The following is an 85285-nucleotide window of genomic DNA, read 5'->3' as shown; positions in this document are numbered from 1 at the left end:
GCCGTGAAAGGGCGGTGTCCTAGACCACTAGACGAATGGGACACTGTAAGCACTTGAAAATGCTTGGAGCGGGAAAAGAGATTCGAACTCTCGACCCTCGCCTTGGCAAGGCGATGCTCTACCACTGAGCTATTCCCGCATTCCCGATAACCTGATGATGTGAGTGGCGTCCCATAGGGGGTTCGAACCCCTGTTACCGCCGTGAAAGGGCGGTGTCCTAGACCACTAGACGAATGGGACGTTTCCTTACCTCATCGAGGTGGCGCGTATATTACTCAGCCCGCCTCGGGCTGTCAAGCAGCCTGAAATCAAAACGTTTTCACCGGGGAAAAATGATGCCATCGAGATGATCGAAGCCGGTGCATTAATGAATCAAAACGCGTCTTTTTAAGTGTAACAACTAGTGTTCAACATTTACCAAATGCCATAAAAATCTTATATCTAAAATAAAATCGATTTTACGGCGTGCGACTTGCTACCTTATCAACAATCACGTGGCTTATCTGGCTACCTGCCATCGGCTGGTAATCCCCTAACCAATAACAAAGGAATTGAAGATGCTACACACCCAACGTAGTTACGGCGGCAGCTGTGTTGCCCCTCATCACCTTGCCGCAAGCGCAGGGCGTGATGTGTTGAAACAGGGTGGCAATGCAGTAGAGGCAATGGTCGCCGCAGCGGCTGCGATTGCTGTGGTGTACCCACATATGAACGCGCTAGGCGGTGACGGTTTTTGGCTCATTCACGAACCCGGCAAAGCCCCTATTGCCATTGATGCCAGCGGCCCCGCTGCTGGGCTTGCTAACAGCGATTTTTATCCTGGTGAAACGAGTATTCCTGAGCGTGGACCAAAGGCCGCACTCACCATGGCGGGCACCATCAGTGGCTGGCAGGAAGCGTTAAAGGTAGCCGCCAACTGGGGAGATTCACTACCACTTTCCACCCTGCTAAGCGATGCCATTCGCCACGCTGATGAGGGTGTGGCCGTTACCCAGAGCCAAGAAACATTGACCGCCAAACACCTGGCGCGACTAAGCGAAAGCCCTGGCTTTAACGACGCACTGCTGATTGACGGCCAAGTGCCTCGGGAAGGCCAGCGCCTTCGCCAACCACGACTGGCGACCACTCTAAAACGACTAGCAAGCGCCGGGCTGGATGACTTTTACCGAGGCGAACTTGCCGCTAGCATGGCGCGCGACCTAGAAGCGCTTGGCAGCCCGCTTCGATTAGACGATTTCCACGCCTATCAGGCGCAGCAGGTCACTCCTCTTAATGTACGTCTGCAAGATGCCACGCTCTACAATCTGCCAGCCCCGACCCAAGGCATGGCATCGCTGATGATTTTGGGTATTTACGAACGCATTAAAGCTGCTGAGCCGAACGGCTTTGATCACCTGCATGGCCTTATTGAAGCGACCAAGCGGGCCTTTTTGTTGCGTGATCGCTATGTGACCGACCCTCGTCGCGTGCCTGTTCCCCTGCAACAGTTGCTAAGCGAAGAGCGTATTAGCGAAGAGGCCGCTGAAATCAACGCCACCCAGGCCCTCCCATGGCCCCATGAACCCGCCCCTGGCGATACTATTTGGATGGGCACCGTTGATAGTGAGGGCCGTTCGGTCAGCTTTATTCAAAGCATCTACTGGGAATTTGGCAGCGGCGTAGTGTTGCCGGAAAGCGGCGTACTGTGGCAAAACCGCGGCATTAGCTTCTCGCTGAACAAAGATGATTTGCGTGGCCTTGCCCCAGGCCGCAAGCCTTTCCATACGCTTAACCCGGCACTCGCTACCTTTAACGATGGCCGCACCATGGTATACGGCACCATGGGGGGCGAAGGCCAACCACAAACCCAGGCTGCAGTTTTCTCTCGCTATGCTTTGCACGGCATGCCACTTCAGCAAGCAGTGACTGCTCCGCGCTGGCTACTAGGGCGCACCTGGGGAGAATCCAGCACCAATCTAAAGTTGGAAGATCGCTTTGACGATCACTTGGTTGCCGCCCTTGCCACTGCCGGGCACGATGTCGAGGTCATTACAGAGGCCTTTAGCGACACCATGGGCCACGCGGGCGGCATCGTTCGGCACCCAGATGGCTTAATAGAAAGCGCCCATGACCCCCGCAGCAACGGGGGCGCGGCTAGCGTGTAAACACCATACTGACAGCTTCCTTACCTTTCACACCTGCTGAACCTGGGCAGGTTATCTACTGTCACTTTACGTAGTGATACGCTAGCCTGCTTAACAAGCCTCTGCTTAACGGTAACCAGAGAGAGGAGACCCCCATGGCGAAAATAGAAAAATCCCCCGATGAATGGCGCAAGCAACTCACCCCGGAACAGTACCGTGTGGCGCGTGAGAAAGGCACTGAGCGACCCTTCACGGGCGATCATCAGGTCAGCGATGCCCAAGGTATTTACCACTGTGTGTGCTGCAATGCACCACTGTTTGAAAACGAACATAAGTTTGATTCGGGCTGCGGCTGGCCAAGCTTTGATCGCCCGCTGGGAATGCGCTGCGTCGAAGAGCATAGCGACACCTCACACGGCATGCGGCGTAATGAAGTTGTTTGCTCGCGCTGCGATGCCCATTTGGGTCACGTGTTTCCTGATGGCCCCCCAGATACAACCGGTTTACGCTACTGCATCAATTCGGTGTCATTGGAATTTCACCCTGACGAGTAATCGTCACTAAATCCTCGATCAATACCAGAAAGGCGGGCGCCATCTGTTAGAATGGCAGCCCGCTTTTTTACGCCCGTTTTTCGTGCTTGTATTTGTGTTGCGCTAATTAGGAGAGACTCATGCTCGGCTGGTTCCCCGGACATATGAACAAGGCCCGCCGCCAGATTAAGGACGCGCTGCCCGAAATTGACGTCGTGATTGAAGTACTTGACGCGCGCCTGCCCTACTCCAGCGCCAACCCTATGCTGGCCGAGCTGACTCGCCATAAGCCGGTGTTGAAAATTTTGTCGCGAGCAGATTTGGCCGACCCAGAGCGTACCGCTGAATGGGTGGCTTTTTTCGATGCTCAAGAAGATACCCGCGCCTTGGCGGTTACCACTACGAACATTCGCGAATTAAAAAAAATCCCTAAACTGTGTCATGAATTGGCCGGCGCGGTGCGCGCTGATCGGGACGTGCGTGTGATGGTAATGGGCATCCCCAACGTAGGGAAGTCAACGCTGATCAACGGGCTTGCTGGCCGTAAAATTGCTAAAACTGGCAATGAACCGGCCGTCACCAAGCGCCAGCAAAAGGTACGTATCGACGGCCGCGTTGCGTTGATCGACACCCCTGGAGTGCTATGGCCAAAAATTGAAGACCAAGCCAGCGCCTATCGTTTGGCGGCCAGCGGTGCGATTCGTGATACCGCCATTGAATATACCGATGTGGCTATCATCACCAGCGCAGAACTTGCCAAGCGATATCCTGCAGAGTTAATCGCCCGCTATAAGCTAAAGGCGCTACCGACTTATGAAGCGCCCGTCACGCAAGAGGTGGATGCTGATGGCCCACAGAAGCCGGATTTCTTAGCCATTGCAGGTTTTGACGGCCATGCCATTTTGAAAGAGATTGCCGGCAAACGCGGCGGCTTACGCCCCGGTGGCGAAGTCGACATACATCGCGGCGCTGAGGTACTGCTTCACGAGCTACGCGATGGAAAACTCGGTAGGCTTACCTTAGAAACCCCTAGCGATATTCCACCGCCGCCGATACAAAACAACGAAGACAGCCACCTACAATCCGACGCATAATGAGCTAATCATCGGCAACACTCACGGCCACAGGACATTTTGGATAACAACCCCCATGGAAACCCCGCAACCTACTGAATCACACACGCTAAAAAAATCGCACAAACTGCATAACGTCTGTTACGACATCCGTGGCCCAGTGCTTGACCATGCCAAGCGCCTGGAAGAAGAAGGCCAGCGAGTTTTAAAGCTTAATATTGGCAACCCAGCGCCGTTTGGCTTTGAAGCACCGGAAGAAATCCTTCAAGACGTGATGCGCAACCTGCCCACCGCCCAGGGCTACTGTGATTCTAAAGGTCTTTACTCGGCACGTAAGGCGATCATGCAAGAGTGCCAACGTAAACAAATCCCTGGGGTCGGTATCGAAGATATTTATATCGGCAATGGCGTTTCCGAGCTGATCGTGATGGCCATGCAGGCGTTGTTAAACGATGGCGATGAGGTTCTGATTCCTGCCCCCGACTACCCGCTATGGACCGCTGCAGCGCATTTATCCGGCGGGCACGGTGTTCATTACCTTTGCGATGAGCAGGCTGACTGGGCACCTGATATGGCGGATATTCGCGCCAACGTTACCAGCCGCACCCGGGCCATTGTAATTATCAACCCAAACAACCCTACCGGCGCGGTTTACCCGCCTGAAGTAGTGCGGGAAGTACTGGATATTGCCAAAGAGCACAATCTCGTCGTTTTTTCTGATGAAATCTACGACAAGATTCTCTACGACGGTGTAGAACATACAGCCACCGGGGCATTGGCTGATGATGACCAACTGGTCATTACCATGAATGGGTTATCAAAAAGTTATCGCTGTGCAGGCTTTCGTTCAGGTTGGATGACCATTTCCGGCACGCTTGCCAAGCAGCGCGCAAAAGATTTTATACAGGGGCTAACGATGCTGGCCTCGATGCGCCTGTGCGCAAACGTGCCTGCTCAGCATGCCATCCAAACCGCACTGGGTGGTTATCAATCAATCAATGATTTGATTCTGCCTGGCGGCCGACTATTGGCTCAGCGGGACATCACGGTCGAAAAGCTTAACGCCATTCCCGGTGTTTCTTGCGTGACACCTAAAGGTGCGCTCTACGCCTTCCCCCGCTTAGACCCCAAGGTGTTTAACATTAAGGATGACCAACAGCTGGTGCTGGACTTACTGCTCCAGGAAAAAATTCTACTGGTGCAAGGCACTGCGTTTAACTGGCCCGAACCGGATCACGTACGCATTGTCACCTTACCATGGGCTGACCAGCTCGGTGATGCGCTTGATCGCTTTGCTAATTTCTTGTCACGCTATCGCCAATAAAAACGGTGACTTGAAACTGTCATTAACAGCACGTATCTAAAACGTCATTCCACTAACGCTTTTTAATGACCTTTGAGGGAGAACCCACACCATGATGCGAATTGTGCTGTTTTTAGCCACTAACTTAGCGGTGTTGCTGGTGGCCAGCTTAACGCTGCGACTGTTTGGGGTAGAAAGTTACCTGAGCAGTCAGGGCATCAACTTTACTAGCCTGCTGATCTTCTGCTTTATCTTTGGCATGGTTGGCTCGCTGATATCGCTGTTTATTTCCAAGTGGATGGCAAAGCGCTCGACCGGCACCGTAATTATTGAAACACCATCAAATTCAACAGAGCAATGGCTGTTGGATACAGTGGCCGAACTTTCACGCGAAGCGGGCATTAAAACACCAGAAGTGGGTATTTTCCCCGCGCAGCAGTCTAATGCCTTTGCCACTGGATGGAACAAAGACGATGCGCTCGTCGCGGTATCTGCGGGCCTACTTAACCGTATGCGCCCTGAAGAAGTACGCGCGGTGCTGGCCCATGAAATTGGCCACGTGGCCAACGGCGATATGGTAACGCTGGCGCTAATTCAAGGCGTGGTGAATACCTTTGTTATGTTCTTTGCTCGAGTCGTTGCCCAGTTGATCGATGGTTTCTTGAAAAGCCGCACTGACGGCGAAGGCGGCCTAGGGTTCATGGGTTACTTTGCCGTAGTTATCGTGGCAGAAATCGTCTTTGGCATTGTTGCCTCGGCCATCGTTGCCTGGTTCTCACGTTATCGTGAATACCGCGCTGATGAGGCAGGCGCACGCTTGGCGGGCACCGGCGCGATGGTGAATGCATTGGCACGTCTAAAAGCAGAAACTGAAATGCCTGACCAAATGCCCGACACCCTTCGCGCAATGGCGATCACCAAAGGCCAAACCCGCTCGTTGGTTGAGCAGCTGTTTGCCAGCCACCCGCCGTTGGACGATCGTATTCGCGCTTTAAAAGAAGCGGCTTACCGTCAGTAAACGCATTTTCGCTAGACACGTAACCAACAAGGCCCGCATTGGCGGGTCTTGTTGGTTAAATCATTACACAACTAGACACAGCGCACTTGAAAACCCGCCGCTAGCAACGGTGCTTCTAATACCGCCGCGTCGTTTTCTAAAAAGACGCGCAACGTGGCAAACTCTCGACGTAATGGGTAGTTTGCTCGGCAGTGGTCAAAGCCTTTTTTAACGCCGAGATGAATGACTTGCCGCTGCAACGCATCGTGGTCACGGCGCACATCGTAAACCGCGCGGGTGCATAGCCGAAGCGCGTCTTCTATTGGCAGCGCTTGTTGCAGCGTTATCGCTGACAATGCAGGTGATGGACAGAGTATATTAAAGTCAATGTCACTAGTGAGACCAACATGTTGGGACAGCGCCTGCTGAATCATCCACGTACCGCGCAACTTGCCATCAAGGCTATGCCCTGCAATATGCGGTGTCGCCATCGCCGCCAGGTCGCGCAGCGCTGCGTCTATCTCCGGTTCATCTTCCCAGACATCCAGAATAGCGGTGATATCGCCTTTACCCGCTAAGCGGCTGCGTAGTGCTAGCCCGTCAATGCAGTCGCCGCGCCCAGCGTTTAGCAGCACTGTTCCTGGGGATAGGTCATTAATGCGCTCGGCATTAAGCAGTTGATACGTGGCATGGGGGCCTTCTTTCACCAGGGGCGTATGCAAGCACACTACATCGCAGTGTTCGATCACGCTATCCAACGAGACAAACTGACTCGCTCTTCCAGCGGCAACACGTTCTTTTTGAGCGCGCTCTGTTTCTGCGCGAGGTGGATCACACACTAAGGTTTCCACATCTAGTGCTTGCAAGCGCTGCTGCAAACGGCTGCCCACATTGCCAGCTCCCACGATACCGATCTTGCGTTCCAGCAACGACCACCCTTCTCGCTCACTCACCAACAGCAGGCTGCTCAGCACGTAATCCACCACGGCGTCGGCATTGCAGCCGGGGGCACTGGCAAAGCCGATGCCACGCTCGCTTAATAAAGCGCGATCAATATGGTCGGTGCCAATGGTGCAAGTACCGACAAAGCGAACCGCGCTTTGTGCCAGCAGCGCTTGGTTTACCTGAGTAATCGAGCGCACGATCAGCGCATCGGCATCGGCGACATCAGCGGGACGAATGTCACGCCCTGGCAAACGGTGCAACGTGCCAGCACGCCCAAAGCAGGCCTCAGCAGCGGGTATATTGGCGTCGACAACAAGTTTCATAGGCGTTTTCGTATCCGGGCTTTACAATACGCCCGCAACGTCTTGCTGCGCAGGCGTGATCAAGCAACAGTTAGGGAGATAGGTGTGATCGTACGCTGGGAAACCGACCATGACTATGTGTTGGTGCACATTCACCAGGATATGTTTGGCGACTGGATTTTCAGCCGCGCCTGGGGGCAAATAGGCACCCAGTTTGGCGGACTTAAGCACCAGCTGGCAGACACCCTGGAGCAAGCACAAATGTGGATGAAAGATGAAGCCACCATCCAGACCTCGCGGGGTTTTCGCAAGGTGCTAGAGGCAGCGGATCATACACCCGAGGGACAAGAGGCCATGCGGCAGTTATCGCTACTTGATGCGCTTTAAGCGCATCAAAGAACTCTCAAGAACTCTCAAGGGCTATCCCAGGAAACGCCGCCCATTACGCTGATGCGTGCCAACTGGCGGCGCATTTTCTGGCGGTGTCGTGAGTGCAGCAAGCGCAGTGTCATCCAACCAGCCGCGCGCTCGTAACCAAGCGCTTAGCCGCTCAAGGTCGAAGCCTCGATCCAGCTCTTCTCCGTTACTATCCACTAAGACCGGAATGCGAACGCCGTAGCGCTCTACCAGCGTATCGTCGTCGCTTATTTCAATATGATGAAGCAATACTTTTTGGTTCGCCAACGTTACCACCAGCGCTTCTAACTGAGCGCATAAATGGCAGCCCAACGTTGTATAAATCGACAGCTGAATCATAACCGGTGCCCTTTTTACCCTTGCGCTTTATGGCGTAGCAAAAACACATGATGCAGATTAGTTCGGCGCTGGAAATCCGGATCAAAGGTGCGCGACGTAATATCGTCCACGGCGTAACGCTCGCTAAGCGCCTCATCCAGCTTGAAGCGTCGCTGGTTGTTTGAGAATACCAGCGTACCGCCGGGGGCAAGGCGTGCCATGGCGAGCTCTACTAACCGTGGGTGATCACGCTGCACATCCAGGGTATCGCGCATTTTCTTGGAGTTAGAAAACGTCGGCGGATCCATAAAGATCAGGTCAAACTCAGCGTTAGCTGTTTCCAGCCAGCGGAAACAGTCATCGCGCACCACGCGGTGCAGCCTTAGATCGAGCTTGTTCAGGGCAAAGTTATCTCTCGCCCACTCAAGATAGGTATTGGACATATCAACGCTGACGCTGTCGCTTGCTCCCCCTAAAGCTGCCTGCACGGTTGCCGTCGCAGTGTAGCAAAATAGGTTTAGGAAGCGCTTACCGCTGGCCATTTCGTTGAGCATCCGACGCACTGGCCGATGGTCTAAAAACAGACCAGTATCCAAGTAGTCACGCAGATTCACCCACAATCGGGCGTCTCCTTCTTGCACTTCAAAGCGTTCGCCACTGGCATCACGCTTCTGATACTGAGCATTGCCAGTTTGCCGCTCACGACGCTTTATATAAATATTACTTGGATTAACGTCGAGAGCGTCTGGCAGTACTTCCAGGGCATCAAACAGGCGCTTTTGGGCCTGGGCGGGATTGATTGAGCTTGGTGCCGCATACTCTTGAACGTGCACTCGGTCACCGTAACGGTCGACTGCCAGCGCGTATTCCGGCATATCTGCATCGTAAACACGGTAGCACGTTACACCGCTCGTCTTAAGCCACTTTTTTAGACGTTTTTGGTTTTTTGCCAGACGATTGGCAAACATTTGGGCATTTTCAGTCACAGACGCCTTAGCGCCAACACGCTCTTTCTGCGCCACTCCAGCGCTTTCTGACGTTGTTGAGTCGCTGTCATTATCTGTCTGGTTTGCCCCGTGATTGGCAATCTCCATCAACAGCAGCTTGGCATCCAACGCACCGTTTTTCAGCGCATACTGTTTATGCGCACGTAGCCCCAGGCGGTGGCCCAAGTCGGGGTTGCCAGTAAACAGCGCCAGCGTCCAGCCTGGAAACAGTGCTTTCGCCTTTTCCCCTAACTGGGCATACAAACGCACCAATTCGGGCAATTCACCTAAGCGCTCGCCATAAGGCGGGTTGGTGATCAATAACCCACGCTCGGCGGTCATTGTCTCTGGCCTTGTTAACTGGCTGAGGCTCTGCCCATGCAAGGTAATTAGCGCAGGAATGCCCGCACGCATGGCGTTAGCGTTTGCCGCAGTCAGCGCCGCTGGGCTTTGATCAAAGCCTACTAGCGTTGTTTTACAGCGTTTACGGCCAATAGAAGCCCGCGCCTGTGCTTCGCGCTGCAGCTCTTTCCACAGCGGCTCGTCGTGCCCTGCCCAGCCCTGAAAACCAAAGCGCTCTCGATTGAGGTTAGGCGCTTGGTCGGCGGCCATTAGCGCCGCTTCAATTAGCAACGTGCCTGCACCGCATAAGGGGTCGATCAGCGGCTCACCGGCTTTTGCTCGTTCGGGCCAACCTGCACGCACCAGCAACGCAGCTGCCAAGTTCTCTTTTAGCGGTGCATGACCAACATCACGACGGTAGCCACGGCGGTGCAAACTTTCACCAGACAGGTCGATACCCAGGCTTAAGTTAGCACGATGTAGGTGGGCATAGATGCGCAGGTCGGGCGTTTTCGTATCGACATTCGGGCGCTCCTGGCCAGCCAACTGCAGGGAATCAACAACACCGTCTTTTACCGTTTGAGCACCAAACCGGGTGTGGCGAATGTGGTCGCTGCGGCCATGGAAATCCACCGTCAAGGTTTTGCCAGGGGCTAAGTGTTGCGTCCAGGGAAGTCGGGCAACCACATCACGCACCTGTTCGGCTGTTTCAATCATCGGCTCCCGGGCCAGCAGCAAAACAATGCGGTTAGCCAATCGCGACCATAAACATACGCGATAGGCAGTATCTAAATTGGCGGAAAAATAAACGCCCGCCACGGTAGTTTTACCTGGCTCGGCACCTAGTGCTGAAAGCTCATCAGCTAAAAGGCCTTCAATGCCTTTAGGACAGGTGGCAAGGAGGTTTAAGGGGACAGTTTGGCTCGACTCGGTCATGTTTATCGCCGCGCGTAAGAGCGCGATATTCCTATATATGGCAAATGAGTTTACGTCTTATGACAATTTGATGGTCGACAAGTGACCCCATCATGAGCTAACAATAAGAGTGTAGCTACTGAAAAACGCATGCGTTGTTTGTCAGGATTCTGCTAGCAATTTGCTTTCAAGATTCCTAGCTTGTCGAGCCTGCCGCTCTGCCCGTTCAGCACGTGAGTGCTAGGCACTAGTGCTGAGTGGCGGCTCGTACTCGTAGAAGTAGAAGTCATCTATCGAAATAGCACTGCTGCAAATGTAGCATTTTTGCCCAGTCTGCTTTTCTTATCAAAGGCTTTCGTGAAAAGAGGTTAGCCAATGAAACGACAAAAACGTGATCGCATCCAACGGGCTTATGTTCACGGCTATAAAGCGGGCATTTCGGGTCGCTCCCGAGATGATTGCCCTAGTCAAGATATCAATTTACGCGAGTATTGGATGAGTGGTTGGCGTGAAGGTCGCGGGGATCAGTGGGATGGAATGACCGGCGTCTCCGGCATTCATAAAAACCCCATGGTGATGACCTAGTAGTTACCTTTTAAACATTACATTTGGAGTACTGAGCCCGCTGACAACGGGCTTTTTTATTACTTTTTTTAAAAACTCCCAGGTTTTGAAGAGCCAGAGTTTTTAAGAGCCAAAGCTTTTAAGAGCCAAAGCTTTTAAGAGCCAAGGTTTTTAAGGGCCGAGACACACGCTTTCACTAACCCAGGCCCTTGATAGATCAGTCCTGAATAAAGCTGAACGAGGTCTGCGCCAGCGGCAATTTTAGCGGCAGCTGCCTCACCGCTATCAATCCCACCCACACCGATAATAGGCAGCGCTGGCAATTGCTCACGTAGCAGGCGAATCACCCTATTTGATGCTTCAAAAACAGGTTTTCCGGAAAGCCCGCCTGCTTCTTGTGATTGTGGGTCGCTCTCTACTGCCTCGCGAGCGATCGTGGTATTGGTCGCAATCACGCCATCCAACGCATTGCGCGCAATACTTCCGGCCACCAGAACAACCTCTTCCTCGCTCATATCCGGGGCGATTTTAACTAGTAGCGGCACCTTGCGGCCTAGCGCGTCGTCCAGTGTTTGGCTACGCGAACGAATCGGCCCTAGCAACGCATCCAGCTGTTCACCGAACTGAAGTGTCCGCAGCCCGGGGGTATTGGGGGAGGAAATATTAACCGCAATATAATCAGCCACACCGTGCACCGCCTCTAAACAAAGCAAGTAATCATCGAGTGCGTCTTCCACAGCGGTGGTCAAATTCTTACCAATATTAATCCCCACAACGCCGTTGTAGTGGCGCTTTTTTACCTGGGCGACAAGGTGCTCAACCCCTTTGTTATTGAATCCAAAGCGGTTAATGATCGCTTCGTGATTCGCAAGCCGGAACAGGCGCGGCTTCGGGTTGCCTGGCTGCGCTTTGGGTGTCACAGTACCTACTTCTACAAACCCAAAGCCCAACGCCCCTAGCGCATCCAAGTGATCGGCGTTTTTATCTAACCCTGCAGCAAGGCCTACCCGATTACTAAAACGTAGCCCCATTAGCTCGACAGGATCATTCACTGGCGCACCATATACCCGCTGCACACCGCCCACACGATGCAATGTATCTAACGCCCCCAGCGCTAGCCCGTGGGATGTTTCTGGGTCGAGTCGAAACAGCAGCGAACTGGCGAAGTTATACATCGTCGAGGCTCTCCAGAGCAGTGGGCATCAAGCATACGAACAAGCACAATACATGTGAAAAAACAGACGCCATTGCGCGTGGCGCGCAGAGTATAGCGTAAATCAGTTTATCTTCGCAGCGCTGGGCGGTGAAAAAGGCGCTGCAGTGAACGGGCTATTTGCCAGAATCATCTCCAAAAACCACCTCACAAAGAACTGTTCCAAAAATCTATTCCAAAAGAACGTTCCTCTAAAAATACCGCAAAACAAAACCGCAAAAAAACCGCGCTCCGATTAAGGGCGCGGTAGGTGGTGTTATTTATCGAACAAGGTAGAGCTAACGTGTGAATTACGACTCGCTATCACTTTCAGCTAGATCCACCAGTTCACGGATAGCGACGGCAAAGAGTGCAAAGCCTCCTTCACTGCCACCGCGAACTTCGTCAATCAAGCGGCACCAGCGGCGGTGCAACTCGGCGTGCTGGTCAAGCCACTGGGCGACACGCTCTTGGGTGTCACGGCTACCCGCTTCCAATTTCAGGACACTGGTAGTCAGCGCCAGTTGCTGGCGATCAATATCGTCACGGAAGGTTTCTCGCGCTTGTGCCTGCCACGCATCGCGCACTTCAAGCTGCGTCACCTGCTGGATCATCCAGGGTAGTTCTAGACGGCTGCCGATTTCGTAGAACACTTCGGCCACACGCTGAGGTTTCTCATTGGTGACTCGCGCGGCATGAATGATTCCCAAACCCGCATAGAGACTAGGTGCAGCGGCCACTGTAGAGGCCAGTGCTTCAGGCACACCCGCCGCTACTAGCTCCTCAAAACGCACACGCCAGGCCGCCTGCTCTTCGCCGCTGAGCAACTCACCAATCCCTTCTTGTAGCTGAGCAAGACGTGGGCCGAAGTACTCGATCGTATCTTGGGTAGACAGCCCCATGTGCTGGCGCAGGAACCAACGCGTCGCACGGCGAATCATGCGCATCAGGTCCAGCATCATCGAGTATTGCACACGGTTCGGCACCTGGTTATCGAGTGCCTCAATCTGCTCCCACAGAGCCGTGAGATTAAATGCATCACGAGCAACTACGTAAGCGCGAGCAATATCGGCTCGTCCTGCGCCGGTAGAGTCCATTAGGCGACGAACAAACACAATACCCATGTGATCAACCAAATCGTTGGCCACCTGCGTAGCAACAATTTCACGCTTCAGACGGTGGTCATACATCTCTGTCTGGTAGCGTTCCGTCAACACCCCTGGGAACAAGCGTTCAAGATGGCGATGAATGTAAAGATCATCCGGCACATCTGAGTTAATCAAATCGCCTTTCAGAGTGCTTTTCGCGTAAGAAATCAGCACCGATAGTTCTGGCAAACGCATACCTTGGTCGTGACTGGCGCGCTCTTTAAGCACGTCATCAGCAGGCAAGAACTCTAACTCACGATCAATTTGACCGGCTGACTCAAGTTCACTGATAAAGCGGCGGTATGGGCCCATGCCTTGGTGAGACAGTATTTCTGACAGATCCAACGCCTGGGTTTGGCGATAGTTATCAAGAATAACTAAGTCGGCCACCTCCTCAGTCATATCTGCCAACAGCTGGTTACGCTGCTTATCAGTCATATCACCGCGCTTAACCACTTCATCGATCAATATCTTGATATTGACCTCGTGGTCAGAGCAGTTAACACCACCGGCATTATCGATAAAGTCAGTATAAACGCGCACACCTTTAGCGGAGGCTTCCATACGGCCACGCTGGGTCAAGCCCAAGTTACCGCCCTCACCGACGACGCGGCAGTTCAATTCAGTGCCGTTAATACGCAGCGCATCGTTGGCTTTGTCACCTACGTCAGCGTCGGTTTCGTCAGAGCTCTTCACATAGGTACCGATACCCCCATTCCACAACAGATCAATCTTAGCCTTCAACAAAGCGCGAATGAGATCGTTGGGTGAAAGGCGCGATTCTTCGATACCAAACACCTGTTGCATTTCAGGGGTAATAGGAATTGATTTAGCGCTGCGGCTAAAGACACCGCCCCCCTGTGAAATCAGTTCAGTGCTGTAGTCTTCCCAGCTTGAACGGGGAAGATTAAACATGCGCTGGCGCTCGGCAAAGGCAGCCGCCGCATCAGGGTTCGGATCGACAAAAATATGCAGGTGGTTAAACGCGCCCACTAGCTGAATTTTATCCGACAGCAGCATGCCGTTGCCGAAGACGTCACCGGCCATATCGCCAATACCCACTACCGTGAACAGATCCTGCTGGGTATTCACATCGAGGTTTTTGAAGTGACGCTTAACAGACTCCCAGGCACCCCGTGCGGTAATCGCCATTTTCTTATGGTCGTAACCGTTCTCACCGCCGGAGGCAAAGGCATCTCCAAGCCAATGGCCGTACTCGACAGATATCTCGTTCGCGATGTCCGAGAAGGTTGCTGTGCCTTTATCTGCAGCAACTACGAGGTAGCTATCATCGCCATCATGGCGAACCACACTCTGTGGCGGCACTACCTCACCACCCACTAGATTGTCGGTGACATCTAGCAACGCGCGGATAAAGATTTTGTAACAAGCGATACCTTCTTTCTGCTGAGTTTCACGATCAGCATTTTCCGGCATGCGTTTACATACGAAACCGCCTTTAGCACCCACAGGCACGATAACCGCGTTCTTCACCTGCTGGGCTTTTACCAGGCCCAACACCTCGGTGCGGTAATCTTCGTGGCGATCAGACCAACGCAAGCCACCACGAGCGACTTTTCCGCCGCGCAGGTGAACACCTTCTACGCGAGGCGAACAAACAAAAATCTCAAACGCCGGACGGGGCTTGGGCATGCCCGTGACTTTCGACGGCTCCAATTTATAAGAAATGTAGTCTTTAAAGCGGCCGTCATCAGCTTTCTGGTAGTAGTTGGTCCGCAGGGTCGCTTGGATAAGCTCCATAAAGCGGCGCAGCAACTGATCATCATTGAGACTTGCAACACCTTCCAGGTGCTCGTTTAAACGAGCAATACAGCCATCTACACTGCTTGGCTGTTGCTCAGGATCAAAACGCAGCCGGAAAAGTTCAACAAGCGTCTTGGTGATGGCGGGGTAATTAGCCAACGTTGCCGCAATATAGTCCTGCGACATACCAAAGCGAATCTGCTTAAGGTAACGGGCGTACCCGCGCAGCATGGCCACTTCGCGCCAATCGAGACCAGCACCAATAATCAATCGGTTAAAGGAATCGTTATCTGCCTCACCAGCCCATATACGCTTAAACGCTTCGCTGAAGGTGTCACGCATTTCGCTTAAATTTACGCCTTCACGGCTGTGTTCAAGCTCAAAGTCGTGGATCCAATAGCGCTGCTGCGGGGCATTGATGTCATAGGGGCGCTCGCCGATAACGCGCAGTCCCAAGTTTTCCATCATCGGTAACACATCAGACAACGGAATCTGTGTTTCGCGATGGAAAAGCTTCAGGTTCATACCGCCTGCCTGCTCTTCCAGGGGCCGATAAAGTGACAGCGAGAGGTCGTCACCATTATCGAGGGTCAGTAGATGCTGAACATCGAACACCGCCGTGCGGGCATTGAAATCTTCTCGATAACTGGCCGAGAATGCATCATGAAAATGATCCATCTGGTGGTTGGCGCGCTCTTCACCAAAGCCTTCGATCATGGCTTCTTGGAGCTCATCACGCCAACTGCGGGCCAAACGAGCCACTTTGATTTCTAAGCGCTTAAGATCATATTGGCTTGGCCCTTCGCCATTAAAGCGCAGAATAAGCTGAATACGCGCCAGTACCGACTCGGATAAATAAGTATTAAAGTCACCAAAATGAGCGTCTAGCTCATCGCACAACATCGCTTGTGCACGCTGACGCAGGTCGGTAGAGAACACGTCTCTTGGTACAAATACTAAGCAGGAGTAGAACTTACCGCTGACGTCCGCGCGAATAAACAAGCGCACTTGACGACGTTCGCGGATATTGAGAATACCAAGTGCCGTGCTGGCCAAGGACTCCGTGCTGATCTGAAACAGGTCATCACGGGGATATACTTCCAACACCTGCAACAGCTGCTTGCCGTTATGCCCCTGTGGGTTAAAGCCAGCAATATCCATCACGGCTTTTAGCTTGCGCCGCAGCAGCGGGATGTTGCGTGGCGATTCGTTGTAAACCGTGGCAGTGAACAGGCCAAAGAAGCGTCGTTCGCCGATCACATTGCCGTCGTCGTCATAGCGGTCAACGGTAATGTAATCCGGATACGTGGGACGATGCACTCGAGAGTGATGAGCGCTTTTAGCAAATGACAGTAGCTGGGGCACCAGCACGTAGTTGTCATTCTCATCAATACCTTCTTCAGTGCGGATACGCTCGCGGTAACGCGGCTGATCAAGGCGGAAAACACCCAGAACACTGTTGGGATCGCGCTGCAGCTCTTTACCTTCCAGTAGGTACTCGTCGTAACCCAGGAACGTAAAGTTATCCTTAAGCAACCACTCTAAAAACGCGATGGCTTCTTCATGATCATCAGGATCAATTTGCGGCGGGCAGTTTTTCTCTAACTCGTGAATAGCCGACGTAATTTGACCACACATCTCGTCGAAATCGCTGACTGCCGTTCTAACGTCGCGCAGCACTTCTTGCAGATTGTTCTCAATTTTAGTCAGCGATTCAGGATCCGAGTGTCGATCCACTTCAATGACCATCAGTGATTCACGCGCTTCCGGCGCGTTTTCATCTCTTGGCGATACAAGTTCGTTGAGCTGGTGTTGGCCATCACGAGCCACGGCAAACACAGCGTTTTGAATAGCATGAACCGTCAGTCCGCGACGATTAAGCTCAATCCGTACTGAATCAACTAAAAATGGCATATCTTCGTGCAGAACGGCAACGAAGGTGTGAGTTGACTGCCAGCCATGCTCTTCAAAATCAGGGTTGAAAATGCGCACCTTGGGGCTTTGGGGATCGTGATGCTGTAAAAACTGCCAAATCGACAGCGTGGCTCCATACAAGTCGTCCAGGCGTCGGTCAACCAAGTCTTCCACCGGTACAGTGGCATAGAAGTGGCGAGCAAAGGCTTCAACATCTGCCGCTCGTTCAGGCTCCAGTCGCGCGTCCAATCGCTCTTGTAGCTGCTTCAAAAGATCCCGCCGACTCTCTTCAATCGCAACGTAATGCATCCATCACCTCGACTACCTGGGGCCACTATTTAAGCCAAAAAACGAATTAGGCCAAAAAACGAAGGACAATAGGCTTTTAGGCCACACTACCCACTAGCTTACGCTACCAATGCTTGTCTCCCTAACCATCTGACAGGTTATTCATGGTGTATGCCGCTTGTGCATCATAAGCACTATTGACAAGTTCTCTTAAACACAACTGAAAAGCTCTCTATTGCTCAATGCTTTTCCGTGAGAGCAATACACCGCACTCACAATGCTCAGTAAACGGAAACTGATCAAAAAGCGCGAACCGTTCAATGTGATGGGTGTTAGTTAGTAGGGTTAAGTTTTCAGCAAGCGTAGCTGGGTTGCATGAAATATAGACGATTTGAGCGTATTCGCTGATTTGATGGCAACTTTGAACATCCAAACCTGCTCTCGGCGGGTCCACCAACACCGTGGAAAACGCATACGTATCCAACGCCATTTCTGTCACTCGGCGGCCAGTTTTCTCACCTTTTAACGCCAGGGCGAACTCTTCAGCGGACATTCTTGCTACCTGCGCATTGGTCACACCGTTAGCATCCAGGTTGACGTTTGCACTGGCCACCGAGGTGCGAGAAATTTCAGTCGCTAATACGCGGCGAAAGTTATCCGCTAGCGCAATAGTAAAATTGCCGTTACCACAGTATAGCTCCACCAAGTCTTCACGCTGATGTCCGGCAGTGGCCTCTTTAGCCCAGCTAAGCATGGTCTGACAGATATATGCGTTTGGCTGAGTAAAACTGTTTTCAACCTGCTGATAAACCAGTTCGCGGCCATCAACCGTTAAGCGCTCCCACACATGATCCCGAGTGAGCACCAGACGCTGCTTGCGAGAGCGTCCAATAATCATGATGCCAAGCGCCTCTTCCAGTGCGCGAGCCTCAGCTTCCCAGGCCTCGCCTAATGGACGGTGGTAAATCAACGTTACCAGGGCTTCGCCGGACAAGGTGGTTAAGAATTCAACTTGAAACAAGCGGCGGCGCAGTTCATCGCTGGCAAGGAACGCTTCACGCAGACGCGGCATTAGCGCATTGATATGTTCACTGGCGACAGGGAACTGATCCAAACGCACAATGCGCTTGTTGTTGGGGTTATCTGAATCGACCTCAAACATGGCATAAAACAGGTCATCATCTTCATGCCAAATGCGAAACTCGCAGCGCTGCCGGTAGTGGCTTGGCGGCGAGGGGTAGACTTCAAGCGCGGGGGTGGTAAACGCCGCAAAGGTCTTCTCCACGTAGGCTTGCTTTTCAGCAAGCTGTTCTGCGTAGCGTTCGGGTTCTACAGTGGGGATCGCCAAGGTGGTTCCTCTTTGGAATAAGTAACTTTTTTAAAAACAGCAAACTAAAAGAGCAGCCTACACTGCGTCAGGAATCGTTAATCGTTGCGGGGCTTGAAAGCCAAAGCGAGCTAACCCTTTAATGAGCGGCAATGCTGGCGCTGTCGTGAAGCAACGTCCATCTTGGGTGCCGTTAACTAAGGTGGGCGCCACCTGCCCTACTCGACGGGCAATGGCATCGCCAGAATCCACCCATACCAGGGGCACCGGCGAGAGCCGAATTAACTCAGGCTTCAACAGCGGAAAATGGGTACAACCCAGTACTACCGTATCTAGCGCAGGCGTGGCTTGGGTCGCTTGCCATAAAGGCGTTAGCGCTAGGTTTAATCGCTGCTCATCGATCGGTGTGCCTGAAAGCCATGCTTCCGCTTCAGTGACCAGTGCATCCGCCGCCACTTTAGTGACCACGCAATCACTTGCGAAGCTATTAATCAGCGCCTGAGTATATGGCCTGTTGACGGTCGCCGTTGTGGCAAGCAAACCGATATGGCGTGTCCGGCTATTCAACGCAGCGGGCTTAATGGCAGGAACCGTTCCAATCACCGGAATATCAAGCGTTGCACGCAACCCTTCTAACGCTAGGGTGCTGGCAGTATTGCAGGCAACAACTAAAACACTTGCCTGACTGGCAGCCACCGCCGCTTTGCATACCGAGACGATACGCTTAGAGAGCGTCACATCATCGCGCAGGCCATAGGGTAGCCACGCGTTATCACAGGCATAACACATTGACAATCGCGGATAATGTTGGCGAAGCGCACGGGCCACAGAAAGACCGCCCACACCGGAATCAAACAGTAGTACAGGCCCTGACATCACTGCTCACCCATCCAATACGCTTTGTGCACGCCATCCCTCTCAAGCCGCCAATAAAAAACGGGCCGTTAGTCTAACACGCCCCGTTACTCATTGAGTGATCCGCTTGCACGCTACATTGAGGGCACTTCGGCGCCACGTAATTCAGCATAGAGTTCTGGATATGCTTGCTGTAGGCGCTCTAACTCTTTTTCAGCCCCTTCGGGCAACGCTTGACGAAGCTCTTCCATATCGTCTTCGCTAAAATGTTTATCTATCAGCGGAAACAGGCCTTCTCTCTCGTGGCGAAGGTAGGCACGGTGTGCATCGAGGTACGCTTTCAATGCTTCTGCAAAGCGATCCATGGGCAGCACGTTATCCATTAGAATCATGTCGATATCGTTGGATAAGCGGGACAGACGAGGCTTTAATTTACGATAGTCGCTTGCCATTTGCTCCATCAATGGCAGGTGCTCTGGGGCCTGCTGCTCCAGGCGCTCCACGCAAATTTTTTCCAGCGGTGAAGCAAAACCATCCATATAGGACAAAATGTAGTCCACCACCTCACGCATCAACTGGAAATCGGGTCGTTCACCGCTCGCGAGTGTTTTGTGTTTAAGCTGTAGCACATGGAGCATTCGCGCCATGTTGGCATGGTCTAGACGCAGTTGGTTTAACATCTTGCCGTCTCCTTTGTAAGTGCCTTACCTTTCGCCCATTCCCTACCAACGCTTGGGCACGTGAGTATGAGCGGGGTTCAACTACACTGGTGTTAATCGTTACCATGCGCCTTTGACATTACCTAGGCAAGCAGACGCTTATCAATCGGATATGCCCAAAGGTAGCCCGACGTTACAATATTTACCACAGACACATGTTAATCGTTGATTGTTCAACGGCTGGATTTACGATGGACATTTATAGAGAACGTTTATATGGATCTTTTTGACCGCGCGTCGGTCACCACGAGTGAAGACGTGCCGCTTGCCTACCGTATGCGACCACTAACCCTTAACGATTACGTCGGTCAGCAAGCATTAGTCGGGCCTGATAAACCTCTACGCCGAATGGCAGAATCCGGTGTTGTGCGTTCAATGATTTTATGGGGGCCGCCTGGCGTGGGGAAAACCACGCTGGCAGAGCTATTAGCACGTGCCTCAGGCGCCCACCTTGAGCATTTAAGCGCTGTGATGGCTGGCGTAAAAGACATTCGTTCAGCCGTTGAGCGAGCCCAGCAACGCACATCGACGACTCTCCTATTCTTAGATGAAATCCACCGACTGAATAAGAGCCAGCAGGACGCGTTGCTACCCCATGTAGAGTCGGGACTACTCACACTGATCGGCGCAACCACAGAAAACCCCTCTTTTGAGGTTAACTCGGCGCTCCTCTCACGTGCCCGAGTCTATGTACTAAAACCGTTGAGTCATGAAGAACTTATCCAGGTGTTAACTCAGGCATTGAACGACGCGCAGCAAGGCCTGGGGAAGCGCCGCATTGAAATAGAAGAGGGCGTGTTAGATGTACTTGCCCATGCCAGCGCTGGCGACGCACGTCGCGCGCTGGGACTGCTAGAAACGGCCTGCGACTTCACTGAACAACGTGGTGATAGCGAAGTGCTTCATAAAGCGGTGCTAGCCGATGTCGTTGGGCATCAATCAAGCGCTTTTGATAAGCAGGGCGACGCTTACTACGACTTATTGTCGGCACTTCATAAGTCGATACGCTCGTCACGCCCTGATGCCGCCCTACTTTATATGGCACGCTTCTTACAGGGGGGCGGCGATCCACTTGATATTGTGCGTCGCTTAACGGCAATTGCCTCAGAAGATGTAGGCAATGCGGACCCACGGGCACTGCCATTGGTCATTGCTGCCTGGGATGCCTACTTACGGCTAGGTGATTATGAGGGTCAGCGGGCGATTGCCCACGCCGCCATTCATTTAGCGGTTGCTCCAAAAAGTAATCGCATCGACCGCGCCTGGAAAGCTGCCCAGCAGTATGTACAGCAGCAACCCCAGCTAGAGGTCCCCAGCTACCTGCGCAACGCCCCTACCAAGTTAATGGAGCAGCTAGGGCATGGTGAAGGGTACCGCTACGCGCATAACGAAGCCTATGGCTACCCTGCTGGCAGCGCTCATGACTGCTGGCCAGACGGCTTACCTAAAACGCGCTTTTACGAACCAAGCGTCTTTGGTCAGGAGAAACGCTTTGGTGAGATAATGACGTGGCGGGAACAACGTGACCAGGAAGCAGATCAGGCACCCTAGGGTGCCTGATCCAGTCACACTGAAGCGCGTTGTGACGAGCAGTTAATAGCGCTTCATATAACGTTTCTTACAGCCCTTCACGGATGACATCAGTGCCTTCAGGGATATCAAAATCGTACAGGCTGCGGTCAACGTTACCGTTACGGATAATGTCGCTGAACATAATCGACGTGCGCTGGCCAGTACTATCCATCATCCACAGTTCAGTTAAGGTCTGATCGTCAAATACCATGCTCAGCTCTTCGAAAAGCGTATCCGCTGAAATAGGAATCAACGTAAACACGTCAGCGCCGTCCTGCTGCTCATGAAAAACATCATAGCTGGCAGTTATATTGTTTGAGCTGCCTGACAGCAACAGCGCGGGGGTATGCGTGACCCGGTCATCCATCGCTTGAACAGTAACTTGCTCAAGGTCAGGGTCATAAAGATAAACTTCTTCACCATCAGATACGACGATTTGTGTGTAAGGTGCATCTACTTCCCAACGCAGCATGCCAGGACGCGAGAGCCACATTTCCCCGCGTGCGCTTTGTAAACGTTCGCCACCACCGTCCAATATTTGCTGCTCAAACGTCGCTTGATAATTCTCAAGCGGGTCAAGCCGCTCGGTAAGACGCTCTGCGGCGTCGTTTGCCCACGCAACAGGCGCCGCAAAGGCTAGTCCTAGCGCGCTGGCTGCTAATACCAACGATGATGAGCGTCGAATATGTGTATCGCGCATTATTTTCTCCCTAGGCAGTCATTGCCGGATAACGTGCAAGGCAAGGAGCGTTAAGACGATCCATGTAGCCTCTCAGACGCAAAACGCGCCGCAGGGTTTCACCTACGGCGCGACTTTCACGCTTATTGCATTATTGAACCAAAGCGCCAGCGCACATTTACGGATGCGTTAGTGGCCTATTGGAGGCGGCGCCAGTACGTCACGTGCACCGTTAGACCCCATAGATGTTACCACCCCCGCTCCTTCCATTGCTTCTACCAAGCGTGCTGCGCGGTTATAGCCTATTTTGAAGCGACGCTGAACGGCAGATATCGAGGCTTTACGAGTTTCGGTAACAAACTGCACCGCCTCATCGTAGAGCGCGTCCTGCTCAGCATCATCGCCGTCTACGCCCTCAGCCTCAAGCCCCGCCAGCGCATCGGCAGTTACGCCGCCTGACAAAATTTCTTCAATGTATTCAGGCGCGCCACGCCGCTTCCAATCGTCCACGACCCGGTGCACTTCGTCATCATCTACAAAGGCACCATGAATCCGATTAGGCGGCCCTGAGCCCGCTGGCAGGTATAACATATCACCATGGCCTAGCAGGCTTTCTGCGCCGCCCTGATCCAGGATGGTTCGCGAATCAATCCGCGACGATACCTGGAAGGCCATCCGCGACGGAATATTCGCTTTAATCAGACCCGTTACCACATCAACGGAAGGTCGCTGAGTCGCCAAAATCAGGTGGATACCCGCGGCACGCGCCTTTTGAGCCAAGCGGGCAATCAGTTCTTCCACTTTTTTCCCGACGATCATAAACATGTCGGCGAATTCGTCGATCACCACGACGATGTAGGGCAGCTTTTCAAGAATTGGCGGCGTTTGGTGCATTTCCCAAGGCTGCGGCTCCCAGAGCGGGTCGGCAACTTGCGCCCCTGCACTTTTCGCCTCATCTAAACGCCCATTGAAGCCTGCTATGTTACGCACCCCCATCGCCGCCATTAATTTGTAGCGTCGCTCCATCTCCGCAACACACCAGCGCAGGCTGTTAGCGGCTTCTTTCATATCAGTGACGACCGGCGCCAACAGGTGCGGAATGCCATCGTAAACCGACAGCTCCAACATTTTAGGGTCGACCATGATCAACTTGAGCTCATCCGGCGTTGCTTTTAGCAGCATGGAAATCAGCATCGCGTTAACACCCACTGACTTACCTGACCCCGTCGTACCGGCGACCAGAAGGTGGGGCATCTTACCTAAATTAGCGACAACGGGCCCGCCCCCAATGTCTTGCCCCAACGCCATGGTTAGCGGGGAGCTTTCCTGTTGATAACGATCAGAGTCGATCACTTCACGCAGACGAATCATCGCTCGATGGGGGTTAGGTATTTCAATACCGACCGTTGGACGGCCAGGAATCACCTCAACCACTCGTACACTTTTAACCATTAACGAGCGCGCCAAGTCTTTGGCAAGGTTACTGATTTTAGAAACTTTCACCCCAGCCGCCGGTTTAATTTCAAATCGAGTGATAACCGGTCCGGGCCATGTATCAACCACTTCCGCCTTAACACCATACTCACGCAGCCGCACTTCCAAGAGCTCCGCCATATCCGCAAGCTGCTCGTCCGTATAATTCGGCTCATGCGGCTCAGGAGGCGTCAGCAGTTGAAGACTGGGGACATCCCCCTCTGGCTCATCAAATGTTTCAAACGCAGGACGCTGACTCTGTAGATGCTCAACGGTCCACAGAGTAGGAGCGCTGTCTGGTTCTTTCTCAGCGTTCTCTGCACTAGGCTCAGGCTGGGAAGATTCAGTGTTGGACGAGTGAGCGTCTAGCGACGTTGAGAACGCTGGCTCCTGGCGCGCTACCGTGACGGCTGGCCGCGCTGCGGGCAAATCATCCTCCTCATCGTCCCACACGGGCTCTGGTACAACTTCAGGGACTCGCTCGAAACGGGGCTCGGGAGATGACGCATGTACTGAGCGAGTATGACCTTCATCTCGCGGCGTGACAGCGGGCGACTCTTCAGCTGCAGGGCTGGGTACGTTTGCGGAAACAGGCGTTATTTCGCGCTCAGTGTCATCGCCCCACTTACTTGTGCTTGCATCATCCTGCTTTATTTCATGCGCTGTTTGAGCCGTTGTTTGAGACATCACCTGAGGCGTAGCTTGATGCCCCGATTCGTCGTGTAATGCGTTTGGGGATAAATTAACTGACTGCTTATCTGCCGAATCGACACCAGAAACAGTTTCAGAAGCTAGCTGTTCATGTGCTGGTTCATTAAGCGTTGGCTCTTCAATCGTTGGCTCTTCATGCTTGGGTACTTCAAAAGCAGGTTCTTCAAAGCGTGGCTTATTAACATCGGGCTCATTGAGCTCAGGTTTACCAGACTCAGGCTTATCAAACTCAGGCTTATCAAACTCCGGTTTACCGAACGCTGACTTATCAAACTCAGGCTCAGCCTCTTTAGTGGAAAGGGGTACCGAAGGCGCTGGCTCGCTTTCTCCGTCATTAATGCGCACCGCAAAGGCATCTTCACGTGGCGCATTGGTCGGCCTTTCTGCGGCGCTCGCTGCACCGCTTTCCCCAACAGGCTCTTCTGTTGGCTTGTCTTGAGGCTCCTCAGGCGCGGCTGACGATGCACGTTTAGGCATGTCTTCCGCTGGCAACGCACCCGAAAATGCAGCAGCTGCCCAAGGGATAGAGGTATCTGTCGTGGTTGAAAAACTAGGCTCACGACGTACACGGCTGCTTTCTTGGGCAGGCTCCTGCTGGGGACGATTTTCTTTTGGAGTTGGTCGCTGTGGTTCACTCTCTTGCTTAGTTGCCTTAAATTCAGCGAGGGGCTTCTCTTTTACTTTTTGAGATGCAGCCTTCGCAGCGGCATTCACAGCAGCACGCTGGGCACGCTTCTCTCGCGCTTTAGCACGGCGCGCGCTAAGCCAGCCACCTACTTTACACAAACGACGTCCAAGCTCGTCAGCCACCTGTAACCATGACATACCGCTAAACAGCGGAAACCCGATCAATATTAGTGCCGCAGAAATAAGGCCAACACCACCGCTACTGACCAGTGGCTTCAGGGTACTTACTAATCCTTCGCCCAATATCCCGCCAGAGGCGTATGGCAAAATGCTGTCAGGATGATAAAAATGGAGCGCACCCAGCATCGTGGTGCCAAAGATAAGCAGCACTAACCCGCCGGTGTGGACAGCAATCGCTACCGGATCAATTTCAAACCGTACTTGACGTGACCTCATTAGCCACCAGGCTGCATAACCAAACATGCCCGGCCACCATAAGGCGCTTGCTCCCAACAGCGAATAAAGCACGTCCGCTAGCCAAGCACCAACAGGCCCCATCCAGTTTTGAACTTCTGTTTCCGGCCCTTGGTAAGACCAACCAGGGTCGGCAGGGTCATAACTAAACAGTGCCAGTAACAGAAATACGCACAGCGCAAGCAGCACCACAACCACGCCTTCGCGCGCCGAGCCCTGCAAGCGCAGCCCAAACCGACGAGCTTTATCCTTAACGGCTTTAACTCGCCCCGTAGGGGCCGTTGATGATGGTTGACGCGAGTTACGTTGCGTTCGCTTGTCTTCCGCCTTGTTTACTTTCAAGCGATTCTCCCTTTACACCTCAATGGTGTCTTTAATCCACTTGCGAGTTTGCATCATACCGAGCATCCTTTCGCCGTCACAGCGCTTCTATCGAAGCGTTCAGTAACAGGAGCAAACAATGCTACCTTGGCTTTCATCGCCACAGCCTATTTTCCCTTCTACCGACCTTGCTCTCGACTCACCTAACGGCCTTCTTGCCGCGGGTGGAGAGCTCTCCCCTTACTGGCTAATCCACGCCTACCGGAAAGGTATTTTTCCATGGTATAGCGATGATGAACCTATTTTGTGGTGGAGCCCCGACCCACGCATGGTATTGCAACCAGAACAGTTTAAAAGACGGCGTAGCCTTGTTAAGCGGTTGCGTCATGGTGGCTTTATCGTCACGTTGGATCAACAGTTTGAAAACATTGTTAAAGCATGCGCTGCACCGCGCCCTGGTGAACCCGGCACTTGGATCAATCAAGATATGCGCCACGCTTACCAACGTCTCCACACGCTAGGAATCGCGCATAGCATTGAAGTTCACCTTAAAGGCCAACTGGTTGGCGGGCTTTATGGATTAGCAATGGGGCCTGTCTTCTTTGGTGAGTCAATGTTCTCGAAAGTGCCTGATGCGTCTAAAATTGCCCTTGCTCACTTGGCCCACGCCATGCAATACCACGAGGGTAAACTGATCGACTGCCAGATGCACACCCCTCACTTGGCAAGCCTGGGTGCAACAACAGTCGCTCGCGAGACATTCATCAACTATCTTAAAAAGTGGTTGCCTAACAAGGCATTTAACTCAACGAATACGACTAATGAAACGCCTACTGTACCTGGATCACCATGGCTTGGTGCCATTGCCTCGACCCATCATCCAGAATGGTAAACGTATTCAGATTAACCAAGGAGGCAAGCCGTGAGTAGTAACGCTCCTCGCCGCCCTGTGCGGGATTTGCGCTTCTTCCTAACTGTTCCTCATGCCTGCAGCTATCTTCCTGGCAAAGAGGCAACCACGCTGTTTCTGGATCCCCAGGAATCGCCCGTTCCCGGCGTTTATGACTCACTGTCGTTGCTGGGCTTCCGTCGTAGCGGTCGTCATTTATACCGCCCCCACTGTGAGGGTTGCGATGCTTGTCGCTCAGTACGCATTCCAATAGACGGCTTTAGCGCTAATCGTACCCAACGCAAACTCCGGCGTCTCAATGCTGATCTTTCTATACGCGTAGTGCCTGCACGCTATGAAGCAGATCATTATGCGCTCTATGCTGACTATATTCGTTTACGCCATGCTGATGGTGACATGTATCCGCCGAGCAGGGAGCAGTATCGTACGTTTTTAACGCTAGAAGAACCCTATGCGTATCTTTTAGAAATGCGCTTAGATGGAAAACTCGTGGTAGTAGCAGCATTTGATCAACTTGAGCATGGCTTGTCGGCCATTTATACGTTTTTCAGTGTCGATAAGGCCCTTGAAAAGCGATCCTTAGGAACCTACGCTATTCTCAAGCTTATTGAGCTGTGCGGTGAAAAGTCACTCCCTCATTTGTATCTTGGGTATTGGATTGAGGAGTGTCGTAAGATGCGCTATAAGCGCGCGTTCACTCCCATAGAGGTACTCGACGGGCGCCATTGGCGGCCTTTAATTTGCTAAACTTGTCAGCTTTTTTGCCTTGATGGCAGGCTTACGGCACAATATAGCGCTGCTTACTGGGTAGTCGTCACTTGACGACGCCCATTGAAGTGACTCATTAGACCAAACCATTACGTTAAATAAGTGAGGATCTGCCTATATGGCACGCGAAGATCATATTGAAATGGAAGGCGTTATTGTTGATACCCTTCCTAACACCATGTTCCGAGTTGAGCTGGAAAACGGCCACGTCGTTACCGCTCATATTTCCGGAAAGATGCGTAAAAACTACATCCGTATCCTGACAGGCGACAAGGTGAAAGTAGAGCTGACGCCCTACGATCTGTCAAAAGGCCGTATTGTTTATCGCTCGCGCTAAGTCTTGGTAACGCCTTTAAGCAAACACTGCCCGCGAATGCACGCATCATGGCTGCAAATATAGCGTAAGTACGGCGCCGATCTCTGGAAACGACAACGCCCCGTCGGATGACAGGGCGCTGCGCTTTAGTGCAAATGGTCATGAGATCATGTGCGTGGGGACTTAGGTGGTCTTAGCGCCCTTTTCAGGGCGCATCTGCCATCTCAGATTCAGTGGATAAATGCAGCTCACCTTCTTCAAGGTTAACGTGCACGATGCCACCTTGATCAGCCAGCTCGCCAAATAGAATCATCTCAGCCAACGGCTTCTTCAGTTTCTCTTGGATCAAGCGGGCCATTGGGCGGGCACCCATGTCAGGATCGTATCCTTTCTCCGCTAACCAATCTCTCGCAGTATCATCGACTTCAAGCTGCACGCGCTTTTCGTCAAGCTGTGCTTGTAACTCGATCAAGAACTTATCGACAACGTTACGCACAACAGACATTTGCAGCGCATGGAACTGGATAATACCGTCCAAACGGTTGCGGAACTCAGGCGAGAAAGTGCGCCGAATCACTTCCATCGCATCCGTTGAGTGGTCTTGGCTTTGGAAACCGATTGAGCGCCGAGATGCCTGCTCTGCTCCCGCGTTAGAGGTCATAATCAGGATGACGTGACGGAAATCTGCCTCGCGGCCATTGTTATCAGTCAAGCGACCGTGGTCCATCACCTGCAGTAGCAAGTTAAATACTTCAGGATGCGCCTTCTCGATTTCATCTAGCAACAACACACAGTGCGGCTGTTTGGTGACGGCTTCGGTTAACAGTCCACCTTGGTCATAGCCCACATAACCTGGAGGTGCACCAATCAAGCGTGAAACCGTATGACGCTCCATATATTCCGACATATCAAAGCGTACTAGCTCGATACCCATGATATGTGCCAGCTGCTTAGCTACTTCAGTTTTACCAACACCCGTTGGGCCAGCAAACAAGAAACTACCCACTGGCTTGTCTGGCGATTTCAAGCCAGCACGGGAAAGCTTAATAGCAGCAGAGAGAGTATCGATGGCCTCATCTTGACCAAACACCAGCATTTTCAGATCGCGGTCGAGCTTCTCAAGTAATTTACGATCAGAACTTGAAACACTCTTCGGCGGAATACGCGCAATCGATGCCACGACTGCTTCAACCTGCTCAACATCAATGGTGTTAGTCCTTACCTCTGGGGGCAGCATACGCTGGTGCGCACCAGCCTCATCGATCACGTCGATGGCTTTATCGGGTAGATAGCGATCGTTAATGTAGCGGTCAGCCAACCGCGCAGCGCTTTCTAGCGCACCATCGGTGTACTTAAGCTCATGATGTTCTTCAAAGCGCGAACGTAACCCCTTGAGGATTTTGATGGTGTCGTCCACAGAAGGTGCCATAACATCCACTTTCTGAAACCGACGAGCCAGAGCGCGATCTTTCTCAAAAATGCCACGAAATTCTTGGAACGTTGTCGAGCCGATGCAACGCAATTCACCGGAAGAAAGCAAAGGCTTCAGCAGATTAGACGCATCCATCACACCACCTGAGGCAGCACCCGCCCCTATTACGGTATGAATTTCGTCAATAAAGAGCACGGCGTTAGGCTGCTTACGTAATTCACTCAGCAAGCTTTTCAAGCGCTTCTCGAAATCACCACGGTATTTAGTTCCCGCCAGCAACGCCCCCATATCAAGCGAGTAGACCACTGCATCAGCAATTACTTCTGGCACATCCTCTTCAACAATGCGCTTCGCCAAACCTTCAGCAATAGCGGTTTTACCAACACCGGCTTCACCGACCAGCAGCGGATTATTCTTACGACGGCGAGCAAGAATTTGTACTACGCGCTCAAGCTCATGATCGCGGCCAATTAACGGATCTATTTTACCTTGGCGCGCCTGCTCATTCAGATTGGTCGCGTAACCCGTTAATGGGTGAGCTGCGCCTTCAGTAGTACCCTCTTCGGCATCTTCACTGTCATGAGAAGATGGCGATGGCGTAGGGCCATGGCCGGATACCTTAGAAATACCGTGAGCGATATAGTTGACCGCGTCTACACGTGCAACGCTTTGTTGCTTAAGAAAATAAACGGCTTGGCTTTCTTGCTCAGAGAAGATGGCGACCAGCACGTTGGCGCCAGTGACTTCACTCTTTCCAGATGACTGTACGTGGAAAACCGCACGTTGCAATACACGCTGAAACCCAAGCGTTGGTTGTGTTTCGCGATCCGCTTGGCTCTCAGGGATTAATGGCGTGGTCGAATTAATAAAACCCTGCAGATCGGACCGCAGCTTATCGAGATTCGCCCCACACGCCTTAAGCACGTCAACTGCTGACGCATTATCCAGCAATGCCAGGAGCAGGTGCTCGACGGTCATAAACTCGTGGCGCTTTGAGCGAGCCACGGTGAAGGCCGTGTTCAGGGTAAGTTCAAGTTCTTTGCTCAGCATGGCAGTCCCCTTTTCGCTACTACCTAGGGCGTGTCACCACCTAGGGCTTGCGTCGGATCAGTTTAATCGACCGGCACTTTCAACATCGGGTACAAATGACGCACTTGCAAGGCCCATCGCTAATTTTTTTCAACGCTTTCAGTCAGCAGCTTCGATATCACACATTAAAGGATGCTCGCATTCGCGGGCATATTCATTGACTTGGTAACTTTTCGTTTCTGCAATATCCCGTGTAAAGATACCGCACGTTGCTTTTCCCTGGGTGTGTACCGCAAGCATTACCTGTACCGCTTGCTCACTATCCATGTTGAAAAAACCCTGTAATACCTCAACAACAAACTCCATCGGCGTGAAATCATCGTTGTGAAGTACCACTTTGTATAGTGGTGGCCGAGCGAGTTCAGGCTCAGCCGGTTGAACAGCTAAATCATCATCATATTCAGGCGCATTGGGCCGAGTCATTCCTGCGTGCAGGGTAGCCGTAATGCATAGGCTGTCTGTGTTTGGCATAAGCAGCAAGGTTTATCTTCTCTTAGCTAGCGGGTAATGTCTTACAGCGCTTGAATCGACCATCATGGCGTTAGTAGCCAGAAATGTAGATGCTTTGGATGTGTCCTCAAGCTTTACTCACCACGGTAAGACGTCCAATACCAGCAAGGGTTCATGAAAAATACAAAATTAGCATACTAAATAAGACAAAAAACCCTCGCCCACCAAGGCGGGCGAGGGATATCACAGCGTTTTCATGCGCGTTACCTAACGGCTACGCAAACTGCTTGTGAAACGTCTTCATTAAACACTAGTTATTAGCGACCATCGCAAGCGCTTCGTTTAGCGTTTTGCTCGGACGCATAGTTTGGCTGGCCAACTCACCGTTCGGATGATAATAGCCTTTAAGATCAACTGGCTGGCCTTGCACGCTATTCAATTCATCAATAATAGTGGCTTCATTGGCCTTCAACGTTTCTGCAAGACGAGCAAAGCGTGTTTTCAGTTCAGCATCTTGATCCTGAGCCGCCAATGCTTCAGCCCAATAGAGTGCTAAATAGAAATGGCTTCCTCGGTTATCAAGCTCGCCTACTTTCCGGGAAGGTGATTTGTTGCTTTCGAGGAACTGGCCATTCGCTTCATCTAACGCTTTGGCCAACAGCTTAGCACGGTCATTATCAAAACGTTTGGCGAGATGCTCCAAAGACGCAACCAAAGCCAGGAATTCACCAAGGCTATCCCAACGTAGGTGGTTTTCTTCAAGCAACTGCTGAACGTGCTTAGGTGCAGAACCACCGGCGCCGGTTTCAAACAGGCCGCCGCCATCCATCAGTGGAACGATAGATAGCATTTTAGCGCTAGTGCCCAATTCTAGGATGGGGAACAGGTCTGTCAGGTAATCGCGGAGGATATTGCCCGTCACCGAAATAGTATCAAGACCACGAATCACACGCTCTAGAGTGAAACGCATCGCCCGAACCTGAGACATGATGTGGATTTCGAGCCCATCCGTGTCGTGATCTTTAAGGTACGTTTTGACCTTCTTGATCAACTCGTTTTCGTGCGGGCGGTAAGGGTCGAGCCAGAACACTGTCGGCATACCAGAATCGCGGCAACGCTCGACGGCCAACTTCACCCAGTCGCGAATTGGCGCGTCTTTGACTTGACACATCCGCCAGATATCGCCCTGCTCCACATTTTGTGACAGCAGCACTTCGCCCGTGTCCAGATCAGTGATGTTGGCTACACCATCTTCCGAAATTTCGAAAGTCTTGTCGTGAGAACCGTACTCCTCGGCTTTTTGTGCCATCAAGCCAACGTTGGGGACAGTACCCATGGTGGCCGGATCAAAAGCACCGTGCCATTTACAGAAATTGATCATTTCCTGGTAAATACGCGCGAACGTGGACTCGGGCATGACCGCCTTAACGTCCTTGAGACGACCGTCGGCACCGTACATCTTGCCCCCGGCCCGAATCATCGCGGGCATTGAGGCGTCTACAATCACATCGCTGGGCGAATGGAAGTTGGTGATACCTCGAGCGGAATCAACCATTGCCAACTCTGGGCGTTCGTCATGACACGCATGCAAGTCACTGATAATTTCATCACGCTGTGATTCAGACAACGTCGCAATCTTGTCGTAGAGATTCGCGATACCATTGTTGACATCGACACCCAACTCTTTGAACAACTCACCGTGTTTCTCAAAGGCATCTTTGTAAAAAATCTTGATGCAGTGTCCAAACACGATCGGATGGGAGACCTTCATCATCGTCGCTTTCACATGCAACGAAAACATGACGCCAGACTTACGAGCATCTTCTATTTCCCGCTCGTAGAAGTCACACAGCGCTTTTTTGCTCATAAACATACTGTCAATGATCTCGCCTTCGAGTAGCGAAATCTGAGGCTTGAGCACGTGGGTCTGACCACTTTTCGTGATCAGCTCCATTTTTATATTGCGAGCGCGGTCAAGCGTTATCGACTTCTCGCCGTCGTAGAAGTCGCCCTTGTGCATGTGGGAAACGTGGCTGCGCGAGGCCTGACTCCACTCACCCATTGAGTGGGGGTATTTGCGCGCGTACTCTTTGACAGCCTTCGGTGCACGACGATCTGAGTTACCTTCACGCAATACAGGGTTAACAGCACTGCCTTTGACTTTATCGTAGCGTGCTTGGATATCTTTCTCTTCGTCGCTGCTTGGCTCGTCAGGGTACTCAGGCAATTTGTAGCCCTGCTCTTGCAGCTCCTTGATGACTGCCCGCAGCTGCGGCATAGACGCGCTGATGTTCGGTAGCTTGATGATATTGGCTTCTGGAACCTTGGCCAGCGCACCCAATCCGGCCAAGTGGTCTTCAATACGCTGTTCTTCGGTCAAATAGTCGGGAAATAAAGAGAGAACGCGAGCCGCCAGAGAGATATCCCGGGTTTCTACTTCGATGCCGGCAGCATCGGTAAAAGCGTCAATAATCGGTAACAAAGAATATGTCGCGAGCGCAGGCGCTTCGTCGGTGAGCGTGTAAATGATCTTCGGCGTTTTAGACATTTTGCGTTAACCTCTTTTTTCTATCGCTGTGATTATAAGATCCTGAGCGACGCGACTCATTCAACCAGAGACCATGCCGCGAAGCAGGCGGGGCCATTTCAATTGGCTTTACCGGTTATCAATCGGTGTTTTTTACGGTAGTGCTGACGAAGGTACTTACGAAGGTACTTACGAAGGTACTTACGAAAGCACTTACGACAGTTCTTACGACAGTTTTATCAGTGATAATTACGACAACTCCGGCACGACGTAGACGATATTAAAAGGCTGCCTTTCAAGAATTGCCTTTGAAAGATTAGCTTCGAAGTATACCAGCGCTGCATTTTAATCGCATGAGAGATTGTCGACAAATCAAGGGCACCCCTCCAAAGAGATTATGAGCACTTTATATTTACTGCATAAGCCCTATCGTATGCTCTCTCAGTTTACCGATAAACAAGGCCGTGCCACATTAGCCGATGTTATCGATGTGCCTGGCGTGTATGCCGCAGGACGCCTCGATTATGATTCCGAGGGCCTGCTGTTATTAAGTGATGACGGTAGTCTCATTCACCGCATCGCCCACCCTCGCCATAAGCAGCCAAAAACATACTGGGTTCAGCTAGAAGGGTATATTGACGACGAGGCAATTAGCGCTCTGAAAAACGGCATCATCTTAAAAGATGGTCCAACCAAACCCGCAAAAGCGCGGCGCATTGAGCCACCTACCATTGCGCAACAAGACCCAAGAATCGACCCCAAACGCCACCCAACCACCAGCTGGCTGGAGCTAACGATCAATGAAGGCCGCAACCGCCAAGTACGGCGCATGACTGCTCACGTGGGTTTTCCTACGTTAAGATTGGTACGTGCGGCCATTGGCCCATGGCAACTTGGCAACCTTGCCCCCGGCAAGTGGCGCAAAGAAATACTCCACGCGCCACGACCAACTAAGGCGACCAAACGCAGCAGTACTCCTCGGCACAGGCATTCCAAATGAGCAGCGAGATGATTAAAAACACCGCTATACGAAGTACTGCTGCCTGCGTGATTCAGCGCAACAATCGCTTTTTGATGGTGGAAGAAGCTCGTGACGGTAGACAGACCGTTTTTAACCAACCTGCTGGGCATGTAGAGCCAGGCGAAGGGCCGATGGCCGCTATCTTGCGTGAAGTGCAAGAAGAAACCGCTTTGCAGGTAACGTTAACCGACTATTTAGGCCTTTACGTATTTCACACGCCAGAAGGCCTTACCTTTCATAGCCATGGTTTTATAGCGACACCCGACCTCATGCTCTCGTCGCCGATTGATAGCGATATCACCGCCACGCACTGGCTCACGCTGAAGGATATCAAAGCCCTTAACGATGCTGACCGATTGCGCAGCCCCTTGGTGCTTATGCGCATCGAAAACGCGCTTAGCGGCCATTGCTATCCCTTGACGGTGATTCACGAGTGAAGCACTCGAAGCACCAAGCCTCCATCGTGTATAATCAGCGCCTAATTGCACACCACTTCAACTGAGGATGCCAATGACATCCACTCATGGCACGTCTATCCCCGAAGCATCCGACGCCAACGCGCCCGCCACCCAAAAAGTAATTGTTGGCATGTCGGGCGGCGTTGATTCGTCGGTTTCAGCTCTCCTTTTACTCCAGCAGGGGTACGAAGTTGAGGGCTTGTTTATGAAAAACTGGGATGAAGACGACGGCACCGAATACTGCACGGCGAAGGAAGATCTTGCTGATGCAGAGGCCGTATGTGCGAAACTGGGCATTAAATTGCATACGGCCAATTTTGCAGCCGAATATTGGGACAACGTTTTCGAGCATTTTTTGGCTGAATACAAAGCGGGCAGAACGCCCAATCCCGATATTCTGTGCAATCGAGAGATCAAATTTAAAGTCTTTCTGGAATACGCCGAAATGCTGGGTGCCGATAAGATCGCTACTGGACATTATGTTCGTCAAGGGGTTCGTGAAGGTCGCCCACGCCTGCTCAAAGGCTTAGATAGCAATAAAGATCAAAGCTATTTCCTGCACGCGGTGCCTGAAGCTGCGATTGCTCGCACCTTGTTTCCTGTTGGCGAGCTGGAAAAACCAGCTGTTCGAGCATTAGCCGAACAACACGACCTCATCACGGCAAAGAAAAAAGACTCTACCGGCATTTGTTTTATTGGCGAACGCCGCTTCCGCGACTTTTTGCAGCAATACTTGCCTGCACAGCCCGGCACCATCGAAACACCCGAGGGTGATGTCATTGGCAAGCATATGGGGCTGATGTACTACACCCTTGGGCAGCGTCAAGGGCTAGGCATTGGCGGCTTAGCCAGTTACTCGGAAGATCCATGGTATGTAGCGGCCAAAGACCTGGAGCGCAATGTGCTGATTGCCGTTCAAGGCAAGCATCATCATCTGCTGTTCACCAATGCTTTGGCCACTGAAGCCATGGATTGGGTCGCAGGCGAATCGCCTGCCAAGCACGGCCGTTACACCGCTAAAACCCGCTATCGTCAAAGTGATTGCCCGTGTGAAATTCGCGCGCTGCCCGATGGTACGGTTGAGGTGGTGTTTGATGACCCTCAATGGGCGGTGACACCTGGCCAGTCACTGGTACTTTATGATGGTGATATTTGCTTAGGCGGCGGTGTTATTCGCGCCACTTGGAACACGATGGAGGCCGCTGCATGAGTGCTACCCCTATTCACCGCGCGCCGGACTCGCAAGCCGCTCGTCAAGCGTTGGCACTGGCGGGCGTATTTCAATCCGCTAGCTTAGTAGATGAGCTGGCACGCACAGGACAGGTTGACCCCCGCGCTTGGGAAACGCTGATTAATGCAACCGTAGATACCAATCCCGAAAGCTTTGAAGCTATTTATGGTGGTCACCCCAACAATTTACGCCGTGGGTTAGAAACCCTCGAAGCCCTGGTCGGTCGCAAACAAGCCAACCCTGTGGTGCTCCGCTACGGCTTTTCACTACTGCTGTTGATGAACAAACTACGTACTGACCGCCATATGATGGATTTACTCGGTCAAAAGCTGTCCCATGTGCAGGGGCAAGCAGAACACTTCGGCAGCACCCATGAAAATGTGATTGCCAGTCTTGGTGACGCCTATCAAGAAACCCTTTCGACGTTTAAAACCCGCATTGTGGTACAAGGCGACCCCTCTTTACTACAAACCCGCATGATGCCCGAGCGAGTGCGCGCCTGCTTGATGGCGGGAATTCGTTTTGCGCTGCTATGGCATCAACAAGGCGGCCGTCGCTGGAAGCTTGTTTTTCAGCGCAAAGCGTTGAGACGCGCGCTTGATAGCCTCGGCTAACGCGCCCACAGATCATCTAGCCACTTAGATAAATTGACTTTATACCACCTTGGAAACCAAGCCATGCAACTCTCTGCTTTGACCGCCCTCTCTCCCGTTGACGGACGTTACAGCGCAAAAGCCGCCGTATTGCGGGAACACTTCAGCGAATTCGGTCTTATCCGTGCTCGTGTGATTGTGGAAGTGCGCTGGCTGCAGCGCCTTGCGGACCACAGCCAAATTGTCGAAGTACCGCCGCTATCAGCGGAAGCGACTGCCTTTCTTGAGCAATTGATTCGTGACTTTTCTGTTGAAGATGCTGAACGCATTAAAGACATCGAGCGAACCACCAACCACGACGTCAAGGCGGTTGAGTATTTCTTGAAAGAGAAGATTGCTGGGCAATCCGAACTCAATGCGGTCACCGAATTTATCCACTTCGCCTGCACCAGCGAAGACATCAACAATCTCTCCTACGGCGTCATGCTGGCTGATGGCCTAAAAGCCATTCTACCTACTCTTCATGAAGTGGCTGATGAGATTGCCAAATTGGCTATTGCTCATGCAGCTCAGCCGATGCTTTCACGCACCCACGGGCAAACCGCTAGCCCTACAACACTGGGCAAAGAAATGGCCAACGTGGCCTACCGTCTTAAGCGCCAGCTCAAACAAATCGAACACGTTGAGATTCTGGGTAAAATCAATGGTGCCGTAGGCAATTACAACGCCCATCTGACGACCTACCCTGATATCGACTGGGAAGCCAACGCGCGCACCTTCGTGGAAGGCTTGGGCCTAAGCTTTAACCCTTATACCACGCAGATTGAGCCCCACGACTACATTGCCGAGCTTTTCGATGCAGTGTGTCGTTTCAACACCATTTTGATCGACTTTGATCGCGACGTATGGGGCTATATTTCGCTGGGTTACTTCAAGCAGCGCACTGTCGAAGGCGAAATTGGCTCATCCACAATGCCCCACAAAGTTAATCCGATTGACTTTGAAAACTCGGAAGGCAACCTCGGACTGGCTAACGCCGTACTTAACCATTTAGCGCAAAAACTACCGATTTCACGCTGGCAGCGTGACCTGACAGATTCTACTGTGCTGCGTAACTTAGGCGTTGGCTTGGCTTATGGCTTGATTGGCTATCACGCCAGCCTCAAGGGCATCAGCAAACTAGAAGCTAACCCGGAACGCCTAGCAGAAGACCTCAATAACAGCTGGGAAGTGCTGGCTGAGCCAATCCAGACCGTCATGCGTCGCTATGGCATCGAAAAGCCTTACGAAAAGCTTAAAGAATTGACCCGAGGCAAGCGTATCGACCAAGCAGGTTTTGCTGCTTTTATTGATACACTTGAGCTGCCCGAGTCGGTTAAAAATGAGCTAAAAGCCCTCTCTCCTGCCCGCTATATTGGTAATGCGAAGGTTCAAGCCGAAGCACTTAGCCAGCGGCTTGCTGCACTCTAATCGACGCACTGCGCTGTTAGAAAGCGCAACGCTCATTTGAACTAGGATAACGCCATGAGCCAACACGATAAGCCACTCACACTGCTTGGCGATTTAACGCCCGAAGACTTCCTAGCCAATTACTGGCAACGGAAGCCGCTGCTGATTCGTGGCGCTATCCCCGACTTTATTAGTCCTATAGATCCAGATGAACTCGCCGGTCTAGCCTGCGAACCCGGTGTAGAAGCGCGTTTAGTAGAAGAAAATGGGGCTGACGGACCTTGGCAGGTGTCCCATGGCCCGTTTGACGATGCAACCTTTGAGCGGTTACCGGAAGGCAACTGGAGCCTGCTGGTTCAAGCCGTCGATCATTACGTGCCGCCTATTGCGGCACTCATGGATGAATTTGATTTCCTACCCCGCTGGCGGTTGGACGACATCATGGTTAGCTATGCCCCCCCCGGCGGTAGCGTCGGCCCACATATCGACCAATACGATGTTTTTCTATTACAAGCTAGCGGTCACCGGCGCTGGCAGCTAGGCGGCAAACAGCCAGACAACGCGCCCATTATCCAAGGGGTCGACCTGCGCATCCTTGAAACTTTCGAGATTGAAGTCGATTCTGATTGGACATTGGCACCAGGCGATATGCTTTATCTTCCTCCTGGCTGGGCACATCATGGTGTTAGCCAAACCGATGACTGCATGACGATATCGGTAGGGTTTAGGGCACCATCAGCGGATGAAGCCATCACCTCTTATGCCGACTACCTCGGAGAGCAACTTTCTGATTCTCAGCGTTATAGCGATGCAGGCATGGCCCCTGCTAGCCAAGTCGGTGAATTGGACGATGCTGCCGTCGAGCGTATGCGCCAACTTATGCTTTCCACGCTGGATAATCCTGAACAAATAGCACAGTGGTTCGGTCGCGTCATGACTCAACCGAAGTATATTGATCAAGTAGCTCCCCTTGAAGTGCCAATGAGTGAAGCTGACCTTGTTGCGCAACTACAAGACGGTGAACCCCTGTTTCATATGCCAGGTTCCCGCTTTGCCTGGCGCAGCGATGCCTCTAGCACCACACTGTTTGTGGATGGTGACGGACATATCTGCCCACTCGTACTAGCCAAGCGGCTTGCCGACCCAACTCCTATGTATGAAGACGTCCTTGCCATTGATGAGGCAGCGACGCTGATAACACAGTTAGTCAACGCTGGAAGCTTGGGCTTTATGGGCGAAGAGGATGAGGAGGAGTAGTGTCGACGACAACGATCGTTAGCGGTGATTGGAGTACGCTAAAAGACGTAGCCTCCGAGATCCGCCGCGTGGTCTTTATCGAAGAACAGTGCGTGCCCCAAGAAGAGGAATGGGATGGCCGTGACGATGAATCTAGCCACTTTATAGCCTACCTTGAGGAGCAGCCAGTGGGCACTGCTCGATTGCTGCCCGACGGCCATATTGGGCGCGTTGCAGTGCTCGTTAGCGCGCGCGGTGCTGGCATTGGCTATCAGCTCATGGAAGCTGCCATACAGGCTGCTCAAGAAGCAGGCCATGCACACGTTGCGCTGAGCGCCCAGTTACATGCCCTCGCCTTTTACGAGCGCTTAGGGTTTGTAGCGCATGGAGGCACGTTTATGGATGCAGGAATACCGCATCGGGAGATGCTGCTAACACTATAGTTTGCTTTTTTCGCCACTATTTATAATCAATCACTCTCAGGGCGCCATTCATTATGTGGCGCTTTTTTTACTCTCTCATCAGCCCACCTGACGAAAAACGACTACACAAACAGAGCATTTTGCGAGGCTTCTGTAGTCGAGCTACAACCCCTTCTGCCCCCAAGTGACAATTGTTGAACGCGTTAATCTCGTTGATAGTTATTGCACCGCAGCGTTATGGCACAACATTCAATATAGCCAAGCTGGAAAAGGTGTTCCTGATGTTTTAATCAGCGTCTCAGCACCCAGCACTCTCCATCTACGACGTTTGATTAAGAGACTTTTTGCTTAGAGACAATTGGCGTAGAGACAGCGCAACCATTTTCGATAATGCTGGACACATCTTCGCAGGTGCAGCATAAGAATAAGCTAACTTGCGAATAGCTATCATTACCCTGGAGGAAACAGCTTATGTCAGGACTGCTCGACGATATCAAAGCAATGGCCCAACTGCGCGAAGCTCAAGGCGGCAAATGGGAAGCCATCAAACCTGAATACGCTGCACGCATGCGCGCTCAGAACCGTTTTCACACCGGTTTGGATATTGCACGCTACACGGCAAAAATTATGCGTGAAGATATGGCGGCCTATGATGCCGATACATCTAAGTACACGCAGTCTCTGGGGTGCTGGCATGGTTTTATTGGTCAACAAAAACTGATTTCCATTAAGAAGCACTTTGGCACGACTAAGCGCAGCTATCTCTACCTATCAGGCTGGATGGTAGCCGCTTTACGCTCTGAATTTGGCCCACTACCCGATCAGTCGATGCATGAAAAAACATCCGTTGCTGATCTAATTGAAGAGCTTTACACCTTTTTGAAGCAGGCCGATGCATGGGAACTTAACCACCTGTTCCGCGCGCTGGATGATGCTAAAGAGGCCGGCGACAGCGTCAAAGAGCAGGAACTGATCAGCAAAATCGATAACCACGAGACCCACATAGTACCGATCATCGCTGATATCGATGCTGGCTTTGGTAATGCTGAAGCGACTTACCTACTTGCCAAAAAATTCATCCAGGCTGGTGCTTGCTGCATCCAGCTTGAAAACCAGGTTTCTGATGAGAAACAGTGCGGCCACCAAGATGGTAAAGTCACAGTTCCCCACGAAGACTTCCTGGCAAAAATCAATGCGGTGCGCTACGCCTTCCTAGAACTTGGTATCGAAGACGGCGTTATCGTAGCGCGCACCGACTCGCTGGGCGCTGGCCTAACCCAGAAAATCGCGGTGACTAACGAACCCGGCGATTTAGGTGATCAGTACAACAGCTTCTTAGATGGCGATGTCATCGAAAATGCTAACGACATCAATAACGGCGATGTCGTCATCAAGCAAAATGGCAAACTGGTTAAGCCGAAACGTTTAGCGTCGGGTCTCTACCAGTTCAAACCGGGTACTGGTGAAGACCGTGTGATACTTGACTGCATCACCAGCCTGCAAAACGGTGCTGACCTGCTATGGATTGAGACTGAGAAACCTCACGTCGGCCAAATTGCTAGCATGGTAAACCGCATCCGCGACGTAGTGCCCGATGCCAAGCTGGTTTACAACAACTCACCGTCGTTTAACTGGACGCTGAACTTCCGTCAGCAAGTATTTGATGCATGGGAAAAAGAAGGCAAAGATGTGTCCGCTTACCAGCGTGACAAGCTAATGGGTGTTGAATACGACAACACTGATCTCGGTCAGCTAGCAGATGAGTGGACACGTAACTTCCAGCGTGATGGCGCTCGTGAAGCCGGTATTTTCCACCACTTGATCACACTGCCCACTTACCACACAGCGGCGCTATCTACAGATAACTTGGCTAAAGGCTACTTTGGTGATGAAGGCATGCTTGCTTACGTTGCAGGCGTACAGCGCCAAGAAATTCGCCAAGGTATCGCTACTGTAAGACACCAAGACATGGCCGGCTCTAACATTGGCGACGACCATAAAGAGTTTTTCCACGGCGATGCAGCACTTAAAGCCGGTGGTAAAGACAACACCATGAACCAGTTCGGCTAATCATCTAATTAGCAATACCGAGCAGGGAGCTAAGGCTCCCTGTTTTTTTATAGCGTCTTTCCACCTCTCTCCACTTCTTTCTCTCTTTCTCCCCCCTCTCTATCAAGCATTGTGCACACTTTTACACATTGCTTTCTTAATACTTGTCTACACTTTAGTTCATGATCTTTCTTATTAATGGCTAGTCAAATCTAGTCGCTTAGGTTATCTTTGGCGAACGCTGTTCTATAACCAGCTTACGGATTATCGCCGCTGCTGCTTAGCAGACATGCGGGACAAGACACACTGGAGGTTTCAATGAAACGTTTACTACCTATTGCCGCATTAAGCATTCTCACTCTGGCGGGCTGTGCCAACACTGCACCTTATTCAGGTGATGTGTACCGTGGCAATCAAGCAAAAACAAGCCAAAGCGTGGCTTATGGCACCGTGGTGGCCGTTCGTCCCGTACAAATCCAGGCAGATAGCCGTACAGGTAACCTGCTAGGCGGTGGTGGCGGTGCTGTCATCGGCGGTCTGCTGGGCAATCAAGTTGGTGGCGGTTCTGGTCGTCAGTTGGCAACCGTAGCGGGCGCATTAGGTGGCGCGATTGCCGGTACCGCAGCGGAAGACCGCGCAAACCGCATTAACGCGTTAGAAATGGAAATTCGCCGCGATGACGGCACAGACGTCATCGTGGTTCAGAGCGCTGACCGTCAATATCAAGCTGGCCAACGTGTTCGCCTGATCGGTAGCGGCGCTAACTTGAGTGTAGCTCCCTACTAATCACGCCTCATTAAGCACGCCTTACCAAGCGCTACTCGCAAAATAACGTAGGTAGCGCCGTAATAGAAAATGCCCGGCCAAGTAACCTTGGCCGGGCATTTTCGTCACTTTCGTCACTGACTAACCACGTATGATTTAGTGAGTCGCTTTATTGCTCGCCCAGTTTGCCAGCTTGGCGATAATTAAACCGATAATGACCAGCAGGATAACAACCAATAAGATGTCAACAGGGCGAACTAACGTGGTAGCACCCATCACAGCCAATGCAGCCACCCATAAATAGCGGTTTTCACCCTGCGTTTTTAATACCTCTGGCAGCATTTTATCCAGCCCCGGGCTAACACTGCTGTCCCAGCGTTTGTTCGCAAAGTAAGCAATTAGCAAAAAGGCGATAACCCAAATCAATAAGATCGTCATAACCAGCTCCAGTGAATGTTGTCTTAAGGGGGAAAAGAGGTTGTCGTAGGGTATCCCCGGTTAACCCTTGGCGCAATAGCGCCAAAGGAGTGGGAGATGGAAAAAGCCTGCTTACCCCCTGACAAGTAAGCTCTCACGCGTTACCATGTTGGGACATGCACTCACCGAAAGGTTATTAAATGCAAATTGCGCAAAACTCGGTTGTCGCGTTCCACTACACCCTGACCAACGATGCAGGTGAAGTGCTAGACAGTTCCGAAGGCCGTGAGCCGCTGACGTATCTACACGGCGCCGGCAACATTATTCCGGGTCTGGAAAAAGAACTCGAAGGCCGTGCCGAAGGCGATAAGCTGAACGTGAAAGTAACCCCTGAAGAGGGCTACGGTGAAGTTCAAGAACAGCTGATGCAAGAAGTACCTCGCGATGCGTTCCAAGGTGTTGAAAGTATTGAGCCAGGCATGCAGTTCCAAGCCCAGACTCAAGGCGGCCCACTGATGGTGACCGTCAAGAAAGTCGAAGGCGATACGGTCGTGGTTGACGGCAACCACCCACTGGCTGGTCAGCACCTCAACTTCGATGTTGAGATTGCGACTGTTCGTGAAGCGAGCCAGGAAGAAGCCGAGCATGGTCATGTACACGGCGAAGGCGGCGTAGAGCATTAAGTTGCTTAACGTATGTCTATAGGGCGGCCTAGAGCCGCCCTTTTTAATGGGCGCTCCTCACTCCTCAGGAATAATCACTAATTGTCCATAGCGCACGCTGCGTGACGATGTCACCTCGTCGGAAAACTGCTTTAACGCACGACCCTGCCCCTTCAATAGCGCCACTTCCAGACAGCTTTCATGATTAATATGCACATGAAGCGTCGATAGCGTTAGATCGTGATGATCATGGGAGTGTCGGGTTAAGCGTTTTGATAAGTCTCGCGCTGCGTGATCGTACACGTAGACTAGCGCTCCCATGCAAAGTGCTTCTGGCGCAACCTCTTCATTGGCCTGTTTTAGCCCACTGCGGGTTAAATCACGAATCGCCTCTGAGCGGTTTTGGTAGCCGCGTGCATGCATTAATGCATCGACCTCGCTCACCAGTTCCTCATCCAGCGTTACCGTTATCCGTTGCATACTCTCTCCTTAACTCCCCCGACAGCGTGGCACTGCAGCGTCTTCCCGCCCTGAAAGTATGATGTTATTGTAAAAACATCATACAGGTAATCTAAGGGGGGGCTAATGCGCCGCATTTTCTTACTGGGTCTGGCGGCTACTTGCATAGCGTTTAGCTCCCCCGCCCTCAGCAAAGAGCAATTGATTTTGGCAATCGGCGGCGAACCCGAACAGGGATTCGACCCTCTACTTGGCTGGGGCCAGTACGGTAGCCCGCTTTTTCAATCGACGCTACTGACCCGTGGACGTGATCTCACCCCAGAAGCAGGCTTGGCTACCGCGTGGACGCTGTCAGCAGACCGACTCACCTGGACACTTACCCTTCGCGACGATGCCCGCTTTAGCGACGGCACACCGCTAACTGCTGAGGATGTTGCTTACACGTTTAATGCCGCAAAGCAAGCTGGCGGTCGGGCCGATTTAAGCGCACTGAATAAAGCAAACGTCCTCGATAACACAACAGTGGAACTCACTTTAAGCGTGCCGCGCATTACCTTTCTCGATCAACTGATGACGCTTGGCATTGTTCCTAACGCTAGCAGAACACATGGTTATCGAGAAGGTTATGGCAGACAGCCGCTTGGCTCAGGCCCTTATCGGCTAATTGAGTGGCAGGAAGGCGAGCAGCTGATCGTTGAGCGGAATCCTTATTTCCATGGCCCCTTGCCAACCTTTGAGCGGTTGGTGTTCCTGTTTACCACAGAGGCGTCTACGTTAAGCGCGGCCCATGCCGGGCAACTCGACCTTGCTGCCGTGCCACCAGCGCTAGCCACCAACCTGCCTAGTCACATGAAGCGAATCGTAATGGAGAGTGTTGATAATCGTGGTATTTTGTTTCCCATGCAGCCTGTCACAGGGGAGCTCGCTTCATCCGGTGCTCCTATCGGCAACAACGTCACCGCAGATCGCGCGATACGGCAAGCCATTAACTTAGCCCTAGACCGAAGCACCCTCGTTAACGTCGCTTTAAATGGCTTTGGACGTCCCGCGTTTGGCCCTGCAGATGGGATGCCCTGGAGCCTGGATGATGAAGCTTTTGCATCACCTGATAGTGAACGCGCCAATGCAATACTTGATGCTGCAGGCTGGAAGCGCCGCAATGACGGGCTGCGCTACAAAAACGACCAGCCCGCACGCTTTCGCTTAACCTACCCTGCCAGCGACACCACTCGCCAATTGCTTGCTCAGGTAAGCGCCGAAATGGTGCGCCCCTTGGGCATTGAAATGCAGCCAACAAGCCGTCACTGGGACGAAATACAGCGTGAAGCATTGCACCAAGACGCCATTGTGTTCGGCTTTGGCAGTCACAGCCCGCAAGAAGTGTACTACCTGTTTCATAGCCAGCACGCGGGGTTTGGTTTTTATAACAGTGGTTTATACTCAAACGCGACGGTGGATAGCCATTTAGAGGCCGCTCAAGCAGCTTCAGGGGCAGAAGACGCTAATCATCACTGGCAAGCCGCCCAGTGGGACGGCAATACAGGCTATGGATTTAGAGGCGATGCTAGCTGGGCATGGATGGTTAACCTAGCCCATGTCTATGCAGCCAACACCTGCCTGGATCTTGGGGAGTTAGGCGTTGCTCCCCACGGCCACGGCTGGCCGATTACTGCCAATCTGCTTGAATGGCGCTGGACGTGCGATTGATCTGGCTACTGGCAAGTCGCCTAATAAAGCTTGCGCTGGTATTGCTGTGCGTTGCAGCAGTGTCGTTTGGATTAGTCATGCTCTCACCCATTGATCCTGTGGATGCCTATCTTGGTCCACAAATGGCACAGGTAAGCCCCGAACAGCGCGCTCTGATCGCCGAAAGATGGAGCTTTGACGCCTCGCCTGCCGTTCAATTTAGTCATTGGCTCAGCCAACTGCTAACTGGTGAGTTAGGTTGGAGCCACATCTACAATCAACCGGTTAGCGAAATTATCAGCCAGCGTTTCCAACGCTCTTTTATCTTGCTGGGCAGCGCTTGGCTACTCTCCTTGCTTGTCGGCTTTGCGCTGGGCGTTATCGCGGGCGCTAAAGAAGGCTCACTGCTTGACCGGCTGATTAGTGGCTACGCCTATGTAACGGCCTCAACGCCTGCTTTTTGGTTAGGGATACTGGCCGTGTTGCTGTTCTCCGTCCACCTCGGCTGGACACCGACCTGCTGCGCCGGACCTGTGGGCGTTTTAAACCAAGACGTCAGCACGCTGACTCGATTACACCACTTAGCACTGCCGGTGATAACACTGGCCCTGCTGGGCATTGCCACGATCACCCTTCATACCCGCGCACGCATGAGAGTGCTGATGAACTCCGAGATTGCCCTTCACGCCTTTGCCCAAGGCGCCAGCCGCTCAGATATCGCTTGGCGTCATGGTCTACGCCATGCCAGCCTTCCCGCGCTAACACTGGCCTTCGCTTCGCTGGGTGAGTTATTTGGCGGTTCCATATTAATTGAACAGGTATTTGCCTACCCTGGGCTTGGACAAGCTACCGTTGAAGCGGGGCTGCGCAGCGATGTTCCCTTACTGCTTGGAATAGCGCTGTTTACCGCGTTATTTGTAAGTGTCGGTAACCTAATCGCAGATAGCCTGCATCCACTTATCGACCCGCGCATGACGCAGGAACAACCATGAGAGTGGCACAGCCACGCTTAGCGGCAACTGGCTACATTAGCCTTTTGCTCATCCTGTTAGTTGTGTTGATGAGCAGCCCATGGTGGGCAGGTAGTAGCGCAGCACAAATGCAGTTTGACGCTCGCCTGATGCCACCGAGTGCCAGCCACTGGCTAGGCACCGATGCGCTGGGTCGTGAGCTATGGGCGCGAACCCTGGCGGGGCTAAGGATCAGCTTCTGGGTTGGGCTAAGCGCTGCCCTGCTCGGCACACTGATTGCACTAACGTTAGCGACGCTTGCCACGCTTTCAACCACCTTAGATGCGCTTGTCAGTTTACTGATTGACACGTTACTCAGCGTACCGCACCTGATATTACTACTGCTGGTAGCCTTTGCTTTAGGCGGCGGCACACAAGCGGTGATTATTGCAGTGGCGGTTACTCACTGGCCTAGCTTGGCCAGGATACTGCGGGCGGAACTCTTTTCTCTACGCCATGTTCCCTATGTCGCTATTTCTCGAGCACTTGGAAAAAGCCGTCGTTTTATTCTGGTACATCACTTACTCCCTCACGTATTACCCCAGTGCATGGTTGGCGCGCTGCTGCTGTTTCCCCACGCCATTTTGCATGAAGCCGCGCTCACTTTTCTAGGCGTGGGTTTAGACCCCACTCAGCCCGCTATTGGGGTATTGCTCGCTGATGCGATGCGGTACTTAACCGGGGGCTTTTGGTGGCTAGGAGTATTCCCAGGCCTGGGTTTACTGCTAATGGTGCTATCTATTGATCGTTTAGCGGCACAATTACGTCGCGCTCTATAGCGGGAGAACGTTAGCATGCTGCATATAGAAAACCTTACGCTGCAACTGCCCTACTACAGGCGCTGGTTCCAAAGAGAATGGATTACCTGCCTTGATAACCTTTCGTTAAGCATACAACCCGGTGAAATACACGCGGTGATCGGCGCATCCGGAGCAGGCAAAAGCCTGCTAGCCTCCGCAATTATGGGATTACTGCCTGAAGGTGCCAGAATCAGCGGTCAGCTTTTTTTTAAAAAAGCACCGTTGACCACTGAGCGCCAACGACAGCTAAGAGGCCGTCAGTTAGCTCTTATTCCGCAATCACTGAATGCCCTAGACCCGCTCGTTAGCAGCCAGCGCCAAGTAAGCTGGGCAGCTCGCCGAGCAGGGCAAAGCAAAACGGTTGCTTGGCACAGTGCGGAGCACGCATTAAATCATTATCAGCTCGATCAACACGCCCACCGGGCTTACCCTCACCAGCTTTCAGGCGGTATGGCGAGGCGCGTTTTAGCCGCTATGGCACGGATAGGTAACGCCAGCCTGATAATTGCCGACGAACCAAGCGTAGGCCTGGACCCTCAACAGCGCGACCGTGTATTGGCTTCCATTAAGGCGCTCGCACTAGAGGGGAAAGCGGTCATGCTAATTACCCATGACTTGCGTCATGCGTTACCTATTTCCGACCACGTAACAATATTGCGTCAAGGGCAATGCATTGAAACCACCTACGCGAGTGCCTTTCGAGGTCATGGGGAACAGCTTAAAAGCGCCTATGCCAGAGCGCTATGGAACGCCTTGCCCGACAACGCCTTTGAAAGTGATGCGATTGCCATTGAGAATGACAACGAGAGTGTCAACAAGAATGACAGCAAGCGTACTGCCCATACTAACGTCACCGTCCTACCGAAGGAGACAATAAAGGAGACAAGAATTGCTTGATGCACGAAAAATCAGCTTTGGCTTCCGTTCACAAACACCGCTATTCTCGCAACTTTCGCTACAGCTTGAACGAGGTGAATGGCTGGGGTTAAGCGGTGACTCAGGGATGGGCAAGTCTACGCTGGGCAAACTCTTGGCGGGTTTACTGCAACCGCAACAAGGCGAGATTTGCATCGACAGCAAACCATTGCCCTCTCAAGGACTGCGGCCGGTACAGTGGTTACCACAGTCACCTGAGTTGGCCGTCAACCCACGTTGGCGAGTAAAGAAACTGCTCTGCGAAGCATGGCATCCTTCCGAGTCATTGATGCAGGACTTTGGCATTCAACCTGATTGGTTATCTCGCTTGCCAAGCGCTTTATCTGGCGGAGAATTACAGCGGGTATGCGTATTACGGGCGTTAGCCCCCGGTGTGCGCTATCTAATTGCTGATGAAATCTCGACCATGCTCGACCCTATCACCCAATTGGAACTATGGCGGGCAGTGCGAAAAGTTGCCGACCAACACCACCTTGGCGTGTTAGTCATCAGCCATGACACGGCGCTGTTAGAGCGATTGTGTACGCAACGCCTTCATTTAGCACAAGGCACGTTAGCAATGGTCACGACGCTCGAAACGCCATAAACCAACGCTAATGGCCAACGTAATACCAAGCAGTAACCAAGACCCCACCGCGACGCCCTGCCACTGCGCCCAGCGCCAAAATGGCTCTAACCAAAACCCGCCAACACTTGCCCCCAGGTAGTAAAATACCAAGTAAAGCGCCGAGGCACTGCCCCTTGCACCTTGGGCATAGCGGCCCACCCAGCTAGAGGCCAATGAATGTGCCAAGAAAAACCCAAACGCGTTAATGGTTAGGCCAACGACAATCATCCACAGAGAGTTGGCCAGCGTCACCGCCGTGCCTAACATCAAAATAACGATGCCAACACTCATACAGCTCGCGGGTGAAAAACGTCCTGCTAATCGGCCTGATAGCGTAGAGCCAAACGTACCACCCAGATATGTCAGGAAGATCAACCCCAAGCTGCTCGCCGCTAATTGATAAGGTTCACCAGCCAAGCGAAACGTAATATAGCTGTACTGATTGATAAAAATTAGGAAGTTAATTCCGCCCAAGCAATAAGCCGCCAACAGTACCGGCGCGCGCAGATGCCCGAGCAGGTCTCCGAGCGCTTGGCGTAACTTGAAACGCTTGGGGGTAAAAGCTCGACTATTGGGCAACAACCGCCAAAAAACCGCGCACCCCACCACCGTCATCATTCCTACGGCTATAAACGCCGCCGAGGGGCCACCTAAGTCTGCTGCTCCACCGCCTACAATTCGACCACTAATGCCCCCCAATGAATTGGCACCAATGTATAAGCCGACCGCGCTCAGCAAGGCGGGCTTTTCAAACTCATCGCCCATCCAAGCAATCGCAACGGCTGGCAATCCTCCCAGCACAAAACCCTGCAGTAAACGCAGCAGCAATAAGCTTTCGAACGTAGGTGCAAACGCTAGCGCGAGGGAAAGACCGCCTGCGATTAGCAACGTGATGCGCATAATAGCCTCACGGCCAATCGCATCAGAAAGGGGTCCAAACACAAGTAACGAAAAGGCAAGGGAAAGCGTGGATGCGGACATCAAAAAGCTAACACCTAAAGTCGAGACTCCATAGGTGTCTTTCAGCCCAGGCAGCAGCGGTTGCGGAACATACAGATTGATAAAAACAAGAAACGACCCTAAGCATAGGGCCGCTGTGGCGCGCCACCAGGCGCGCGTTCTGGCCTGGATCATGCGATGTCCATATTATGCGAAGCTGATCGCAAACGTTTACGGCGTATAGCGGCTGCTCAGCTGAGCAAGATTGGTCGGCTCTAGCGCGCGTCGAGACTGCCAATAGTAGCGCTGCCAGTAGCTGTTATCCAAACGGGAAATCATCACCCCTCTGGAAGAGGATGCATGTAAAAAACGACCATCCCCTACATAAATACCCACATGGTTATATTGGCCTGGAGGGCGGAAGAAAACCAGATCGCCCGCCTGCAGCTCTTGGCGGTCGATCGGGCGTCCCTCATTTACTTGATCATACGTGGTGCGTGGCAACTCTAAATTAAACGAGTCACGGAAAACATTTCTTACCAAAGCAGAACAATCAATGCCTTGTTTCGAGGTACCACCAATTCGGTACGGCGTCCCCGCCCATCGCTGATGCTGTTCTAAAAGCGCTTGACGAATGATCGTAGGTGGCGGCGTCTGAAGGCTACGCAGTTGGCCAGTGGCGTTACTGACCGGGGACATGGCGAGGCTTTCACCTTTTGCCAATCCCGGCAGCGCCATTGAGAAATAATCCTCGGGTGGCTCCATGCTCTGGCCTGAGGCAGAGCCTGCACAACCAGTTAAAATAGCGACTGCAGCACAAACACTTACAACACGGACAGCGGTCACAGCGGGGTGTGGCAACGCAACCATGCGGCTAACCTCTTAATATTAAAAATGTTTAATGGAAATAACGTATGAAATAACTCACCTTTTTCGAACCAAGACTATAAGCTAATTCCCCTATGTTTGGCGAGCCTCAATGTAATACTCGCTGGTCGCCCGGTAATGTATCGATATGCAGCGGAGCAAAGTGACGTGGTTTATTGCCAGGAAAATCAAGGCTCGCCCAAGGCCCAGCCAATATGGGGGCACCACACAACCACGCGACTAACGCTTGTCGAAATCCAGCCAAAAAACTTTCTCGCTCAGGTGTTTCACCCATAAAAAACGAAAAACCGGCGTACATTCCTGCGGAATACTCTTGCCAGCCGGAATAATGATCAGCCGCCAGCTTATAAGCGCGATCCAATATGTCAGCAAAAGCTTGCCGGTCTAACCAACCAAGCTGGCGCGCGGCAATCGCGAGATCGACGAGCTGAGCAATATCCCAGGCAGCCATATCCACATCGTTGCAGCCATCTTCATTGCTTTGCACCCGGTGCAAGCGTAGCAAGTGATGGCGCTCCTCTTCAGCGCACTCCCCCGACTCTAGAATTGCAATTTCGGCGTCTAAGCGTTCAGGGTTCAGGGTGTAGGGCGCATAGTTAATCTGGTACTCCTGACGATCCCCAGACTCGAGCATGAAGCTCAAAAATTCTTGCATATCGCCAGCACTGGTTAAATGGTAATGACTCTCCACCCACTCACGGATATCGGCGCACTCTCTGGGGCTTTCCACTTGGGGTTCACTCCACACAGCGCTATTGAGCGGCCCAACCAGCGACATAGCGGTGAAGTGACTTAGCGTTGGCCTTTCGCCAGGTTCACACCAGGCATCAGAACGCCAATTCAACCAATGAAAAAGGCTACCGGGATCTTCTAAATGCCAGGCAATTTCGTTAATAAGCGAGTCGTGCTCTGGCTCTGGTAGACAGCTCTCCCAGGCAAACCATGCTTCTAATAAGCGCTTTGGGGTGGCATAAAAGCGGCACAGGCAGCTGCGCAGCGCGCTGGCATGTGTCATTAGCGGCTCACGCTCAAACAGGCTGCTATCTAGCGCCATATGCAGGTAGAACGCGAACTTCTCTGCCATATGAATAGTGGCGGCATGACGGCTAACGCCTTTTACCGCATTACGCTGTTTTAGCTCGTCAGGTGTCGGCTGACCAAAAGGTGTTTGAGAAGGTGGCATAACGCCGTGCACAGCATCGGCGGCAAGCTGATTAAGATGGTGCGCTTGAGCAGGCAACCAGTAACGCGCTAGCGCTGGATGCCCCTCGTCAGCATGCAGATCTAACGAATCCTGAAGATAAACCGCCGCATCAGCTCGACGTTGCTCAGAAATCGGTGCTGATGGATTCAATTGACGTAGCATCACATCAGGCTCTCTCACGCTAGCCAGGGCCAGCAACCAATGATGCGATGTATTTCTCCACTGTTTAATACGCTCTCGGGATGCGCTCAGCGTTGTCTCATCTAACAGCAAACTCAACTGACATTTCCACGGACTATGAGGTGCTTGCATGAGCAACTTATGCCGTTTACTGGGCGTCATACCCCGCCGATCGACCCCTTCAAACAGACTTTGGCCACGCATGTAGGCTTTCAACACTGCGTACCAATCGTGGTAGCGCCGATTTATCAAGTCAGCGGCATGCGCGGCGAGATCATCGGCCTCGACTTGGCTCAACCAACCACAGCAAGCCCCCGCCCACGCTAACTCTACCAGTCGTAGCCAGTCCCAGGCAGCCCACTCCAGTGGCTCGCCTTGGCTGACAAACGTGGTCAGTACCGGCGCATAGGGTGCATCTGCAACAGCACTCCGCTGCCACTCCTGGCGCTGAGCATGATCCATGGTGAGTAGCTCACGAGCTTCGATATCCCAGTTCTGACGCTCACCCTGGGCACTTAACCATAGCATCACTTCAAGCAACTGATCACGATCGTGAACTTGCCAGATACGCGCTAGCCACTGCGGGGCATCTGGCCAGTCAGCAGCGCTTGCCGGATAGCTGAGCACTGAGCGAAATAGTGCACATAAGCGCCATGGCTGCGCTGATGGGAGCGGTGGCCATAGCGCCTCTGGGCTGGGCAAGCGCGCCAATGCGGCTTCAAGGGCTTGCCACGTAATGCCTTCACCTTCACTTTCTAAATCCGCTAACGCTTGGCAGGCATCAATAAAGCGATCATCAGCACCGGTTTCCCACCCTTTCACACCCAGCGCTCGACGCAGGTCGGAAAGCCACGCCCGCAAGTCGCTGTAATCAGACGTAATTCGGCGCGTGATGTGATGCGCCCATGTTTGCGCCTGGGATTGTGTTAGCCAGCCTGCCGCGCCCGCTAGCGCCGCCCACTCTAGCGCTCCCAGTAGTCGGTCGGCTTCACTGGCTGGGGCATCCAGCGCAAAAAAGAGCTGATCAGCCAATTCGCCACGGTGTGCAATTCCCAGCTGTAGCAGGCGCTGTTCGGCCGCTCCCGCATCCACCGACAGCGGATGTGGCGTAAAGGCCCAATCACACAGTACGAGCTGTTGAGCCCACCAGGCATTCAGTGCATCGGCCAAAAGACACCTCTAAGAAACAGGAAGCTATTGATGAAGGCAAAATAAAAAGAGCAGCCTACAAAACGAGGCCGCTTAAAAAAAGACGCCGATATAATGACATCACTAAAATGACGCCTTTAAAGTGACGCCTTCAAAGCAACATAGTGTAACGGAAAGTGGCGCTAAGGCCGATAGAGAAGAAATGTTAAAACAGCGCTAAAACCGCGCATTTAAAACAACGCTGCCCGGCACAGGGCCGGGCAGCAAATAATCCGCTAGTTTGGCTAGACTATGCGCTTTTTACTTTACTAATTATCCATAACAGTACGACCGCACCGACGATTGCTGTCACCAACGATCCGATAAAGCCACCCGCTTGCAGACCTAACAAACTGAATAAAAACCCGCCAAGCACTGCACCAACAACACCGACGCCAATATTACCCAATATACCAAAACCGCCGCCACGCATAATGTTGCCGGCGATCCAGCCAGCTAAACCACCAATGATCAACCACGCAATAAAGCCCATAGTGCCTCCTTGAATTTCACTTTAGTAAGGGTTTTAACTGCAACGTTTTACCTACAACTGATGCTTGTCCTACCATAGCACACGGCGATACTGTTCTGCCCACTTGATGCCCGCCTTTACAAGGAAACCCTATGATTCCCGATTCTCTCAAGCAATGTCTGCTCAACGTAGACGGCCAACAACAGATAACCTGGCAAGGGCGCGACATCGTGCTATTCAAAATGGCCTGGGGAGAAATGGCGATTAGCTTACAGGGTGCCCAGGTGCTGCATTTCCAACCCACTGACGACACTGGCTGGCTTTGGGTCACTCCAACACCACAGGCACTTCCAGGAGCAATTCGTGGCGGCATTCCGCTATGCTGGCCCTGGTTTGGCGACGAGCGTTATGCCGATGAAAGCCCTGATCGTAGCGGTCCTTTCCACGGACTTGCTCGTCACGCTCAGTGGCGCTTAGACGCAGTTGATGATCATGCTGAAGGCATTGAAGTTCATCTATCTCCTGTTGATTCCCTGCACAGCCAGCTAACCGCACGGGTAGTTGTTCAAGCGAATGCTCAACGCTTGAACGTCGAGTTAATCAGCGAAAACATTGGCGAAACACCGGTCAAAACCAGCGGTGCACTGCATACCTACTTGGCTGTTAATGATGTACACCAATGCCGCTTGGAGGGATTGGCAGGAGCACGTTATCTAGACAAACTACGCGGCTTTGCCGAAGACGAACAACAGGGCATATTGGCCATTCGTGGAGCCGTAGACCGTATCTATCACACCAACGAAACCGTCGTGTTGAACGACGGGCAACGTACACTTCGTATTGCCAAACAATCCAGCGACTCCACCGTGGTGTGGCACCCCGACAGCGAGTTGCCCAGCGATACGCCTACCGAGGCGGCACGTCACTTTTTTTGCGTCGAAGCTGCCAACACCCGCTTGGATCCGGTATGGCTAGTTCCCGGTGCACAACACTTGTTAGGTACGACATTAAGCCGCGGTTAATCCTCGGTTCATCAACGCTTTGTTATCATAAACGCTTTGTTATCATTATCGCTTCGTCATCATCAATGCAGTTAATGCTTTTAAGGGAAACATAATGGATCCACAGCAATGGCTGGAGGCTGCCACGCTTGCCTTCAACCTGATTGGCATGGTGGTATGCTTAGGTGGCTTAACACTTGCGCAAAAAATGCAGCGCCGCTGGCCAGGGTATAGCATCGCTGTTGTCGGGTTTATCATCGCTACCTTACCCATGCTTTCCCAGGTTGTATTACTAAGGAATTGATAGGATGCGCCAGCCGTTAAGTCGCGAACTGAGCAATTTATTTGAGCGAGGCCGTGACCGGCAGTTAAGGCTGGCCGTAACGGGGCTGTCTCAAGCAGGGAAAACCGCGTTTCTAACGTCGCTTGTTAACCAGCTACGCCATGCCGGGGTAGAAGCTCAACTTGATTTACTGCCAGCTGCCCGTGAAGGGCGATTGCTAGGCGCACAGCGGTTAAACCAACCCGACCTTGGCGTGCCGCGTTTCCCCTATGACCCAGGCATGGCAGCGCTGCGTGATACCCCACCGCGTTGGCCAGAACCCACTCGCGGCATTAGCGAACTACGCTTACAACTGCGCTACCGCCCTGCCCGACAAGGCTGGTTCACCACAGATATTGCCCACTTAACCCTCGACTTGTTCGACTACCCCGGCGAGTGGCTGCTGGACTTACCCCTGTTACAGCACGATTTTTATAGCTGGTGCCAGGCGCAGTCACTGCATGAAGGGCCGCATCGGAAAATACTGTTCAGCGAATGGTTATCAGAGGTTGAACAACTAGACCCTGCTGCCGAAGCCGATGAAGCAAAACTAGCAGCCCTTGCTGATGCCTATGCCCAAGGCCTTCGCCGGGCAAAAAAGGCCGGATTTTCTGATTTACAGCCAGGCCGCTTTCTCTTGCCAGGCGAGTTAGAAGGTGCCCCGGTACTGCAGTTTTTTCCGCTACCTGAATTGAGTGCGCCTAAAGAGGTCCTAGAAGCCCTACCCAACACCAGTATTTACGCCACGCTTGCTGCTCGCTTTCGCTACTACCAACAGCAAGTGGTCAGGCCCTTTTATCGTGACCATTTTCGCCGCTTTGATCGCCAAATTGTGTTGGTAGATGTACTTGGCGCGCTTAATGCCGGGCCTGAGCGCTTTGAAGACCTTTCTCGCGCGCTGCGTCAGCTCATGCAAAGCTTCGATTATGGCAAGCGCAGTCTGCTAACACGCATATTTGCACCGAAAATTGATCGCCTCGCCATTGCCGCGACCAAAGCCGACCACGTGACACCGGACCAGCACGGCAATGTTGTGCAGCTGCTAGAGGCGTTACTGGCTGAGCCGCTAAAAGACCTACGCTTCGCTGACATTCCGGTCAAGGCGTTATCTCTGGCGGCCATACGCGCCACTGACGCCAGAGAAGTACTTCACGAAGGTAAGCGCACACCGGCGCTAAAAGGCACCACGCTAGAAGGCGAAGACGTACTGGTCTATCCAGGTGACGTGCCCAACCGCCTACCGAAACCCGACTTTTGGCAACAGCAGGGATTCGATTTCCCCAGCTTTCGCCCGATGTCCGTTGACAGCGAAGCGCTTTCGCACATACGCATGGACGCTGCTATCGACTGGCTGATTGGAGATAAATTGATATGAGTAACCCTCAGCCGCGCCAAGATTTCAAGTCGGATGAAACACCCGCCCCCAGCGCTGAACAGCTGCGTCAGCGTGAGAGCTTTGCCGCGACGGAATCCCATCAGCCGTTGACCACCCAAGCAGACATCAAAGCGCTTCCAGAAACGAGCCTGAGCACTCCTCGCAAACGCCGCTGGGGGTTGATGTTTGCCCTCGCGGGCGGTGCCACTTTGGGCACCGTAGAATTGGCCACCGGCATTCCAGACGCTTTATCCCAATCACAGTGGATGACCATGGCTTGGCAACTGTTTGGCATTAGCTTGATTGGTTTAGGAGGCATATCATTGTTGAAAGAGCTAAGCCGCCTTCGCCGCTTGAAACGCCACGACCGGTTACGCCACGACTTAGCCGAACTGCCACAGCGCTCTACGAAGCAGGCTCAGGCCATGGCAGAGCAGCTGAAGCGCCAGCTAAAACTGAGTGATGATGACCCACACTGGCTGGCATTTCAGCGTGCTAGCCAGCCCCACCATAGCGGTGAAGAGATACAAATGTTGCTGCGCTATCATTTGCTAGCGCCACGCGACCGGGAAGCTCAACGCCTGATCACCCGCATGTCTGGCGAAACCGCCATTATGGTGGCTATCAGCCCACTGACCTTGGTTGATATGGCACTGGTGGCCTGGCGCAGCCTTGCCATGGTCGACAGATTGTGTCGCCTTTACGGATTAGAGCTTGGTTACGCCAGCCGTCTACGGCTGTTCCGCAATGTGCTGCATAACATGGCCTTTGCCGGGGCCAGTGAATTAGCCACCGATGCCAGCATGGATATGCTGTCACTTGATTTAGCAGGCAGGCTTTCCGCCCGCGCGGGTCAAGGCTTGGCCACCGGCCTGCTGAGTGCCCGTTTAGGACTGCGCGCCCAGCGCCTGTGCCGCCCCGTGGCCTTTACAGAGGAAGAGCAACCCAAGCTGGCCGATCTGCGACAAGACCTGTGGCGGCAAATCAAACGGCTCGATAAAGACACGGCCCCCGCCACACGCTCTCAACAGTAAACACATTTGCCAAGCCGACCACCCTCCCACAAAGTAGCGCTGAATGCCGTTGTGGGAAGGTGATCGATTACGCCAAACGCTTTTCCGTCTCGGCGTCAAACAGCACTGCGCGGGCCATATCGACTCGTAGCGACAAGCGTTCGCCGGGGGCAATTGCGCATTTAGGCCCTACCCTGGCGGTAATTTCCTGCTCGCCTAGCGGCAGGCGTAGCAGAATATCGGCACCCGTTGGTTCGACGACGCTAACCTTGGCCTCCATTAACGTCCCTTCCGCCTGCTCGCTCAGCCGCACATCCTCTTCGCTGAAGTGTTCTGGTCGCAGACCAAGAATTATCGGCTTGTTCAGCTGTTCCACCAGCCCCGCTGCATTGCGTTCTGAGGGCCATGGCAACAAAACATTATCTTCATCAGGCGTGGCAATACGCAGTGCATAGCCATCGCCCGCAGCTTCCAGCGTTGCGCGAATAAAGTTCATCGACGGTGACCCCATAAAACCCGCCACAAACATATCAACCGGGTTGTTATACACCTCATCGGGGCTGCCAAGTTGCAGGATATGACCATCACGCATCACGGCAATACAGTCGGCCAGCGTCATTGCTTCAACTTGGTCGTGGGTGACGTAAACAATCGTGGTGCCCAGGCGCTGGTGGAGCTTTTTAATCTCGGTGCGCATATCCACCCGCAGCTTTGCGTCCAGGTTGGATAGCGGCTCATCAAACAGATACACCTTAGGCTCGCGGGCCAGCGCCCGCCCCATCGCCACCCGCTGGCGTTGGCCACCGGAAAGCTGGGCCGGTTTACGTTCCAGGAGGGGGAATATCTGCAGCAGATCGGCCACCCGCTCTACGGCGGCGACTCGCTCGGCTTTGGGCACCTTGCGCATTTCAAGACCAAAGCTGATGTTTTGCCGCACGGTCATGCTGGGGTACAGAGCGTAGGACTGAAACACCATGGCAATATCCCGTTCTGCAGGCGTACGCCAGGTGACGTCTTCGCCATCGATATAGATATTGCCGCTGGTGACGGGTTCAAGCCCGGCGATGGCGTTCATTAACGTGGATTTACCACAGCCGGATGGCCCCACCAAAATCAGGAACTCACCGGAATCAATTGAAATACTGACGTCTTTTAGTACTCGCTCGTTGCCGAACTCTTTGCGCACATTGTGAATTTCTAATGCTGCCATAATGAAAATCCTATTGTTATTAGGCTTTTAAAACCTTAACCCTTCACGGAGCCTGCGGTTAAACCACGCACAAAATATTTACCCGCCAGTACGTAAACCAACAGCGTCGGCAATGCCGCAATCATCATGGCGGCCGCCATATCGACGTTGTACTCGCGCACGCCAGTTGAGGTATTGACCAGGTTATTCAGCGCCACCGTGACCGGCTGTGTGTTGTGCGCCGAGAACGCCACGCCGAATAAAAAGTCGTTCCAAATCTGAGTGAACTGCCAAATCACCGACACCACGATAATCGGGGCGGAAACCGGCAATAGAATGCGCCAGAAAATTCGGAAGAACCCGGCACCATCAAGCTTCGCCGCCGACACCAGTTCGTTAGGAATCCCAACATAAAAATTGCGGAAAAATAGCGTGGTAAAGGCAATGCCAAACACCACGTGAACCAGAATCAGCCCTGCACGTGAGCTCGATAGCCCCAACCAGCCTAGGGTTTGCGCCATGGGCAGCAACACCACCTGAAACGGGATAAAGCAGCCAAACAGCATCAGCGCAAAAACCAATTCAGAACCTTTAAAGCGCCATTTAGTTAACGCATAGCCATTTAGCGCTCCTACCGTGGTGGAGATCAGCACCGCCGGAATCACAATCGCAAAGGAGTTCCAAAAATAGCCGCCAACCCCTTCACAGCGCATCCCGGTGCAGGCTTCTCCCCAGGCTTTGGTCCAGGGTTCAAGGGTTGGATTTTGCGGCAGCGACAGCAACGTTCCCGCGCTGATTTCACTTAACGGCTTGATAGAGGTCATCAGCATGACCACCAGCGGCAGGATATAAAACAGCCCCGCGATAATAAGTACGCTATAAAGCACGGCACGCAACAGCCGTGCGGCGGGGGTTTGCCGACGAATCACGTTAGCCATGTTTACGGCTCCTTAGTTCGGAGTAGAGGTAAGGAATCAAGATAGCCAAAACGCCGCCAAGCATTAACATGGCGCTGGCCGAGCCAAGCCCGATCTGGGCACGGTTAAAGGCATGGGTGTACATAAAGGTTGCTGGCAGGTCGGTGGCATAGCCAGGCCCGCCGCCGGTAAGCGCCACCACTAAATCAAAGCTTTTGATGGCGATGTGAGCCAGAATCATCACCGCGCTAAACACCACCGGGCGCAGGCATGGCATCACCACTCGCCAGTAGATGCGCGGCAGGCTAGCGCCATCCAACTGGGCCGCTTTGACAATGCTGTCGTCGACACCCCTCAGCCCGGCAAGAAACAGCGCCATCACAAAGCCAGATGCCTGCCAAACTGCGGCGATGACCAGGGTATAAATCGCCATGTCCGAGTCAACGATCCAGTCAAAGCGAAATGACTCGAATCCCCACCCCTGCACCATGGCCTGAATGCCCAACTGCGGGTTGAGTAACCACTTCCACACCACACCGGTGACGATAAACGACAGTGCCATCGGGTAGAGATAAATCGTCCGCAAAGCGCCTTCCTGACGGATTTTCTGATCCAGCAGCATCGCCAGCAAAACGCCAATCACCAGACAGATCACAATAAACAGCGTGCCAAACAGCATCAGGTTGGTGGATGCGACCCACCAGCGTTCGTTGGCCATCAGCCGAGAATACTGGCCAAAGCCAACGAAATCGTAGCTTGGCAGCATGCGTGAGCTGGTTAGCGACAGCACAAAAGTCCACAGCATGAAGCCGTAAACAAAAAATAGAGACACCGCTATAGAAGGCGCAAGCACCAAGCGTGGCAGCCAAGCTTGCAGCCAGCCAGATGCCGTCGGCCGCACAGCAGTGCGCGTCGTGGATTCACTCATGAGATAATTCCTCACCGGTCAACCGCTAGCGCCGCCGTTGCGGCAGCGCTCATTTAGTCACTTATAAAAGTGTGCGGTGGCTTAAAACGAGGCGGTTTCAGCCGCACTCACCATCCGTTTGGCGGCTTCTTCGGCAGGCATATTGGTATCGTTGAAGTAGTTGGTCACGACATCAAAAATCGCCCCCTGAACATCAGCGCGTACCGCCATCCCATGGGCCATACTAGGAACTAAACCACCTTCATCAGCGGTGCGCTGGAAGTCGGCGAGCGACTGCTTGGCACAGCTGTCGAACTCACTCATATCCAGGTCGGGCCGCGCGGGAATAGAGCCTTTGGCAAGGTTAAAAGCTTCTTGAAAAGTCGGCTCTAATACTAAACGCGCCAGGGTTTGCTGGGCATCACGTTCGGCGTCGTCGGTTACACGAAACATTGCCAAGCTATCGATGTTAAAGGTGAAGGCATCCTGAGTCCCCGGGGCAGCAGCACACAGGTAGTCTTCTCCGGCGGTCAGGCCTGCGGCGGTGAATTCACCTTTGGCCCAGTCACCCATTAGCTGAAAGCCAGCAACGCCTTCAATCACCATCGCAGTGGCAATGTTCCAATCGCGGCCTGACATACCTTGATCCATCAGCTCGCGAAGGCGTTTAAAGTCTTCTAGCGCAGCAATCATCTGCTCCCCACCTAGCGCCTCTGGGTCCAGCTCTACCAGCGCTTGCTGATAAAATTCAGTGCCCTGGCTACCCAACACGACACTTTCAAATATGGTGGCGTCCTGCCAAGCCTGGCCACCGTGGGCAAGCGGTACGAAACCGGCTTCTCGAATTGCCTCACCTGCCGCAAACAGTTCATCAAGCGTGGTCGGCATTTCAACGCCAGCGGCGTCCAGTACTTCCGGGTTGGCCCATAGCCAGTTCACCCGATGCACGTTGACCGGTACCGCCACGTACTGGCCATCATGGCGCATGATGTTAGCGACCCGCTCGGGCAGCAGTTCATTCCAGCCTTCTGCCGTTGCAACCTCATCCAGATTCCCCAACAGGCCAAGCTCGCCCCACTCTTGAATTTCAGGCCCTTTAATTTGCGCTGCGGAAGGCGGGTTGCCCGACATGGCACGGGATTTAAGTACCGTCATGGCGGTTTCACCACCGCCGCCCGCCACGGCGAAATCTTGCCAGCCATAACCTTCGGCTTCCATTAAGTCTTTGAGGACGTTAGCTGCGCGGGCTTCACCGCCGGATGTCCACCAATGCAGTACTTCCACTTCGTTGGCTTGCGTGGTGCTGGCCGCCATGGTGGTGCCAGCCACCAGGGCCAACGCGAATGCGGATTTTTTAAACGTCGGTACGTTAAGAACGGGCATATTGATACTCGGCATGAATAGCTCCTGCTGTTGTTATTGAGCTGTTGTTATTGTGCTTATGAGATGTCGCTAACGGTTAACGGCTGAACGACTCACAGCAGAGTACGCCACCCAGCCACACAACGGGAGTTACCGAGTCCTGCATAGTCTTAGCACTTTATTAAACGTGTTAGTGATTTATTACAAGTCAGTAACACTCGTTTGACGTGGAAGCGTTAAGGTGGCTACCAGCCCGCCTGTCGGGTGATTAGATAAGACAATATCGCCCCCGTGGGCACGGGCAATATGCCTGGCAATACCAAGCCCCAGGCCACTTCCACCGGTGTAACGGCTTCGAGAGGCTTCCAACCGCACGAAAGGGGAAAATACCCGGGAAAGCTGAGCGTCAGGCATACCTGGCCCGTTATCATGAATGCGCAACGTCACGACATCCGCCTGCTCTGCCACTGTCACGGTCGCCTTCTGACCATAAAACACTGCATTCTCAAGCAGGTTGGCCAAGCAGCGTTTCAACGCCAGCGGCTTAACGGTAAGTGGCGACACGGAGCCATCGAGTGACACCTCACCGCCGTGCAGGCGCAGCTCTTCGGCGATCTCCAACAGCAGCGCACTAATGTCCGTGGGCTGCGGGTCTTCATGCAGATCCAGCCCCTTCACCGAGGCCAACGCGCCTTTAACCAGTTCTGACAGCTCATCCAGCGAGGCGCAAAAACGTTCACGCTGAGCGGGGTCATCGAGCATTTCGGCACGCAGCCGTAAGCGGGTAATCGGGGTTTTAAGATCATGAGAAATCGCTGAAAACAGCCGCTCGCGCTCATCAATCTGTTCGCGAATTCGCCGCTGCATACGATTAAAGGCCGCTGCAGTGGCGGCCACTTCTTTAGGCCCGCTCTCGTTGAGTGGCGGGCTATCCAAGTCATTGCCAAGCTGGCGTGCCGCGCGGGAGAGTCGCGCCAGCGGGCGGGTCACGTTCGTAATGCCGAGCAAGGAAAGCGCCAAGACACTGAGTAACACCAGTACACCCACCAACAGGCGCTCTTCTGAAAGCCAGCGATAGCCGCTAAAAATATCCGGCACGCCAAGCAGTGTGCCCACGTAAAGCCAAGTATCAGGGGCTAGCTCCAGCTGCACCACTAAAATAGGTGGCGAAAGTGGCTCCATTAACAGGCTGTGCTGCCCCCAGCGAGGCGGCAGGTCACGCAGTAATACTTCGTTATTAAAAACGCGCAGCGTTTCCGGTCGGGAGAACTCTACCTCGACGTCATCAATGGAAAGCTGCTCGGTCAGAATCGAGCGCACATTATTCACGACAACGTCTTTTTCAGGGCCGCTGCCAATATCTTCCACAGGAATGCGCCGCTCGTTCACACTAACAAAGAAGCGCGTGCCGCCCATATTGCGTAACTGATCCAGCACAATATGGCGATAATCCACCGGCAGCGAACGGAAAAATCGCATGGTCGAGGCAATACTGAACGCCATGTTGCTGGAAAGCTCATCTAACTGTTCAAGCTGGCTGTCACGCACCTGTGATGTCCACAGTGCATAGCTGGCTGTTTGAGCGGCCAGCACACCAGCAATCATAATGATCACAAAGCGTCCACGTAGGCTACCGGGCAGCCAGCGTGCGAGCTTGCGCTTTATGCTTTTCACGAAACGGGTTCAACCCTGGCGGTCAACACATAGCCAGCTCCGCGCACGGTACGAATCAGTTGAGAGTGCTGCGCATCTTCCCCCAACCGCTGGCGCAAGCGGCATACATGTACGTCAATAGAGCGGTCCAGCGGCGGCGCATCGCGCCCACGGGAAAGGGTAAAAAGGTCGTCGCGGGTGATCACTGTACCGGGACGCTCTAAAAATACCTGAAGCAACTGAAAATCCGCTCCCGACAGCGCGGTGCGAATGTCCGCCTGATCAACCAGTTCACGCGTCATGCGGTCAAGTCGCCAATCACCAAAGCGAACCCAGCGCGACGCTTGAGTTGACGCAACCGTGGCGGCAGGACGGATTCGACGCAGTACCGCTTTAATCCGCGCTAGCAGCTCGCGAGGGTTAAAGGGCTTACCTATATAGTCATCAGCGCCTAATTCTAGCCCCAAAATACGGTCGGTATCATCGGCACTGGCAGTGAGCATAATAATCGGCGTGTCGCTGGTTTTGCGCAGTTCCCGGCAAATAGTAAAACCGTCATCTCCCGGCATCATAACGTCAACAATCAATAAGTCTGGCGTTTGCCCAACCAGTTGCTGATATAGCGACTCAGCCCCATCAGCGGTCAATACGTGATAACCGTGACGCCCTAAATAGTCTGCCAGTAGTTCGCGGATTTCCGAGTCGTCATCAACGACCATCAAGGTAGCAGGCGTGGTAGTCATGGTAGCAAAGCACCCCTGGGTTATTTTCGCTCGTTATTATCATTTTCGGGGCTAGATGATGGTGGAGTGACCACTCTATCGCAAGCGGCCATAGACCAAGGTTGCAGCAAGAAGGGTTGCTATAGCGCGAAACGTTTTACTAGCCACTTAGCAACGGCGGTTTCGCCATGATGACCAATACGCTCAGCACCGTTGATACGTTCAAATAGCTCAGGGTGGGCATTGGCCATGATCTGGGCCTCCCCTGCCAGATTAAGCATTTCAGTGTCGTTCAGGTTATCGCCAAATGCTAAGCACTCTGCTGGCGTCAGCTTTAGCCTCTCTAGCAGTGCCGTTAAGGCCACCCCTTTATTGACGCCTCCCGCCATGATTTCTAACGCGTTCGCCGTTGAGTAAGTAATATGCAGGCCGAGACCGTGAGCTTTCTGGGCCTGATGCTCCAATTGCGCTAACGCCGCCGGGTCGCCCAGATAGAGCACTTTACCAACACCGTTGGCATCCATCTCTTCCGGCGGCACGACCTCGTAAGTGAAGCCTGTCGACGCATGCAATGACAGCAGATGTGGTGCTTCGGCATCGACATGCCAACCGTTTTCACGGTAGAGGCTGAGCCGTACCTGAGGCGAGCGCGGCAACTTAATAAGCGTTTTAGCATGGGAAGGATCAAGATGTGTTGCGCTCAGCAGCCTGCCATCCGGGTCGTGGGTGTACGCCCCGTTGGTGCTGATTAAATGTACGGGAATATCCAGCTGGTCCCGGAATACACGCATATCATGGTAGTGACGGCCAGACGCCAGCGCGACATGGTGGCCCTGTTTTACCAGCGCACGCAGCACATCCACAGTACGCTCATCCAGCTGGTGGTCGCTGTCGAGTAGCGTACCGTCAAGATCGGAAACGATAAGGCGTGAGGTCATGCTGAACTCCCTTAGTCAATCGCTGCCCGACAACCGTGGGTCAGCGGTTATATATTGCTAGTGTCTTGTTCCTATGGTGCTGTCATAGCACTGCATAAAGAGATGTGTCTACTGTGTGTCTACGGTTAGCGGAGCGGGCAGCACCGAGACGGGCAGGTAACGTTTCTCTACTTCCATGATCACGCCATCGGCTAAAAAAGGCGATAACACATTCACAAGAGTGAACGTAGACCGTTGATAGTTTTGAACCAAAGCGAACTTGAGGGTAACCACGATTGGCGCAGCCTTTGGGAATCCGTATAGTGGCAGGCTACTCTCGCCAACTGATTGAACACATGCTGCAAAACAACTCCTTGCTTGCCCAGCTCAAGCAACAGATCCGTGACACCACCCCACGCGCTGAAGGGGTGATTAAAGCCACCGAGAAAGGGTTCGGTTTTCTTGAAACCGATAGCGGTGAATCCTATTTCGTGCCGCCCCCCGCCATGAAGCAGGTACTGCACGGCGATCGCGTCGAGGCGGTGATCCATGAAAATGGCGATAAAAAGTCCGTTGAGCCTGAAAAGCTGATTGAAGCTGGGCTTGATCGCTTTGTTGCCCGTGTTCAGAAGCGCGAAGACCGTTTAGCCGTTGTGCCCGACCATCCGTCGATTCGCAACGTGCTCAAGGCGCGCATTAAGAACAGCTTGGATGAAGCCACCATTGCTGATGGTGACTGGGTTGTCGCCCGGCTGGTACGCCACCCGCTGAAAGAGAAAGATCGCGGCTTCTTTTCACAAATTGATGAACTGGTGGCAAAGTCAGACGACCCTGCTGTTCCGTGGCGCGTCACCCTTGCCCGCCATGCGCTGGAACAGGAATGCCCTGATGCCGGTACCGAATGGCCACTGCATGACGAGGGACTGACGCGTGAAGACCTCACGGCACAGCCCTTCTTCACCATTGATGGCGAAAAAACCCGCGATATGGACGACGCGTTACACGTGGAAGCGTTGGAAAACAGTGGCTGGCGACTAAGCGTTGCGATCGCCGACCCGACGGCCTACGTTGAGGAAGGCCATGCGGCCGATCTTGAAGCGCGTACGCGTGCTTTCACGGTTTACTTGCCCGGCCAGAACGTGACGATGCTGCCTGAGCAGCTGGCAGATGACCTCTGCTCGCTATGGGAAGGTCAGGATCGCCCTGCTCTCGCCTGCTCGCTGGATATTAATGCCGATGGCAGCCTAGGTGATTACCGTTTCTTTGCGGCTAACGTGAAATCCCACGCCAAACTCGCCTATGACCGCGTTTCCGACTGGATTGACGGTCAAGGTGACTGGGCTCCCGCCGACAATATCGCTGAACAGTTAAAAGCACTGCGCGATTTGACCGAGGCGCGGACTGCGTGGCGCAATGAACACGCCCTGGTGTTCAAAGATCGCCCTGATTACGCTTTCGACCTGGACGACGCGGGCAACGTATTAGGAATTCGCACCGAAGATCGCCGTATCGCTAACCGTATGATTGAAGAGTCGATGATTGCCGCCAACGCTTGCTGTGCGGATTTTCTCGCCAAACATATCGGCCACGGCATCTTCAATGTGCACCGCGCCTTTGAACCAGAAAAAGCCGAATCTGCTCAAGAATTCTTGGCGACCCAGGAAATCGAGGTCGCTCAGGAAGCACTGACTGAGCTGGCTCATTACAAAGAGCTCAAGCGCGCCCTGGAAAGCCGTGATGATGCCTGGTTGGACGCCCGCCTGCGTCGCTTCCAAGGCTTCACCAGCATGTCAGCCCAACCTGGCCCGCACTTTGGCCTAGGGTTACCGGCTTACGCCACCTGGACGTCGCCGATTCGTAAATATGGCGATATGGTCAACCACCGCTTGATTAAGCGCGTGCTTAAAGGTGAACAGGCGCCTGCAGAAGCCAGCCAGCAGCTCACTGAGCAACTTACCGAGCGTCGCCGCCTGAACCGCATGGCAGAGCGTGACGTAAAAGATTGGCTCTACGTGCGCTACTTAACGCCAGCTGCTCAGAATCAGGACACCTTCGATGCGGAGATCATGGCGATCAACCGTGGAGGGATGCGGGTTCGCCTACTGGAGAACGGTGCCACCGCTTTCGTACCCGCCCCACTGATGCACAGTGATCGAGCCAAAGTGGTGATTGACGACAAAGAGGGGCGCATTCAGATCGAAGGCAAAGAGCGCTACAAGTTGGGCGATCCGCTTCGTGTGGTACTCACCGAAGCCCGTGAAGAGACCCGCTCGCTGGTGGCAAAGCCGACGGCGGCTGATTCCTAGTCGATCGCTAGGCATCACTAGTAAGGGGCAGCGATGACGCTGCCCCTTTTTTTTGTGGGCACGGTTTGGCTGATTGCTAATGTCCCTGAAGGTTAAAAAAGGGCTTCGCTTCGCTCGCTGATTAAGGGCCAGTTAGCGTCTTTTTCAGACACTACCGTGGGCGGAATCGGCCAATCGATCGCGAGAAGTTCATCGTTATAGCGCAAGCCGCTTTCAGCCTCTGGATGATAAGCTGCCGAAACCAAATAGCTAACTTCAACATCATCGGTCAGCGTCTGAAAAGAGTGCGCAAAGCCTGGCGGCACATAAAGTTCGTGACGGTTTGCATCGGACAACTCAAACAGTTGATGTTGTAAATACGTTTTTGAATCCTTGCGAATATCAACGATAACATCGACGATCGCGCCTTTAAGGCAGCGTACTAACTTGGCCTCGGAATGCGGCTGCCGTTGAAAATGCAGCCCTCTTAACGTTCCCCGCTGGGCAGAATAGGAGGTGTTTTGCTGCACAAAGTCCCCCTGTAGACCATGGCGCTCAAACTCGAAGCGACACATGGTACGCGCAAAAAAACCACGTTCATCCCCCCGTGGTTCAAGCTCAATCAACCTGGCATCCTGAAGATTCGTTTGATGAAAAAACATATTTTACTCCGTGAAAGTAGCAGCGACGCCCGATAATGACTCCGGGGCAAACATGGCTTCCTGCTCGGCATAAAGACGGTCAATCAAGCGCCCTGGGGGTATACGTACATCATCAAACGTCAGCGGCGTATCCTTTTCCACTTGACCGACTATCTGACAGCCCAACGCCAATCCAATAGGCAGCAATCGCTCTTTGCGTATTACCTCAATATTTTCCGCCACACCATAGACTTCGAAACCGCCGAGCTCTTCAATGACCTCCCCATTCCGAAGGGTTTTCTTGGCCATAGCGATGACGCCTACGTTTGGACCACCTAAGGGAGTTAACACAGGATCACGAAACAGTACGGCGCGAGCAACTGAGGTGGGCACTTCGAAATGACACAAATGATACGGCGTCGTAAAGCAGTAATAAGGCCCCTTGCCCATCTTGTAGAGGTCGAGGTAATGCCGCTGGCGAGGGCTTTCGATAGTCCCTAGCACAAACACGCCCGGCCCCGGCTGCGCCCCTACGACATAATCAACCAATCCCGGCCCCTCTGGGCTCAGGTAAGGCTCGAATGCCGACATTGCTTGCTCGATGGGTACTAGCGCTCCACCGGGCACGCCGCCGGAAAAATCAGGACCAATCATGCCGCGCTGCGCCACTCGCATGCCGGTGCCGTTGGCTACAATCGCTTGTTCAAACGATATCTTAGTGCCATCAGCAAATGAGGCCACCATGGCGGGTTTTTGCCCCCAGCGTTTAGCAAAGCTTTCTTGGGTGGCTGGGTTGCGATAAGGGTCATGCAGGCCCTTTATATTGCCGCACAGCACAGGCTTTACTCCCAGGCCAGCGACGAATCGGTAGAGATTCATCTCTACGCCAGGCTGATCCCCGTCGGCAAAGCTGTAAATAACCCCTATCGCATCGGCTTTTGCTTTCAAAATAGGGCCGATCGTCCCATCGAGTTCCGCATTCATCTGAATAACATCTTTGCCACTCTCCAACGCTGCCAACACGACATGCGCCGCGAACTCCAGTGAGCCGGTGACCTCGATAATCGCATCCAGCCCTTCAGCGCGCGCCAGTGCAACGGCATCGTCGGTGACTGCCGGACGCCCAGCTGCAATGGCTGCTTCTAGTTTCTGCTGGGTATCACAGACAACTGGCTCACTATCGGTTTGATGAAAGACGTTAACTGCGGCGTCCAAGTGACGATTAGCGATAGCACAAAGACGCATTCCAGGTGTAGCGGTCATGATCTGAAGGCCGATTCCGCTGGCTTGAAATCCTGCCCCGACTAACCCGACTCGAATGGGATTTCCTTGCGCCTCTCGTTTGGCAAGCGCTGTATCGACAATAATCATCGGAGATTCAATCCTTCCAGAGCTTCCAAGGGGCACCTTTCGCCCAGGCGGCCTCAAGCACCATTTTGTCTCTCAGGGTATCCATACTTTGCCAATAACCGTTGTGATGGAAATACCCCAATTTACCTAGCTCAATCATTCGGTTCATGGGGGCGTTTTCCCAGACGGTCTGGCTATCGTCGATCGTCTCAAACACTTCCGGATTGCACACGAAGAAGCCGCCATTGATCAGCCCCCCATCTATTTCCCCTTTTTCGCGAAACCCCTCTACTTGATTGTTGCCTTCCTTCAAGCGCAGCGCCCCGTAGCGACCTGGCTGCGTAACCGCTGTCAGAGTGCACCAGTTTTTTGAAGCTAGGTGAGATTCGATCAATGCATTAATATTCAGGTCACTGAGCCCATCGCCATACGTTAAGCAAAAAGGTTCATTCGCCAGATAAGGCATGGCTTTTTTGAGTCGTCCACCGGTCATAGCATCGTCGCCTGTATCCAACACAGTGACTTTCCAATCATCATTCACGCTCTCGAGCCAGTCGACGCTGCCTGTTTTCAGGTCGATTGTGTAATCTGTTCGGTTGCCACGATAATTGAGAAAATAGTCGCGAATGTACTCAACCTTATAGCCGCCCAAAACAACGAATTCATTTAAACCATGATGGGCGTACATTTTCATGATGTGCCAAAGGATCGGCTTACCTCCCACTTCCACCATGGGCTTGGGTCGAATCGCGGTTTCTTCACTCAAACGTGTTCCGTACCCACCCGCAAAAATGGCGACTTTCATGGCTTTACCTCCGTTTCAGGTGTCGAGGTAACATAAGTAGATGCAAGCAAAGAGGTAGGATTCGCCCTATGACGAATTTGCCACCGCAGGTTTTCAGATAGGCGCCCTGACGTGATGTGCGCCTGTAATGCATGCAATCGCATATAACGTGAAGCTCTGAACTCGGCATCAGAAAACGCCATACGCTCAAGCCCATCAACCAAGCCTACAATCGAATCTTGAAGTGTCATTTTCGGTTGATGATCGGGTGCCAACGTGGCGAACAAGCTAAAATCTACTTGGTAGGAACGACTGTCTGCTGGCGCCTGGGTATTGATACTCAACGTGGTGCTAGGGATCATCTGGGCAACCGCCGTCGCTAAATCACGCACTTGATGGTTGCGCTCGTTTGAACCGGTATTAATCTTGAGTATACGGCCACCGCTTTCAGGTTTGCGCTGCACCGCCCAGTCGATGGCCCTGGCCATGTCAGCAACATCGATCAAGGGTCGCCAGGGAGTCCCATCACTAAGCACGGTAATATGCTGCTGGCTTAGAGCGCAGGCGACGAAATCATTGAGCACTAGGTCCAGGCGTAAACGTGGTGACATCCCGCAGGCAGTTGCAAAGCGCAGGCTAGTAATCACCATGTCACCGTCGATGCCCGCCAGAGCTTCCTCAGCAGCAATTTTAGAGCGGGCATACGCGGTAACAGGTGCCACAGGATTTTTTTCACAGCGCGGAGCGCCCCTTGCAACACCATAGATACTGCAACTTGAAGCAAACACGAAGCTTTCTACCCCAGCCTGAGCTGCTGCTTGGGCTATATTAAGCGTCGCCTGATGATTGACTTCATCGGTCACCGCAGCGAAACGATCCCCCATAGGATCATTGGAAATTGCTGCCAATTGAATCACAGCCGTATAGCCTTCAAGGAAACCAGCCGGAATATTCCGAATGTCTCCCATAAACTGTTGATCCAGGTACCGCTCGGGAACAAGCTCAGCCCCCGTCAAACAGTGCGCGAAATACGCATTGTCATAACCATGGAGAATAGCGGCAGGGTGTCGTACGGCTAATTCCCGCACGACAGCGGCGCCAACATACCCCATATTCCCCACGATTAAGATTTTCAAAATACCACCTCACCATTGTTATCAATTGACAAAGCCTTCCTATGGCCAATCTTTTTATTGGCCCATTTTCAAACTAATTTCACCTTTATTCTGTTTGTGTATATCTACTTTATTAGTACAGTGCGGCTCTAACAGTCGCATCGTGGTTTTCATTTTATCGTTAGGTGTTTCCGCAGCTTCTGGTTCAGGAAAAAACCATATACTCTCAATTATCCCTAGCAAGACTATTCTTGCTTTATTAAAATCACCTTTTAATAAAAGCGTAAAAACAAGCCGGTACGCTCTAAAAAACTCCGAAATCATGCCATAGCGAGAAAGTGAAAAACGGTAATACTTTCGAGAGATAAAAAGCTTGTTGCGAATAAAATATCGATACAATTTTAATCGCCCAGGATTTCTTTCGGTGAGTATGCTGATTGGCCCATCTTCTTGTCGCAAATGATTTACTTTACTCAAGCCCACTAAAAAACCAGGCGTTTCTTGAGTAACTCTCAACGTAAATTCAGTATCTTCTCCCCATATGAACATCGCTGTGATAGGCAAACCATATTGCATTAATGTAGAACGCGGCAGAAGAATTGAGACGAACGTAGAGCGCTGCACAGCCACGATGCCAAGCTCAAGAACATCAGGCCAGTCTCGATAGCCAATACGATTTTTTAAGGTGCTGATAGCCGGGGTATTGGTAACATACCCTGTCTCGGTTAAGGCATTGGAAATAAAGAATGCTGCCTTTCTTTCTTTCTTCTTAAGTGCTTCATCAGCCTTCATTAAATAGTGAAGTGCATCCTTCTCAGGTATAACGTCGTCATCCATCACCCAAATAAAATCAGCGCTTTTTTGGTAAGCAAGGCGCAGGCCTGCATTGAAGCCACCCGAAGCCCCAATATTATCCTTCAGCACACTCACAATAAGGTCGGGATAATCACCCTCGGTTAGCATTTTTTCAGTTCCATCATTACTGGCGTTATCAATAACGATGACACGGTCACATGGCCGCGACTGGGAGTAGACTGCATCAAGGCATCGCTTCAGCAGATCCTTTCGGTTATATGTAAGGATTACAGCGAAAACTTTATGCATGAGAAAAAACCCCAGAAATGATTACTCTCGCAAAAGTGATCGGTTATTTTTAATTTACCGACAGATGCCTAGCACTATTAGACTTTTTATTACTTATTTTCATCTAATTTAAGCGAAAATATTTCGCGAACAGCCGGATTTTCAAGAAATCATTAACCCGCCTTAATCACAATAAGAAACTAAAAAACACTAAATGTTACAATTACAAAATATGCGTTAAGCCTTTTACTGTCAAGGTTTAATAAGGGTTAACTAGCTAACTTTTAGTACTATTTTTTCTATACTAAAATGTTTATGAAAGTAATGATTTTTTCAATATAGCCCTTATATTCATCGTTTTATTTAATCATAACACTGCTTCTTATCTTCAATTACCAACTGAAAACGGCGCCATTAAGGCGCCGCTGTGGTTTTTATGCGAGTAATTGAGCTACTGCTCACTTCCCCTGCTGATGTTCAAAGAAAAAGCGTAGCATTTCCTGTGAGGCATCGGGGCCTTTGGGGTCGGTGTAACTCCCCTGCACACTGCCACCCGCCCAGGCATGTCCTGCTCCGTGTATCTTCCACTGCTCCAGACGCGGTTTGCCCACCGCATCATGATACGTGGTACGCGTATAGGCATGACCATTGGCGACTTTTCCCTTCTCTACCGTTGGCTTGTTGACACTGCCTGCGGAACGCGATGCGTCGTACTGAGCAGCAACGCGGCCCGCATTGTTGGGGTGCACGGTCGTATCGCGGTCGCCATGAAAAATAATGGCCGGCACCTCTGACACCCACTCGGCTCCTGGCTTTTTGCCACTATGACCAAGTGGCCCCGTGCCACCCTGCATGGCGCCCAGCGCATCGGGGAGGCTTTTTGCCACGCCGTGGGGCAGTCCTGAGTGGACGCCCACTGCTGCAAATAGGTCAGGGTAGGTCATCGCTAGCGTCGTCGCCATGGCTGCCCCTGCCGAAAGCCCCGCCACATAAACGCGGCTTGCATCAAGCCCATGAGTATCGATAATTTGGCGAGTCATGCCAGCCAGAATCGAAGGCTCTCCTCCTTCACGCTGCTGATCTTCCGCCTTGAACCAGTTCCAGCATTTCGAGCTGTTTGCACTTACCGGCTGGGCCGGATAGAGCACGCAAAATTGCTGGGTTTCGGCCAACTGGTTCATGTTGGTTCCCGCAGCAAAGTCATCGGGATTCTGCGTACAGCCGTGCAACATAACCACTAGTGGCAATGCTTGCCCCTTGTAGCCACTGGGGATGTACAGTTTATAATCACGCGAGCCAACATGATTAGAAAAACGCCCAGCGGTGAATGCACCCGGCTGTGGCTCCCTCTTCATCTCTGGCGCATGCGTTGGCTGTACTAGATCACCCCGAAACGCCATCCACTTTTCCCGCCATCCTGCAGGCATTTTAATATCGCTGCCCGAGAATGCCTCCTTTGCCGCTTCGGCAGGGTCTGGTTTCAATACCGTAATGTCTTCGTCGATGACCTGACAGGTTCCGTCGAACGTATTGCCACCCTGATAAGTATTATCCGGCGTTTCGTAAGCCTTCGTTTCAGGCATGGCCCCCTGAAGGAGAGCCATAGCTTCGTTTAGCTTACCCTCGCGGGTAAGTCGTGTTGCTTCTTCCATTCGCTTCGTCGTGGCGGCGCTAATCATAGTCAATATCCCTATTCCGTTATGCGGTGGTAGGTAATTCAGTGGATTCGGTCTGCCAAAGCGGCCTTCACCGCTTTACTAGCATGCAGGGCACCTAGCACCACCACCGACTCGATAGTGGCGAGGGCAAGCTCAGGTGTTACATCGTCAGCAATGGTGGCCAACCCCAGAACTTGAATCTGCAGCTTCTCGCCTGACGACTGCAACGTTTCCAAGTCCTCTCGGCTGTAGTGCTCTAGACCCAGTACAAACGCTTTGCGGGTCACTGTTTCCCTCACCACTTCAGCGTGTGTTGCCAATTGATTACGAATGGCTGTACGAATCAAATCCGTACGATTTGAATAAAAACCTTCTTGAACCAATAGATCGATTTGCCCTAGGTCGACTACCCCAAGGTTAATCGTGATTTTCTCACTGGAGTCGCCAGGCTTGCGGCGAAGTTCGTGCACGCTCATGTGAAACCTCTCACTATTCTCATCGTTGAATATCCTCTCTGGAAAGCCAGAATATCAAAAAGAATCTCTCAGACATCCATATACCATCCATATGGATGTTATAATAGACTTATATGCATAATAGTCAACAAGCGGAAGAAAACAAAAATACGGAGAATGAAAGCAAAATAGCGGAGAACCACATTGCGCAGCCAAAAAAAAGAGCACCCGAAGGTGCTCTCTACTAACGTGCATGGTGAAGCAAATGCTTACCAGCCAGTAACTTCTTTCAGTGCATCGCCGATTTCAGCCAGAGAACGCACGGTTTTAACGCCGGCATCTTCTAAGGCAGCAAACTTCTCGTCCGCTGTACCTTTACCGCCAGAGATAATTGCACCCGCGTGGCCCATACGCTTGCCAGGAGGAGCAGTTACGCCAGCAATGTAGGAAACCACTGGCTTAGAAACGTTGGCCTTGATGTAGGCCGCAGCTTCTTCTTCGGCCGTACCACCGATTTCACCGATCATCACGATCGCTTCAGTTTTCGGATCCTTCTCGAACATTTCCAAAATATCGATGAAGTTAGAACCCGGAATCGGGTCACCACCGATGCCGACACAGGTAGACTGACCAAAACCATGGTCAGTCGTCTGCTTAACGGCTTCGTAAGTCAGAGTGCCTGAACGCGACACGATACCAACTTTACCCGGCTGGTGAATGTGGCCAGGCATGATGCCGATTTTGCATTCACCAGGCGTAATAACACCTGGGCAGTTCGGGCCGATCAGACGTACGCCCAGCTCGTCGCATTTTACTTTAGCTTGGAGCATGTCCAGCGTCGCGATACCTTCGGTGATGCACACGATCAGCTTGATACCAGCATTAGCGGCTTCAAGAATCGAGTCTTTACAGAACGGTGCCGGAACGTAGATCACGCTGGCTTCTGCACCGGTTTTCTCAACCGCTTCTTTCACGGTGTTGAAGACAGGCAGGCCCAGGTGTGTCTGACCGCCTTTGCCCGGCGTAACACCACCGACCATTTGCGTGCCATAGGCAATCGCCTGTTCAGAGTGGAACGTGCCCTGGCCACCGGTGAAACCCTGGCAGATGACCTTGGTGTTCTTATCGATCAGGATGCTCATTACTTGCCCTCCGCTGCTTTTACAACCTGCTGAGCCGCGTCGGTCAGACTGGTAGCAGCGATGATGTTCAAACCGCTAGACGCCAGTTTTTCAGCGCCCAATTCAGCGTTGTTACCTTCCAGGCGTACAACGACCGGAACGTTAACACCGACTTGTTCAACCGCGCCGATGATGCCTTCGGCAATCATGTCGCAACGAACGATACCGCCGAAAATGTTCACCAGAACCGCTTTGACATTGTCGTCAGACAGGATAATCTTGAACGCTTCTGCAACGCGCTCTTTAGTTGCGCCGCCCCCAACGTCCAAGAAGTTAGCGGGCTTGCCGCCGCTCAAGTTGACGATGTCCATGGTACCCATGGCCAGGCCAGCACCGTTAACCATGCAGCCAATGTTGCCATCAAGCGCTACATAGTTCAGTTCCCATTTTGCCGCATCGGCTTCACGCTGATCTTCCTGGGAAGGATCGCGCATCGCCTGAAGGTCTGGGTGACGGTACAACGCGTTGCTGTCGAGTCCCAGTTTTGCGTCGAGGCAGTGCAAATTGCCTTCGTCGGTAATAACCAGCGGGTTAATTTCTAACAGCGCCAGATCTTTGTCATGGAACAATTTAGAAAGGCCCAGGAATATCTTAGTGAACTGTTTAATCTGGTCGCCTTTGAGGCCTAAAGCAAATGCCAGCTCACGCGCTTGGTAGGGCTGTGCGCCAACCAGCGGATCAATCTCAGCTTTCAGAATTTTTTCTGGCGTTTCTTCAGCAACGGTCTCAATTTCAACACCGCCTTCGGTAGAGGCCATGAAGACCACGCGGCGTGTGGTACGGTCGACAACAGCGCCAAGATACAACTCATCAGCGATGTCGGTGCAAGTCTCAACCAAAATCTTAGCAACCGGCTGACCTTTTTCGTCAGTCTGGTAAGTTACCAGGTTTTTGCCTAACCACTGCTCAGCGAAAGCTTTCGCTTCAGCCGGATCTTTAATCAGCTTAACGCCGCCTGCTTTACCGCGGCCACCAGCGTGAACCTGGGCTTTTACTACCCACATGTCGCCGCCGATCTTTTTGCACGCTTCTTCAGCTTCTTCGGGAGTGTCTACGGCAAAGCCTTTAGACACTGGTAGACCATAATCAGCAAACAACTGTTTGCCTTGATACTCGTGAAGGTTCATCGATTCATGCCATTGGTTGCATGTGACTCGAACGATGATTAGTTGCTTCAAAAATGCTTAAAAGAACTAATCATCCCCGTACCTTCGTCCCTGTTTGTTATCTCGCAGGGCCGAAAGTGTTGCGCCACCTGACGGTGGCGCTTGGTTGTTGCTTAGCGAATTATTTACGCTTCTTGCGGTTAGCCATGTGAATGGCGTGACCGTCTACTGCGAGTGCAGCTTCGTGCACGGCTTCTGACATGGTCGGGTGCGCGTAGCAAGTCAGGGCCAGGTCTTCAGCACTGGAGCCAAATTCCATCGCAATAACACCCTGGGCAATCATTTCACCAGCATGCTGACCTACAATGTGCATGCCCAGAATACGATCCGTTTCGGCATCCGCAATAATTTTGGCGGTTCCTTCAGTGGCATTGTTCGCCATCGCACGGCCACTTGCCGCAAACGGGAAAGCCCCTATCTTGACTTCAATACCTTTTGCTTTGGCATCCTGTTCGGTCATGCCTACCCATGCCACTTCTGGGAAGGTATACACTACGTTGGGAATCGTGTCGTAGTTCATCTCAGCTTTATGGCCAGCAATGATATCTGCCACCATAATGCCTTCTTCAGATGCCTTGTGTGCCAGCATCGGGCCACGCACACAGTCACCAACGGCGTATACGCCCGGTACGTTGGTGCGGCACTGATCATCTACGAAGATAAACCCACGCTCGTCCAACTCAATGCTTACGCCATCGGCGATAACGCCTTTGGTGTAGGGACGACGGCCAACGCAGACAATCAGCTTGTCAAACGTCATTTCCTGTTCGCCGTTGGCATCGGTGTATTTAACAACGACTTCTTCGCCTTTGACTTCAGAGCCGGTCACGCGAGCGTTAAGCTTAATATCCAGACCCTGCTTCTTGAGGATCTTTTGCGTTTCCTTGGCAATTGCCGTATCGACCATCGGTAGAAAGTCATCCATGGCTTCAAGCACCGTGACTTCTGACCCCAGACGGTTCCAAACACTACCCAGCTCCAGACCGATAATGCCTGCGCCAATAACGCCCAGACGCTTTGGCGTTTCCTGAAATTCCAGCGCGCCAGTCGAATCTACAACCATGCCGTCTACCAGCGGAGTAGGCGGAATTTCAATCGGCACGGAACCTGCAGCGATAATAATGTTTTCCGCATCATACGTCGTAGTCTTACCATCGTGATCGGTGACTTCGACTTGCTTACCGGAAACTACCTTCCCGGTACCTTCAATCGATGTAACGCCGTTAGCCTTAAACAACCCAGAAATGCCGCCGGTCAAGTTCTTAACGATCTTGTCCTTGCGAGCCATCATCTTTTTGACGTCCATCGTGACGTCGCCAGCATTGATACCCATGTCGTCAAAATCGTGCTTGGCTTCGACGAACTTATGCGAGGCTTCAAGCAACGCTTTGGACGGGATACAACCGACGTTCAAGCACGTACCACCGTGAACGACATTGCCTTCTTTACCAATCCATTTTTCAACACAGGCGGCCTTCAGGCCCAGCTGCGCAGCGCGGATAGCCGCTACGTAGCCACCAGGACCTGCGCCGATAACGATTACATCAAATTTGTCAGCCATGTTGGTTCCTTTAGCTTGGTTGCCCCCCCGTTTGAAGCTAAACCGGGAAAGAGGCAAAGTGCGATTGCATTAGAACGCTAATACATCAGCGGAGGCAGATCAGCGCGCCCCGTTATACGTCCAGCAGCAAGCGAGCCGGATCTTCCAGCAGCTCTTTAATAGTAACCAGGAATCGTACCGCATCTTTACCATCAATCATGCGGTGGTCGTAGGACAACGCCAAATACATCATTGGGCGAATTTCGACCTTACCATTCACGGCCATTGGACGATCCTGGATTTTGTGCATGCCCAGGATAGCAGTCTGCGGCGGATTGATGATCGGGGTCGACATCAACGAACCAAACGTACCGCCATTGGTGATAGTAAAAGTACCGCCGATCATGTCATCCATGCCCAGCTTACCGTCACGACCACGCTTGCCGAAATCAACAATCGTTCGTTCGACGTCGGCAATTTTCATGCTGTCGGTGTCACGCAATACCGGTACAACCAAGCCACGATCCGTTGATACCGCGACGCCAATATCCTGATAGCCGTGGTAGACGATATCGGTACCATCAATAGAAGCGTTAACATCTGGGAAGCGCTTAAGGGCTTCAGAAGCCGCTTTTACAAAGAAGCCCATAAAGCCCAGCTTAATATCGTGAGCTTTTAGGAACGTATCTTTGTACTGCGCACGCAGGGCCATGATTTCAGTCATGTCCACTTCGTTGTACGTGGTCAGCATGGCAGCCGTTTGCTGCGCCTCAACCAAACGCTTAGCGATAGTTTTTCGCAGGCGCGTCATCGGAACACGTTTCTCGACGCGATCACCTTCCGCAGCCGGTGCAGCGGCGGCTTTCGCCGGCGCAGAAGATTTTACTGCCTTTTTGGCAGAACCATCTTTCACTGCTTTTTGAACGTCTTCTTTCAAGATGAGGCCACCTTTGCCGGTGCCCTCAATCTTAGAAACATCCAGATCATGCTCAGCAACCATTTTACGGGCCGCTGGTGCTAAGACTTTATCAGCAACTTTTTCATTAGCGCCTTCATCATCGCCACCTGCAGCGCTGGAAGAAGAAGCATTGCTGCTTTCTTCAGCACTTGCACCGCCAGCCCCTTCAGTAAAGACGGCCAGAACCGCTTCGGACTCTACCTGACTGCCTTCTTCGGCTTTAATTTCAGCTAGCGCACCGTCGGCAGGGGCAACAACTTCAAGTACAACCTTGTCGGTTTCGATGTCGGCTAGCACTTCATCGCGCTTAACCGCTTCACCTACTTTCTTGTGCCACGTCGCCACGGTGCCTTCCTGAATAGACTCTGGGAAGCTCGGGGCTTTTACATCATGTTGCTGACCACCGCCATTACCGCCGCTGGCTTTTTGCTCTTCTTGCTTATCGTCTTTTTTCACTTCGGCCGATTTAGCGCTGGCTTCGTCAGAAGATTTCTCTTCTTTACTGCTAGACGCGCTGCCTTCACCAATTTTGCCTAACACTTGCTCTGACTCAACGGTATCGCCCTCTTCGGCCATCACGTCAGTCAAGGTACCCGCTTCCGGTGCGACGACTTCGAGCACCACTTTGTCGGTTTCAATTTCAACAATCAGTTCATCGCGTTCGACGCTGTCACCCGGCTTTTTATGCCACGCAGCCACAGTGCCTTCTGCAACGGATTCCGGAAAGGTTGGCGCTTTGATATCAATAGCCATGTCGTTTCCCTTATATGTTCTCTAAACCCGGTGGGCGCTTATAGGTTAAAAGCGTCTTCCACCAGCTGGCGCTGCTGTTCAGTGTGGACGGACATATAGCCCGCTGCCGGCGCGGCAGAGGCAGGACGTCCTGCAAATTTCAAATCACGTCCGAAGCCATTTTTCAGTATATCGGCCACGGCGCGCATGTGGTGCTGACTTGAGTACCAAGCGCCTTGGTTCAGCGGTTCTTCCTGGCACCACACGATGTCTTCCACATTGGCATACGCCTGGAGCACTTCCAGAAGCTCTTCTTTCGGGAAGGGGTAGAGCTGCTCAAGACGAATAATCGCCGTGTCATCACGCTCGTTTTCTGCACGCCAGTTGGCTAAGTCGTAATACACCTTGCCAGCACACATGATAACGCGAGTGACCTTTTCTGCCTCAAGATTCGACTGATCCGGCAATACCATGTAGAACTTGCCGTGAGCGAGATCTTCCAAGCTAGAGACTGCTTCTTTATGACGCAGTAGCGACTTCGGCGACATGATCACCAGTGGCTTACGCAACGGACGAATGACCTGACGTCGCATCAGATGATAAATCTGTGCGGGGGTTGTCGGTACACACACCTGCATATTGTGCTCAGCGCACAGCTGCAAGAAACGCTCTAATCGCGCGGAGGAGTGTTCTGGCCCCTGGCCTTCATAGCCATGCGGCAACAGCATGGTCAGACCACATAGTCGTCCCCACTTGGTTTCGCCAGAGGAGATAAACTGGTCAACCACTACTTGGGCACCGTTGAAGAAGTCACCAAATTGGGCTTCCCAAATGACGAGGACACCCGGCGCTGTTGTTGAGTAACCATACTCAAACGCCAACACCGCCTCTTCCGATAGAAATGAATCATGAATAGTGAAGCGTGGCTGACCGTCTGACATATTCTGCAGCGGTACGTAGGTGGAACCATCTTTCTGGTTGTGGACAACCGCATGGCGGTGAGAGAACGTTCCACGTCCAACATCCTGACCGGTAATACGGATAGGATGGCCCTGCTCTAGCAGCGTGGCATACGCCAGCGTTTCGGCGAAGCCCCAGTTAAGCCCCAAGCTACCCGCCTGCATTTTACGACGGTCTTCATAAATCTTAGCGACTTGGCGCTGTACTTCGATCCCATCAGGAATCTCGCACATCCTCCCCGCCAGCTGTTGCAGACGCTTCATATCAAAGGTGGTATCTGCATCCCCGGTCCACTCGTGCCCCAGGTAGGGCGCCCAATCCACAAACAGTGACGTATTAGGCTCTTGCACCAAGGCATTGGCTACGTGATTACCTGCCACAAGATCATCGCGATAGGTTTCAATCATCGTTTTGGCGTCTTCTTCTGACAATACGCCCTGCTCAACAAGACGTTTAGCGTAAAGCAAGCGCGAAGAAGGATGATCTTTGATTTTGGCGTACATCATCGGCTGGGTGCCCGATGGCTCGTCGGCTTCATTGTGGCCGCGACGGCGATAGCACACCAGGTCAATAACCACGTCTTTCTTGAACTGCTGACGGTAATCTAGCGCCACTTGGGTCGCATGGAGAACCGCATCAGGGTCATCGCCGTTAACATGGAAGATCGGCGCCTGAACCATCTTAGCGATGTCAGTACAGTATTCTGTAGAGCGCGCATCCAAGGGGTTTGATGTCGTGAAGCCCACTTGGTTGTTAATAACGACGTGTACTGTGCCACCAGTTTTGTAGGCCCGGGTTTGAGACATCTGGAATGTCTCCATGACCACGCCCTGACCTGCAAACGACGCATCACCATGGACGTTGATTGGCAGTACTTTACTGCCCTCTTCGTCATTACGGCGATCTTGACGGGCACGGACCGAACCTTCCACTACCGGCGCAACAATTTCCAAATGCGACGGGTTGAACGACATTGCCAAGTGAACTTCGCCACCAGGCGACATGACGTTCGAGCTAAAGCCTTGGTGATATTTCACATCACCAGAACCACGTTCGATCACCTTTTTACCGTCGAACTCGTCGATTAATTCAGCGGGGTTTTTACCCAGGATATTAACCAACAGGTTCAATCGGCCTCGGTGGGCCATGCCAATCACAACTTCTTTAGTACCATAGCCGCCGGACCGCTGAATCAACTCGTCCATCATTGGAACAAATGATTCACCACCTTCTAGACCGAAGCGTTTGGTACCTGGATATTTAGACGCTAGGTAATTTTCCAAACCTTCAGCAGCAGTAAGGCGCTCAAGCACGTGCTTACGCACATCATCACTGAATTTTGGCGCACTTCGCACCGATTCAAAACGCCGTTGCAACCAACGTTTCTCTTCGGTATCAACAATGTGCATGATCTCGCAACCGATGGAACGACAGTAGGTCTGCTCCAGCGCGTCGACGATCTCGCGCAACGGTGCTTTATCAATACCTAAAAAGAACGAGCCGGTTTGGAACTCGGTGTCAAGATCAGCCTTGGAAAGCTGATGAAATGACAAATCGAGGTCTGGGATGGGGGTGGGATTACGCAGTCCTAGCGGATCAATATTTGCCTTCTGATGGCCACGAAAGCGGTAGGCGTTAATCAGCTGCAGGACCTTAACCTGCTTTTTATTCTCACCGCTATCGGAGGAGACAGCGGTTACCCGACCTGGGCGACTTTCACGACCCAGTTGGTAGAACTGATCACGCGTGGGGCTTAGTGGAACATCGTGGGAGGCACTGCCCTCAGAACGCGGCAGCTGATCAAAATAGCTACGCCATTCGTCTGAGACAGAATCTGGATCGGCGAGGTACTGCTCATAAAGCGCTTCCACGTAGTGGACATTGCCACCACTAACGTGAGAGGAACGCCACATCAACTCCATTATGCCTTGTTGCATCTCTCGGTCACCCTGCACTGATGGGGTGGTATCGGTATCGCTGCGGTCACGCAACGACATCGCTATTGCCCTGCCGGCGGGGCGGGACATATGCCGGCGGCGCCGACCAAAGGCCGGAAGCCCTATTCATACTAGCTGTTAATGCTACATTTTCACTACGTACTATTTCATCGCTTGGTACCACTTCGTATTTTACTACGATGGTACGGAGCTCTTTCTATTAAGTCATTATCAATCAGTTCATGCTCAATCAGTTCATGCTCAAAAGCCGGTACTTTATGCACCGGCTTTTAAACTTGACTGAATAGGTAGTGCGACGCGTCGCCGCACTGCCCAACGTCCCTATGATAACAAGCGAAGCGCCGCGATTTAAGTGCCTTTGTGAAGCAACTTACGCAGCGCTCGCATTTTTTTCATAGGATTAGGCGTTTACGTCGCATCAGCTAGCAACATTTCACGAATTTTACCAATTGCACGGGTCGGATTTAGCCCTTTCGGACAAACCGCAACACAATTCATGATGCCACGGCAGCGGAAAACGGAGAACGGATCTTCCAGGTTAGTAAGACGTTCACGCGTAGCCGTGTCGCGTGTGTCTGCAAGGAAGCGATAAGACTGAAGCAAACCAGCCGGACCAACAAACTTGTCTGGATTCCACCAAAATGATGGGCACGACGTAGAACAGCATGCACACAGGATACACTCATACAGGCCATCTAGCTTGTCGCGCTCTTCTGGTGATTGCAGTCGCTCGATCGCTGGTGCTGGAGTATCGTTTTGCAGGTACGGCTGAATACGCTCGTACTGCTTATAGAATAACCCCATATCAACGACCATATCACGGATAACCGGCAGACCCGGTAACGGGCGCAGGGTCAGCTTGTTGCTTTTCACAACATCCGACAGCGGCGTAATACACGCCAAGCCGTTTTTACCGTTCATGTTCATGCCGTCGGAACCGCATACGCCTTCACGACAACTGCGACGAAACGCAAGCCCGCTATCCTGCTCTTTCATCAGGTGTAGAACATCCAACACCATCAGATCGCGGTCTTTAGTATCGACCTGGAACTCCTGCATATAAGGCGCGGAGTCGGTTTCCGGATTGTAACGGTATACGGATACCTGAAGGTTAGACATGGTGACTCCCTCTCGTCAGTGCAGAGATTAGTAGGTGCGAACTTTAGGCTCGAACGTGTCAACAGTTTTCGGCTTGAAGTTGACGTCGCGCTTTTTCAGCTCTTTCGTGGCTGGGAAATAGAGCGAGTGCTTCAGCCAGTTAACATCATCACGGTCAGGAAAGTCGTAGCGCGAGTGCGCACCACGGCTCTCATTACGCTCAAGGGCAGCAATCGCCGTTGCTTCTGCCACTTCCATCAAGTTATCAAGTTCTAGCGCTTCAACACGTGCGGTATTGAAGGCATTGGACTTGTCAGGCAAGTGCGCGTTGCCAATACGATTACGTAGGTCCGCCAGCTTTTTGACACCTTCCCGCATATTTTTCTCTTCGCGGAATACACCGAAAGAGGTCTGCATAATGTCTTGAAGTTCTGCTTTAAGCTGGGGAATGCTTTCGCCACCTTCCGATTCATTCCAGCGCGTAATACGCTTCATAGCTGACTCGATATCAGATTCAGAAGCATCCAGGTATTCAATACCTTCGTTAAGTGCGCCTTCGATGAACATACCCGCTGCGCGGCCGAACACTACCAAGTCTAGCAGGGAGTTACCGCCCAAGCGGTTAGCACCGTGAACCGATACACACGCCGCTTCACCACAAGCAAACAAGCCATTAACGATATGATCGTTGCCGCTTTCGTCTTGAGTAATTGCCTGGCCATGAATGTTGGTCGGAATGCCACCCATCATGTAGTGGCAAGTAGGCACTACCGGAATCGGGTCTTTAGCAGGGTCAACATGAGCAAATGTTTTCGACAGCTCAACGATACCTGGGAGACGCTTACCAAGAACTTCTTCGCCCAAGTGATCAAGTTTCAAGAAGACGTGGTCGCCTTT

72 protein-coding genes and 2 tRNA genes (1 of these 74 only partly in view) are annotated in these 85285 nt (G+C 52.5%); 32 read left to right on the top strand and 42 right to left on the bottom strand.

Going from position 1 to position 85285, the window contains the following annotated elements:
- Positions 1–64 precede the first annotated feature (64 nt).
- Together ELY33_RS03965 and ELY33_RS03960 are read right to left on the bottom strand one after the other, a co-directional pair.
- Positions 65–139 (bottom strand) — tRNA-Gly (locus ELY33_RS03965).
- A gap of 25 nt (positions 140–164) precedes the next feature.
- A tRNA-Glu gene (locus ELY33_RS03960) sits at positions 165–240 on the bottom strand.
- A gap of 317 nt (positions 241–557) precedes the next feature.
- Here ELY33_RS03960 and ELY33_RS03955 point away from each other — a divergent pair.
- The 5 genes from ELY33_RS03955 (at position 558) to htpX (ending at position 6050) form a co-directional block, all read left to right on the top strand.
- Positions 558–2144 carry a gamma-glutamyltransferase family protein gene (locus tag ELY33_RS03955; protein WP_126944259.1) on the top strand — a complete coding sequence of 529 codons (1587 nt, stop codon included), beginning with the start codon at positions 558–560 and terminating at the stop codon, positions 2142–2144.
- 134 nt (positions 2145–2278) lie between these two features.
- On the top strand, positions 2279–2677 hold the full coding sequence (gene msrB, locus ELY33_RS03950; protein ID WP_126944256.1) for a peptide-methionine (R)-S-oxide reductase MsrB: 399 nt from the start codon (positions 2279–2281) through the stop codon (positions 2675–2677).
- A 119-nt stretch (positions 2678–2796) separates the two neighbouring features.
- Positions 2797–3750, top strand: a complete 954-nt coding sequence (gene ylqF / locus ELY33_RS03945; protein ID WP_126944253.1) for a ribosome biogenesis GTPase YlqF — start codon at positions 2797–2799, stop codon at positions 3748–3750.
- A 55-nt stretch (positions 3751–3805) separates the two neighbouring features.
- Positions 3806–5053 (top strand): pyridoxal phosphate-dependent aminotransferase, encoded by a 1248-nt coding sequence (locus ELY33_RS03940; RefSeq protein ID WP_126944250.1) that lies wholly within the window; start codon positions 3806–3808, stop codon positions 5051–5053.
- A gap of 91 nt (positions 5054–5144) precedes the next feature.
- Entirely contained in the window at positions 5145–6050 is a 906-nt protein-coding gene (htpX, locus tag ELY33_RS03935; RefSeq protein WP_126944247.1) for a protease HtpX, read from the top strand.
- A gap of 71 nt (positions 6051–6121) precedes the next feature.
- On the opposite strand, the gene pdxB is transcribed toward htpX, so the two are convergent.
- Entirely contained in the window at positions 6122–7297 is a 1176-nt protein-coding gene (pdxB, locus tag ELY33_RS03930) for a 4-phosphoerythronate dehydrogenase PdxB (RefSeq protein WP_126944244.1), read from the bottom strand.
- An 84-nt stretch (positions 7298–7381) separates the two neighbouring features.
- On the opposite strand from pdxB, the gene ELY33_RS03925 reads away from it, so the two are divergent.
- The gene (locus ELY33_RS03925; protein WP_126944241.1) at positions 7382–7663 is read left to right on the top strand and encodes a WGR domain-containing protein; all 282 of its coding nucleotides are present in this window, start codon (positions 7382–7384) and stop codon (positions 7661–7663) included.
- Positions 7664–7696: 33 nt separating this feature from the next.
- On the opposite strand, the gene ELY33_RS03920 is transcribed toward ELY33_RS03925, so the two are convergent.
- Both ELY33_RS03920 and rlmKL read right to left on the bottom strand, forming a co-directional pair.
- Positions 7697–8032: a glutaredoxin family protein gene (locus tag ELY33_RS03920; protein WP_126944238.1), complete on the bottom strand. Its 336-nt coding sequence runs from the start codon at positions 8030–8032 to the stop codon at positions 7697–7699.
- A 14-nt stretch (positions 8033–8046) separates the two neighbouring features.
- Positions 8047–10275, bottom strand: coding sequence for a bifunctional 23S rRNA (guanine(2069)-N(7))-methyltransferase RlmK/23S rRNA (guanine(2445)-N(2))-methyltransferase RlmL (gene rlmKL / locus ELY33_RS03915; protein ID WP_126944235.1), 2229 nt, complete (start codon positions 10273–10275; stop codon positions 8047–8049).
- 354 nt (positions 10276–10629) lie between these two features.
- On the opposite strand from rlmKL, the gene rmf reads away from it, so the two are divergent.
- A complete protein-coding gene (gene rmf / locus ELY33_RS03910; protein WP_126944232.1) occupies positions 10630–10839 on the top strand; it encodes a ribosome modulation factor in 210 nt (69 codons plus the stop codon).
- A 134-nt stretch (positions 10840–10973) separates the two neighbouring features.
- Here the strand turns inward: rmf and ELY33_RS03905 are convergent, their stop codons facing one another.
- The 5 genes from ELY33_RS03905 to ELY33_RS03885 form a co-directional block, all read right to left on the bottom strand.
- Positions 10974–11993, bottom strand: coding sequence for a quinone-dependent dihydroorotate dehydrogenase (locus tag ELY33_RS03905; RefSeq protein WP_126944229.1), 1020 nt, complete (start codon positions 11991–11993; stop codon positions 10974–10976).
- Between the two features lie 328 nt (positions 11994–12321).
- The gene (locus tag ELY33_RS03900) at positions 12322–17145 is read right to left on the bottom strand and encodes an NAD-glutamate dehydrogenase (protein ID WP_126944226.1); all 4824 of its coding nucleotides are present in this window, start codon (positions 17143–17145) and stop codon (positions 12322–12324) included.
- A 211-nt stretch (positions 17146–17356) separates the two neighbouring features.
- On the bottom strand, positions 17357–18472 hold the full coding sequence (trmA, locus tag ELY33_RS03895; RefSeq protein WP_126944223.1) for a tRNA (uridine(54)-C5)-methyltransferase TrmA: 1116 nt from the start codon (positions 18470–18472) through the stop codon (positions 17357–17359).
- A gap of 57 nt (positions 18473–18529) precedes the next feature.
- Positions 18530–19327: a glutamate racemase gene (murI, locus tag ELY33_RS03890; protein WP_126944220.1), complete on the bottom strand. Its 798-nt coding sequence runs from the start codon at positions 19325–19327 to the stop codon at positions 18530–18532.
- Positions 19328–19440: 113 nt separating this feature from the next.
- Entirely contained in the window at positions 19441–19986 is a 546-nt protein-coding gene (locus ELY33_RS03885) for a hemerythrin domain-containing protein (RefSeq protein ID WP_126944217.1), read from the bottom strand.
- Between the two features lie 255 nt (positions 19987–20241).
- Here ELY33_RS03885 and ELY33_RS03880 point away from each other — a divergent pair, with 255 nt between their 5' ends.
- Positions 20242–21576, top strand: coding sequence for a replication-associated recombination protein A (locus tag ELY33_RS03880; protein ID WP_126944214.1), 1335 nt, complete (start codon positions 20242–20244; stop codon positions 21574–21576).
- 67 nt (positions 21577–21643) lie between these two features.
- On the opposite strand, the gene lolA is transcribed toward ELY33_RS03880, so the two are convergent.
- Together lolA and ELY33_RS03870 are read right to left on the bottom strand one after the other, a co-directional pair.
- The gene (gene lolA, locus ELY33_RS03875; protein ID WP_126944211.1) at positions 21644–22297 is read right to left on the bottom strand and encodes an outer membrane lipoprotein periplasmic chaperone LolA; all 654 of its coding nucleotides are present in this window, start codon (positions 22295–22297) and stop codon (positions 21644–21646) included.
- A 168-nt stretch (positions 22298–22465) separates the two neighbouring features.
- Positions 22466–25903, bottom strand: a complete 3438-nt coding sequence (locus ELY33_RS03870) for a DNA translocase FtsK (protein WP_126944208.1) — start codon at positions 25901–25903, stop codon at positions 22466–22468.
- Positions 25904–26021: 118 nt separating this feature from the next.
- Between ELY33_RS03870 and aat the strand changes: the two genes are divergently transcribed.
- The 3 genes from aat to infA all read left to right on the top strand — a co-directional run bounded on the left by aat (position 26022) and on the right by infA (position 27897).
- Positions 26022–26774, top strand: a complete 753-nt coding sequence (gene aat / locus ELY33_RS03865) for a leucyl/phenylalanyl-tRNA--protein transferase (RefSeq protein ID WP_126944205.1) — start codon at positions 26022–26024, stop codon at positions 26772–26774.
- 30 nt (positions 26775–26804) lie between these two features.
- Positions 26805–27539: an arginyltransferase gene (locus ELY33_RS03860; protein WP_126944202.1), complete on the top strand. Its 735-nt coding sequence runs from the start codon at positions 26805–26807 to the stop codon at positions 27537–27539.
- A 139-nt stretch (positions 27540–27678) separates the two neighbouring features.
- Positions 27679–27897, top strand: coding sequence for a translation initiation factor IF-1 (gene infA / locus ELY33_RS03855; RefSeq protein WP_007111068.1), 219 nt, complete (start codon positions 27679–27681; stop codon positions 27895–27897).
- Positions 27898–28081: 184 nt separating this feature from the next.
- On the opposite strand, the gene clpA is transcribed toward infA, so the two are convergent.
- From clpA to ELY33_RS03840, 3 genes are all read right to left on the bottom strand, one after another.
- Positions 28082–30358 (bottom strand): ATP-dependent Clp protease ATP-binding subunit ClpA, encoded by a 2277-nt coding sequence (gene clpA, locus ELY33_RS03850; RefSeq protein ID WP_126944199.1) that lies wholly within the window; start codon positions 30356–30358, stop codon positions 28082–28084.
- Between the two features lie 138 nt (positions 30359–30496).
- Complete coding sequence (gene clpS, locus ELY33_RS03845; protein WP_126944286.1) at positions 30497–30820, bottom strand: ATP-dependent Clp protease adapter ClpS; 324 nt, start codon at positions 30818–30820, stop codon at positions 30497–30499.
- Positions 30821–31157: 337 nt separating this feature from the next.
- Complete coding sequence (locus tag ELY33_RS03840) at positions 31158–33395, bottom strand: NADP-dependent isocitrate dehydrogenase (RefSeq protein WP_126944196.1); 2238 nt, start codon at positions 33393–33395, stop codon at positions 31158–31160.
- Between the two features lie 73 nt (positions 33396–33468).
- On the opposite strand from ELY33_RS03840, the gene ELY33_RS03835 reads away from it, so the two are divergent.
- The 10 genes from ELY33_RS03835 (at position 33469) to ELY33_RS03790 (ending at position 42619) form a co-directional block, all read left to right on the top strand.
- Entirely contained in the window at positions 33469–33648 is a 180-nt protein-coding gene (locus tag ELY33_RS03835) for a hypothetical protein (RefSeq protein ID WP_126944193.1), read from the top strand.
- A 123-nt stretch (positions 33649–33771) separates the two neighbouring features.
- The gene (locus ELY33_RS03830) at positions 33772–34374 is read left to right on the top strand and encodes a pseudouridine synthase (RefSeq protein WP_126944190.1); all 603 of its coding nucleotides are present in this window, start codon (positions 33772–33774) and stop codon (positions 34372–34374) included.
- A gap of 8 nt (positions 34375–34382) precedes the next feature.
- A complete protein-coding gene (locus ELY33_RS03825; protein ID WP_126944283.1) occupies positions 34383–34832 on the top strand; it encodes an NUDIX domain-containing protein in 450 nt (149 codons plus the stop codon).
- A 73-nt stretch (positions 34833–34905) separates the two neighbouring features.
- The gene (gene mnmA / locus ELY33_RS03820; RefSeq protein ID WP_126944187.1) at positions 34906–36063 is read left to right on the top strand and encodes a tRNA 2-thiouridine(34) synthase MnmA; all 1158 of its coding nucleotides are present in this window, start codon (positions 34906–34908) and stop codon (positions 36061–36063) included.
- Positions 36060–36698, top strand: a complete 639-nt coding sequence (hflD, locus tag ELY33_RS03815) for a high frequency lysogenization protein HflD (RefSeq protein WP_126944184.1) — start codon at positions 36060–36062, stop codon at positions 36696–36698. Before mnmA ends, hflD begins: the two co-directional genes overlap by 4 nt.
- Before the next feature lie 63 nt (positions 36699–36761).
- Positions 36762–38147, top strand: a complete 1386-nt coding sequence (purB, locus tag ELY33_RS03810; RefSeq protein ID WP_126944181.1) for an adenylosuccinate lyase — start codon at positions 36762–36764, stop codon at positions 38145–38147.
- A gap of 54 nt (positions 38148–38201) precedes the next feature.
- The gene (locus tag ELY33_RS03805; protein ID WP_126944178.1) at positions 38202–39383 is read left to right on the top strand and encodes a cupin domain-containing protein; all 1182 of its coding nucleotides are present in this window, start codon (positions 38202–38204) and stop codon (positions 39381–39383) included.
- Positions 39383–39805 (top strand): GNAT family N-acetyltransferase, encoded by a 423-nt coding sequence (locus ELY33_RS03800; RefSeq protein ID WP_126944175.1) that lies wholly within the window; start codon positions 39383–39385, stop codon positions 39803–39805. Before ELY33_RS03805 ends, ELY33_RS03800 begins: the two co-directional genes overlap by 1 nt.
- Positions 39806–40255: 450 nt before the next feature.
- Positions 40256–41854, top strand: coding sequence for an isocitrate lyase (locus ELY33_RS03795; RefSeq protein ID WP_126944172.1), 1599 nt, complete (start codon positions 40256–40258; stop codon positions 41852–41854).
- A 297-nt stretch (positions 41855–42151) separates the two neighbouring features.
- Entirely contained in the window at positions 42152–42619 is a 468-nt protein-coding gene (locus tag ELY33_RS03790; protein ID WP_126944169.1) for an outer membrane lipoprotein, read from the top strand.
- A 135-nt stretch (positions 42620–42754) separates the two neighbouring features.
- On the opposite strand, the gene ELY33_RS03785 is transcribed toward ELY33_RS03790, so the two are convergent.
- Complete coding sequence (locus ELY33_RS03785; RefSeq protein ID WP_126944166.1) at positions 42755–43036, bottom strand: hypothetical protein; 282 nt, start codon at positions 43034–43036, stop codon at positions 42755–42757.
- Between the two features lie 179 nt (positions 43037–43215).
- Between ELY33_RS03785 and ELY33_RS03780 the strand changes: the two genes are divergently transcribed.
- On the top strand, positions 43216–43698 hold the full coding sequence (locus tag ELY33_RS03780; RefSeq protein ID WP_126944163.1) for an FKBP-type peptidyl-prolyl cis-trans isomerase: 483 nt from the start codon (positions 43216–43218) through the stop codon (positions 43696–43698).
- A 57-nt stretch (positions 43699–43755) separates the two neighbouring features.
- Here ELY33_RS03780 and nikR read toward each other — a convergent pair whose 3' ends face one another.
- On the bottom strand, positions 43756–44157 hold the full coding sequence (gene nikR, locus ELY33_RS03775) for a nickel-responsive transcriptional regulator NikR (RefSeq protein WP_126944160.1): 402 nt from the start codon (positions 44155–44157) through the stop codon (positions 43756–43758).
- A 105-nt stretch (positions 44158–44262) separates the two neighbouring features.
- Between nikR and ELY33_RS03770 the strand changes: the two genes are divergently transcribed.
- From ELY33_RS03770 to ELY33_RS03750, 5 genes are read left to right on the top strand one after another with little or no spacing between them, the layout of a single operon-like run.
- Positions 44263–45843, top strand: coding sequence for an ABC transporter substrate-binding protein (locus tag ELY33_RS03770; protein WP_126944157.1), 1581 nt, complete (start codon positions 44263–44265; stop codon positions 45841–45843).
- Entirely contained in the window at positions 45834–46814 is a 981-nt protein-coding gene (locus ELY33_RS03765) for an ABC transporter permease (protein WP_126944155.1), read from the top strand. Before ELY33_RS03770 ends, ELY33_RS03765 begins: the two co-directional genes overlap by 10 nt.
- Positions 46811–47611, top strand: coding sequence for an ABC transporter permease (locus tag ELY33_RS03760; RefSeq protein ID WP_126944152.1), 801 nt, complete (start codon positions 46811–46813; stop codon positions 47609–47611). The genes ELY33_RS03765 and ELY33_RS03760 overlap by 4 nt, the downstream gene beginning before the upstream one ends.
- 15 nt (positions 47612–47626) lie before the next feature.
- Positions 47627–48529: an ATP-binding cassette domain-containing protein gene (locus ELY33_RS03755; RefSeq protein WP_126944149.1), complete on the top strand. Its 903-nt coding sequence runs from the start codon at positions 47627–47629 to the stop codon at positions 48527–48529.
- Positions 48522–49154, top strand: a complete 633-nt coding sequence (locus tag ELY33_RS03750; protein ID WP_126944146.1) for an ABC transporter ATP-binding protein — start codon at positions 48522–48524, stop codon at positions 49152–49154. Before ELY33_RS03755 ends, ELY33_RS03750 begins: the two co-directional genes overlap by 8 nt.
- Here the strand turns inward: ELY33_RS03750 and ELY33_RS03745 are convergent.
- The 4 genes from ELY33_RS03745 to ELY33_RS03730 form a co-directional block, all read right to left on the bottom strand.
- On the bottom strand, positions 49122–50309 hold the full coding sequence (locus ELY33_RS03745; protein WP_126944143.1) for an MFS transporter: 1188 nt from the start codon (positions 50307–50309) through the stop codon (positions 49122–49124). The two genes, ELY33_RS03750 and ELY33_RS03745, sit on opposite strands and share 33 nt — an antisense overlap.
- A gap of 36 nt (positions 50310–50345) precedes the next feature.
- The gene (locus tag ELY33_RS03740) at positions 50346–50984 is read right to left on the bottom strand and encodes a C40 family peptidase (protein WP_126944140.1); all 639 of its coding nucleotides are present in this window, start codon (positions 50982–50984) and stop codon (positions 50346–50348) included.
- 106 nt (positions 50985–51090) lie between these two features.
- The gene (locus ELY33_RS03735; protein ID WP_126944137.1) at positions 51091–53556 is read right to left on the bottom strand and encodes a DUF1266 domain-containing protein; all 2466 of its coding nucleotides are present in this window, start codon (positions 53554–53556) and stop codon (positions 51091–51093) included.
- A 268-nt stretch (positions 53557–53824) separates the two neighbouring features.
- Complete coding sequence (locus tag ELY33_RS03730) at positions 53825–54067, bottom strand: GlsB/YeaQ/YmgE family stress response membrane protein (RefSeq protein ID WP_126944134.1); 243 nt, start codon at positions 54065–54067, stop codon at positions 53825–53827.
- Positions 54068–54198: 131 nt separating this feature from the next.
- Here ELY33_RS03730 and ELY33_RS03725 point away from each other — a divergent pair, with 131 nt between their 5' ends.
- From ELY33_RS03725 to ELY33_RS03710, 4 genes are all read left to right on the top strand, one after another.
- A complete protein-coding gene (locus ELY33_RS03725) occupies positions 54199–55068 on the top strand; it encodes a D-hexose-6-phosphate mutarotase (RefSeq protein WP_126944131.1) in 870 nt (289 codons plus the stop codon).
- Between the two features lie 94 nt (positions 55069–55162).
- Positions 55163–55351: a hypothetical protein gene (locus tag ELY33_RS03720; protein WP_126944128.1), complete on the top strand. Its 189-nt coding sequence runs from the start codon at positions 55163–55165 to the stop codon at positions 55349–55351.
- A 4-nt stretch (positions 55352–55355) separates the two neighbouring features.
- Positions 55356–56744, top strand: coding sequence for a YcjX family GTP-binding protein (locus ELY33_RS03715; protein WP_126944125.1), 1389 nt, complete (start codon positions 55356–55358; stop codon positions 56742–56744).
- Positions 56741–57778 carry a YcjF family protein gene (locus ELY33_RS03710; RefSeq protein ID WP_126944122.1) on the top strand — a complete coding sequence of 346 codons (1038 nt, stop codon included), beginning with the start codon at positions 56741–56743 and terminating at the stop codon, positions 57776–57778. The genes ELY33_RS03715 and ELY33_RS03710 overlap by 4 nt, the downstream gene beginning before the upstream one ends.
- A gap of 67 nt (positions 57779–57845) precedes the next feature.
- Here ELY33_RS03710 and ELY33_RS03705 read toward each other — a convergent pair whose 3' ends face one another.
- From ELY33_RS03705 to ELY33_RS03675, 7 genes are all read right to left on the bottom strand, one after another.
- Positions 57846–58967, bottom strand: coding sequence for an ABC transporter ATP-binding protein (locus ELY33_RS03705; protein ID WP_126944119.1), 1122 nt, complete (start codon positions 58965–58967; stop codon positions 57846–57848).
- Positions 58968–59002: 35 nt separating this feature from the next.
- Entirely contained in the window at positions 59003–59884 is an 882-nt protein-coding gene (locus tag ELY33_RS03700; RefSeq protein WP_126944116.1) for a carbohydrate ABC transporter permease, read from the bottom strand.
- The gene (locus tag ELY33_RS03695) at positions 59877–60791 is read right to left on the bottom strand and encodes a carbohydrate ABC transporter permease (protein ID WP_126944113.1); all 915 of its coding nucleotides are present in this window, start codon (positions 60789–60791) and stop codon (positions 59877–59879) included. The genes ELY33_RS03700 and ELY33_RS03695 overlap by 8 nt, the downstream gene beginning before the upstream one ends.
- Positions 60792–60872: 81 nt before the next feature.
- Positions 60873–62168: an ABC transporter substrate-binding protein gene (locus ELY33_RS03690; RefSeq protein ID WP_126944111.1), complete on the bottom strand. Its 1296-nt coding sequence runs from the start codon at positions 62166–62168 to the stop codon at positions 60873–60875.
- Between the two features lie 165 nt (positions 62169–62333).
- On the bottom strand, positions 62334–63806 hold the full coding sequence (locus ELY33_RS03685; RefSeq protein ID WP_126944108.1) for an ATP-binding protein: 1473 nt from the start codon (positions 63804–63806) through the stop codon (positions 62334–62336).
- Positions 63803–64528, bottom strand: a complete 726-nt coding sequence (locus ELY33_RS03680) for a response regulator (protein WP_126944105.1) — start codon at positions 64526–64528, stop codon at positions 63803–63805. Before ELY33_RS03680 ends, ELY33_RS03685 begins: the two co-directional genes overlap by 4 nt.
- 119 nt (positions 64529–64647) lie before the next feature.
- Positions 64648–65445, bottom strand: coding sequence for an HAD family hydrolase (locus tag ELY33_RS03675; protein WP_126944102.1), 798 nt, complete (start codon positions 65443–65445; stop codon positions 64648–64650).
- A gap of 335 nt (positions 65446–65780) precedes the next feature.
- Between ELY33_RS03675 and ELY33_RS03670 the strand changes: the two genes are divergently transcribed.
- Entirely contained in the window at positions 65781–67730 is a 1950-nt protein-coding gene (locus ELY33_RS03670; protein WP_126944280.1) for an exoribonuclease II, read from the top strand.
- Between the two features lie 92 nt (positions 67731–67822).
- On the opposite strand, the gene rfbC is transcribed toward ELY33_RS03670, so the two are convergent.
- The 14 genes from rfbC to sdhA form a co-directional block, all read right to left on the bottom strand.
- Positions 67823–68371, bottom strand: a complete 549-nt coding sequence (gene rfbC, locus ELY33_RS03665) for a dTDP-4-dehydrorhamnose 3,5-epimerase (RefSeq protein WP_126944099.1) — start codon at positions 68369–68371, stop codon at positions 67823–67825.
- A 3-nt stretch (positions 68372–68374) separates the two neighbouring features.
- Positions 68375–69721, bottom strand: coding sequence for an NAD(P)H-dependent oxidoreductase (locus ELY33_RS03660; RefSeq protein WP_126944096.1), 1347 nt, complete (start codon positions 69719–69721; stop codon positions 68375–68377).
- Between the two features lie 7 nt (positions 69722–69728).
- Positions 69729–70505 carry a glucose-1-phosphate cytidylyltransferase gene (gene rfbF / locus ELY33_RS03655; protein ID WP_126944093.1) on the bottom strand — a complete coding sequence of 259 codons (777 nt, stop codon included), beginning with the start codon at positions 70503–70505 and terminating at the stop codon, positions 69729–69731.
- Positions 70502–71620 carry an NAD-dependent epimerase/dehydratase family protein gene (locus ELY33_RS03650; RefSeq protein WP_126944090.1) on the bottom strand — a complete coding sequence of 373 codons (1119 nt, stop codon included), beginning with the start codon at positions 71618–71620 and terminating at the stop codon, positions 70502–70504. The genes rfbF and ELY33_RS03650 overlap by 4 nt, the downstream gene beginning before the upstream one ends.
- A gap of 54 nt (positions 71621–71674) precedes the next feature.
- Positions 71675–72703, bottom strand: coding sequence for a glycosyltransferase family 2 protein (locus ELY33_RS03645; protein ID WP_126944087.1), 1029 nt, complete (start codon positions 72701–72703; stop codon positions 71675–71677).
- 437 nt (positions 72704–73140) lie between these two features.
- The gene (locus ELY33_RS03640; RefSeq protein ID WP_126944084.1) at positions 73141–74361 is read right to left on the bottom strand and encodes an extracellular catalytic domain type 1 short-chain-length polyhydroxyalkanoate depolymerase; all 1221 of its coding nucleotides are present in this window, start codon (positions 74359–74361) and stop codon (positions 73141–73143) included.
- Positions 74362–74399: 38 nt separating this feature from the next.
- On the bottom strand, positions 74400–74816 hold the full coding sequence (locus ELY33_RS03635; protein ID WP_126944081.1) for a CopG family transcriptional regulator: 417 nt from the start codon (positions 74814–74816) through the stop codon (positions 74400–74402).
- Positions 74817–75064: 248 nt separating this feature from the next.
- On the bottom strand, positions 75065–75937 hold the full coding sequence (sucD, locus tag ELY33_RS03630; RefSeq protein WP_126944078.1) for a succinate--CoA ligase subunit alpha: 873 nt from the start codon (positions 75935–75937) through the stop codon (positions 75065–75067).
- Positions 75937–77103: an ADP-forming succinate--CoA ligase subunit beta gene (gene sucC, locus ELY33_RS03625; RefSeq protein WP_126944075.1), complete on the bottom strand. Its 1167-nt coding sequence runs from the start codon at positions 77101–77103 to the stop codon at positions 75937–75939. Before sucC ends, sucD begins: the two co-directional genes overlap by 1 nt.
- Positions 77104–77263: 160 nt before the next feature.
- Complete coding sequence (lpdA, locus tag ELY33_RS03620) at positions 77264–78703, bottom strand: dihydrolipoyl dehydrogenase (protein ID WP_126944073.1); 1440 nt, start codon at positions 78701–78703, stop codon at positions 77264–77266.
- 112 nt (positions 78704–78815) lie between these two features.
- Positions 78816–80393: a 2-oxoglutarate dehydrogenase complex dihydrolipoyllysine-residue succinyltransferase gene (odhB, locus tag ELY33_RS03615; protein ID WP_126944070.1), complete on the bottom strand. Its 1578-nt coding sequence runs from the start codon at positions 80391–80393 to the stop codon at positions 78816–78818.
- A gap of 38 nt (positions 80394–80431) precedes the next feature.
- Positions 80432–83269, bottom strand: a complete 2838-nt coding sequence (locus ELY33_RS03610; RefSeq protein ID WP_126944277.1) for a 2-oxoglutarate dehydrogenase E1 component — start codon at positions 83267–83269, stop codon at positions 80432–80434.
- 429 nt (positions 83270–83698) lie between these two features.
- A complete protein-coding gene (locus tag ELY33_RS03605; RefSeq protein WP_126944067.1) occupies positions 83699–84409 on the bottom strand; it encodes a succinate dehydrogenase iron-sulfur subunit in 711 nt (236 codons plus the stop codon).
- 27 nt (positions 84410–84436) lie between these two features.
- A protein-coding gene (gene sdhA / locus ELY33_RS03600) for a succinate dehydrogenase flavoprotein subunit (protein WP_126944064.1) crosses the window boundary here: on the bottom strand, positions 84437–85285 show its end. 924 nt of this gene lie beyond the right edge of the window; only the last 849 of its 1773 coding nucleotides appear in the window; its start codon lies off the right edge, out of view — the gene reads right to left on this strand; its stop codon occupies positions 84437–84439.

The organism is Vreelandella andesensis, from assembly GCF_003989795.1.
GTDB lineage: Bacteria > Pseudomonadota > Gammaproteobacteria > Pseudomonadales > Halomonadaceae > Vreelandella > Vreelandella andesensis.
The sequence above is the reverse complement of the archived record's forward strand: the minus strand, read 5'-3'. Positions and strand labels throughout refer to the sequence as shown.

Excerpts from the sequence above, each read along its gene's own strand:
- ELY33_RS03715 (WP_126944125.1), top strand. The coding sequence starts at position 55,356 with ATGCGCCAGCCGTTAAGTCGCGAACTGAGCAATTTATTTGAGCGAGGC.
- ELY33_RS03740 (WP_126944140.1), bottom strand. The coding sequence starts at position 50,984 with ATGGTTGCGTTGCCACACCCCGCTGTGACCGCTGTCCGTGTTGTAAGT.
- ELY33_RS03805 (WP_126944178.1), top strand. The coding sequence starts at position 38,202 with ATGAGCCAACACGATAAGCCACTCACACTGCTTGGCGATTTAACGCCC.
- rlmKL (WP_126944235.1), bottom strand. The coding sequence starts at position 10,275 with ATGACCGAGTCGAGCCAAACTGTCCCCTTAAACCTCCTTGCCACCTGT.
- ELY33_RS03640 (WP_126944084.1), bottom strand. The coding sequence starts at position 74,361 with ATGATTAGCGCCGCCACGACGAAGCGAATGGAAGAAGCAACACGACTT.
- ELY33_RS03700 (WP_126944116.1), bottom strand. The coding sequence starts at position 59,884 with ATGGCTAACGTGATTCGTCGGCAAACCCCCGCCGCACGGCTGTTGCGT.
- aat (WP_126944205.1), top strand. The coding sequence starts at position 26,022 with ATGCTACCTTGGCTTTCATCGCCACAGCCTATTTTCCCTTCTACCGAC.
- mnmA (WP_126944187.1), top strand. The coding sequence starts at position 34,906 with ATGACATCCACTCATGGCACGTCTATCCCCGAAGCATCCGACGCCAAC.
- ELY33_RS03825 (WP_126944283.1), top strand. The coding sequence starts at position 34,383 with ATGATTAAAAACACCGCTATACGAAGTACTGCTGCCTGCGTGATTCAG.
- ylqF (WP_126944253.1), top strand. The coding sequence starts at position 2,797 with ATGCTCGGCTGGTTCCCCGGACATATGAACAAGGCCCGCCGCCAGATT.
- ELY33_RS03840 (WP_126944196.1), bottom strand. The coding sequence starts at position 33,395 with ATGTCTAAAACGCCGAAGATCATTTACACGCTCACCGACGAAGCGCCT.
- sucD (WP_126944078.1), bottom strand. The coding sequence starts at position 75,937 with ATGAGCATCCTGATCGATAAGAACACCAAGGTCATCTGCCAGGGTTTC.
- ELY33_RS03780 (WP_126944163.1), top strand. The coding sequence starts at position 43,216 with ATGCAAATTGCGCAAAACTCGGTTGTCGCGTTCCACTACACCCTGACC.
- rmf (WP_126944232.1), top strand. The coding sequence starts at position 10,630 with ATGAAACGACAAAAACGTGATCGCATCCAACGGGCTTATGTTCACGGC.
- ELY33_RS03770 (WP_126944157.1), top strand. The coding sequence starts at position 44,263 with ATGCGCCGCATTTTCTTACTGGGTCTGGCGGCTACTTGCATAGCGTTT.
- ELY33_RS03660 (WP_126944096.1), bottom strand. The coding sequence starts at position 69,721 with ATGATTATTGTCGATACAGCGCTTGCCAAACGAGAGGCGCAAGGAAAT.
- ELY33_RS03905 (WP_126944229.1), bottom strand. The coding sequence starts at position 11,993 with ATGTATAACTTCGCCAGTTCGCTGCTGTTTCGACTCGACCCAGAAACA.
- ELY33_RS03880 (WP_126944214.1), top strand. The coding sequence starts at position 20,242 with ATGGATCTTTTTGACCGCGCGTCGGTCACCACGAGTGAAGACGTGCCG.
- ELY33_RS03885 (WP_126944217.1), bottom strand. The coding sequence starts at position 19,986 with ATGTTAAACCAACTGCGTCTAGACCATGCCAACATGGCGCGAATGCTC.
- ELY33_RS03830 (WP_126944190.1), top strand. The coding sequence starts at position 33,772 with ATGAGCACTTTATATTTACTGCATAAGCCCTATCGTATGCTCTCTCAG.
- ELY33_RS03755 (WP_126944149.1), top strand. The coding sequence starts at position 47,627 with ATGCTGCATATAGAAAACCTTACGCTGCAACTGCCCTACTACAGGCGC.
- ELY33_RS03635 (WP_126944081.1), bottom strand. The coding sequence starts at position 74,816 with ATGAGCGTGCACGAACTTCGCCGCAAGCCTGGCGACTCCAGTGAGAAA.
- lolA (WP_126944211.1), bottom strand. The coding sequence starts at position 22,297 with ATGCGCGATACACATATTCGACGCTCATCATCGTTGGTATTAGCAGCC.
- ELY33_RS03940 (WP_126944250.1), top strand. The coding sequence starts at position 3,806 with ATGGAAACCCCGCAACCTACTGAATCACACACGCTAAAAAAATCGCAC.
- ELY33_RS03725 (WP_126944131.1), top strand. The coding sequence starts at position 54,199 with ATGATTCCCGATTCTCTCAAGCAATGTCTGCTCAACGTAGACGGCCAA.
- ELY33_RS03670 (WP_126944280.1), top strand. The coding sequence starts at position 65,781 with ATGCTGCAAAACAACTCCTTGCTTGCCCAGCTCAAGCAACAGATCCGT.
- ELY33_RS03790 (WP_126944169.1), top strand. The coding sequence starts at position 42,152 with ATGAAACGTTTACTACCTATTGCCGCATTAAGCATTCTCACTCTGGCG.
- odhB (WP_126944070.1), bottom strand. The coding sequence starts at position 80,393 with ATGGCTATTGATATCAAAGCGCCAACCTTTCCGGAATCCGTTGCAGAA.
- clpS (WP_126944286.1), bottom strand. The coding sequence starts at position 30,820 with ATGACTCGGCCCAATGCGCCTGAATATGATGATGATTTAGCTGTTCAA.
- msrB (WP_126944256.1), top strand. The coding sequence starts at position 2,279 with ATGGCGAAAATAGAAAAATCCCCCGATGAATGGCGCAAGCAACTCACC.
- ELY33_RS03610 (WP_126944277.1), bottom strand. The coding sequence starts at position 83,269 with ATGCAACAAGGCATAATGGAGTTGATGTGGCGTTCCTCTCACGTTAGT.
- ELY33_RS03690 (WP_126944111.1), bottom strand. The coding sequence starts at position 62,168 with ATGCCGAGTATCAATATGCCCGTTCTTAACGTACCGACGTTTAAAAAA.
- purB (WP_126944181.1), top strand. The coding sequence starts at position 36,762 with ATGCAACTCTCTGCTTTGACCGCCCTCTCTCCCGTTGACGGACGTTAC.
- htpX (WP_126944247.1), top strand. The coding sequence starts at position 5,145 with ATGATGCGAATTGTGCTGTTTTTAGCCACTAACTTAGCGGTGTTGCTG.
- ELY33_RS03605 (WP_126944067.1), bottom strand. The coding sequence starts at position 84,409 with ATGTCTAACCTTCAGGTATCCGTATACCGTTACAATCCGGAAACCGAC.
- hflD (WP_126944184.1), top strand. The coding sequence starts at position 36,060 with ATGAGTGCTACCCCTATTCACCGCGCGCCGGACTCGCAAGCCGCTCGT.
- nikR (WP_126944160.1), bottom strand. The coding sequence starts at position 44,157 with ATGCAACGGATAACGGTAACGCTGGATGAGGAACTGGTGAGCGAGGTC.
- ELY33_RS03730 (WP_126944134.1), bottom strand. The coding sequence starts at position 54,067 with ATGGGCTTTATTGCGTGGTTGATCATTGGTGGTTTAGCTGGCTGGATC.
- ELY33_RS03645 (WP_126944087.1), bottom strand. The coding sequence starts at position 72,703 with ATGCATAAAGTTTTCGCTGTAATCCTTACATATAACCGAAAGGATCTG.
- infA (WP_007111068.1), top strand. The coding sequence starts at position 27,679 with ATGGCACGCGAAGATCATATTGAAATGGAAGGCGTTATTGTTGATACC.
- ELY33_RS03760 (WP_126944152.1), top strand. The coding sequence starts at position 46,811 with ATGAGAGTGGCACAGCCACGCTTAGCGGCAACTGGCTACATTAGCCTT.
- clpA (WP_126944199.1), bottom strand. The coding sequence starts at position 30,358 with ATGCTGAGCAAAGAACTTGAACTTACCCTGAACACGGCCTTCACCGTG.
- ELY33_RS03955 (WP_126944259.1), top strand. The coding sequence starts at position 558 with ATGCTACACACCCAACGTAGTTACGGCGGCAGCTGTGTTGCCCCTCAT.
- ELY33_RS03680 (WP_126944105.1), bottom strand. The coding sequence starts at position 64,528 with ATGACTACCACGCCTGCTACCTTGATGGTCGTTGATGACGACTCGGAA.
- lpdA (WP_126944073.1), bottom strand. The coding sequence starts at position 78,703 with ATGGCTGACAAATTTGATGTAATCGTTATCGGCGCAGGTCCTGGTGGC.
- ELY33_RS03705 (WP_126944119.1), bottom strand. The coding sequence starts at position 58,967 with ATGGCAGCATTAGAAATTCACAATGTGCGCAAAGAGTTCGGCAACGAG.
- ELY33_RS03900 (WP_126944226.1), bottom strand. The coding sequence starts at position 17,145 with ATGCATTACGTTGCGATTGAAGAGAGTCGGCGGGATCTTTTGAAGCAG.
- ELY33_RS03835 (WP_126944193.1), top strand. The coding sequence starts at position 33,469 with ATGCCGCGAAGCAGGCGGGGCCATTTCAATTGGCTTTACCGGTTATCA.
- ELY33_RS03720 (WP_126944128.1), top strand. The coding sequence starts at position 55,163 with ATGGATCCACAGCAATGGCTGGAGGCTGCCACGCTTGCCTTCAACCTG.
- pdxB (WP_126944244.1), bottom strand. The coding sequence starts at position 7,297 with ATGAAACTTGTTGTCGACGCCAATATACCCGCTGCTGAGGCCTGCTTT.
- ELY33_RS03675 (WP_126944102.1), bottom strand. The coding sequence starts at position 65,445 with ATGACCTCACGCCTTATCGTTTCCGATCTTGACGGTACGCTACTCGAC.
- ELY33_RS03695 (WP_126944113.1), bottom strand. The coding sequence starts at position 60,791 with ATGAGTGAATCCACGACGCGCACTGCTGTGCGGCCGACGGCATCTGGC.
- ELY33_RS03920 (WP_126944238.1), bottom strand. The coding sequence starts at position 8,032 with ATGATTCAGCTGTCGATTTATACAACGTTGGGCTGCCATTTATGCGCT.
- ELY33_RS03745 (WP_126944143.1), bottom strand. The coding sequence starts at position 50,309 with ATGATCCAGGCCAGAACGCGCGCCTGGTGGCGCGCCACAGCGGCCCTA.
- murI (WP_126944220.1), bottom strand. The coding sequence starts at position 19,327 with ATGTCAGGGCCTGTACTACTGTTTGATTCCGGTGTGGGCGGTCTTTCT.
- ELY33_RS03795 (WP_126944172.1), top strand. The coding sequence starts at position 40,256 with ATGTCAGGACTGCTCGACGATATCAAAGCAATGGCCCAACTGCGCGAA.
- ELY33_RS03785 (WP_126944166.1), bottom strand. The coding sequence starts at position 43,036 with ATGACGATCTTATTGATTTGGGTTATCGCCTTTTTGCTAATTGCTTAC.
- rfbC (WP_126944099.1), bottom strand. The coding sequence starts at position 68,371 with ATGTTTTTTCATCAAACGAATCTTCAGGATGCCAGGTTGATTGAGCTT.
- rfbF (WP_126944093.1), bottom strand. The coding sequence starts at position 70,505 with ATGAAAGTCGCCATTTTTGCGGGTGGGTACGGAACACGTTTGAGTGAA.
- ELY33_RS03710 (WP_126944122.1), top strand. The coding sequence starts at position 56,741 with ATGAGTAACCCTCAGCCGCGCCAAGATTTCAAGTCGGATGAAACACCC.
- sucC (WP_126944075.1), bottom strand. The coding sequence starts at position 77,103 with ATGAACCTTCACGAGTATCAAGGCAAACAGTTGTTTGCTGATTATGGT.